The following is a 115,343-nucleotide window of genomic DNA, read 5'->3' as shown; positions in this document are numbered from 1 at the left end:
CCATTTCGGTCGAAGTTACCCCATTGACCAATTTGGCGAGATCGCACATCTCCAGCATTTGAATATGCGAACCGAAAGCGGCCGTAAAAGCGGTAGGGTCAGAGTTCATGTCATACATGCCCTCGTACGTGTGGCCCAGATACCCGATCCGGGCATATTTGAAGGCTCTGCGGGCATTCGCAACCTGGCACCACGCCGCAAGTTCCCGCGCTGCTCTTTCATCATTGTCGAGCGTGCCGACAATCATGCCGGCAGCCGGCTTACCGGCCCGCACAAGAACGCCGCTGATTTCGGGAAGGGAGCATATATTGTCGTTGGCCAGCTGCATATAAGTCGTTGTATGGCGATAGTCCAGCTTTTTTAACGGCTGCAAAGCTACCAATACGGTAGGCACCGAAAGGTTAAGAATCGCAGTTACGGCCGACGATGAGGTCACATAAGTGCTTAAATTGCAAAACAAAAAGTCCACGTCAGCAGCTTTTAAGCGAGCCGCCGCTGCAAAGGATTGATCCACATTATCCACAAAACCTGCCGATACCACCTCAACATCCAGATTCCGAAGCATATTCTCAAATTTTTTTCCGTTCCCTTGCAGCTCTTCCTTAAGTCCGGAGAATTGCCCCCAGTAAGGCTCATGCCCCACCGTTATTACACCCACTCGGGCCTTGGCACGATGGATGAATCCACTCATATCGAACACCACCTGATTCATTTGATTTAGACTTGCCGATTTAAAACTTCAAGTCAGGCAAAACATGTATAAAACAACCCGTTGGAAAAAATACGCGTTTCGCATATAATGACCCTTAATCACTTATCCCAGGAAAAGGAGCTGGTCCCATGATTGAACCCGTTGCCATTTATTTCGAGCACTGCGAGCCGGGGTGGCATGTTCCGCCCGCTCCGGCAGACCATTATATTTTGCTGCTCCTGACTTCCGGTGAAATCGTTTACAACGTAAGTGGAGCCAAGTTATCGTTGGAAAAAGGCGATATGCTGTTTATTCCCGAAGGCGCACACCGGTCGGCCGTCAACGAAAGCGGACACCCACATGACATGTATGCCGCCCATTTCCGTTATAAAGGAAACGGCGAAGGCCTGCCCCTGCTGTCGGAACCGCAGAGCATCAAGGCCAAGTTGGTCAATGCGGACTATATGAGGCACCGCTTTTCCCTGCTTACCCAGCATTGGCTCCGCAAGTCACCCTATACACGGACCCTCTGCCACGGCATGATGCTGGAGATGCTGGCTATCCTTAACGAGGACGTCGGCAACCGCTCCATCCCGGCCAAGTCCTACGGCATTGTCATGCAGTTGCAGCAGTACATTCTGGAGCACTACCGGGAGACCATATCCGTTCAGGATCTTGCCGCCCATGTCGAATTGACACCCAATTACATAAGCGGCCTGTTCCGGCAAGCAACGGGGGTTACATTAACCGAATACATCCAGCAGATCCGCATCTCAGCCGCCTGCGACCTGCTGACAGGCTCCCAGATGAACGTCAGCGAGATTTCGGACTATCTCGGCTTTTGTGAGCCCTCCTATTTCAATAAAGTGTTCAAAAAAATCACCGGCATTCTGCCGTCCGTCTATGTCAAGGAGAAGCCGCGTATTTGGGTGAAAACAAAGTAAAACGGCATCTATGTCCCTTGGCCGCCATATCATTTCAGCCTTTAAAATTATCAACGCTAAATTTATGGAATAAATTCCAGGTCGTAACACCCAGCCAAAAACGGCAATCCGTCCGCACGGATCAACAATTCGTCCGTTATCGCTTATTCGAAGCTTCTGCACCCCTCCCGTACAACCCATAACAACTCTCCTGTTGAAATGTCTGTGTGCTGAACCGGTTCATGCTTTAAGTTTAATGCGCATCTATCCTCCGAGCCATGAACGCAGCTATGATTTCTGGAAGGATTCTACGATCCGAAGCCCGGCGTTCAAAGTCGTTAATATCAGGCAACAAAGTCAAAAACGTCCCGTATCCCCTCCTTGCCTCCCTATCCTAAAATAAAGACTAAGCTATGTTCTCTTCTATCCACCTTATAAGGTCTCGAATTTTACGGGCAGTTGGACCGTATGGTCTTGCCCATCCATACTTGAACAAGGAGGATCTGCCAATGACTAAATTAAAGGTAGAGGATGGGGCACTTGCCTATACGGGCAATTGGACCGTCCAGCATAAGGCCAACGCCAGTCTGCACAGCAGGCATGATTCGGATGGAACGCCTGCTGCCAACGCGTCGGCCTCCTGGAGCGGATACATCAGAGGGATAGACATATATGCCACGAAGGGGAACAGCTTCGGCCTAGCCGATGTATATGTCGACGACGTGTTCCACGGGAAAATCGACTTCTACAGCGCCACTGCACAGCACGGCGTGCTCGTCTATTCCATAACCGGTCTAACGGAGGGCTACCACACCATATCCATTCGGAAAAAGGGGATCAAAAACGCCGCATCCACAGCCTGTTATGTTGATATCGATTATCTTCTGCCCGATTTCGTTCATCCGAAAACGGAGCGTATAAGAAACATCGTCTGCATCGGAGACTCCATCACCTTCGGCGCCAATGTCGCCTCCCGGCCCGACTCGCTCTATGGACGAAGACTTCAGCAGATGCTCTCCATTCCGGTAAGCATTCACGGTCTGTCCGGGGCACCGATCCATACTATCACCCAAATCCTAGATGCGGTCGTCGCTCCGAGTAGGCCGGATCTGATCCTATGGCTTGCGGGGATGAATAATACAAATCCCCGCGCCGATTTGGAACGAGGATTTGATAAAATACGTGAACTGTTGCCGGATGCCAATATCATAGGTTCGACTATCCAATACAACACTTACTATACGAATGAACAAAATATGGTAAAGGTAAACGAGGTAAAAACAGCTTGCCTGAACAAAGGGATTTCATGCGCTGACCTATATGCGGCTACAACCGGCAATACGTACATCAATACACCTGAAGGAACGGTGCATCCGAATGGAGATGGACAAGGCCTGATCGCCAATCTGTTTTACAATGAAATCGTAAAGCTTCTTAGGAACGGCTAATTCATCCCTAGATGATCCCAGCGTCATCACGCCATAACCTTGCGACATCCTTCTGGAGAATCTATGTTCCTTCCCACTGCTCCAAAGGAAGTGAATGTACGCTCTTAAACGGACTGTGTTCTATGGAGTCACTGACGTAACCTTACATTCTTATCCTCGAAGCATTAATTTCTCGGCAGCTCTCTATCTGGAGATCGGGCTTTTCACCGTACCCTTCCCGAACCATCTCCCCCTCCGGCACAAAGCGCAGCGCCGCCGAGTTTATCTGGTAATGCAAGCCGCCAGGCGGAGGTCCGTCATGGTATAGGTGACCGAGGTAAGAGCCGGACAATCTGCCATAGAGCGCGGTGCGTACCTTGCCGCCGCGAAGATCTCCTTTTTTTCTGATATATCCCTCATGCAGGGGTTTCATAAAAGCCGGCAATCCCGTTCGGGCATCATATTGGTCGGTTGAGCTGAATAAAGGGTCTCCGTTCACCACATCCACGTAAATCCCCCGGCTTGTGTTATTCCAATACGGATTATCATAAGCGGGCTCATCCAAGCCTTCTTGCGTCACTGCATACTGGAGCGCGGTAAGACGCCTCTGCAGCTCTTCCTTGTCCTGTTTCCGATCCCAATGCCGCTCGACAAAAGAAGCTCTGCCGGAGCCCTCATAATACCGGTTATAGTCATAACGGTGGGTATTATAGTAATTCTGGTGAAGATCCTCCGCAGGATAAAAGGGCCCCGCAGGCAGAATCGGTGTCACAATCCTCCCCTTGAACCGGCCGCTAAGCTGCAGGCTGCGCTTGGAGGCTTCCGCCTGCTCGCGCTGCGCCCCGTCATGCACGAAAATCGCTGACCGGTACGACGCCCCACGGTCCATGAACTGGCCTTCCGCATCCGTTGGATCAATCAAGCGCCAGTAAATGTCCAGGAGCCTTGTATACGGGAACACATCGGGTTCAAACCGGATTTGCACAGCTTCGTAATGACCTGTCGTTTCCGTTCCCACTTCTTCATAGGTTGGATTCTCCGTATGGCCGCCCGTGTAACCCGAAACCAGGGATAGAATACCAGGAAGCTCGTCAAACGGCTTCACCATGCACCAGAAACAACCGCCAGCAAATGTCGCCAATTGCGTCTTTCCAATTGCATGATACAAGGCAGTCCCTCCTTTGATGTTTGTCTGTTTCATTATGATACTAGTGTAGTCTTGAGGACTCAATCGCAGCAAGTATCCTTACTCTTCACTAGTATTTTGTGCAATCGATCCGTTATTGAGGTCTAGAAAGGGGTATGATAAGATAAGAATAGCAATAAGGAGCAGCCGGCCTATGGCTACTCCTTTGTACAAACATCTTGAGCAGGATTTCTCCTCCAAGATCAAGTCAGGAATGAGAAAGTAACCCACTTAGGCGCCAACCTTAGGAGTGGGTTACTTTCGTCGTTTATCGATGTAAGTCAGCAATGCCAGCAGGAAAATCCCGAAGGTTATCACTTCACCGAACGAAACGTTCATCGCACCACCTCCTTTAAGAGGAGTGCGCCCACTCAAGGTGTGTATGTACAATCCAAATTATAACATTCTATCTGTTCCCTCACAGATAGATTTCTCTATTCTTTTAAATTAAATTTATTCTTCAACCGCTTTATATGTCTCCCTCACAGACTTTCCCCAGCTACAGCTTGCACCCTGCTGCATCGAGAACGAGTAGCAATACGCTCCTCCGGATATCGTGGTACTTGTCAGCGTAATTTCCTCAAGCTGTATCTCCTCCATCAGGACCAGCGGTATATGTTGACGAAGGTCCAACCCAGCAGCGCGGAGGATGAGTAGCTGACCAGCTTCTTCCCTCCATCAAGCTCAATGGTATACGACCCTGACTTGGCATTATGCAAAGCCTCGGATAACCCGATTTGCTGAACTCCATCCCCTATTGAAGATTGGCTGCGGAATACGACATTTCCGGATGCGGACACAACGTACATGTCGTCGCTCGCGTTTAATTTGCTGATAATATCCTCATAAATCATGGCCGCATCGAGGTTGACGATAATGGCATTATTGGCTTTTTTGGATTTATAGATCACGGAAAGGAGATCCTTCTCCCCCTTGGGATATTGCTTCGCGGTCCGAGTGTCCAGGAAGACAGGATTCACCTGCATGGTCTGCACGGCGTCATACCAGTCTTTATCATAAAAGTCCTCCCTCCGAAACTGACGGTTGGAGCGGTCATTATCGGAAGTGATCACTAGGTTCTTGCTGCTGTCATAAAAGTATACGGAATCCACGAATTGATCGGAGAGTTTGAATGAGTTCATCGTGAGGAAGGTATTCTTCTTGGCTTCCAGATAAGCATACAGCGCCGGCAGGTCATCCTCCGGTATCGCTCCTTGAAGCCCTTCATAATAAGCCCCGTTCGGAAAATTCTCGAAGCTGATGAAAGAGCGGTTGAGGGCAAGCAAATTCGAATTTTCCTTAATCCGGTTAAGTAAAATCTCAAGCGTGTTGATCGTCTGGTTTAAATATTGCAGCTTGTTGTTCCCGGTCTCTTCTTCTACAATGCCAGATACCCTGTAATATGCGAAAATATTGGAGACCAAACTCGGCAGCACAGTAATCAGCACCGTCGTGACAATTAACTTCAGAAAAAACTTACGCTTTTTCATCCTTCCAACGGAATCGATCCAGTTTCTCATCTGAAGCATCCTTAACCCCCTTGGCCTGAATTAGAAAGATACTGTCACACGGAACAATTCAGAGAAGCGTATTGAGCATGATGCAGTCCCAATCAATATAAAGCGCTTACAATAATTATAATTGATTATACCTTATGGGCTTGCTGTTAGGTAGATTTTGCAGGTGCATATCTATCAATATTATATTGTTGGGCATGCAAAAAAAGCCTATCCCTACTCATACTTTAAGTTGCTTGGAGTGCTGTAAAATCAACATCAATTTTGATTGGAATATCCGGTCTTCCCTTTGCAACTATTTTATTGACAGGTGTGGCAGCCAATGTTATCATTCAACGTGTCATTTATGAGGAGGCTCGTTATCTATGTTACATTCCATGCGTATAAGATAAGCTGGCAATAAAAAAGCGGATTTTCCAACCACAAATGTGGGCTTTTTTTGAGCTGCTTATTTCCTGCGTATGTAGACATAGATCGCGATCCGGATAGCTTTTTTTTGCTATGCCTTTATATCGCCATCTTCTCTCATTATCCATGCAGATTTAAGCCCCGTTGTGGACTCGGATCTGTATTTTTTATTGCCAAAAACAGCCGGACAATAAAAAATACAGGGAGTATAGACATGATACAACAAAATTGGAAGCGAAATTTCTTTACGATATGGACAGGTCAGGCGGTTTCACTAATTACGAGTGCCGTCCTTCAAATGGCCATCATTTGGCACCTAACCGAGACTACAGGATCAGCTATGGTGCTCTCCATGGCGACCATGGTTGGTTTTTTACCTCAGGCCGTGTTGGGAACCATGATCGGTGTTTTGGTTGACCGTTGGAATCGAAAAATGGTTATGATCGGTGCAGACCTCATGGTTGCAGCCGCTGGTGCTGCCTTGGCCATGGTCGCACTCTTCATCGAGCTGCCGGTATGGGTCGTGATGATCGTATTGTTTGTCCGTAGTATCGGAACGGCTTTTCACACGCCTGCTTTGAGTGCCGTAACGCCTTTACTGGTACCGGAAGATCAATTAACGAAATGCGCTGGTTACAGCCAATCGGTACAATCTGTAAGTTATATTCTGAGCCCAGCTATTGGAGCTTTCCTATATGCAACATGGGAATTAAACGCCATTATTGCCATGGACGTATTGGGTGCATTGATTGCCAGCATCACTGTGGCGATGATTGCTATTCCGAAGCAAGTTAGGCTGGTCGAAGATGTGAAAGGGAAGGTTTTTCGAGGAAGCAAAAGAAGGATTTCGTATTTTCCGGGAATCTAAGGGGTTATTTTCATTGCTATGGATTGGTGCGCTATATATGTTTGTCTTCATGCCAATCAATGCATTGTTTCCCTTAATGAGCATGAGTTATTTTGGCGGGACGGCAACCCACGCTTCGATCGTAGAAATCGTCTTTGCCGCTGGAATGTTGATTGGCAGCTTGTTGCTTAGTGTGTGGGGCGGCTTCAAGAACCGAGCGATGAGCATCATTTTTTCCATATCGTTGATGGGAATTGCTTTGTTCATATCCGGCCTGCTGCCGATCCACGGCTTCCTGATCTTCGTTCTGTGCAGTGCGTTGATGGGCTTTTCAAGTCCATTTTACAATGGTGTACAGATGGCTCTGATCCAAGAGAAAATTCAACCTGAGTATTTAGGGCGTGTATTCGGCTTATTGGGCAGCATGATGTCCTTCGCCATGCCGATCGGATTAATCGTGTCGGGTATTTTTGCAGATCGAATTGGAATTCATACGTGGTTTATGTTATCTGGGGTGTGCATCATAGGAATTGCAGTTCTATGCGTGCTGCTTCCGTCTATCCGAAATTTAGACAAGTAAATATGAAAAGGGGCAATTCTTATGAGATCCATCCATTGGTACTTCTTTATTTAAACCTCTCTTCTTCAATCGCAGGCGATCCTGCGAACAGAAAACTGCGATTTTTGAAGGAGGCAATAATGATGGAATTATTGATAAAAGCAAAAGATATTTTGGTGGAATATTCGGGGCGCGATGTTCTGGACATTGACGAACTGGAGCTTTACGACTATGACCGAATCGGTCTGGTTGGCGCGAACGGAGCAGGAAAAAGCACACTGCTAAAAGTGCTGCTGGGGGAAATTCCTTTGTCCCACGGTAAACTTATTCGGGAAGGCAACTTCAGTTATATTCCCCAGTTGGATGATGTCATGGTGCAAGAGATCAAGGACTACGCTTTAATCGGCAAGCTGGGAATTGAAAGCTTCGAAGCGGAGAATATGAGCGGCGGTGAAGAAACACGGCTAAAAATAGCACAGGCCCTGTCCGGTGAGGTGCACGGAATCTTTGCCGATGAACCGACGTGTCATCTGGATCGAGTTGGCATAGACTTTTTGATCCACCAGCTTAAATATTATTCGGGCGCATTACTCATCATCAGCCACGACCGTTATTTCCTTGACCAGGTCGTTGATAAGATCTGGGAGTTGAATGAGGGGAAAATCACGGAGTACTGGGGCGGATATTCCGATTACTTGCGCCAGAAGGAAGAGGAACGGCATAGCCAGGCTGCAAAATATAAGCAGTTTACTGCTGAACGGGAGCGGCTAGAGAAAGCCATTACTGAAAAGCACAATCAAGCTCGGAAGGTGGATCAAAAGGCCAAGGGCGCATCGCGAAAAAACAGCTCCGATAGCGGCGGCCGCCTGGCTCATCAAAAATCAACGGGCAGCAAACAAAAAAAGCTCCATAATGCCGCTAAACATATGGAGCACCGAATCGAAGCGCTCGGTGATGTGAAACCTCCTGAAGCCATGCGATCCATCCGTTTTCGGCAAAGCAAAGCTTTAGAGCTTCATCATCCGTTTCCGATCACCGGGAAAGAGATTTGCAAACAGTTTGAGGGCAAGGCGATATTCGAGAAGGCTTCCTTCCAGTTTCCATTAGGTGCCAAGATCGTGATCACCGGCGCGAACGGATCAGGTAAAACGACGCTCTTCAAGATGATTCTCCACCGTGAGCATGGTATTTCCGTATCCCCTAAAGCGGAAATCGGCTATTTTGCCCAAACGGGTTACAAGTTTGACCGTGATCAGGGTGTTATGGAGTTCATGTTAGAAAACTGTGATTATGAGGTATCGGAAATTCGCGCTGTCTTGGCATCCATGGGATTTTCTCAGCAAGATGTTCGCAAGGATTTATCCGTTTTAAGCGGCGGAGAACTCATGAAATTGCAGCTTGCCAAACTGTTGTTAGGGAGATATAACATCCTGTTGATGGATGAACCCAGCAATTTTCTGGATCTCCCTGCAGTGGAAGCGCTGGAACAATTGATGAAGAACTATGCTGGAACGATCATTTTCATATCGCACGATATCCGTTTGATAGAGAATGTAGCCGATACCGTATATGAAATCGAGGATAAAAAAATCATTCAGAGGGCTTAACGACATTGGTGTACCCAAAGAACAGAGCGTTGATAGAATCAACGCTCTGTTCTTTCTTTTCAACATTATTTTTTGAAAGTCACCTTTTTAGATAATCCATCTTCCAGGTTCATTTCACCTTTATGGCGAACGAATACATTTTGGTTTCCTTCAAATTTCGGAGGGTTCTTAGGATCATAGTCAACCCAGCGACCATTCCCATTCCCATTCACAGAGTATTCCATGTATTGGGTAGCACCAATGAGTTCATTTTTTTCATCATCGGCTTTAACATGAGGTGGTAATTGAGCAACCGTACCATGATGCACACCCAGCTCTTTAATGACTTTATCTGTTTTATAATCATACGCTTTGATCTTTACATCATTTCCGTTCACTTCAACCTGAAGTCCCTGTTTAAAATCATTGCCCGTCGACACTTCACCACCATTAGGCCCTGCCGATGCCCAGCCCGCCTGAATCCCAGCTGTGTTCACAACAGTAAAACCACGTTGATCTCCACCTTCTACTACCTTTTTACCTGCCCAATCCGGAAGATTCAGATCCCAGTGGCTGTGGCTTGTAAAAAGAATGACTTGCGGGTAATCCTTTAAGATCGCTTCTAATTTAGCCTGGTCTAAGTAATCACCTGTATACGGCGATTGATTAGAGCCTGAAATACTGTCCTTGAGGATATGATGACTAAAGAGGAAGATCGGTTTATTTGGATCGTTCTTGGAATATTCCTCAAGATTCTGCTTTAACCAATCAAGCTGCTCATCGCTAAGATAAACCTCATCCCACAAAGACGCATCATGGTAGTGCATATATTTTTCGGTTCCTAAGAAAAGGAACGGATATCCGTCTAACTCTTTTTTATGGTAGACTTTCTCCTCGCCAGTAAAGTTATAAAAATTTTGGAGCATTTCGGATTCCGGCGTATTATTCGGCCACGTGTTTTGCGCTAATTTGTTCGGTGCTGCCCATTTCGGTTTATAAAACTCATGATTTCCTATGCTGTACCAAACATGTTCTGGATGAGGATTATGATCTAACACCTGTTGTACGGCTTGATATTCAAAATCCCAACCTCGGTCCGTAATATCACCGTTCACGATTAATGCTTTCGAAGCAGGGTTTACCTGTTTCATATCGTTAAGTACATGCTTAAAGTCATTGTAATCCCCTTGAATGTCACTGATGACATCAAAAGTAAGACCTGGATCTTTGGAGAATAGATGTTCATCCAGTTTTGCTTGAGCTGATCCTGAAAAAGCACCTGCATTGAAAACAATAGATGCTGCCATAATACTTGGTAGTAGCTTCTTCACTATGATTCCTCCTAGTTATCGTCATTTTCAGAATATGGTCCGCAAAACAATATAAGTTCCTATTTTATAGTAAACCGGAAATATTAGGGTAATATTCTCCTAGAGTAAATATTGCACAAAAAAATGTAAATTAACTAGAGTTGCAACCATATTTACAGAAAATAAAAACACATTCGAATGTGAATGTGTTTGCGCATCGTACACCCCTTTACCCAATCCCTTAGCTGCTTTGTCTTCATAGAAAATACTATTATCCAAGTCGATCTCATCTAATTCACCAATTGGCTTTCCAGTATGATCAACAATTTCAACTTCTTTATTTTAGACTATATCTGCTTCGTATAACACCAATCAGGATACTTTCAACATCACTTTCCCTCAAAACATACATAAAGCGTGTCATCTGTAAGCTATTCCTTAATTGTGTTAATCCTCGTAAGCATCCTCTATTTTAGGTATAAATGGGGATAGAAAAGGATCATTATGCTCCATGATTTCTCCGCGAATTAAAGTGTAGACCTTGAATTCATTGAAAAGTTCTGCATCGTCACTATCTCTTATATACAGAACACCATATGATCCTGGAGCCAGCTCCCCAATCTTCCTTAAAACCTCAATTGGATTATGCTTTGTCACAGGTTTGTGATTATTAAGGCCTGCTATCCAAACTTGATAATCACCATTTACTGCTCTTAAATCCAATACTCCGGAGGGCCACTCTATCTCATCGAAATACTTTCGAATATCTTGAACAATGAACGAGTACTTTTCCTCATCATCTTCAAATGAGGAACTTTCTCTAATGGTTGCCCATCCGTGATACTCATACATTTCATTTCATCCTCTCATGGTTTTAAAGTCTTCGCTTCCAGCTGATCAGAGGCCCTGTCGAATTGATCCGACACTGCCTGCAGCACCTCAATCAGTAGGTACAAGTATCTTAGACATAGGTCAACCTCTTCGTCATTTGTTAGATAGTCATTCCACTTCAATTTAAATAACTTAGAAAAGGTTCCAGGTACTCTTTATGTGGAGTAACGACTCAGTCGAAAATTCCCTAGCGATGCATAGATCTGCAAAAGTATGCAAAAAAGAGTGTCGGTTCAGCCGACACTCGCTAGTCTTGCGCACTGTACGTCTAACTGTAGGCGTCGTTTGACTCCCCCCATTCAAACAGTTCACGAGCTTAATCTTTTTATTGTTTTTCTTCCTTCTTATTTCCTAAGGAGATTAAAAATCGCCTCCAGCCGTACGCTGTGATTGCATGACTCGCAGGAATATTTCCCTTTCTGGTTTTCCTTGAAATTTTTATATCCCACGCTTCCTTCGTACAGCCGAAATGTCTTCTTGCAGCAAAAGCATTCCACCTCATAATAAATCAATATGCTTTCACCTCCTTGGGAGCGTTCTTATTTGCGCGTGGCGTGATCAAAGATCGTAATCAGCTCCTCCACATATGCCTTTATGTGAAGATCGGGGTTTCTAATCAATTCCAGGCTGAATCCATCGATGGCATGCCGGATAGCGAGCGCCATGACTCGGGAGGATAACGGGGTGAATTCTCGAAAGGTTCCTTCTTTCGCCCCTGCATGCAGAATCGCCTCGATTGGTTGAAACACACCTTCATCCATATCCGCCGAAAAACGAGGTTTCCCCTCCTTTGTCCACATGCCCGTCACGATTTCCACAACGGCAAAAACCATCTTCCGATGCTCCGCGATAAACTCCAAATTCGCTTCAATATACTTCTTGAGCCTGTTTCTGGGAGAAGCTTCGCTACGCAGAATCGGCTGCATAAAGGACTCATAGGCGATATAATACTCCGTCACCACCTGCTCCAGGAGCTCATCCTTGCCCGCAAAATGATAGGAAATCACCCCTTTGCTAACGTTGGCACGCTTGGCGATTTGACCTATCGAAGCTTGGGCATAACCGACCTCGGCAATGGTTTCGATCGCGCATGCCACGATCTGCGCACGGCGAGCCTTCTCAATAAACGACATTCCCTTTTGGTCATCCGTTTTATTTTTAGTATTCATGATTATATTTTAGTACGATCGTACAGAAAAAATCAATAAGAAGCCTGCCCATCTCTTAGGAATGGGCAGGCTTCTCCTGAACTCATATAGGGTGCTGGATTCTGATACATTCGCGATGTAAAGTAGTAATCCGTGCTTACGTTATTCACGCAGGCTCAGATTTGCTCACGCGGTCCGTAATCACGGCGATAGCTCCATCTCCGGTTACATTACAAGCCGTTCCGAAGCTGTCTTGCGCAATATAGAGGGCGATCATGAGCGACGTTAGCGTCGTATCGAAGCCCAGCATGGACTCCAACAAGCCGAGTGCCGCCATAACGGCGCCTCCGGGAACTCCGGGAGCAGCAACCATCGTAATGCCCAGCATCAGAATGAAAGGGAACATCATGCCAAGGGATGTCGGCATCCCTGTCAGCAGCATGACGGCCATCGAGCAGCTTACCAGCGTAATCGTGCTGCCGGATAGATGAATAGTTGCGCATAGCGGGATGACAAAATCAGCGACCTTCCCACTGACTCCGTTCAGCTTGGTTTGGCGCAGCGTAACCGGGATGGCAGCGGCAGAAGACTGCGTACCTATCGCCGTAAAATAAGCTGGCAGCATATTCTTCAGCATGGCAAACGGATTCTTATGCGCGACTTGACCAGCAACCAAGTATTGTATGATCAGGAACAGCACATGCAGGACAATGATCATAATAAATACTTTGGCGAATACCGACAGGATCATGGTCACTTGCCCGCCATAGGTTAAGTTAGCAAACACGCAGAGAATATGATATGGCAGCAGCGGAATGATGATCGAGGCAATCAGCTTCTCAACAATCTCGCGGAAATCAACCATGACCTTCTGCAAGGCTTGCCCCTTGATTACAGCCGCTCCCAGCCCCAGTGTAAAGGCAAGGAGCAGGGCAGTCATCACCCCGAATACAGGCGGCATGTCAACTTTAAAAAAGGGTTCCAGCAGCGCCTCTTCCGGATTGGTGTAGGAATTAACCAGACCGCCAACCTCCAACATATACGGATACAATAGCGTCGCTGCCAAGAATGCCAGCAGTCCCGCGATTATGGTGGAGAGATAAGCAAGGCCCGTGGTTACGCCCAGCAGGCGACCGGCTCCTCTTCCCAGCTCCCCGATCCCGGGAGCAATGAATCCGATGATAATTAAAGGTATGGCAAACCCAAGAAAGTTTCCAAATAACCCGCTAAAGGTAGCTAATCCGGCAACCAGCCATTCCGGTGAGAACGATCCGAGCGCAATGCCGAGCAAAATGGCTATAAGGATTTTCGGAAGTAAGCCAAGTTTTTTCATGTTCATGCTGTTATCACCCACAGATGTTATTTTCGTTTATTGTCCACTCTAAACGGACAAAATCCATTGGACACGGAACGAACAAACTTTATCATATTCTGGATATCATTGTCATTATGCAAAATATGACAGCATAACATACCCATAATAGATCAGATGACAGATATACAGATATGAGTGCCAAATACATGGAAAGGAGAAATGCCTACTCCGGTTCAAGCATGCGCAAAATTGAAGCCAGCCCCGCTCATTTCTGTGCGGGGCTGGCTTCATTGGAATCGCTTCATAAATCCCTAATATGATGAGATAACGGCAGGATTATCTCCAATAGATCAGCCACTATCCTTCTGCGATAAGCCAAGCTCCTTGGCTACTTTTGCCCACCAACCAATGGCTAGGTGGAGTCACTTTAGCATCTTGAATTAATGCACCTGATCGAGCAATTGATAGGCCTCTTCCTTCGTTGTCACCGCCAAGAGCGCTTCTCTGAAATCATCGTCCATCAGCTTGCGGGACAACATTTGCAGCACTTTTAAATGCGCATTCTGCTTGCTATTACGCGGCACGGCAATCATAAAGATCAGTTTGGCTTCGCTGCCGTCAAGACTCTTCCAGTCTACACCATCCTGCTGGATACCAAAGACCACGCTTGGTTTCAAGACAGCATCCGATTTACCGTGAGGAATCGCAATATTCATGCCGATGCCTGTGGAGCTTTCTTGTTCCCGGGCTAATATGGCCTGTTTAAAATCTCCGTCAGCTCTTACCGCCCCGTTCCGCTCCAATACACCGATCATTTCGTCGATCACCGCATCCTGTGTCGTTCCGACCAGATTCAGGTTAATGAGATCCGGTGTAACAATATCCGTCAATTTCTCAACGCGGATAGCAGAAACTTCCGTTGCTGTACCGTTATTCATTACGGTTGGAACCGCTTCGGCTGAGTCCGCAGCCAAAGGTGCATCCACATTTACTACGGACGCTCCACCTGCTTCGGCAGGATCCTCTATCGCTCCTTCTCCAACAACTGCCGGAGTCACAGCTGAAACGTCTTTCTTGAGCAGGCTCACCATGATAACCGATACGGCTGCGCCGACAATGACAGCGAGGAAGAACATCAACACATGATCAACGGCACCGAGCACGGCTACAATCGGGCCGCCATGGGCTACGCTGTCACCGACACTGCCAAACATGGCAACCACCGAACCCGTCATCGATCCGACCATGATGCTCGGAATGACGCGTAGAGGATCTTGCGCCGCGAATGGAATCGCTCCTTCGGTAATACCGAACAGTCCCATCGTAAATGTTGCTTTGCCTGCTTCACGTTCCGCAGGTGTAAACTTCTTTTTGTTAATCATTGCTGCCAGTCCCATGGCAATCGGAGGAACACAGATGGCAACGGCAATTTGGCCCATAATCACATAATTTCCTTCACCGATCATGGCCGAACCGAACAGGAACGCAACCTTATTCACGGGACCCCCCATGTCAAATGAAATCATCGCGCCCAGAATAAGCGCGAGCAGAATCGAACTTGTACCTTGCATTCCTGCTAGCCAGACGGTTAACGCTTCAAACAGATCCGCAACGGGAGCACCAATCACAAAGACGAAGATTAACCCTACAACTAGTGAAGCCAGTACAGGGATAACGATAATGGGCATAATCGGCTGCAGCGAGCGAGGAACCTTGATCCTTTTAATAGCAAGTGCAACATAACCCGCCAGGAAACCGGCAATAATCCCCCCGATGAATCCAGCTCCCGCTTCACTTCCATAAAAGCTGCCGTTGGCAGCAATGAACCCGCCGACCATACCTGGTGCAAGACCCGGCCTGTCCGCAATACTCATGGCGATAAAACCTGCAAGGATCGGAACCATGAAGGTAAACGCAGCCGCGCCGATACTCTCAATCGTTTTCCAGATCGAACCTTCCGGTATAACCAGCCCACCCGGCGTCTTTACGCCGCCCATCGTCAGTGCGATTGCAATGAGCAGTCCACCGATTACGATAAACGGTACCATATAGGATACGCCGTTCATCAAGTGACGGTAGACCGGATTTTGTTTAGGTTTGTTCTCTCCTGTCATATCTTCAGCAGCAGACTTGGACTGTGCTTGATAGACAGGCACATCCCCTTTCATCATCCGTTGGATCAGCTCTTCTGGACGACGGATACCATCCTGCACACCAACGACAAGCAGTTTTTTACCCACAAACCGGTCCTTTATCACCGTCTTATCCGCCGCGATAATAATGCCATCGGCTTCGCGGATATCCTGCTCCGTGAATTGGTTCTCCACGCCAATGGAACCTTGGGTCTCAACCTTCAACTCAACGCCAAGCTTAGCGCCTGCCTTCTGCAGATTCTCAGCGGCCATATACGTATGTGCAATTCCGTTAGGACATGAAGTAATCGCTAATATTTTCATGCTCGTCATTCTCCTTTGCTGTCATGTTCCCGCTTACATTTATAGTGTACACGCTGAAAACGCTGTTATCGGATGAACTTTTTACCGGAACTTCCGGAAAAACAGGTTTATTTCGCAATAAAATATCCCCACATAGCGGAGCCATGCTGCGATGTATCCAAATACTTTGTAAGTACCCCGAAAAATGTAAAAAACAGGACGTATACCGCCCTGCTTCATCTTCACGGTTTCTAATACTAATCACGCTTTCTAATACGAATGTTACCCTTTCAACGTACTCAGCAATCGCATCACATCCGTCTCCTTAGTCAACGCACTGACCAAAGCCGGCTGCTCACTGATCAGCGACAATTCTCTGAATAGCTGCCGCATCTCTTTCAGCTCATCATGTTTAATCGCAAGCAAGAACACAAGCTCTACCTTCTCGGTTCCCCAGGGAATCGGCTGCTTCAAAGTCACAACAACGATGCAGGACTGTTTAACCCGCTCCGCGCTGCCATGAGGGATGGCAATGCCACCCCCAATCGTCGTAGCAGACATATGCTCACGATCCAGCACACTTTCCGTATACCCTGCCTCGACATACCCTTTGTCCTCCAGCATTTGCGCAAACTTGGCGATTAACTGTTCTGGACGCTTTACCTCCTGCCGAGGAAAGACCAGAAAAGGAGTTGTATATTTCAAAAAGACCGATTCCTCAGCCGTCCTGCTGTCCGGCTCATCGATCCGCCGGATCGCTTGCTCCAGCTTCCGCTCGTCACTGGCCTCGAGCAAAGGTGAAACAAGGATATGTGGTGATTTTAGCTCGGGCAGATCAACGGTCGTAATGACAAGATCCACCTCATGAGCAGCCAGATAATCCTGCACTTCCGCTCTCGACATCGTTGCCTCCACATGCACGGACGGGAATCTCCGTTCCACCTTCGCGAGAAGCAATTGGGACATCCCAACGCCCATATGACACACAATAATGACCTTCTGAGGGTGGCTTTCATTCTGGTGAAGCCGTTCCACAGACGCCTGAAAGTGCAGCGTCAAATATGCGGCTTCCTCTTCGGGAAAGTGCAGATGGAGCGCTCCCCCTACCTCTTCCAGTGCCATGATGACCCGATCGAACATATAGGGATACATCTTTTTGATCTCAGCCAGCATTGGATTGGACACAGCCAGACCGTAATGGAGACGGTTCATGGTCGTGTACAAATGCACTTTCAACCCGTTCAATAATACCTGGTCCTTGGAAAAAGGGATCATATTCAGCTCCGACATCCGCCGAATCAGTTGTTCAACCAATTGGGGCAGCAGAGGGTGGCTGTCTGCCAGATCGCTCCGCCCAGCGCCTCCGTCCTCCTGCGTGTATCGGAACTTCCCTCCAAGCAGGTGCAGGGTTAGATATGCAGTTTCTTCCTTGGAAAAAGGTACAGCGAACAGCTTTTGCAGCTGCCTCAAAAAGTCTATCGCCCATTCAAATTCCGCTTTGTTCTCCAAAAAGGCCATGTCCTGCTCGGAGAGCGAAATCGGCTGTCCCAGCTTGGTCCGTTTGACCATGAGCAGAATATGCAGCATCAGGCTTTCAAAGGTTTCATCGGTAAAGCGGAGCTGATGCTGCTTTTGCAACGCCTTCAACTCATTGTATACGGTTGCAATCTCATGCGGTTCATACTGATTACGCATCATCTGTCCCGTCAACTCCGGACGGTTGATCAGTTGGTTCAACCGCGCCAGCGCCATCCGTTTGTTCTTCTCCGTGCCCTCAATCATGAAACCTACACGCTGTTTCGTCATTAAGCTCAGATCAAAGCTGCGCAGCCAGTCCCCAATCTTTTCCATATCCCGACGGATAATTGCCTTGTTCACGTAAAACGGCGAAGCCAGGTTCTGCAGGGTTACGGGCTTCGCGTTCATCAAGAGCCGATAGGCCAGGTGCAGCACCCTTTCCTCGTCGGATTCATCCTCGGTGGTACGCTCGTTGGAATACAAGCGGTGGAATAAATCAGCCTGATCCGTTTCTCCGATCTCCAGATAAACGCCAAGTCCCGGCCTTTTCACCAGATGCCCACTGGAGTGCTGAACTATATATTCTTCAATCACCTTCAGATCGTTTCGGATCGTCTTCTCCGAGCACTCGGTCTGATCCGCCAGATCCTGAACGAGCCACAGCCGGTTCGGTTCCATTAATAAATTACGAAAAATCTCTTTTTGCCTATTATTCATTCCGATCTCCTATTCAACTTATTTGGAGAGCTCACTATTCGTGGAGCAGGTACATTGTCCTACGTATATCATATCCGGGTCGCTATGGCAATCTGATCTGGTATGGAACGCGAGAATGGACCCAAAGAATGGCATGTTGAGGGATAAGCTGAACATATACAGTAATTTAAAATCTGACGTAAACAAAAAAGAGTGCCGAAGAAATTCGACACTCTTGTTCATGATCCTCTTACATTTTAAAAAATTCGTTCGGTTGCACAGCGTATCTTTCCTATAAAATCCTCCACAGCCTCTCGCGCCGACTCCGCTCCCGTCACGGCGGATATCACGGCGACGCCATCCGCACCCGCCCCCATCACTTCCTCCACGCGCTCCACGGTAATCCCGCCAATCCCAACAATCGGCAGATGGATGCCAGCTTCGCGCATTTCTCGAAGGATCGCTGGGCCCTGCACAGCCTTGGCATCATCCTTCGAGCGGGTCGGATAGATCGGGCCGATACCAAGATAATCGGCGCCGTGGAGAATGGCGCGCCTGGCTTCCTCAACGGAATGGGCCGAGACGCCTAATATCCGATTGCCGATCCGCTCACGTACCGAAGCCGCAGATTCATCGTCCTGGCCGATGTGCACGCCGTCGGCGTTCAGCTTCAGTGCCAGCTCCACATCATCATTGACGATGAAGGGTACGCCCGCTTGGCGGCACTGATCCTGGATCCGGCGAGCCAGCCGGATCATCGGCTCGCCAACAAGTGCACCCTGCCCCTTCTCGCGGAACTGGACCATGGTCGTGCCGCCGGCCAATGCATCCTGCACGACCCGGCTTGGCTCGACGATGCAATTCACGCTGCCAAGTACGAGGTACATCCGTAGATGCTGCCTCATCATCTCGGGTGTCACTCTGCCCGTCATCGCAGCACCTCCTGATGGCGGCGACGATACGCCCAATGATTCGTTGGGCCGTGTCCCTGTCCCAGGTTTAAGCCGTCCTCAATGGCCGCCTGGATGAATGTGCGCCCGTTCTGAATGGCATCGAATGCACTCAAGCCTTGGGCCAGGCCTGCGGTAATCGCGGCAGAGAAAGTACAGCCGGTACCGTGCGTATGGACGGTATGAATTCGTTGTCCATATAATTCTGTAAAGGCGATACCATCGTATACGAGGTCCATGACTGGAGGACTGTCGGGATTACCGAATCTGTCATCATTCTTGATCATGGGGGAGCGTCCCTCATAAAACTCCCCGTTATGGCTGGCGGTTCTTGTTTGGCGATACGTACTTTCGGACTGAGACAACTCTTCCTGCTGCGTACCCGCCGCCATAGCTGATCCCCTGTCTCTTTCGTGATCCGCAACTTCACCGCCGCCGGTCATTCCCTCGTCATGGCCGCCTTTGATCACAACGATCTTGGGCCCCAGATCCTGGATACGTCTCGCCGCTTCCTTCCGATCTTCCTTCGTGCGGATACGCATCCCCGCCAATACTTCGGCCTCCGGTATATTGGGGGTGACAATTAACGCCAGCGGCAGCAAATCCTCTCTTAAAGCCTGCACTGCTTCGCTTTGCAGCAGCTCTGCTCCGCCCTTGGCGATCATCACGGGATCCACAACGACCTTCTCCCAGCCGAATGCCCGGATCCGGTCAGCAGCCAGGCGAATGATCTCGGCATTGAACAGCATGCCTGTCTTCAATGCATCGACTCCGAGGTCCGAGCCAACCGCTTCAATCTGCTCCGCGGCTGCTTCGGGAGGCAGCGGATATACGCCGTGAACCCCCAATGTGTTCTGCACCGTGATCGCCGTAATCGCTGACATGCCGTATACGCCGAGCTCCTGGAAGGTTTTCAGATCAGCCTGAATGCCGGCACCGCCGCCGCTGTCAGACCCCGCAATCGTCAGTGCCCGAGGAACGTGAGACTTGCTGCTCATCGTGCGCCACCTGCAGCGGACGCTTCCGCTTCCCGGACAGCGGCATAGCCCTCCAGCGAGCCCGGATGAAGCTTTGCCAGCTCATCCAGGAAAGCAATCTGGAAGCTTCCAGGTCCCTGGTCCGCGGTTCGCTCTGCAGCTCTCGCCGCCGCGGCCCCGTAGAAGGCCAGGCCCGCCGTACCGGCAAGCAGCAGGTTTGCTTCCACTGCGGCAAAGGCACCCAGCACCGAGGTCAGCAGGCACCCTGCACCGGTTACCTTCGTGAGGAGAGCATCCCCGCCGGTAATGATACGTACCTCGTTTCCATCGGTAATCACGTCCTCTTCACCGGTAATGGCCACGATCGTGCCTACTTCGCGCGCAGCCCGCACGGCCAGCTCGGCATGATCACTGCCCGTGCTGTTGCCAGCGTCTACGCCTTTGATCTCGCGGGCCTCCCCGACAAGGTGAGCGACTTCAGCCGCATTCCCGCGCACGAGCGACACCTTCACCTCGCTTAGAATCCGCAGCGCCGACTCCGTCCGAAAACGGGTTGCTCCCGCACCGACCGGGTCCAGCAGGACCGGCACGCCTTGTGCGTTCGCCGATTGTCCAGCTATGATCATCGCATCCACAAGCTCGCGGTTCAGCGTGCCGATGTTCAATACGAGCGCGCCTGCGATGGCGGCCATATCTGCCACTTCCTCCGGCGCGTAAGCCATGACCGGCGACGCGCCCAGCGCGTACAAGCCGTTAGCCGTAAAATTCGTAACCACCACGTTCGTCATGTTGTGAACGAGGGGGCTCGTCTGCCGTACCTTTGTTAAAAGCGCCGAAACTTCATTTTCCCATGTATGCATATGAATCAGCCTCTCTTCGCTATATTGGAATTTATGAGCTAGTTAGGTCTCCTTACAGCACCGCAGCCTGCAGCGGCACCGGCCATTCCTCCTGCTTATAAGCCATATCCCAAAACATATACTCCAGCTGGCAGCTCAGCATAAAATGCTCCTTCATCCGTTCTCGCTCGGCTGCCGTCGCACGCTCCGCCCATTCATCGACACGGCTGCAGAACTTGGCTGTCGCGTCTTCCCCCCGGTTGCCGTAGAAATAAATCCAGTCGTAGAACGGATGGGATTCATCCGGCTTCACTTCATCCAGCAGCTTGCGGCCAATCTCCAGGTAGGTCCACGGGCAAGGCAGCAGTACGGCCATAATCTCGCCCAGACTGCCCTCATGCGCCACCGTCAGCATATGACGGATATAGTGATGCGCGGACGGAGCCAGCGGATAGCCTTGAAGCTCTTCGTAAGTCACCCCGGCGGCTGCGCAAAAATTCTGATGCGGATGCACCTCGCTATGCAGGATGAATGAGATTTGTTCGTTAAAGGTTGCGATCTCTTCGCGGCTGGTCGATTTGGATATGGCGATGCCGTAAATTCGCATGTAGACGTTCAAATACTCAAAATCCTGCTTCACATAGTGGATCAGTTGTTCCCGCGCCAGTTTCCCCTCGGCAATGCCTTTTACAAAGGGATGATCGAAGATTGCTTGAAAAATGCCTCCCGCCTGCTGACGGAGCTCTTGCGTAAAACTCATTTTTGTCCCCACCTCCAACATATTGAAGAGCAGGAAGTCCATAAGACACGACTTTCCAGGCAACGCTAAAAAGCCGCCCCGAAAACTGGAGCGGCTTCGTCAACAAGCCCGAGTGCGCCAAAAACGCACCAAGACCTTATATACGAAGGCTCCACTTTCCTACGCTAGTACGAACTAGATCAGGTTCAAAGGGTCCAAGATACGCTCTTGTCTCAGCCGCTAACGGCTCCCCTAGTGGACTTCCTATTCTTTTGTCTAATACTGTACATAGGTTTGTAGATGCTGTCAAACGTTAACGGTTCGCGGACAGAACCCCACGTGCGAAATCTTCCGTGATCGGTGGATCATGATGTTGTACGGTGGCAGATGTCTTTCGCGAATAAAAAACGTCGGCTACCCAACACTTGTTTCAGAAACACTGACGCTGGGTTGTCATGTATTCCCCTACATAATGAGTACATAAACGTTATTCAAAAAAATGAAGTTTAAAGGAGCGAGCTTATTTATGACGAACCCATCAAAAGCGGTTAACCCCATTCCGGATGGCTACACCTCCGTGACACCGTGGATCATCTCAAGAAACTCCGCAGCGCTGATTGAATTCCTGGAGCAGGCTTTTCAAGCCGAAGAGTTAGCCCGCGTCTATGTTGACGATGGTGTCATCGGCCATGCCGAGGTGCGAATCGGAGATGCCGTCGTCATGATGTTTGACGCGAAGCCGGAATGGCCGGATAGCCCGACGTATCTCCGCTTATATGTTGAGGATTGCGATGCTGCTTACCAGCAAGCGCTCGCCGCAGGAGCCGTCTCGGTGACGGAGCCAACAAGTTTGTTCTTCGGCGACCGGGTGGGACGGGTACGGGACCCGTTCGGCAACTTATGGTGGATTCAGACGCGAATGGAGGACCTGACGCCCGAGGAGATGGAACGACGCGCCCAAGACCCGGATTACATGAAAGCAATGACCTATGTTGCCGGAGCGGAAATCGTGGTGAAGATTTCGTAACAAGGTGAAGTGAAACAAAAGTGTTATTTCAGGCAGAACATGGGTGGATTCGGTTCCCGGGGGTATGCGTGGATGGCTGCCGATTATGATCGATGTAGGGACCGGGTAACTCAGAGTAGCTATGGTTTAGAGGTAGAAACTGGGTGAACACAGAGTATGTAGCTGCTGCTGGGATTGGTGCTACTGCTGGGATTGGTGCGACTGCTGGGATTGGTGCGACTGCTGGGATTGGTGCGACTGGGATTGATGCTACTGGGATTGGTGCTACTGCTGGGATTGATGCTACTGCTGTATTGGTGCTACTGCTGGGCTTGGTGCTGCTTGCTATTATTGGAGCTACTGCTGGTATTGTTGCTACTGCTGTATTGGAGCTACTGCTGGGCTTGGTGCGACTGCTCGAGGGCAAGCGGACTGAGGATACGTTATTTAGCTGAAAAGGCGTAATTTTCGAGAGCTAACGGACACCAGATACGCTATTTCTAGAATATGATGGTAAATAGGCACCTTTTTGCGGTAATAAGAGATCCTGTGTCCGTTAGATTTAAGAATTGGGACCGAATCAGGCAAATAAGGGAACTGGTGTCCGTTAAGGCTACTTCTAGGCTACTCCTGATCTTGGTGCTACTTCTGGTATTGATGCTACTGTCGGGCTTGGCGCGACTGCTAATCTTGGTGCTACTGCTGGTATTGGTGCTACTGCTGGTATTGGTGCTACTGCTGGTATTGGTGCTACTGCTGATCTTGGTGCTACTAACTGGTTTTGGTACGACTGCTGGGCTTGATGCTACTACTGGTCTTGGTGCGACTAACTGGTCTTAGTGCAATTGCTGGAATTGGTGCTACTGTTGGGATTGATGCTACTACTGGGCTTGGTGCTACTACTGGGCTTGGTGCTACTACTGATCCTGGTACTACTGCTGGTATTGGTTCGACTACTGATCTTGGAGCTACTGCTGGGATTGGTGTTACTGGCCTTGATGTGACTACTAGTCTAGTGCGACTGCTCGGAGGGCAAGCGGACTGGGGATACGTTATTTAACTGAAAAGGCGTAATTTTCGAGAGCTAACGGACACCAGATACGTTATTCATAGAATATGATGGTAAATAGGCACCTTTTTGCGGTAATAAGGGATCCTGTGTCCGTTAAGTTTAGGAATCGGAGGCGAATCAGGCAAATAAGGGAACTGGTGTCCGTTAACAGGTGGCCTTGGTGCTAACTACTGGGATTGATGCTACTTCTAGGCTACTGCTGGTCTTAGTGCTACTGCTGGTATTGATGCTACTGCTGTATTGGTGCTACTGCTGTATTGGTGCTACTGCTGTATTGGTGCTACTGCTGGGCTTGGTGCTGCCTGCTATTATTGGAGCTACTGCTGGTATTGTTGCTACTGCTGTATTGGAACTACTGCTGGGCTTGGTGGTACTGCTGGGCTTGGTGGTACTGGTCTTGATGCGACTACTAGTTTTAGTGCGACTTGCTCGAGGCAAACGGACTGAGGATACGTTATTTAGCTGAAAAGGCGTAATTTTCGAGTGCTAACGGACCCCAGATACGTTATTTCTAGAATATGATGGCAAATAGGCACCTTATTGCGGTAATAAGGGATCCTGTGTCCGTTAGATTTAAGAATTGGGCCCGAATCAGGCAAATAAGGGAACTGGTGTCCGTTAACAGGTCAGGGGGAAGCGGTACGAAGAACGGAGCTCACAAAGCTGTGCCGGTGAGTGGTGTGCACGTAGCTACATAAGCGGTGAGGCGGTGGTGCTGCACACGCAGCGATACTGGCCACGCAGCATAGCGGCGATGCTGCCGACGCTGTTATGCGGTCGGCGATGTTGGCTATGCTGACCACGCTGCAATGCGACGATGTTGGCTAGGCTGTGATTGCCAACGTAGTGGTACTACCTACGCGCGTCGCTGCCGACGCTACAATGTTGCCGACGCAGCGATACTATCCACGCTGCGATACTATCCACGCTGCGATACAAAAAAGGAGGCATTCCAAAAGATCTTAGATCTTGAGGGATGCCTCCTTTTTTTGCTTTTTCCTAGCATCATCCGCTATACGACAATACTAGCCTGCTGCATTCGTCTTCATTCATTACTGAATGCCGTAAAATTCCTGAAGCTGGTCAATCATCAGATTCGCTGCCAGGATGCCGCCTGCTGTATTCCAGATGGCATCATCCACTTTGTGGGCCTGGCCGTTCTTGACGACGTTCAGGTTTTTCCACAGCGGATCGTTGATCCATTCCTGCTCGGTTTGGTTGGCGCCGCCATCCCCGGTTTCATAAGTGAAGTAGAATAGTCTGTCGGCTTCCACCTCAGGTAAACGCTCCTTCGTGATCTCGTCAACGAAATCGTCCTTGGCGTTCTTGGTCATGTCGTTGCGGGCGATGCCGATTTTATCGAAAATAACGCCCGAGAACGTATTGGTGTGGTATACCCGTGTCTTGCCAGCCATGAAACGGACCACGGAGACGGTCTCGTCCAGCTTGCTTCCGGCCTTCTCTTTGAAATCCTGAATCCGCTTGTCGTATGCAGCCAATAGCTCTTCGCCTTCGGATACCTTGTTCAGCGCTTTGGCATACAGCTCAAAATTGTTCTGCCACTCGCCGCGAAGATCCTCAGCAAAAACAGTCGGCGCGATCGCCTTCAATTGCTCGTATACTTTCTCCTGACGCATCTTGTTGCCGATAATCAGGTCCGGCTGCAGGCCGGCGATCAGCTCGATGTTCGGCTGGCTCTCTTCCCCGACAACGGTAACGCCTTCCATCTGGTCTTTAATATGCGGATACCATGGGTCGCCTGTCCAGGATCTAACGGCACCTACAGGCTTCACGCCCAATGCGAGAAGCGCCTCGGTTCCTTCGTTCGTAAGGACGACAACCTTTTGAGGCGTTCCCTTGATCGTCTCCGTCCCCATGGCATGCGTAACTTCATACGATTCGCCGCCGGCTGCAGCGCCGCTGTTGCCCTCTGCGGTTTTCGTTGTGTCGCTGCCCCCATTGTTTGCATTTTCTTTTGCGGGGCTTGCTCCGCACCCGGCAAGAATCACGATCATGATCATGATCAGAGCCAGCAAGCTAAACTTGAGGCCTCTCGTTGGTTTATGTGCCACTTTTTTTCCCATTCCTATCTAAATCCCCCTTGTGTCATATCCCTCTACTTGAAAATCATTATCAATCACTGATTCAAAACTATAAAGGGTTTCATGAAAAATATCAAGATATTTATGAGAATGATTATCAAGCTCATTGACAGATGGGGTCCCTTCACCTAAAATTCATATGAACTTAATTATTCATGGACTTAAGAAAGTGAGTATATATGCGCGTATTCGGACTATTCATATCGCTATTGTCGCTGGCTGCTGCCGTCATGGGCAGCATCGCATTTGGAGTAACGAACATACCTCTTCATCAGGTATGGGAATCGTTCACTCACTTCAACGGGAGCAACGAGCATCTGATCATTCTCACAGCAAGACTGCCCCGGGCGCTCATTGCGCTTGCCGTAGGAGCATCCCTCGCTGTTGCGGGTGCGCTCATGCAAGTCATCACGCGCAATCCGATTGCATCGCCCAGCACGCTGGGCGTAAACTCCGGTGCGGCCTTCTTCATTATTATGTCGGCGGGTTGGCTGGGCATCAGCGGACTCCAATCCCTAACCTGGGTCGCGCTGATCGGAGCCGCGGTAAGCGGCGGTATTGTGTTTTTCCTGGGCAGCATCGGCAGGGACGGCATGACGCCGGTAAAAATCACCCTCGCGGGTGCCTCCATAGCCGCCTTCTTCCATTCCCTGACGCAGGGATTGATGCTCTCCGATGGCAAAATGTTCGACCAGGTGCTGGTATGGCTGGTCGGTTCGGTAGCCGGACGCGATTTGAACCAACTCGCAGCCGTGTGGCCGTACATGACCGTTGGCATGCTGGCTGCACTCCTGCTGGGCCGTCATCTGAACGCCCTCTCCATGGGTGACGACATCGCCCAGAGCCTTGGGCAAAAAACAGCCCTCATTAAGCTGTTAGCGGCAGCGGCCGTTATATTGCTGGCTGGAGGTTCCGTTGCCGCTGCTGGACCTATCGCATTCGTCGGAATCATCATCCCGCATATCGTTCGGTATTTAATAGGAAATGATTATCGCTGGATTCTGCCTTACAGCGCGGTGCTGGGCGCACTTTTGCTGGTGACGGCCGATCTCGGTTCCCGATATATTGCCATGCCGAAGGAAGTCCCGGTTGGCGTGATGACCGCAATCATCGGCGTGCCGTTCTTCGTGTATATAGCCAGGAAAGGAAGACGAGCACAATGAGTAAACACCGCATATTCCGCTCCAGGAACGCGAAAGTATCGTTTATGCTGGAGAGAAGAACACTATGGGTATGCCTGATCCTATTCGTGCTTTGCATCGCCGCCATGATTATTAGCACAGGAACGGGAAGCCAGTTTGTTTCGCCGCTTCATGTCATAAAGGCATTGTTCGGCGATGCTCCGCCCATGGAGCAGGTCATCGTCATGCAGCTAAGGCTGCCCCGAATTATTATCGCCGTGCTGATCGGCGCCGCTCTCGCGGTGGCGGGGGCTATTCTGCAGGGCGTCATCCGCAATCCCCTGGCCTCCCCCGATGTCATCGGCATAACGGAGGGAGCATCGCTTGGGGCAGTTCTCTTCATCTTCATATTTACGGGCACCGTATCGATCCATTGGATGCCGCTATTCGCCATCCTCGGTGCCTTTTTCATTACCGGTCTATTGTACGTGCTAGCCTGGAAAAATGGCGTATCGCCGCTGCGGCTTGTCTTGATCGGTATCGGAGTATCGGCTGCCATCAAATCGATCTCCTACATGCTGATCATATCCGGACCGCTGCAGCTGGCCGACCGCTCCCTTACTTTTATGGCAGGCAGCATTTACGGTATGTCCTGGGATAAGGACGTTATGACCCTGCTGCCTTGGGTAGCCGTACTTCTACCGCTTACTTGGCTGCAGGCCCGCAATGTGAACATTCAAGCCTTAGGAGACGACGTTGCCAGCAGCACAGGCGCGCAGGTTCAGAAGCAGCGTCTGATCCTAATCGGACTCAGTGTAGCTCTGGCCGGAGCTGCCATCTCGATCGGCGGCGCCATCGCCTTCATCGGACTGATGGCACCCCATATGGCCCGCAGGCTGGTAGGCCCCAACTTCGGAAGCGTACTGCCGGTCAGCGCCCTGATCGGTGCGATTCTACTGCTTGTCGCCGACCTGGTAGCACGGACGGCATTTCTGCCGCGAGACGTGCCGGCAGGTGTATTCACCGCTGCGATCGGCGCGCCGTTCTTCCTCTACTTGCTGTATCGTAACCGCAATCGATTCTAGAACCGAAAGGAGCTGGCGTCATGAATACGCTGGAAGCAAAGGGATTGGGTCTGTCCTATGGGGGAGACTTTATATTCGAAAATCTGGATTTAACCGTGCCAATAGGTAAAATCACCGTGTTTATCGGCAGCAACGGCTGCGGCAAATCCACTTTGCTGCGCTCCATGGCCAGGCTGCTGAAACCGCAGCGTGGCTCGGTTGTACTGAATGGAGCCGATATCGCAAGCTTGTCCACGAAGGACGTGGCGCGTAAGCTCGCAATTTTGCCTCAGGGACCTACCGCCCCGGAAGGATTGACAGTCATGCAGCTGGTAAAGCAAGGACGCTATCCATACCAGAGCTGGCTTCGTCAATGGTCACGCGAGGATGAGGAAGCCGTCGCGGCGGCGCTGGCATCCACAGGTTTGACTGAACTGTCTGACCGTACGGTTGACTCGTTATCCGGCGGCCAACGCCAGCGGGCTTGGATCGCGATGACGCTGGCACAAGAGACGCCGCTCATTTTGCTTGATGAACCGACCACCTATCTGGATTTAACCCACCAGATCGAAGTGCTCGATCTGCTGTATGAATTAAACGTTCAAGAGCAACGGACCATTGTCATGGTGCTGCATGATATCAATCTGGCCTGCCGCTATGCCGATCATATCGTCGCCATTCGCGACGGAAGCATCAAGGCCAAGGGCGCACCGGGAGAAATCATTAATTCCGAGCTGATGCAAACCGTGTTCCAACTGCCGTGCGAGATTATTCCGGACCCGTTGTACGGGACCCCGATGTGCGTCCCGCGCGGAAAAGGCATGCGCAGGCCTTCAGCCGTCAAGCAGGAACCAGCGGAACCAAAACAAACAACTACGCCACCCACCCCTGAATTGGCACCAGTGTAGCATACATGTAATTAAGCCGGCTCCCTTCCGCATTCAAGCGGGAGGAGCCGTTTTTTTATTTGGGCTATTCTCGCAGTATGGTGCTATTATCTAAAACAGGTTTTCGCAAACCAAGACATGAGGGCAGCCGGAACGGCGGAGAGATTGAATAATCGTATCGGCTTTAACTCATCGATCATTTTTGAAAACAACAACCGACAACGTGCTTTCTGGGAACATACCAAAAAAAGAAAGACCGCCCTAGACATCAGGGCAGTCACTGTATTTGGAATAAGTCTAAAACATGGATTTGTCTGCCATTGCTCACAACTGCTCCGTTATCGATACATCATGACCATTTACCTACACGCAGGTCTTTTTTCCTTTGGCGATGCGGGAGTACTTTGAACAGCTTGGACTTTTCACGTTTTCGCTGTTCCAGCAGGTTCTTTACCCCTCGCATCAATATCCGGTACCTCATCTCATCCTCGTGGCCGAACTTGCGCATCTCGTCAAAATACTCGTCTGTCATCCTATCACTCCAGCTGTATAAGTCTATAGAACTAGAATATAGGACCGAACTATACAATTTCTAAACAAGACTGGGTTGCACGTTAAGCCGATGGCTCTTGCATAGCTGAGCTGCCGGCAGCCTTCAAGGTTTGCTTTCTTCGCCGGAGGAGAAGAGCCAAGGGGATGGCCAGTGCAACCAGCCCGCTTGCCACCAGGAACACATCATCAATGCTCCTCGTGTAAATGATCCGATGCAGCCACTCCTTGGTTTCGCCTAAAGTAGCGTTAGACAATCTGCCTTCATGCACGTTCAATCGCGCATAGAACAGTGACGTAAACATGCCCAGCGTAATCGAGCTGAACAACTGCCGCAACCAGTTCAGCAGCGCCGACGCATGGCCCGATTCCTGCTCCGTGACCGCTGCCATCGCTGCGCTTGTTGCCGGGGAAATAGCCAGGCCGGAGCCTACGTTGCGGATACACATCCAGATCATGACGGTGATCAGCGTCGTTTCCATATGAAGCCTGCTGAATCGGAAGGTCGTGACGAACAGGATCAGGCTGCCCAGCGTAATTAGCAGAGCTGGTCCCCAAGAGGCATACCACCTCCCTGACAGGAAGGTAGCGATGGTGAGGCACGCCGCAGCCGGAAGGAACAGCAACCCGACCTGGAAAGGAGACAGACCCTGGATTTCCTCCAGAAACAGCGGGATGAAGTAAACACCGGAATAGAGCGCGAAGGTTAATATGAGCGAAACAGCCAAGCTGATCGCAAAGGCAGTATTGCGGAACAATCTTAGATTCAGAAGCGGCTCACGTGTTCGCAGCTCAACCCGGACAAACATCATCACACATAGAGTGCCTATGATCAAGCATCCCCATGACAGAGGGGATTGCAGCCCCCATGCATGTATATTGCCAAAAAGCAGCAGCAGGACCAGACTTCCTACCGTGGCTAGAACAAGACCGGCCACATCCAGCCTTTTCCGAACAGCGGTAAACCCGGATGGGAGCAGAAGCAGGCCGGCTATCCATGCAGCCGCTCCAATCGGCACCGTAACCAGAAAGATCCAACGCCAATCATGCTGCTGAAACCAGCCGCTGAGCGAGGGGCCGATGGCGGTGCCGAGCACCGTCGAGAACGACCATACGCTGACCGCAAGCGGTTGTCTTTCCCGCGGGAGCGTCTGGTAAATCATCGTCAGGGAGATGGGCTGAATCAGCCCGCAGAACAAGCCTTGAACCATGCGAAATCCGATGAGCGCATAGATGTTCCATGACAACGCGCACAGAATGGAACCTGCCGTAATTCCCGCAAGGGACAACAAGAACATGGATCTGCCCCCGAAACGGTCCACGAGGTATCCGCTCACCGGCGTTATCATCCCGCAGGCCAGCGAGAACCCGGTAATCATCCACTGTACCGTGCTCAGCTCGGCATCGAATATGCCGATAAAACCTGGGAGAGACACATTGAGTGATACGACGTGGTACATGCCGGCAAACGATCCGAGAAACAACGTGATCAAAAGCGGCCAGAATGGAAGCTCGGCCTGCCCGCTGCCAGTCTTCGCCCGGAAATGGCCCATATTTATGGACATATCTTATTAACCCCCTACGGGTGGACTGCCGCCATAATCCTCACAGCGGATGATGACAGGCTGCATAATGGCCGCTCTCCAGAACCAGCAATTGCGGTTCTTCTTCGCGGCAGCGTGCGGTTGCAAGCGGGCAGCGGGTATGGAACCGACAGCCGGAAGGCGGATTCGCCGGAGAGGGAATCTCACCCTCTATGCCGCCTGTCGGCTGGCTTCCACCCGGAGCTCCCTGAGGTATCGAATCGATCAGCGCCCGCGTATACGGATGGGCCGGCCTGAGAAACAGGGATTCGCTCGGGGCAATCTCGACCAGCTTCCCAAGGTACATCACGCCGATCCTATCGGATAGATGGCGAACGACTTGCAGGCCGTGGGCGATGAACAGATAGGTCAGCCCTAGCCTCTGCTGCAAGTCCTGCAGCAAATTCATAATCTGCGCCTGAACCGACACGTCCAGAGCGGACACCGCTTCATCAGCCAGTATAAACCGCGGGTTCAGCGCGATGGCCCTGGCGATGCCAATGCGCTGCCGCTGCCCTCCGGAGAATTCATGGGGATACCGATCCGCCCACGAAGGGTCAAGCCCGACCAGACCAAGCAGCTCATGGACACGCTCCTGCACGGCCGATGCGGGCAGATGAAGGTGTACCAAGAGTGGTTCGGCAATACTGTCCCCGATCCTCCAGCGAGGATCAAGCGACCCGTAGGGATCCTGAAAGATCGTCTGCATATGGCGCCGTGCCCTGCGCAATGCCGTGCCTCCCAGCTTCGTCAGGTCCTCCCCCTCGAACAGGACCTTGCCCTCCGTTGCCCGCTCCAGCTGCAGCAGCACTCGGCCCAGCGTGGATTTCCCGCTCCCGGATTCACCAACCAGCCCGAAGGTTTCCCTCCTGCGAATCGTGAAGCTTACGTCATCCACGGCCCGGATCAGCTTCTTCCTGCCGAAGCCATCCCCATGCACGGGATAATACTTTCGGAGATTCTCGACGGCAAACAACACGTCCGGGGATTCTACGAACGGATCATGCTTGTGCTTCTGAATATCCAAGCTATTCTTAATCGTCATCTCATCGATGCCAAAGCTTATATCAGCACATCGTGGTTGCGACGCTTCCCCTGGAACAGTTTTGGAAATCGCCTTGAAAGCAGCCTCGGAAACTGCACCAGAAGCTGCACCAGAAACCGCCTCGGCGGCTTCTTCCAGCCAGTCCTTTCTCAGCACGAGCTCCTCCGAATGCCAGCAGGCCGTTCTCCCGCCCTCATCCCCCGCTAAGGAAGGCGTCTCCTGCGTGCAGCGCTCACTTGCGAAAGGGCACCGCGGATGAAAGCGGCAGCCATCCGGCAGCGCAGCCAGATTCGGAATGGACCCTTCAATCGCATGAAGCTTGGATCCCTGAACCGTATCCAGCGTGGCTACGGAGCGAAGCAGCCCCCGAGTATAGGGGTGGCGGGGAAGGGCAAACAGTTCGGCCGCCGGTGCCTCTTCGACGATCTCCCCCGCATACATCACCACGATCCGGTCCGCCATATCGGCCGCGATCCCCAGATCATGCGTAATCAGCAGGATGGACATGCCGAATTCCTGCTGCAGATCCTTCAGCAGGCGCAGAATCTGCGCTTGTATCGTGACATCCAGAGCGGTTGTCGGTTCGTCCGCGATCAGAAGATCCGGCCCGCAGGACAAGGACATGGCGATCATCGCCCTTTGCAGCATCCCGCCGGACAGTTCCCCCGGATACTGCTTCAGCCGCAGCTCCGGTTCGGGAATGCCTACCCGTCCAAGCAGCCTGGCCGCACGATCCCTCGCCTCCCGCTTCGATACCCGCTCGTGCTGCAGAATGGTTTCCTCAATCTGCTGCCCAATGGTAAAGACGGGATCAAAGGCAGCCATGGGCTCTTGAAAAACCATCGCCATTTTTTTCCCGCGATAACGCCTCAGCTCGGCCTCCGTCAGGCTGGCAAGATCCGTCCCGCCAAGCCTCAGGGAACCGCCCGTGATCCGGCCATGCTCATGATCGATCAGGCGCATGATGGCTTTGGACGTCACCGTCTTGCCACTCCCGGATTCGCCCACCAGACATACCGTCTCCCCTGCCCCTATCGAAAGCGTCACGTCGCGGATCGCATGAATCGTCCCCCGCCGGGTTCTAAAATCAACCGACAGCTGTTGAATATCCAGTAAATTAATCATCCATGTCCTCCTATCGCTGCGTGATTTTTTTTGGATCGAGATGATCTCTCAGCCGGTCGCCTATAATATTGACGGACAGAACAAATGCCGTAATGGCAAGACCGGGAAAGGTGCACATCCACCACGCAACGGTCAGGTATCCTCTGCCTTGAGAGAGCAGCGTCCCCCAATCCGGCACTTCCCGGAGCACGCCAAGACCGAGAAAGCTCAGCCCCGACCCTGTCAGTATGGAGGTTCCGATTCCGATGGTTGCCATAACCAGCAGGGGGGACAGGCTGTTCGGCAGCACATGGTGCCAAAAAATACGCAGCGGCGAAGCGCCGATGGACCCCGCCGCCTTCACGAACGTCCGGTTCTTGATGCTCATAATCTGGGCCCTCATCACCCGGGCATAACCCGGTATGGCGGAGACTGCCACCGCCAGCACGACATTGAACAGGCTCGGTCCGAGAGCCCCGGCAATCGCCAATGCGAGCAGGATGCCCGGAATGGTCATCAGAATGTCGTTCAACCGCATCAGAACGGTATCCACCCAGCCACCTGCATACCCGGACAATGCTCCGATCGTGCCGCCAATCAACCCTCCCACGAGGACGGAGGCAAAACCGATAAAGAGCGAATCCCGGCTGCCATGAACGACCACGCTGAATATATCCCTGCCAAAATAGTCGGTACCAAATAGATGGGCCGCGCTCGGCGCCTGCATAATACGGTCCGTCAGCATATCCGTCGGGGCATAAGGCGCGATCCACTGCGGCACGATGGCGCATGCCACGATAAACAGCACAACCAAACCTGCGGCGTACAAAAACCCATCATTCGCCGAGAATCGGCCGAGCCGGCGCGTAGAAGGGGACGTCAGCCTTCGTTCACGCCAAACCGTTTTGGCGGAGACCGCCTCTCTCATATGAACTCCCTCCTCTTCTTTAAGCCGAACGTCTGACGCGCGGATCGATCCATGCATAGGAAATATCCACGATCAGGTTCACGATGACATAGATGATGGCGGAAAAAAGAATCACCCCTTGAACGACTGGCAGATCCTTGGCCATGATGGCATCGGCAATAATTCTGCCGATTCCCTGCCGGGAAAAAACCGTCTCGATGACCACCGTGCCCGCCAGCATCTCGCCGACAAGCATCCCGATCATGGTCACGGCTGGAATCAGCGCATTGCGCAGTGCATGACGGTACATCACCGCCCGCTCCGCAAGGCCTTTGGAACGCAAGGTCACGATGAACTGCTCGTTGATCACATCGAGCATGCTGTTACGGACCATGCGCACGATGAAGCCTGCTCCCACCGTTCCCAGCGCCAGTGCCGGCAGCACCAGCGTCTTCCAGCCATCCGAGCCCATGGCCGGGAACCAGCCCAGCGTGATGGAGAAAATCAGGATCAGCAGAATGCCCGACCAGAAGGTGGGCATCGATATGCCGAATAAACCGACGATCCGGGCGATGATGTCAATCGCCTTGTTCCGGTGAATCGCCGACAATACCCCAAGCAGAATGCCAACGATGACCGAGACCAGCGAGCTTGCCGCCGTCAGCGCGAGCGTTGCCGGGAAACTCTCCACGATCTTCGGCAGCACCGGATCGGAATTGATCAGCGACATGCCGAAATCGCCTTGAAGAATGCCGCCGAAATAACGAAGGAACTGAATATGAAAGGGTTGGTCGACCCCAAGCTCGTGCCGCAGATTCGCGATCACTTCCGGCGTTGCCATGGAGGGATCCACCATGTTATCCGTCGGGTCCCCCGGAAGGACATATAGAATGGAGAATACCAGGACAAGCGAACCGACGATGACAATCAAAGAGGTCAACACTCGCCAGGTCAACGTTCTAGCCATACTTCTTCAGGCCCCCTTTCTTCTATTTTTGCAGAGACACATCATTGAATAACGGGTAGCCCAGCGAATCGAACAGCACGCCTTGAACCGAGTTCGATGCTGCCACCGTGTATGGAAACACATAAATCGGGAGGATGATCGCATGGTCGATGATATATTGCTGGACCTGCTGGTACAGCTCCGCACGTTTCGCGTCGTCCTTCTCCACCCGCCCCTGTTCAAGCCATTGATCCACATCCGGATCGTTCAGCCTGGACAGGCTCGCCTGGCCTTTCGGATCATAGGAGTGATAGAACGAATAGAGTGCGTTCGGATCCGAGTTCACCTGGCTGTTGCCGTACAAATCATAATCGCCGTTGGTATACACCACCGTGCGGATATCCTTTGTGATCTCGACCTCGACGGCGATGCCGATCTGCTTCAGCTGCTGCTGAATCATCACCGCAATATCGTTGCGCTTCTCCCGGTTCGGCGTGCCGTCCACATAGCGAAGCGTAAGTTTCTTGCCGTCCTTAACCCGGATTCCGTCTTCGCCCCTCACCCATCCGAGCTCATCCAGCAGCCGATTAGCCTTTGGGATGTCCGGCTTAATCGACTGCTCAAGCGATGCGTCATACCCGAACGTTCCCGGCGTTAACGGGGACCAGGCACGCTCATAAGTGCCTAAATACAATGTCTTAACGATCGTATCCACATCCACCGCAAGCTGTACGGCCTGCCGCGCTTTTAATTCATTCCATGGTTCGCGGTCTTTATTGAAAAAAAGCGTGTAGGGCAACCCGACGGTGTTCGTCTGCAGCAGCTGGAAGTTCGGGTCCTTCTCCAGCGTCAAAATATGCTGGGGCGGCACCGTCTCGGCGGCAAGCACCTGCTTGCTCTGAACGCTTCCGATTCGCGTGGCCTCCTCCGGAACGATTCGGAAATCGATGCCGTCCAAATAAGGGGCTCCCTGATTGGTCACCAGCTCCGGCGCCCACTTGTAATCCGGATTACGTTCTACGTGAATCCCTGCGTTCTCCTCCCATTTCACAAACTTGAACGGCCCGGTGCCGACCGGATGCTGCCCGAGCTGATCGCCGTATTTTTGTGCCGCGGCCGGAGAGACAATCCCCAGTAATGCTTGACTCAAATTGCCGAGAAAAGCTCGGGATGGCGTGGCCAGATTCAGCTTGACCGTATATTCGTCCAGAACTTCCGAAGACTGGTACGGCTGCAGCAATGCTGCCGCATTGGACGCTTTCGTGGCCGGATCCAGGATCCGGTCGAAATTATATTTCACCGCTTCCGCATTAAACGGGGTACCGTCGTGGAACTTCACGTCCTTCCGAAGCTTGAACGTATAGCTGAGGCCATCCTCCGAGACTTCCCACTCCGTCGCCAGCCAAGGCTTGATCGTATGATCAGGCAGCTGAACCACCAGACTGTCGTGAATCGTACGGATGACTCGAACGGATACCGCCAGCCCGCTGCGGTGCGGATCCAGCGTGTCAGGCGATGTCGCAAGGGCAAAGCTGAGTTCTCCTCCCTGTGGGGGTACGCCTTGTGCGGCAAGTGCTCCTGCTGCCGTCGTGCTCCCTGAAGAGGCCTGCTGCCCTCCGCATGCGGACAGCAGCAGCATCAATACCAAAGCAGCAGCGGCAACCGGTTTCCCTCGTTTTTGAGCATGGTTTCTCATATCCAGACTGACTCCCTTCGAATCCGATTTATTAATGGAACGCCATTTACAGTGCTGGGATGCTTTTGGCTCGCTCTTTCACTGGCATTACATACACTTATTTTCCCAATGAGTATAGTCGGAATTAAGTTGTTGATTACTCTATCACCCAGCATTCTGTTCTACAAGACCATATAGAGAAGTTCTATCCTCGCTTCTTGATTCTCTATTTGAGCCCTTAACCCTCGGTTAATTGTAGCAGCGCAAAACCACGATCCACGGATTCGGATCGCGGCTGCTGCATCTCAAGATCGCACGCAGTTTGTCTTGGAAACTTAGGTGTCAGACCGCCTGCCCCTGCCGCTCCGCCGGCACAACCGAATATCGGGCCAGTTCTGATTGCAGCTCGTTTAGCGCGTCATCCAGGCGTTCTCTCAGCTGCTCCGTGAGGTCGTAACCGCCCAGTTCGAGGCGGGTGATCCACTGATCTACGGCAAACACCCCGCTGAGAATATGGGTTCCTCCGAGTGCGGATATTACTGGCTTCAGCGCATAATCCACCGCGAGCAAATGCGCGATGGTGCCGCCGATGAACAGTGGGAGCACGACTTTGCCTTGCAAACCTTTTTGTGGAAGAATATCCAAAATCGTTTTCAACGCCCCTGATTAAGAAGCTTTATACACCGGGCTGGCAATGATCACGGCAGCAGCTCCTTCAACCGCCGTTATGGCCTGCTTGATGGCCGGACTGTTGAAATCGGCCCGCAGCAAATCCTCAGCCGGTAGATCCGCTGCCGAGATGAATTCGATCTCGTAGCCGGCAATGACCAGGCGATCCTCTACATATTGCGTCAATCCGAATAAGCGCGACCCTTGAGTCGGGCTTCCTGCTATAAAGGCGATTTTCGTCATGATTTCCTCCTTATTCGTAAACGTCATGTAGGGCTAGGCGCACCCATATTCGCGTCCCATGCACCAGGACAGCTTCATCCACATCGAATCGGGGCTGGTGAATCGCATGGACGATCCCCCGATCCCGGTTCCCGCAGCCGATGAATCCAAAAGCGCCCGGGACCTGATCCAGGTACCAACCAAAATCCTCGCCTGCCAGGCTGGGTGGGTGGAGTGCATGTACATGCTCCTCGCCCAGCACTTGCCCTGCGGCTTGCGTCATACGACGCAGCGCGGTTCCGTCGTTGACCACGGCCATCCCTTCACGAAGCTCCAGCTTATAGCTGCCGCCTGCTTGGTCCGCAATGGAGGCGGCCAGACGCCTTAAGCCCTCCGTAATCGCCGCCACGGTGTCCTTCCGAAATGCCCGAAAGGTTCCCGCAAGCTCACTGTGCGCAGCGATGACGTTGATGGCGGTGCCTGCCTGAAGCGTCCCGAATGCCAGCACGGCTGGTTCAGAGGGATCCACCCGGTTGGCCATCAAGCTGTTGACCTCCGTTACGTACCGGGCTGCCATTTGGAGGGCATCCGTAGCCAGGTGAGGGGAGCTGTGATGCCCCGGGGTTCCATGGAAATGCACTCTAAAATGGCTTGATGCCGCCATGGCATAGCGGGTATGGACGCCAAACGAACCGACAGGCAGCTCAGGCATCACATGGAGGGCATAACATTGATCCACATGCTCCAGTACGCCGTCTTCAATCATATCGCGCCCGCCCGACAGCAGCCGTCCGTCTAGCGGACTTGGTAGAGCCCCTTCCTCGGCAGGCTGAAAGACAAAGCGGATCGTGCCGCGGACGCGATGGCGATAGTGTGCCAAGGTCCGCGCCGCGCCCAGCAGCATTGCGGTATGGGCATCATGCCCGCAAGCATGCATCACCCCTTCATGTTTCGATCGGTAAGACACGTCGTTCTCCTCCCGGATCGGCAGGGCATCCATGTCGGCTCGCAGCAGAAGGGTCGGTCCGCTGCCGGCCGTTCCATGAAGCGTACCGACGATCCCCATCCCGAAATGTCTGCCCACATTCCGCCTAACCTCAATCCCCCACGACTCCAAGAGATCAGCCACAAGCTTCGAAGTGCGGAAGACATCGTACAGGAGCTCGGGATGCTGATGAAGGTCCCTCCGGATCCTGGAGAGCTCTTCATGAAGCTCCCCCGCAAAATCCATCATTTCATCCAGTTCTACAGCTGCCGTCATGCCCACTGCTCCCTATTATGAACGTGCAGCAACTGCCTTACCTTTGCTGTACCGGTTCTCGGGCACGGGCAATCCCAAATTGCCGCGCAGCGTGTCGCTCTCGTACTCGGTTCTGTAGAGGCCTCTCTCCTGCAGAATCGGCACGACTTGGTCCACAAAATCCTCCAGCCCGTTCGGCACCGCCGCGGTGATCATAAAGCCGTCGGCCGCGCCTGCTTCGAACCAAGCCTGGATCTTGTCTGCCACCTGCTCCGGCGTGCCGATAAACCCGCCGCGCGGCGTGGCCGACTGCAGCGCCACTTGCCGGAGCGTGAGCCCCTTCTCCTTGGCATCCCTTTTGATTTTGTCAGTGCCGCTCTGGAAACTGTTCTTGCCCAAGTCACCCAGCTCAGGGAACGGTTCATCCAGCGGGTACTGGGAGAAATCGTGATGCTCGAAGAAGCGGCCGAGGTAATCCAGGGCATTCTCGATGGTCACCAGACTGGCTACCTCCTCATATTTGCGCTCGGCCTCTTCGGCCGTGCTGCCGATAATCGGACTGATGCCGGGGAAGATCAGCACTTCGTCCGGATTCCGGCCGAATCCCGCCGCCCGCGCCTTCACGTCCTGATAAAAGGCTGCCGCATCCTCCACGGACTCATGACCGGTGAATACGGCATCAGCTTCCTTGGAGGCGTAGTTCTTGCCGACCTCGGACGATCCCGCTTGAAATATAACCGGCTGTCCCTGCTTGGAACGGGCGATGTTCAGCGGCCCCTTCACGGAGAAGAACTCGCCTTCGTGATTCAGCGTGTGCATTTTCTCGGGATCGAAAAAAACGCCCGTCTCCTTATTCCGCACGAAAGCATCGTCCTCCCAGGAATCCCATAGGCCCCGGGCCACCTCCAAATACTCCGTTGCGATCCGATATCGCTTATCGTGCTCCGGATGCTCCTTCCTGCCGTAATTCAGGGCGGAGCCCTCCAGTGGAGAAGTGACGATGTTCCAGCCTGCCCGTCCGTCGCTAATCTTGTCGAGCGAAGCGAACTGACGGGCAACGGTGAACGGCTCGCTGTACGAGGTGGATAACGTACCGACTAGACCGATGTTTTTACTGACGGCGGCTAGTGCGCTCAGAATGGTGATCGGCTCAAAGCGATTCAGAAAATGCGGGATTGATTTTTCGTTGATATACAAGCCGTCCGCAATGAAGATCAGATCGAACTTGCCCTCTTCGGCTTTCTGAACCCACTGCTTATACAGCCCAAAATTAACGCTTGCGTCAGGCTGCGCGTCCGGATGCCGCCACATGGAGGTTCCTCCCCCCACGCCGTGCAGGAGCGCCCCCAGTTTCAATTGTCTTTGCTTTGCCATATTCCATTCCTCCTTACAGATATTGGCGCCCTCGTCTCACACCGGAGCGGCAGCCAGTTTAATGCGTTCGATCTGCCCGAGATGATTCTGTACGTGGCGGGTAAAACCATTGACGATATCTGAGACGCTGACGGTCTCCCCTTTGATATTGATGCCGGTTTTGGTCGTATCGGCCCCGCTCAAGCGGCGAAGCAGCAAGCTGTTATAGTGCAGCAGCGCCCGGAATGCTTCCAATATATCCTCGGCTCTGCCTTCGTTCGAATATTGGCCGTTGACCCAGGCATCCTGATTGAACCCGGGCAGCTGGGTCGTCGTCCCGGCCAGAATATCCCGAATCCGGAACGAAACCACGATGCTGTGATCTACCAGATGAGAGAGCACCTCCTGCACGCTCCATATGTGCGGGGCTTGCTTCCATTGGAGCTGATCCTCGCTAAGGCCGGCGACGGCGGCCAGCAGTTGATCATGGGTATTAACAAAAGCTTCGATAAGGAATTCGCTCATTCGATCTCCTCCAATACAAACTCGATTATGACCTGCCGACAGAAATAATAACAAAAAGCTCCTTCACATCCCGCGCAAGGTTCATGTTCCGGGCTTCATAACGGTAAAGCTTGATAGATAAACCGGTGCTTCCTTTCAGATGACAGCAACAGAAGGTATTCCTTATGGCGATGGTGCTGCCGAGGGCGAGGGTGATACCGATGGCGATAGCGAAGTCTCCACGCCGGAGCGGTAATGCCCAAGCGCACGCTTCGCCAGCCTCGTGAAGAAATCGATGCTGACCGGAATCGCCCGCTCATCCAGATCAAAAGTCGGATGGTGCCACTCCTGCGTGCCCGCCGTCCCCATGAAAACAAACAACCCGGGAACCTCGCGCTGGTACACCGCAAAATCCTCTCCGGCCGGCGAAGGAACCGGTATCACCGCCTCATATCCCGCTTCGGCAGCGGCGACATAACCGAGCTCCGCCAGCCTGCGGTCATTATGGACCGACGGCGGTCCCTCGATCCAGCGCACGGCAGCCGTCGTTCCGAAAGCTGCGGCCACGCCTTGAACCACCTGGTTGAATCGTTCAAGCACCTGCTGCCTGACGTCGTCATCGAAGGTGCGTATGGTCCCTTCCAGCAGCGCTTTATCCGGAATCACATTCCACGCGGTCCCGCTATGCAGCTTCGTAACGCTGATGACGGCGCTCTTCGAGGGGCTCACATTCCGGCTTACAATTGACTGGAGGGCCGTAATGATATGCGACGCGGTCACGATCGGGTCAAGGCCCGCTTCGGGTACGGCCGCATGGGACCCCTTGCCCGCCACTTCAACCACGAAGCCGTCGGCGGCCGCCATCAGCGGACCTTCCTTAATACCAATGGTGCCGACAGGCAGGTCCGGCTTGTTATGCATGCCGAAGATCGCCTGCACGCCTTCGAGCGCCCCGCTGTCGATGACTTGCCTCGCGCCCTTGGCTTTCTCCTCGGCCGGCTGAAAGATCAGCCTTACGGTTCCTCTCAGCTCCTGTTCCCGCTGCTTCAGGGCATACGCCGTCCCGATCAGGGCAGCCGTATGAAAATCGTGCCCGCAGGCATGCATCTTGCCGGGAATCGTCGAGGCGTACGGAAGCCCCGTCTCTTCCTGGATCGGCAGGGCGTCGATGTCCGCTCGCAGCGCAATGATCGGCCCCTCTTGAAGTCCGCCGACTTCGGCGATTATGCCTGTGGCGAGCGGATACTCCGCCAGCCGTATCCCGGCTTCCTCAAGCCAGCCCCTGATCAGCTGCGTCGTTTCGAACTCCTCGTTCGACAGCTCCGGGTATCGGTGCAGATGACGCCGGATCTCAATAATTCGCTGAATGTCTATGTCCGTGGATAAAACATGGTTTGACATGCGTAAAACCTCCTAAATAGTCACGTACCCATCGATGATTCCCTTATGCTTCGGCAGGAACCTCAGCCAACGCCTCACTCAGCAGCTCGAATGAGCGGATTCGCTTGGCAAAGGGCTGGATGTTGCTGGTGACGATGATTTCGTCAACACCCGAAGCCTGCTGAAGCCGGAGCAGCTGTTCACGCACGGTCTCCTTCGTCCCTTTAGTGATGAACGGTTCCTGTTCCTCAATCGTATACGGTTCGCCTGCCTGGCGTCCGAATTCTTCCGCCTGTTCCCTCGTCCCCAGCGTCAGCGTCCGGCCGCTGGCCAAATGAATCTTCACCAGCTTCATTGCCCCTGCCAGCTCCGCCGCTTCCGCCTCCGTATCGGCCACAATTACGGATAGAGCGACAAGAATTTCCGGTTCCCTGCCATGGGTATAGTCAAATGTGCTTCGGTAAACGCGAATGGCCTCCAACGCCGCGGATTCCTCCCCGTTGATGAAGAGGGAGAATACATAGGGCAGACCGAGTCCGGCCGCTATTTCCGCGCTGCCCGCGCTTGCCCCCAGCACGTACAGCTCGGGGGCGGTCTCCGGCAGCGGAGCGGCGCGCAGCCCGGCTAACGGATGGTCTTCCTCCAGCGTATTGTGCACAAACTTTCGAAGCTCGACGATCTTATCCGTTAATGACGCGTCCTCCTGCACGCCCCGCTGCAGTGCCTGCGTGCTGCGCGGCAACCCGCCAGGCGCGCGCCCGATGCCCAGATCCACGCGTCCCGGCGCGAGCGCGGCCAGCACGTTAAAATTCTCCGCTACCTTGTAGGGACTGTAATGCTGCAGCATGACGCCGCCGGATCCCACGCGGATGGTTCGGGTTTTGGCTAACAGGTAGGAGATGAGCACCTCCGGCGAAGACCCTGCCACATGGTCCGAATCGTGATGCTCGGATACCCAGAAGCGACGGAAGCCAAGCTCCTCTGACTTTTGGGCAAGCAGCACGGTGTGCGCGAATGCCTCCGCTGCCGTTTCCCCGGGATACATTGGACTTTGGTCAAGCACGCTTATCGTAATCCCCATATTCGTCAGCCTCCTAAATGCTATAGTTAAACTCAGGCGTGATCCGCTTCAGAAACTGCTTGGTTCGTTCTTCCCGCGGATGATGGAACAACTCGGACGGGGGCCCCTGCTCCACGATCAGGCCATCGTCCATGAACACAACGTGGTTCGCCACATCCCTCGCGAAGCCCATCTCATGGGTCACCACGATCATGGTGATCCCTTCCTTCGCGATTTTGCGAATGACGGCAAGCACCTCGCCCACAAGCTCCGGGTCGAGCGCTGACGTCGGCTCATCGAACAGGATCACCTCCGGCTCTAGGGCCAGTGCCCTGGCAATGCCCACCCGCTGCTGCTGTCCGCCCGAGAGCTGGCTCGGATAGGCATCCAGCTTATCGGCAAGACCGACTTTTTCGAGCAGGGCGACACTCTTCTGCCTTGCCTCGGCCTTCGGCATTTTTTTGACGACGATCAAGCCTTCCATCACGTTCTCGATCGCCGTCTTATGTTTGAACAGGTTGTACTGCTGAAACACCATCGCCGATCGCTGGCGGAGTTCGTGAATCTCCTTCTTCGTGGCCCGCTTGCAATCGAGCCGGTAATCGCCGATGACAATCTCGCCGCCATTCGGCTTCTCGAGAAAATTTACGCAGCGCAGCAGCGTGGTTTTGCCCGAACCGCTCGGCCCCAGAATCACCACCACTTCCCCTTTGTTTACCGTCAGATCAATCGATTTCAGCACCGCGTTCTTGCCGTATGACTTTGAAATTCCGGTCAGATGAATCATGCGACACCCCCCCGATTGTACAGATTGATTCGTTTCTCAATGATTGCGGTCAGTCTCTCGATGAGGAGCGTAAGTCCCCAGAAAATAGCTGCCGCCGCCAGATACGATTCGAAGAACTTCCAATTGGTCGATGCCACGATCTGCGCCTGCGCATTAATATCCACAACCGACACGGTAAAAGCCAAGGTTGAACCGTGAAGCATACCAATCACCGAATTGGACAGATTCGGCAGGCTGACCGCCAAGGCTTGGGGGAATACGATTCTGCGCAGCGCCTGCCAGGTCGTCATGCCGATCGAATAACCTGCCTCCAGCTGCCCCCGGTTGACCGCGAGAAGTCCGGAGCGGATCACTTCCGACATATACGCCCCTGCCGTAATGGAGAACGATATGAACGCAAACCAGATCATCGGGATGGAGGATGACTTAAAGCCCCAGCTCATCTGGGCGGACAGCGCATCCACCAGCACCGGCAGGCCGAAATAGATCAGCAGCAGATGCGTCAGCATGGGAGTGCCCCGGATAAAGGTCACGTAGACGGTGGCGATCTGGCTGAGCACCGGCACCTTATAGATCCGCACAAACGCCGCGACTAACCCGATCATGAATCCAACCGATACCGATACGGCGGTGATTAACAGCGTTGTCGGGATCGCGGACAGCAGGTTTACGAATGCGGTCCATATGAAGGATGGGTCGATTTTCACAGCTCCGCACCTCCTTTTTCAGCTCTCATTCCGGCAATGATGCGGCGGTAGGACCATTTCTTTTGCATACGGAATCTTTTACGGGCCGCCGACTCCGGAACCTCATGACGCATCAGGCTCCGCTCCGCTCGCAGCAGCAGTTTCTCCAGCGTAAAGCTGATGACAAGATAGATGATTGCCAGCGCCAGATAGGCCTCGATAAAATGCTGGGTGATATTGCCCAGGGTTTGCGCTTTTCCTGTCATCTCCATCAGCCCAAGGGTGAACGCCAGCGAGGTATCCTTCAGCAGGGCAATCACCATATTCGAAAATACAGGAACGGCGATCGCGAGCGCCTGGGGGAGAACGATCCGAAGGAAGGCTTGATGTCCCTTCATCCCCATGGCATATGCCGCCTCTACCTGGCCTCTGTCCACCGCCGTTACCGAGGCCCGGATCATCTCCGACATGAAAGCTCCGGTATGAAGCCCGTAAGTCAGGATCACGAATACTATGACGGGCGCCCGGGACATGTCGATATGAACCAGCTTCAGCATCTCCGGCAGACCGTAATAGAACAAGAAGAGCTGGATCAGGATCGGCGTTCCCCTGAAGAACGATATGTACACCTTGGAGAACGCGTCCAGCACCGGGATCCGGTACAGGCGAGGCAGGGCCACCAGAAAACCGACGACGATCCCCACCAGCAGAGAGCCTGCCACGATCAGCAGCGTGACGCCTAAGGTCGACAAGAGTTTAGGCAAAAAGCTAAGCACATACGTGAAATCGAACGGTGCCCCCATGAATCCTTCTCCCTTCCTGCATGGTTATCGCGTCATGGATTCGACGACGTGAAGTCGTCGCCCAGCCATTCCTTGCTCAGCTTGGTCAGCGTCCCATCCGATTTAAGCTCTCTGATCGCATCATCAACCGCATCCGACAGCTTCTGGCTGTCCGGGTCATCCTTACGGAATACGAACAGGATATCGGCCTCCGACAGGTGATCACCCGTTGTTTTCAGCTTTCCTTGCGGATCGATCAGCGGCAGCGTAAAGTCCGCCCCAACGGTTGCATCCACACGGCCCGTCGTAATCTGGCTTACGGTATCATTCGCCGCACCGTTCTGATAGACAATATTGATCGCATCGTTATGGTCCTTGTTGTAGTTTTCCAGAATCTGAGCAGCCGCACTGGTTGCACCGGTCAATACCTTCTTCCCTTTCAAATCATCCAGTGATTGAATGGAGTCGTTCTCCTTGGCAACAATGATTTTATTTCGCCAATAGGCGTAAGGCTCTTTATTGAACAGGTACTTTTCGGTTCGTTCCGGATTCTTCTCCATCTGGTGAGCCACAAAATCGATCTTCTTCGTTTCCAGGCTCAGCAGCAGATTGGAGAATTCCTGCGTCTGCAGCTCGAACTCATACTCCGGCAAACGCTGATCGATCTCCCGCACCAGCTCAACGTCAAAGCCGGTCAGCTTTCCATTCTCGTCAATAAAGCAAATCCTCGGAAAGGCCGTGCCCGTGCCAACCACAATCTTTGTTACTTTTCCTTCCGCCGCGTTCACCGTGCTATCTTTTTGCGCCTCTCCGCTCTTCGCGTCTGCTCCGCACCCGGCGATCACCCCTGCCAACGCCATGACAACGGCTGCCACGATTGATTTCTTCACGACCTCATCCCCTTTCGATCTTGTCCCCATCCTAATTTAATAATTCCTATAGATTTAGTAAGAATTATGTTGTCACTAACTTTGCCGCGATTTGGAAAACGCGTCTAATAGAGTTTTTCTATTCATCCATGCAAATCATCAATAGGACAATTCCCGACCGAGCTCCAGCAAGGAATCCAGAAACTCATTATTCTGCCCGTTCAAGGAGATGAGATGGGTCTGCAGGGAAATGCCTGCCGTTTCGGCAATATCCACGGGAATCAAACTTCCCTCGGCTGCCTCCTGCTGAGCGCATAGCCCCGGTAGAAAGCAGATCCCCGCCCGCCCCAGCACGAGCTTCTTCGCCGTCTCGGAATTATCCACCTGAAACACGATGTTCGGCGGCTGTTCCAGACTTTCGAATGCCCGGTGAATCCGCAGCCAGTCCAGCGAACCGCATTCGAAGAAGACCAGCGTCTCGCGCCGAATATCCCGAATGGAGGCTCTCCCGGCCGCAGCGAGGGGATGATCCTTATAGACATACAGGCGGATGGGGTCTTCGAAGAACGGATAGGATTGAAACGCCGGATTCATCAGCTTGCGAACGAAAGCCAGATCGATGTCCTTAGATGATAGTTTGCCGGCCAACTCTTCTGTAGGACCTGTTGTCAGCTTGAAGTTCATCTCGGGAAACCGGCGGTTGAGCATCATAAGCAGATTAGGCATTAAGTAATTGGATACCGAAACCGTGCTTCCGATTCTGAGCTCGTTGGGCATGGATGCTTTCGATTGAAGGTGGTGCTTCCCTTTTTGGAAGGTTTGGAGGATTTGCTGAGCATAGGGAAGAAATTGTTTGCCTTTGTCGGTCAGATGAATCTGTTTACCTAAACGGTCGAACAGCCTGCAGTCAAGCTCTCTCTCCAGCGACTGAATGCGTGCGGTCACCGTCGGCTGGGACAGAAACAGGACGTCTGCCGCCTTATTGAAGCTGCCGTAGTGATGGATGTAGACAAAAGCCTCGATATTTTCGATGTTCAAGGTAACACCTCCGGAAACATCATGATATTATTATTATAACTATACTTACTATTCCAATGAATATAGGTGGTTTTATGACCGCAATTTCCTTATAAATTATCCTTATCTTAGGCAGTTGGCAAATTATTGTCAATCCAAATATGCTTATAGATTTTTTTAATGAGGGGATTAATGTTTTTGTATTCCGATGCGATTAATGAGATAAACTGCTATACTAATCTCACCTTATCAGGATATGACCGTATCCTATGAAGCTATAAATACCGTAAAAAGGAGTGGTAGCGATGAATTCAATGCAAGAAGTGATCGTACGGGATGCACATGATTGGGAAAGCGAGGCTGTTGCGGCTGTGATGCTGGAATCTTATCAGCAGTATGCCTTCGATCTGTCAACGGAACGATGGGAGGAGTATCGGGATTCCATCAGGAATTCCGCGTACAGCCATGCGCCGCATGCCCGGATCGTCGCCGAGCTTGCCGGGGAAATCGTCGGCAGCGTCCAGCTCTTCCTCTCCTCGGAGGACGCTTACGGAAAACCGGAAATGGGAATTCACTCCCCCATTATCCGTCTTCTTGCCGTATCTCCAGGTTTCCGGGGACGAGGCATTGCCACACTTCTGATTCAAGAGGCTGCCCGCAGATCGATCCAGCTCGGCTCAACCACACTGAATCTTCATACCTCCGACATGATGGCCTCTGCGGTGAAGCTTTACGAGCGGCTCGGCTTTGAGCGGGCATACGACACGGATACGTTCAACGGCGAACATCTTGTCAAAGGATACCGGATCGAACTGCCCGGCTCCCTGCTGCTGCAAAGCGCCGTGTGAAACAACAGAGCACGTGAATAACCGGATATCTTCCTCCGTTGTTGGAGGAGGAAGATATCCGGTTATTTTATATGTACATATATCCGCCTGCCCTCGTACTCGCTCAATTCGTTCCATGTTGTACTGCGAATATTCGTTTCACATCGGATCGACAGGTATTATACAATGAACAAAAAAAAGGGGGCGTCGTTCATGTGGAGTATATTCAGGTTGAACGGACCGGTCTGGGCAGGCATCACGGCGGGCATTCTTCTTGGGCTGTTCCTCAAGATCATCGAGCATATCACCACGCTGAAGGTCTATACGCTGCTCCTGAACGTCGATTACGTGCCCGTTCTGAAGGAGCTGAAGCTTCCTGAACTGATCGAGTTTGCGCTGCACCTCGTCATCTCCGTCCTGCTGAGCATTCTTCTAGCCATCTTTCTGAAATCAAAGAACTGGCCTCGGGGGCGAAGTTTGTCTTGGGTTTCCTTGGTCTGTCTGGCCGTAGGACTTCTCCTGTATCCGACTACCGTTTTGTCGAACCGTACGCCGGAATTAACTGACCTCGCTGCCCTCCTATTCTGGCTGGCCGGTCATCTGTTATACGGCATTTCATTGGGCTGGCTGCTGACGGGTTCACGCAAAGCTTCAGCCTAACTCCGGATAGCAGCCTTACGGAAACGCCGGTTTATGGATTAACGCAAAATGACCGCTCCGTTTGAATGGGAGCGGCTTGAGCGTATGGTATTTGTTTAGTACAATTTTTTTTGATTTAATTTTCCAACGCTTTCAGTTGATTAACGATAGGTAAAACCCAATTCGGCAAATTAATTTCCCTATGCTTAATTATTCCGAATTCTGCTTCCAGAACAATTTCTCCACTTAGTGCGCTATTATCTATCACTAGTAGATGATCAACCAGGCCCAAGTATTGGAGAAGATTTTGCATAGAAGAATGATGCCGATGCATGATATCTTTGGCAGGGATGTGGTGACCCCCATTACGAACTCTGCCGGCTACTCGTTCAACATTAAGATTTGGATCACCAAGGCCTACATAAAACATGGTGACCTGGAAACCATTTGCTTTTGCTTCCTTCATAAGCCTGATGGCGTACCCACCCGAGAGCGTCGTTTCTATGGAGAAATCCCGTTGAAATTGTAGGCATTCTCGAGCTAATTTTATTGCCTCTTTTCCTGCTGAAACGCGGGCTGATTCAGGTTGCTCCGGGCTCAGACGCCTAGCCAGTGCATCGGGATCAATATTTACACTCACCCCAATTCGGTCGATGATGAGATTACGAATCGTACTCTTCCCACTCCCGTTGTTTCCGGCAAAAACAAACATCGTTGTTGGTTCAACTGTCTTTTCCCGAGACATATTCCTTCTCCCCATTAGAATACTCCCTTACCAGTTTGCCAAAATCATCTTTATATACAACATAAGATTCGTTTACTTTGGCCTCAAGTCTTGCTCTTTCGCCAGTCAGCCTAATAAGTTTGGTTAATTGTTTATCCTTTGTCATAGCCACAACCTCCAACTTATTGTCGTTGAATACCGTTTCTCTTTTAAATCATATCACAAACTGATTAATCCACCACATAGGATTAACTTGTATAAACATCTTTGAATTCGACTGGGTGATTAACGCAAAATGACCGCTCCGTTTGGGAGCGGTCACAGCTATGAAACCGAATGCGCAAATGCCGCACTCATACTATGGAGCCTCACTTTGGCAGTGCTAGCGTCCCAAGGACAAGTCCTTGTCCACTTCGCTATCGGATTCCTCATCCTCGACGTTCACGTCGTCGCCGGATGCAGCTACGCCATCCATGAAATCTTGAATCTGTCCGCTGTTGCGGGTCAGTGTAGCTACGGAAACCTCATGCTTCTTCGCGATATCAGACTTCGTTGTTGAAATGTTAAGCGATGAAGTTACTATATATTCTAACGCACTTGCATATCCGCCCTGTTTGCGGTACTTCGGATTGGCTTCTCGGGAGAAGCTGTTCCAGACCATCAGAAGGCTGAACACTTGAAACAGCTGCTGATCATCCTGCAATTCGTAATCCCGGCAGATTTGAGGAAACACAGACTCTGCAAGCTCACGATGCTCATCAGCGTTCCAGTCCATCCATCCCAGCTTGTCGTTAATCATCTGCCGCAATTGATCGACCTGTAGCTTAGGCTCTGCTGCTCTCGCACCAGGGAACTGGATGACTTTACCGTATACCGTGCGTTCATCTCTTTCAAGACAACATCTTTTGTACTTTTTCCCGCTTCCGCAGTGACATAGATCGTTTCTTCCTAGCTTTTTCATTTCCTAGCTCCTATTTGAATGATTTCTTCTATTATACATGGAAAATATGAAAATGCGCATCCCAAGCCTGTAGACCCTTAAGGCATGCCGGCCTTCCGCGTCATAACACTCTCTTACAGGGGGGGCTTCCGATAAGAAGGTGTCCAGGCAAGTTAGATAGCAAAAAAGCGCGGGTCCCCTCTATGAAAGCCGCGCCCCTTCATATTATTCTATAATATCGTCATAACGCAAGTAGGATGTAACAAATTTGTTAGAACCTATAATAGACTTATGCCATTTTTGGTAAAGATTCCATAGATTCGCGCCTTAAGGCTCATTGGCCTGGCCCAAACGTCACAGATAGCGACCGAGCATCTCCACCACCGAGTCGGCGCACATCCGGTATCCTTCCTGATTCAAGTGAAGGCGGTCATCCGACAAATAACCGCTCAGATCCTCTTTGACCCTGGCATTCAGATCATGAATCGTAATGCCCATCGGCACAAGCGCCTTCACCGCTGCCTGATTGTAGGCGTCAATCTCTTCATTGCTTCTGCCCTCGGATTCCGGATGCACCGGCGTCGTCGTGGCAAATACAATATGCGCATCTGTCCGCTCCAGTTCGTGGGCAATCCGCTTCAAATTGGTGACATAATCGATGATCGGCGTCAGTAATTCATTCCTCGGAGCCTCGCGGTGCACATCCCACAGCCCATTGTTCCAGTGGACGATATCAGGCGTCCCCAGCTCTTTCATCCAGAGACTGACGCCCCACAGCGTATAAAACGAGAAGCGCCCGTTCTCCCCCGGTGCCACGACTTCTGCAAGGCCTACCAGCCTTTCTCTAACATAAGGCTCATATCCCTCCCGGATGGAATCGCCCAGCAACAATATCCTCTTCATATATCCGCCTCCTCTTCGATCCATCTATACTCGTAACGAAACGGCCTTATCCTGATCACCTCAGGATAAGGCCGCTCGAGCAGCACTACGGCTGAACCTGTTGGTTCCTCCAGATTAATAGCCCAGTGCGGTTTTGGCTTCCTTCCACTTCGCATTCAGCTTGTCGAACGCAGCCTGCAGATCGTCTGCCACAATATATTCCTGAACATAATCGCCGGTACCGATACCAATTTGTGCTTTATTGGCGATTTCGTTAAACTTCGGATCGGTCGCTTCACTCTCGATCAACGTCGGTTTGAACGATTGGAATTCGGCAAGCTGCGAGATGGAGGACTCTGCCGACTTGATGATCGGCATGAAGCCGGAATCTTCCACATAGCCGGATTCCTTCACGAAGAAATCGACCCAAGCCGTGGCAAGCTCTTTGTTCTTGCTGTCTTTGCTGACGGCGATGAAATAATCCGAACCGAGCGGTGCGTTGTACTTGCCGCTATTATCATACGGGAGCGGGAAGAAGCCGATATCCTCCGAAGCTGCTCCTGCGCCGATCACCTGCGGGATTACCCAGTTGCCCAGGAAGTACATCGCCGCTTTGCCGGAAGCCACTTCGCCCTTCGAAATCTCCCAGTTGTTCGTGTACAGGTCTTTCTCTACCCATTCATTCTGCACGAAGGTGCGTCCAATATTCGCAAGGATTCCCCAAGCATTATCCACCTGGAACGGCGCTTCTTCGGCTACCTGCTTCGAGGCGAACTGCGGATCCCCGTTCACGTACCATGCGGAGTTATCCGCCCAGTTGCCCATCGTCCATTGAGCCCCGAAGTTCATGTACAGCGGAATGATGTCCGCCGCTTTCAGCTTCTCCGCAGCCCCGTAGAGCTCATCCAGCGTGGTTGGCACTTTGTCAACGCCCGCTGCCTCGAATGCTTTCTTGTTATACACAATCCCTTGCGTATTCACGCCCGTGGAGATCCCATAGCGTTTCCCTTCGAAGAGGGTATTGTCCGCAAAATAGACATCCTCAAACATCGCATCCGGCAGCGGTTCAAAATACTTGCTGTACTCCGAGGTGGCAAGGCCTGTCGGAATCATCAGCACGTCGCCGGCTTCTCCCGTGGTCAGACGGACCTGAATATCCGTCGCATAGTTCGTCAATCCTTCGAATTCAATTTCGGCCTTCGGATATTTTGCTTTGAATGCTTCCACGTATTTGTCCAGCGTGCCGTCATTCACCAGGTCGGTTCGGTGCGTCAGCACCTTCAGCTTGCCGCCAAGCTCCGTTTTGTCTGATGCCTCGGTCGGCTCGCTGCCTGCGTTATTGCTCGGCGGCGTCTCAGTGCCTGCATTATTCGTTTTATTTCCTCCGCAGGCGGCCAAAATGGATGATACGGTTAAGAGCAGAAGCAGTGCCATCGTGAATCTTTTTTTCATTTCGTCTTCCCCCAGTACTATGAATGTATTACGCTTCCTGTTTTCTCATGAAGCGCTTACTGATATCGCTTACATCCCAAATAATAATCGCTAACACGCCCAAAACAAATGAAGTGTTTTTGTTTTTATTGTCATAAATTATGCTAACATATCATTTTCTTGTTAGGTTCCAGAATATCTCCTTAACTATAGCAAAATCGCACCGCGCGTCTAAAGAAGCAAGCGGTGCGATACCAACCCTATATTCTTAAGCTCAGCTACCTGGCGAACCCGGTAAGTCCAGCCGATAACAATCTAAACCCGAATTCCCGCAGCATAAAATGTCTTTACCGTCTCCTCGGCCAACTTGCCGTACATGCAATAATCATCGTTCAGGGCCGCTTCCTCCAGACCGTACAGCCGTGCCGGCCAGTCCCACAGCATGTACCCCTGCATCCAATCCCGCTTGGCGCAGGCCGCGAACATTGCTTCATAATACCGCCGCTGCTCCTCCTCCGACGGGCCGCCGGGCAGCGACCAATCGTTCGGGCGGGCCGGGGATCCCTCGCGGCTCGGGCAGCCGGCTTCCATGAAGAAGAACGGCTTGTTCCATCGGCGGACCGTGCCTTCGATCCGGTCCAGCTGCTCCTCCCACTGGTCGATCGGATAATAGCCGCTGGAGGAGATGATATCTACCGCATCCCACCAACCCACGCGCTCCTCCTGATATTTGTCGCAGTTATACGTCACCAGCCCACCGTAGACGCTTCTTACGTCCCCGATCAGGGCCCGCCACTCCGCATCCCGCTTGTCGGCCTGCACCATCTCGCAGCCCACGCACAGCATCTCGCAGTGCTCTTCCTCCGCGATTTCGGCATAATGGCGAATGAATTCCCCATAGGAGCGGAACCATTCGGCCCAGCTCGGTTCACCGGGAACCTCCTCGTCGAAGAAGTTAATGTGGGCTCGCCATGTTCCGTTCGCCACGTTCACGACCGGCTTCAAGCACACCTTGAGCCCCAGGCTCTTCGCCTTGCGGATGGCCCATCGCACCTCATCATCCGTCACCGTCGGTTCCTCCCGGAACGGGATTTCCGTCGACTGCGGCGTTGCCTGCACGGCAGACAGCGCAATGGCCACCCAATTCACGTTCATGTCCGCCATGCGTTCCATGGAGAATTCCGCCTCGGGTCCCGTCCAGGAGCCCCGTACGCCGGTCCACCCCCAGGTCATGCCGCATACTTTTTCCTTCCACGTGTTTGTCGAGTTCATATATCAATTCTCCTCTTCTACATCGTCAAGTGTTCGTTATTTGACCGCTCCGTTCGTAACCCCCGCAAAAATGTACCGCTGCATGAACAAGAACAACACGACCGTCGGAATGAAAATAATGAGAATGCCTGCCGAGATCACGTTCAGCTGCGCCGCGTTCGGACCGATGAAGGAATAGATCGCGGTAGACACCACCTTCAGGTCTTGGCTTGGCATATACAGGTACGGCGTGTAAAAATCGTTGTAAATCGAGATGCTCTTCAGAATGACCAAGGTGGCCGTAGCTGGCGCTAGCAGCGGGAAGATGATGGAACGGTAGATTTTGAACAAGGACGCCCCCTCCAGCATGGCGCTCTCATCCAAATCCCGCGGGATGCTGTTCACGAATTGCAGATAGATGACGATCTGGAGCACGTCGGCTCCTAAGTACAGCAGAATCGGCGCAAACATCGTGTTGTAGGCCCCCAGGCTCTGGATGACGCTGAAGGTAGCCACTTGTGTCGTGACCATCGGGATGACCTGAGCGACCAGATACATGCCCATGATGGCTTTTTTCATCTTGAACTCAAACCGTCCGACGGCATAAGCAACCATGGTGCCAAACAGGATATTGCCGACAACCGAAATGACCAGCACGATCAGGATATTGCGAAAGCCAAGTCCCAAATCCCCGATATCGATTACCCGCTTAAAGTTCTCGAAGTTAAAAAAATTATCCGGTAGACTAAGGCCTGATTGATAATACTCCACCTGGGTCTTGAACGCCCCTACAAAAAAGGAGTAAATCGGGAAAAACACCACGAACAAAGCGACAACCAGCGTGAAATAGTTGAACATCGTAAAGCCGATCGAGCGTTCCCTTCTCATGATTGCTTCTCCTCTCTGAACAGCAGCTTCCGCTGGATGACAATGAACAGCAGTACGATAATTAGCAGCACAACCGCCATCGCCGAAGCCAGTCCAAAGTTCTGATACTTGAACGCCGTATCCACCGTCTTAATGACGAAGGTCGACGTATCGTTCGCCCCGAGCAGCATCACAAACGGAATATCGAACGCTTCGAGCGCGCCCGTCAAGGTAAGGATGAGCATCAGCTCCAGCACGCCCCGGATGCTAGGCAGTGTGATGTAACGGAACTTCTGCCAACCCGATGCCCCGTCAATCGAGGCTGCCTCATACAGGTCGCCCGGAATCGATTGGAGCGCCCCAATAAAAATAACCATGTTCAGTCCCATGTACTTCCACATCGAGATGAACGCCAGGGCAAAATTCACGATCCCCTTATCGCCCAGCCAGCTCTGCTGCAAGGATTCGAGTCCAAGCGCGCCGAGCAGCGTATTCAAAGAGCCGTACTCCATGTGATATACGTTCTTGAACATGATAACCGTGGCCACGCTGTGCAGCACGTACGGCAGGAACAAAGCAACCCGGAAGCCGTTTCTCCCCTTCAGCTTGCTTGTCAGAATGACGGCAAAATAGAGGGCAAACACGACCTGGATGAGGCCCCCGACCAGATAATACAGATTGTTCTTGAGTGAACTGAACACTTCAGGCTTCGTAAAAATTTCGACGTAGTTGTCAAAGCCGATAAAGTTCATATCCCAGCCGAGACCCGACCAGTCCGTCAAGCTGTAATACAACAGCGATAGTGCCGGATAATAAGAGAAGGTCAGTGACAAGAGCACCGGAATGGCAAGGAAACCGAACAGAATAAGATAGCGCTGCGTTTTATAACTGAAATTGAACAATTCCCTTCCTCGCTTTCTGGATGAAATGGTACCGTTTTCAATCATTATAAAAGACAGCGCCCCGAAAAATAATAGACTTTGTTTGCTTTTATTGTCCTCAGTTTAGATAACAGTCACCTAACAAAATCACGGTACTCCTTTGGAGTTTTCCCGGTCATTTTTTTGAATACTTTATTAAAATAAGCCGGGTCCGGGTAGCCCACGCGTTCGCCGACCATATACGTCTTGAGCCCGTGATCCTCCTTCAGCAGCCGCTTGGCATGCTCGATTCGCACGGCGATACAATAGTCGGTAATCGTCTCCCCCGTCTCGGTCTTGAACAGCTTGCTCAAGTAACTCGGGGTCAAATAGACCAGATCGGCGAGGTGCTGCAGCTCTATTTCCTCGGTATAATGCTGCTGAATATAGGCTTTGATCGTCTCCACAGCCCGGTGCTCGCTCTTCCCTTGATCCAGAAGCCCGGCAGCCTGGTCAACAGCGATCTTCAGCTGGCCCGCGAAGGAGCGCCAATTCTCGCTGTTCCCCGGCTCCAGGCTCCAATCCACATCCCCTGCTGGAATGCCCCTCTGCTTCATCTCTTCCGCCACATGTGACTCCAGGGCAAAACAAACCTCTCTCAGCTCGGCCCAGCCCGGCTGCAGGGAAGCCGTCTCATCCAGCCATGTCCGCAGCGCCGCCGGCAAGCGCGCATACTCACCGGAACGCAGTGCCGGAAGCAGCAGCTTATCCAGCGAACGGACAAGACGGTAGCGCTCTTCCTTCTGAACCGGCGGTCTGCCTTCACCCCCACAGCAGCGCCTTTCGTCGCTGTACCAAGCCTGCTCCAGCACGCTCGCGGCTTCCCTATAGGCCTGCGGCAGCCATCGGCTTCCACTGAACACGCCGCTGATGCCTGCCTTCGCCGATGTGCCCGCGGGAAGCTGCTGCAGGAGCATCGCAGCCCATTCCCTTACGATATTCGCATGGCTGGACTCTGCAATGGACACCAGGATCGCCTGCCGTTCCCCTTCGCAGTCGATAATTTTCCGCTCAGCCCCCCAAGCCGATGTCCATTCAAGCAGCCTCTCTTCCACGATTTCCGGGAATGTGCGAAGCAGGATGACCGCATAATATCCGTGGAACAGCGCCTGCTGATCCAGTCGGTCGCAGACTTCCTCGAACAAATGCCCCGGCATTTTTCGCTGATCCGCGCCTAACAGGAAGCTCGCCAGATCGTCCGACTCCAGCTTGCGCTCGTTCTGCTCGCCCTTGACCAGCTCGTCGACGTTCTCCAGCATGCGAAGCAGCTCTTTCATATTGACCGGCTTGAGCAAATACTCCAGGGCTCCCTGCCGCATCGCGGTCCGGGCATATTCGAAATCGTTATAACCGCTCAGCACGGCGAATTTGGTATGGCAGCCCATCTGCTTGATATTCGCCATTAGCTGGAGCCCGTTCATTTGCGGCATTTTGATATCGGTAATGACCAGATCGGGCTGCAGCTCATGCCATTGATCCAGCAGCTCCTGACCGCTTGCAAACGTCCCCACGACGCGGTACTGCTCGCCTGCATCCTGTATGAGCTTGCCCAGCCCTAACCTGATCCGTTCCTCATCATCCACCACTGCAATGTTAAGCATTCGCAAGTCCTCCTGTTCTCGGTTCTTCTGTATGGTCCGCGGGAAATGTAATCCGAACGGAAGTGCCCTGCCCTTCCTCGCTGTCTACGGCAAGGCCGTAAGGTCTGCCGTATCGGAGCTGAAGTCTCTCATGCACATTGCGCAGCCCGACCCCCCGGCCGTCCGTACCTTGAGGCTGCGCCTGATCCAGCACGTGGCGCAGCCTGTCAAGCGCTTCTGCCGACATGCCTAACCCGTCATCCGTCACGGTAAAAACATGGTCCGTGCCATCCATAGCATAGGTAATGGTCAGATGGAGCACGGGTTTGTTCTCGTCAAAGCCATGATTGACGGCATTCTCGATAATCGGTTGAAACAGCAGCTTCATCACCTTAATGGAATTAGCTGCCGGATCTTCCGGCAATGTCAGCATGAACCGCTCGCCGTAACGGTAATTCAGCAGCTCGATGTAGGCTTTGACATGCTCCCACTCGTGCTTCACCTCCACGACCTCGCTGCCGGCATGAATGCTGTAACGGAGCTGCTGGCCTAACAGCTGAACCATATCCCCCACCTCATGATCATCATGAAGGACGGCCGTCATCCGGATCGTCTCCAGCGTGTTGTAGATAAAATGCGGATTGATCTGGTGCTGTAGGCGCTCCAGTTCCGCCTCCTTCTTCCGCTTCTCGATCGTGTAAATATCATCAATAAGCTGTTTGATGCGTGCCATCATCCGGTTGAACGAAACCCCGATCAGCGCTGCCTCGTCACGCCTTCGGACCGGGAACACCACATCCAGCTTGCCGGTCTGCACCTGCTTCATCAGATGGACGATGGACCGCAGCGGTCTTGTCAGCGCATAAATCAGAATCAGGGAAATGATGAGGGCAAAGCTGGTAACGCCGACAGCCGCAGCGATCGTAATTTTGCGGGTCTTAAGCGCATCCTGCATCAGCTGACGCTCCGGCACCGTAATCAGGATCAGCCAGCCCGTCTGCTCGGATTTCCGGTAGACGACCAGCTGCTCCTCCCCGCCAACGTCAAGGCGAAAGCTCCCTTCGGTTCCGGTGGCCTGGGCAAGCGCCTTATTGTCGGTCATGCTGCGGGACAAATATTTCTTCTCGCTGTCATAGATCACGGTCCCGTTGTCATCCAGGATGAAGGTGGTGCCGTGCGTCGTCTCCTCCAGGTCGGTGACAATGTTCTCGATCACGCCGATGTTGGCATCCACCACAATTGTTCCGATGGAATGATACGATTTATCGATAATGTCGCGGACGACCGTGAACATATACTGCTTGCTGCCGGCGGACACGGCGATCTCCTGCGTGCTGACCAGCACGGGCCGGCCGCCGGCCGCCGTGGCGAGCTTGCGCCAGTTGTCATAGTACTGCTGCAGATTCGAACGGTTCCCGCCGCTTTTGACCACGTAGTACGGGTTGCCGAAAAGGTCGAACAGATACACGTTACTCGTGCCTTCCTTTATGTTGTTCATGAAGTAGATGCTCCGCTCGACCTTGCGCGTGATCTGGAGCTTCAGCTCGCTCTCGTTCAGGCTCGCCGATTCCTTCGGCTGCCCCTCCGCCTGGTAATGCCGATTCGACAGCTCAAGCCCTGACTGAATTTCATTGAGGTACGAGGGAATGATCGAAATTTTCATCATATCGGTCACGTAATCGTCCAGCTTGCCCATCATTTTGCTCGACAGCTGGGACACGTAGGCGACCGTATTATTCTCGATGGTGGCCGTATAGCGTTCTGCCGCAAAATACGTGATGAGTCCGATCGGCAGGATGATCAGAAACAAAAAGACCACAAACAGCTTCCGGTCCAGACGCCCGGCCGGCCGCTCCTTCCATAGACGGGCAATGCAGCCGCGCATATTCATCTCAATCGACCTTCTTGGCATAAGCCGTGGATTCGCGGAGGATGAAGTCGCCGGCAAGCAGTATTTTTTCCAGCGGACTATCCGGCTGCTCCACCCGTCTCATCAACATCTCCACCGCCCTGCGTCCGAACGCCTCCTTGTTGACATGGATGGTGCTCAGCGACGGGGTCGCAAAAGCCGCATCCTCAATGTTGTCAAAGCCGGTAACGGAGCAATCAGCAGGCACTTTGGTACCCAGCTTGCCAAGGACCGTCATAACGCAGATGGCAATGGAGTCGTTCGCGCACACAAAAGCGGTCGGCAGCTCATCCATCCGACTAATAATCATCTCCAGCGCCTCCGTCATTTCGGAGCGGTTGTCCCCTTCGAAGCTAAGCAGCTCCTCGTTCTGATTCAGCGGAATCCCCTGCTCGCCGAGAACGGAGCGGTACCCTTGATAACGATCGGTGAAGCTGCGCGAAAACCGGACGTTGCCTACAAACTGAAGCTTTCGATGCCCGCACCCCGTCAAGTAATTGGTTACCCGTCTCGTGCACTCCACATTGTTCATGAACAGGGAGTCTGACGGAATCAGCGGATCTTCATGATCGATCAATACGAAGGGGATATCCAGGCTCCGGATTTCGAGGAGCAGCTGCGACGAGATGAATCCGACGCCGATGATGCCTCTCACCCCGCTCGGATTAATCAGGTTCGCAAAGCTGTCCTTGAATTGGTCGGTCACGATGACCATCCCCGTCTCCCTCAGCTCAAGCTCATTTGTGATTCCATCGATAATTCGTCCCCAATACAGGGAATCGCGTGTCTGATAACGGACATTCGGAACGAGCACGATTACGGTCTCCCTTGCGGCAAGGGTGCCGCTGGCTTTAGTTTCGTTCTTCTTGCCTCCGGCCTTCTGCGGCTTGTTGGCAAAATAGCCGAGTTGGGTCGCGACGTTCACGATTTTCTCCCTTGTCTCCAGACTGACGCCGGATTTACCTGAAAGCGCTTTAGAAACTGCGAACTTTGAAAGTCCGAGATGATCGGCAATTTGCTGCATCGTGACTTTTCCTGCCATAAGCTGCACACATCCTTTAGCATAATCGGTTAGTTATTATTTATTAGTTATTTGTTATCATAACATCCCATTTATTAGGCAAACAATCAAAAGTTTTTGAATTAGGCGAGGGCACAGACAAAAGCCCGTTCCAACCAGGAACGGACTTTGTAACTTAATGATTCACCTTATTTAGGTTTCATTGCGATAATGAATCTCCATACATACACCTACATACACCGATACGCTAACCTATGGACGGTTAGCTGCCCTATCGCCCTGCTGCAGCGGCTCTATCGCCAATCACTTGCCTTAGCACAGGCTCAAGCCCATCCGCCATCAGCTTGAAGCCAAGGTCGGTCGGATGAACCCCATCAACGGTCGTCTCCCCGGGATCGTCACCTAACCAATCCGATCCATCCACAAATGTTAGGTTATGGTCTCCGTCCTCGGTCAGCTGCCGGATCAGATCCATCTGGAACTTTTTCCGCACCAGCCGTCCTTCGCGAAACTCCGGCATAAACGACTCGGCTCCATGAGGGATGCGGGATACCAGGATGATGGGAACCTGGGGATGGAACTTCCGGTAAGTCTCGATATACTGCGGCAAGGTCTGCCGATAAGCTTCGGTCCCCCCGCAATTCGCCTCATAATCAATCACGAGGCAGGCCGGCTCCGAGATTTGGGCGGCCAGCTCGGCAAGCTCCGGCTCTCCCTTGCCGTTCCCCGAGAAGCCCAGGTTGACAAACTCCAGATGCAGCCTGCGGCTTAAGATATTCGTGTACGACATGCCGGGCCGTGAGGCGCATCCGCCTTGCGTGATGGATGTTCCGTATACAATCACTTTTTTGGAAGAATCATAGGATTCCGGCGCCCAGACCTCCGCTTCTGGTTCAAGTCCAATCCATATCTCCTCGACGCCCTGGTATAAAGGCATGTTGAGCAGGAACGAGCGTACTTTGCGGTCCTCGACAGTGAAAAGGCTGCTCTCATACTCTACCTGACCTGGCTGGAAACGGGCCGTTCCTGCATGTTTCCACTCGCCCGGGCCGCCGATATAAGCATCCACGCCGCACTCCCCCGTTGGCGGCATGTGATACATGCCGGATCCTGCGGTCAGCCGCACGCGGACCGAGACGCTTCGCGAATTCGTGCGGAAGCGGATCTGACCACCTGATGTGCAGTTCGCTAATGCATCCACCTCCGGCCCTATGGGAACATCAGGAACGGTAGGCAGCCTGCGATATTTATGTTCAACGTCGAGCCAGGCAAAGCCCGATACTCGGAACGGCTCCTCCAATGGGGAATACCATAACCGTTCGTCCGCTCCGGCGTTATCAATCTTCATGTTCTGATCCAACTGAAATGGAGACACCTTATCAAATTCAGGGCTATTGTTCTGCACAATGTATCGCCTCCCTATGTAAGCTCGGATCGACTTTTCGTTTCATAGGCATGGAGTGCATTGCCTTAGAACGGCTTACCGGTCCCAGGCCGTGGCAACCTCTGCCTTCAGCTCCTTCAGCAGCTCTTCCTTGTCATCCCGGTAGAACATGTTGTAGGTATCGAACGGGATCATCCGTCCGTCGGGATGCATGATGTGGACGCAGGATTTCTTGACGGAGCGGACATCGAAGTTATGGGCATCCAGGAACTGCATGATAATGACCCGGAAGACGTTGTCATAGGTAATCTGCTCCGGTACGGCGGCCAGCGGCAGACAGCAGAGCAGGCTCTTCAGGGAGAGCGCCGAAGATTGCGGCGAATGGCCCGTTGACAGCAGCTCGAACATTTTGCTTCGGATGACCGGATCCTGCTCAAACACAATCGTGTTGCTGTCGCCCTCGAGCAGGATTTCCGGGTCGATCATCCGCGTCAACGGCAGCACTTCCCCGCCCAGCTTCAATGCGTAGCCCATCGCCAGGCAATCCGGATGGCAAGGCACCGGCAGAATGTCCGCATCCGTAAACACCTCGGACTGATCGATGATCATCCGCCGGACTTCGCTCACGGTCAGCCGATCGGTTGCCGGATCATACCCCTCCAGCCGGCCTGCGGCCTGAATCGGCTGAATAGTCACGCCGCGCACTGCTTTTTGCTGAAGTCCGTACTGAATAATGTCTCCGATCTCGCCGTCATTGAGGCCTTTCTTCAGCGTGACGACCAGCGTCGTGGATATGTTGAATTCATTCAGATGGTCAATGGCCTGCTGGCGGATGCGCCGCAGGTCGGCCCCTCTCAGCTCCTTCAGCACATGCGCCTCAAAACTGTCGAACTGCAGGTAGATTTCGAAGCCGGGCATATATTCGGCGAGCCTCCGCGCAAAATCGCGGTCCTGGGCAATGCGGATACCGTTCGTGTTCACCATAATATGCTTGATGGGACGGCTCTTGCACATGTCCAGGATGTCAAAAAAATCCGGATGCGTCGTCGGCTCGCCGCCGCTGATCTGCACGATGTCGGGCTCTCCCTCGTTCTCGACGATCCGGTCGAGCATGAATTCGATCTGTGCAAGCGACCTGTAGGAAGTGCGATGCGGCGACGATTCCGCGAAGCAGATCGGACACTGCAGGTTGCAGTGATCCGTGATCTCCAGCAGCGTGAGGCAGCTGTGCTGCTCATGGTCCGGACAGAGTCCGCAGTCGTAAGGACAGCCGTAACGGATCGGCGTATTCCAGACGAGCGGCATTTCGGACGGCTTGATGAACTTTCGCGTCTGATGGTAATAATCGGCCTCGGTTGCGATCAGCACTTTTTCCGGACCGTGAACGAGGCATCTTTTGAGCATGTAGATCATGCCGTTCTCCTCGATGATCTTGGCTTCCACTTTGCGGTAACAGGTCGTGCATATGCTGTTGGTCAGTTCATGATACAGATAAGGCCGGTTTTTTGGCATAATCAAGACTCCTTTGGTCAGCTTGGAAGTTGGGAACCCGGCATCGATCGGCGAAGCCGGTTTCTGCCGCCGATCAGCCACGCATAATAGATGAGGCCCGCGATGCAGGCTAATTGGATATTGTTCAGTCCCAGGTAAGGATGCGGCGTCGGCTTGATCCAGTCGATCACCAGGCGGAACAGCAGATACCCGGCCATGAACCATTGAAACATCCGCCCGGACACGTAGCCCTCGCGAGCGGATCTGCCGCGGCTTTGGCGGTACAGCGGAAGCAGCAGCAAGGCCAGCACGATCAGGAACAGGATCTCATACAGCTGAGTCGGGTGGCGATAAACCCCGTCGCCAAAATCCACACCCGTGAACCAGGTCGTCGGCGTACCATAGGTATGGTCATCCAGACCGGTCAGAAAACAGCCGATCCGTCCGAGTCCCAGGCCCAGCATCAGCGGATAAACAAAATCATCGCCCGTGGAATGCTTCCATCCCACCAAGCGCTTCGTCAGCTCAACGCCGATCAACCCGCCCAGAAGACCGCCTACAATCGTCTTGCCTCCCCACAGCAGATGGAATTGGCGCAGCTGTTCCCAGGTGGCGGCCGGATCCTCCAGCCAGAATAGCAGCTTGGAGCCAATGGCCGCGCCGGCAATGATTCCAGCCAGAATCTGCAGGCTCATCAGCTTCGTCATGCCGCTCGGCCTGCGGGTCCATAAATACACGCGGAAGCCGATAAAGTAGGCCAGCGATTCAAACAGCACGTGCGGATGAATCCGCCAGGAACCCAGGTACACATAAACAGGAAACTCCATCTGTCCACTCCTTGATATCAAAACTTGAATTGGAAAAGCAATCTAACCGGAAATAGGCACGCGTTATTTTAATAAGAAAATAAGATTGCGCCGCAAATCGTCAGCAGCAGCAGCGCAAGGCCGCCCAAAATGGCCAGTATGGAGATGATCACGGTCACCCATACGTTCCTTTGCCGTCCCGGCATACCGGGAGCGGGGTTCATCTCACCGCACCGGTAGCGGCAGCGGCCTGTCTCCGGATTATGGCATTCCTGACACACTGGCTTCCCGCAGCGAGTGCACTGAGCGACGGCCTCCCTCTCGGGATGGTTCATGCAGCGGTAGAATTCCATCCAATCACCTCACTTGGCATTTAATCCCTATATCCCCTATTGTAAACGTTGCCGGAGAATTAGACTACCACCTACATTTACGACGCTTGTCCCGTGATTATGAGTAACATTAGAGGCGCCAGACCCAGCAGCAAGGATGGCCCCGGCGCTTTAACAACAAAAAAAAGGCAAGCCATCTGCCTTATGAAAGCCAGCGCTTGCCTATCCATTCCATTCTTCTATCCGTCAGCCCGTGGGTGCATCCTGCCAAACATTAAACTTGTTGCCGTCCACATCCTTGAATTTGAACTGCAATCCGCAGGAACCGTGATCAACCAGCGGCTCGACCTCTGCTCCGTTCTCCCGCAGCCGTTTGTGCAACTCGGTAATGTTCTCGACCTCGAAGGTTAACGAAAACATCTCATAGTTCTCCCCATCCCATTGGTTGGTTACAAAGTTGGCTGTTCGGTTATCGAGTGTTTCCAGCAGGAATAGCCACTGTCCGTCCCCTAGGATCAGGATAGCGCCCGTGTCGTCGCATTTTCTCACAGTAAGGCCAAATAGCTCAGAGTACCATTTTACCGCCAGCGGAAGATTCCTTACCGGGAGATAATTGCAATGAACCTTCTTTAGCAAAGGCTTGTTCACGGATTGGAGCTTGGGCACTTCGTTTAATTGGTTGTCTGTCGTCATCCTATTCACCTCTTGTTTAATGTGGTTTCAATATATAGACGATGGAGCCGGATCAATTCCGTCACGAGGTCTATATTTTTTATCCATGTTTTTCAATCGCAAGATACTTATTGCCATCGGGATCGTAAAATGCCAGCCATTTGCCGAATACATTATCCTCCCGGATCGGCTCGCTTCTAACCCCCTGTTGATGCAGCCGGTGCCCTAACTGCCCAACGCTCGCTACTTCGAACGTGAGTACTGGCATGCTGGCCGGTGAGTGATGCTGACATTCGAGCAAATACAATTCCTGTCCGGATTCCAGTACCGGATTTCCGTGCCTGCTGGTTTCCAGATGAAAATGCAGGATAAACCATGCGGTCGCCTGCCTCTTATCCGTGACTGGAATATAGAAATGACCGGCTCGCTTAAGGACTTGCTCCGAGACCTGCTGCTCGAAATCCCTTCCCAGACGATGGGTATGGAAATAATGCTCGAAATCACGGGCAAGATGCTGTTTCAAAACTTCTCTGGCACGTCGTATACGGCTTTCAACCGCAGATACCGACATATTAAGGAACTGTCCGATCTCTTTCATGGACCACTCGCTTAAGTAATGCAGGACGACAACGGTTTTACTCTTCTCCTCCAATTCCTGCAAGGCTCCCCAGACGGAGTCATGGATCACATATTGTTCCAGCCATGGCGTGATATTGTCCGATGATAAAGCCGTTTCATGCAGCGGGAGCGTTCGCCTGCTTCTTTTGGCAAAATCGAGACTGGTCCGGTGCGCAATCGCATATAACCAGCTGCCAAGCTTGGCAGGATCATTCAGCGTATGCAGGTTACGGTAACTCTTCAAAAACGCCTCCTGCACGGCATCCTGCGCCTCGTGGAAGTCCCCCAGTACACTGTACGCAACGGATAACAGGGCATTGGAATACTGATGGACAATCATCCGATAAGCTTCAAAATCCCCCGCTTTAGCATCCTCTATCCGTTGTTCCGATAGCGGCGAATCCTCTTTCATGAGGATAGATCCTCCCACCGTGCCCACATCTCTTGCGGATTGAGCTCATATACCCCATTATCCCTGAACATGAAATGATGCATGATGAACTCCCGGCGAAGAGTCGCAAAGTCCTCATGGTAACCCTGAATAAACTCGTTGATTTCCTTCTCGGTGTACTTACGTCCCTTCTCAAGTCGGGATACCATATGCGTAAGCACGATGAGTTTCTTCTTCAGCTGGGCAGGGATGCTCTTCAGCTTTCCCTCGGAAGTGAAAAAATTCTTCACGACAGCGTCCCTCGTCCGCTGATCGTCTTCCTCCAAACGCTCCGGAACGCCTGCGGGCCTTACTCTCTGATAGATCAAATTCTCCGTCGCTCTCGCGCTATTTGCGATAAAATAATCATTTAGCGAAAAATAGATCGTGTTCTTATCCCTGCGCTCTTTAATCAGGCTCGCTTCCCGCAGCTTTGCTGCATGGTGCGTAATCGTTGCGGGGGTGACGCCGATCTTCTCGGCCAGCACCTGTCCGTTCAATTCGCCTTCGGCTAACAGGATCAGCATTTTGATTCGCGTCGGGTCTGCAAGCGCCTTATGATAACTAACCACCTTATCCAATTGCATGGATATGTTCACTCCCTACACAATTTGACGAACATCTAATTTATGTTTCATTAAATCAGATATTATCCCATCCGAAATTCAAAGTAAACCTTCAGTAACGCCTGAACTTCACAGAACGTGAAGCAGCCCGCTCCATTGTTATAAAGGAGCGGGCTGCTGCATGACTATCGTTTCTCAAGTTTCGTATTCACATGCAGTTAACCGACGAACCGCGTCTTACACGACAGCAGCGTCGACTCTGGACTGATCGGCATTCTGGCATCTCTTGCATACCTTCAGCGCCGTGCCGTCCGACTTGTTGGCGACGTAAAGGAGCTTGATGCGAGAAGTGCTGCATACCGGGCATGTGCCGCGGCCACGTGATGGCATACTCCAGAGTGCGCGGCCCCGTTTTGTTTTGGCCATGTTTCGTATCCCCTTTATTTCATAATCTCTCTAATGTTGTTGCGAACCCATGCACACAGCTGTTCTACATTGCGTTTATCCTTTGTTATGAGAATTGTAATCTCCTCGAGGCGAGCAAGCTGGATATCTGTGCAACTCCATTATAGGGGACGACCTGTCGTCAAATATAGGGAATAAACGCTTATGAATTCTTTTTTACATAAGCGTTTCAAGCCTTCATGAGGTCCATATTCGTTGTATGCCGGGTGCATCTTGCAGAAAGCTAAGATGGTATACATCAGGATTGGACAAGCCCTCCCACTCCCTGAATCCAATTCGGTTGTCGTAATGCTTCAGCAGAAGCGAGATCAGATTGCCATGCGACACGATGACAGCATTCTGGCTGGAGTTCTGCCGGATCTCCTCCACTACACGAACGGCGCGGTGCATGGCTGTACGACTTGATTCCCCGCCTTCATAACACAACTCCAAATCATCATAAGTTCGGCGAAGCATCTCCCGCCAAGCAGGCTCATTGCGACCCGATAGAATTCTCTCCGTTAATCTCTCATCCATCACGACTTCCACGCCAATGAGATCCGCCAACGGTTTTATTGTATCGCTGGCTCTACGGTAAGGGCTCGAAACAATATGATCAATCCCTTTATCCGAGAGAAACTCCGCAAGTTCAAGCGCTTGCTGAATGCCCTGCCCGGTTAACGGAGCGTCGGCAGCTTGTCCCTCCGCTTTGCAATGCCGCACAATAAATACGTTTTTCATGGAACCAGTGCCTCCTCTACAATCCAATATTAACCTTGAGTCCTTGATAGCTTCCGGACTCGGGAAATCCGTGCTGAACGATCGTCATAAACTTCTCGGTGAACCCGTAGCTTGGTAGATCTGCGATTGGGACCAAGACCACATCACCTATGGGATTGGAGTCGAACTCGTTCGATGGGAGTCGGATCTCACCCTCTAAGCGACCAGCCACGTTCTGCCGAAACGCTCTGTTTGACCAGTAAAATATGTTCGTCTTCAATCAGGATTCCGGTCACTCTAACCTGCAACAGGTTGCTCATTAACACACCTCCAACTCGTTGGATTCTTCTTATTTTATTACTTTACACGATACGGACCGTTGTTGATAAGGGGGTACGATGTTTCCGCTGATGAACCAACTTCCATTCACACAGATATTCCAACATTGTTCTCTGAATGTAACTAAGCAACTTTAGTTGTTTTTAACCTGTTGACTCTCACCTTACAGGAGACCGCAAAATAGGTTCCAGCATTAATTCTGTAAGGAGGAATATCCACCATGCCAAGCTCCATCCGTTTACTACGCAACGGATTCGTCCGAGCGACGTGGTGATATAACCGAGGTATAAATGCATCCCCGCCGATAAATAAAAACCGAGAGAAAACGGGGTTATTCCCGTTGCACTCGGTTATCTGCTTTTCGGCAATATAGCTCTACCCAGATCCTAAAGCTTGCTCAATATCTGCTCTATGACCTGCTTATCCAACATCACATTATGACCCGATATACACGTGTCAAAATCCATTTCTTTATATTTCAAAAGCGTTTGTATATAAAGATCTTGTTCAACATAAATGCTTGGAATAATTTCATCCATGGAGTCACCTACATTATCGCCTACATGGATCACCTGCTCTAACTCATCCAACACACTTATGGAATCCACGGTATGGCCAGGAGTATAAATGAGCCGTATGTTGTCTTCCGGAAAATATAATTCGTTATCAAATGTCAGATTGGGAAGAACCAATTCTGCCTCGCCCTCAACAAACCTCATGTTTTTCTGGATCATGCCTTCCCAGCCCGACTCCATCATTTCCCTGCATAGCTTGTGAGATATGATGATACAGTCTCGGAACGAGCCATTTCCCCAGATATGGTCCCAATGATGGTGCGTATTGATTACAATGGTTGGCTTGCTGTCATGCTTTATGTATTCTTTGACAGGCTCGATGTTCCGTGAGCCCAGACCCGTATCGATAATGTAATTATTCCGGTCTCCCATAATCAGTTGAACATTTAAATCCCATCCAGTAGGGATATGGTTGGTAAACAAGAAACTTCTATTCTTTATCTTTTGAATTTGCAATTCTACACCCGCCAACTGTAATTTTTTTGATTATGAATCGTACCCAATTATACATCGCTTCGAGTACGGGAACCAGCGTGTCGCAGATTCGCTATAAAGCGTATTCCACTTTGGGAGGAATAGCCCGGTTCATATCGGCACGATATTTTATATCTTAAATCATAGCCTAGGTATTATTCCGGGAGGAACGTTCCGTTATAATGAACCATAAGGAAATCATCCCCTATTATCCAAAATAACGGATTGAGGTGAGTCATGTGACAGGAAAAACCCTTGTTCATCCTGATGGTCGAACCGTAACCTTACTCGACAGCGGCACCGACGACCAAGGGGACTATCTCTTGGTACAACATACGATTGTTAAGCAAGGTCCGATGAACGGCCCGCATTGGCATCCGGTTCTGCAAGAAACATTTACTGTACAAGAGGGGCTTATGCGATTTGTGATTAACGGAGAAGAGACGATCGTAGAGCAAGGGGGGCAGGCCCGCATCCTTCCGACACAGATTCACCAATTCTGGAATGTTAGCACAGACCGACTGGTTGCCCTGCATGAGATTCGCCCTCCGGGACAACATTGGAACATGTTTGAGCTTATTCACAAATTGGAATGTGAAGGCAAACTTAACAACAAGGGGATTCCGTCGAACCCTTTATGGCTCGGTGCCGCTTGGAGAGTTATGGATGGGTACCTCGCGGGACCGCCCCGGATTTTGCAGACGGCTGTGTTAGGTGGATTAGCACGGCTGGCTGATCTTCTGAAATATCGAGTGTAAGGATCATTCCAAGCAGGAGGTGCCTATGAGCTATAACGGATCCGATTTTTATGACAACGATACGAACTTCGAGAACTACATGCAGCGACGGCAAGGGCAGGAGAATGCCAACGATACATTGGAGAAGCCCATCATCTGGCAGCTGCTGGGAGATGTCTCAGACCAGCTTGTATTAGACCTGGGTTGCGGCGATGCTGGCTTTGGCGTGGAATTGTTGGAAAAAGGATGTGCATCATATGTAGGAATCGAGGGTTCCCGTAATATGGTGGAAGCCGCTTCGAACAATCTCGCCGGCTGCAACGGAACCGTTGTACACACGAGGCTCGAGGACTTTACATATCCCCGCGATTCCTATGATCTGGTGCTCTCCAGGCTCGCCATTCATTATCTGCAGGATATCGAGCGCGTCTTTCAATGCATTTATCAGAGCTTGAAGCCGAACGGCAGGTTTGTCTTCTCTGTCGAGCATCCCGTTATTACCTCCACGCTTCAGCCGTCCGGTACCAGAACGAATTGGGTGGTGGACAACTACTTCATCGAAGGCTACCGGGAGCAGCAATGGCTCGGCGGTACCGTTCACAAGTACCATCGAACCGTCGAGGATTATTTCAGGGCGATGCAGGAAGCCGGCTTTATCGTGGAGCAGCTTAGGGAATCCAGTCCCGTGCGAGAACATTTCATACACGAGGAAACCTATGAGCGCAGGCGCAGAATTCCACTGTTCCTGTTTCTGGCGGGGAGAAAGAGCGCGTAACTCCCATTCCATTCCGAAAAAAAAGCACCCTTCCATCACAAGTGGAACAGGGTGCTTCTTAAGTTTAGGATGATTGTCAGGGAGGCCGGGGAACGCCTACGCGTCTTTTCCTCTTACTGGGGTCTGCCGGTCTTGCTTCCCTTGTTGAATCCACCGGACTTGCGTTTACGGGCTTGACCGTCCTTAGGGTTATGAACCGCTTCCGCTTTGAACTTACGTGCCATCTCTGAATACGGATTAAGAACAACTTCCGCCTTCGGGTTACGTGCCGAATTCGTGCTCGAATGGCGAGCCGCGTCTGACTTCGGTTTACGAGCCGTGTCGGTCTTTGGCTTACGGGTGGCATCGGCCTTCGGTTTAGCAGGTCTAACTGCTGCTGATTTGGCTTTTCCGGGTTTGGCCGAGCCCGATTTCGGCGATCGGTCTACCTTGGCTGCTCTTAATGATCCTGACATCGGGAAGGCATGGTCCTTCACTTCGGGAATGGACTTGCCGATTAACTTCTCGATATCCCGGAGAAAAGGCACCTCGTCCACTTCGCAGAACGATATCGCCGTTCCGCTCAGTCCCGCACGCCCCGTCCGGCCAATCCGGTGAACGTACGTTTCCGGAATGTTCGGAAGGTTAAAGTTAATGACATGCGACAGCTCGTCGATATCAATGCCTCGCGCCGCAATATCCGTAGCCACCAGAACCCGGGTTTCCCCGCTTTTGAAATTTTTGAGTGCCGTCTGACGGCTGACCTGCGATTTATTCCCGTGAATGGCTTGTGCAGAGATGTTCACCTTCGTCAGATCGCGAACAACCCGGTCAGCCCCGCGCTTTGTACGTGTGAAGACCAGGGCCGACACGATGGATGGGTCCTTCATCAGCTCATTCAACTGTTTCTGCTTATTTCCTGTTTCCAGCAGGTACACCGATTGCTTGATCCGTTCGGCCGTTGATGAAACCGGCGTAATCTCTACTTTTACAGGGTTTTGCAATAAGGTTTTGACAAGCTGGGTAATCTCCGCAGGCATAGTAGCCGAGAAGAACAGCGTTTGTCTTTTGCTCGGCATTTTGGCAATAATTCGTTTTACGTCATGAATAAAGCCCATATCAAGCATCCGGTCAGCCTCGTCCAGCACCAGAATCTCCACATGCTGCAGATCGACACGCTTCTGATTCATGAGATCCAGAAGTCTGCCTGGCGTAGCAATGAGGATGTCCGCTCCTTGCTGAAGCGCCCGCTCCTGTGTTTTTTGCGAAACGCCGCCAACAATGGCCGTCGACCGCAGCTTTGTGAACTGACTGTAGGCTTTCACGTTATCCGAAATTTGCAGGGCAAGCTCCCGGGTCGGCGACAACACCAACGCGCGAATACGGCGCGCCATCCCTGGTTTAGGGGGTTGTTCGTTCAACAGCTGAATCATCGGTACCGAAAAAGCGGCGGTCTTCCCTGTTCCGGTCTGCGCGCAGCCCAGCAAATCTCTGCCGGCCAACACAGCCGGGATCGCCTGAGCCTGAATAGGCGTTGGCGTCTTGTAATTCTCCTTCGCTAAAGCCTTGAGAATCACGGGGGATATATTTAAATCTTGAAATGTCATGGGGTCTCCTTTAAGGTGAATACCTATATTGTCTCATCACGTAACATGGGGCATCTCATATAGAGTCTCCACAAGCCGTTCCTTTACGTCATAACATATAACGATACCATACTTTAGTATAAAAAAAGAAGCGGAATTTTTCTCCGCCTCTTGTTTCGGCTATTATCTACCGCAAAATTTCATTCAACCCCCCTTTCTTTGGATCATTGATTTTACTTATTCAAGAAGAAAATTAGGAATATGATAAATATTGCTATTAGCGTAGTTAAGCATCCTGTTTGATGACCAATCATTGTTTTTCCAATGGATTGTGAAAAATTCAAAATTGCATTTTTTTCATACTCTTTCCTTAGTTTGTTCTCAAGTTCTTCTCGTTCATGATCACAGTTGTTATTCATTTATACTGCCTCCCCGAATTCCTGTTTTTAAGTAATTCAAAGAGTAACTCCAGCTTGAAAAATCATGTTTATCCAATTATAAGTCTGAATATGCGAAAAACCCATAATAAACTAAATCATTACACAAAAAACGATCCAATTATATTATGGATCGTTTTTTATGACGGCACTGTTCCTATTTTCTAAACGTACACTACGTCTTTATATCCAGTTCCAGTTATGCCCCAAACCGCTGCCGATACCCGCATTTTCTGCATAACTCCTCAACAGCTTCCCGGCGCGAAAATCCATCCACAAGATTGTTCGCCCGCTCCCCGTCAACGATCTCCGAGAAGGACTTCTGATGGATATTGCCCAAGTTGATGACCCCTTCCCCATCCAGACAGCACGGCACGACCGTCCCGTCTACCAGAATGGCCGCCTGGCTGCGAAGCGCATGGCAGAAGCCTTTGCCTTCATCCTCCGGGGCTGTCAGACTTGGCCACTGAAACTCATAATCCTGATTCAGATAGACATGGTCGGCGACCTTCACGCCGCCGCCGGGTTCAACCTTTTCCTCGATTCGGTAGTCCAGGTTGAATTCCTGCTCCAAAATTTCGAGTGTCTGGCGATTGCGGCTCTTCTCCAGGTTCGTTTGGTTGTCCTGGGTCAGATTCCACAAACGGAACGAGAAGATGACTTTATGCTCCTCGGCAGCACGAACAAAGGATAGAATCTCCCGCAAATATCCCTCACGGTCCGTGGACCCGACATGACCATCAAAGCTGTGAAGCGAGAAGTTCATCTGTCTTAAGGCCGGCTTGCCCAGCAGCTTATGCCGGTTCTTCGCGATCAACGTGCCGTTGGTCGTAATGTTGACCTTGAACCCTTTTTCATGGCTGATATCCAGCAGCTCATCGATCTTCGGATGGAGCAGCGGCTCCCCCTTCACATGCAGATAAATGTAACTCGTATGCGGCTTGATCTCATCCAATCTTCTCGCAAAGTCTTCCACTTTAATGAAGTTGGCCTTGCGCTCCGTCGGCGGGCAGAACGTGCAGGCCAGATTACAAATACTCGTAATTTCTATGTAAACTTTCTTAAACGTCTTCAAGATGTTATCCCCAATCCCATGTCTATGATCGCATGATTCGCTAGCTGAGTCGCTTGCCAATCCTTCATATCGTACCATAGGCGGGCTTATACAGCTACAACTACAGATGCTATCTGAGCCATTCTGTATGAAGCCAAATTAGATTAATCGCCTGCTACTTTAGTTTTATCAACATTGATAAGTAGTGATACAAGCCACAAAAAAGCACTGCCCTAATGACAGCGCTCTTTTTAAAATGAGGTTTCTTATTTATCAAAATCATACTCGGCAAGTTCTTCAGGCGTTATAAATCTTACCGTGATGGAACTACCTGGGGGAGCTCGTGTGGATCGTCTACAGGACGAACTGTTGGAGGAGCTACATCTTGGTCTCCTTCACTCTCAACGACCGCCTCCGAAGGGGCAGCTTCTTGAAGAGGAGCTACAACATTGCTTCCTTCATGCTCTACAACAGGTACAAGACGAACTTCTTGTGGAGGAGCTACAACATTGCTTCCTTCATGCTCTACAACAGGTACAAGACGAACTTCTTGTGGAGGAGCTACAACTTTGCTTCCTTCATGCTCTACAACAGGTACAGGACGAGCTTCTTGTGAAAGAGCTGCAACATTGCTTCCTTCATGCTCTACAACAGGTGCAGGACGAGCTTCCTCCAGCTGAGTTTCAACATCGTTTCCTTCACTCTCAACGACGGTTTCAGGAGGTACCGGCCTAGGGGCAGCTTCTTGTCGTTGAGCTTCAGCATGACTTTCCTCATTTCCAATGACTCTGGGCGTATGGTTAGAAGCCCATGCCGCTGCGGATGTGCTAATTGCAGCAACCAAAAACACTGCTGTTATCGTGAGATACATCGTTTTCTTTTTTTGTTTCTTTACATTCAGCATCATCATTAATCTCCTCTTTAATTGTTTGCCGTCACCGGATAAGGAGGCACAGAATTGCACGGGTAAATTCCTTGATCCTGCCATGACGCTTAAGATCGTCTCCCCATAGCGTTTTCGCTCGGCATAGGACATCTCTTTTACGACCTCTTCATCACAAGACAGCTCGCTCCATATATGAATGTCCTTGCGAAGAATGTGCACCAAAGGGTTAAACCAATGCACGGCGCTTGCTCCGAGCGTAAACGCTTTGACCCATAAATCTTTCCGTTTCAGATGGATCAACTCATGTCGGATCACCATGTCCACGTTAACGGTATTCTCTATAGGGAGATAAATGGTTGGTTTCCATAGGCCGACAAGAACAGGACTCCGAATGATGGAGCTGTAGGCAAGCCTGACACTGCTTTTCACACCAAGGGCTTCCTTAATGAAGGAGAGCTGTTTGGCTGCTTCGCTGCTTGTCGGAACGTTGGTACGTGTATGTTCTAGTTTCTTTAAAAATCTGCGATAACAATACATCTGCCATGCAGCAAAAGCTATAGCGCCGACTGCCCATAGGACAATCAGGGGAAGTGCTATGTTTGCTGATATGGTCTGATCTCGGATGAGCGGCTCCGGATGAATCCCTGAATATGGACCGGGCAGCGCATGCTGCACAGTTGAAGGCAGCTCGTTCACGATGGGAACGGTTGCTGTTGCATTGAATGTAAAAAGCGGCAAGATCCACTGAATACCAAGGACTACGGGTAAAAGATAAAAGCCTATTGCCATTTTGTTCATTCCATAACGCCACTTTGTAGGAAAGGCATGGACGGATACGATCCGCAGGACAAGCATGCTGGCTACGACGGCACTTCCAGCAGCGGTAAGGGTAAACAGCGTTTCAAGAATCGTATTCATAAGCCCCCCTACTTTTGCGAAAACCATTGCTTCAGCTCTGCAATATCTTCATCTGAAAGCTTTTCGCCGTCATACAAAGCTGAAATTAGATTTTTAACCGAGCCTTGATATAATCCGTCCAGAACATGCTGCGTTTCCATAAGCTTATAATCTTCAGGCGAAATGCGAGGCGTATATTTATTGGTCCGCCCATCCCTTGTAGCCGTGAGCGCCCCTTTGTCCACCAAACGCGATAAGAAGGTGGAGATGGTCTGTGCCTTCCATTCCCTACCTCTCTCGGCAAACAGAGCGAGCAATTCGGTGGATGTGACAGGCGGCGTACACTCCCAAATCACCTCCATTAGCTCCATTTCGGTATCCGATAATTTTTGAACTTGGTTCACGGTGAACACCTCTTTACGTCGTTATGCGTCCATAACGAACTTAATCACTACACGATGTAGTGATTATAACCTACTACATCACGTAGTGATATGTCAAGCGAAGGAAGTTGAAATTTACTACTACATTGAACTTATACGTAAAATTAAAGAACCGCGCGAGAGCGCGGTTCTTATCTACATAACAGCTCAAATTATTGAGGGCACCTATATTCCTTGGGTCCTCTTATTTGTACTCGTACAGATGGAAGTGTTAACGCCGTTTATTTTGAATCGTTGTCGTCATTGTCTACAGCGTCGCCAGCTTTGTTTCCCAATGCTGCGCCTGCGATACCGCCGGCAATCGTGCCGATTGGACCCAGAACGGAACCTACAGCAGCACCCACCGCGCCGCCGCCAGCTGTTCCTAAAGCTTCTCCAGCTTCAATATCCATGTTGGTCGTGTCGCGGTCAGAATCAACCTTTTGATTACGATCGTTTTTATTAGCCATCCATCTCACTCCCTCGACATTGTGATAGGAACAGCTCCATCTTGCCAGACGTTGTTCCAAACCATATCTTGCCCTAACGAGTCTGAAAGAATTCTTTAAAAGTATATCGGCCCAGATCTCTTCTACTCCAAATTAGGTTGCGTATTTTAGACGATGTTTGCGGATTATGGGATTATGTAAACGGTACCAAGCTTGCTACAATGAACATGCAATTACGAAATGAACTTTGTTCAAGGGGGATTATACATGAAAAAGCTGTCGATTTTACTGTTAACCTGCGTGTTGATTATGGGGGCGCTAAGCGGTTGCGGAAGCAGCGAGCCCGACTCGGCTTCGTCTAATAAACTCGTCATCTACAGTCCGAATAGCGAGGAGATCATCAAGACCATCATCCCGATGTTCGAGAAGCAGACCGGGATTACGGTTGAGCTTGTAACGGCTGGTACCGGCGAAATTATTAAGCGCTTACAGTCCGAGAAGCAAAACCCTTACGCTGACGTGATGTTCGGCGGTTCTATGGCCGGTTTCCGTGAAAATGAAGCTTTATACGAGCCTTCCGTATCACCTGAAGACAAGAACTTAATGGAAGGTCACCGCAATACGTCGGGCTTCGCTACTCCTTATATCTCGGATGGCAGCGTGCTGCTCGTGAACAAAAATCTAATCGGCGACATCAAAATCGAAGGTTATGCGGATTTGTTGAACCCGCAGCTCAAAGGGAAGATTGCCTCCGCTGATCCGGCAAGCTCAAGCTCCGCTTTCGCCCAGTTAACCAATATGTTGAAAGCGATGGGCGGCGATTATGAGAATGAACAAGGCTGGAACTACGTCGGTCAGCTGATCGAGAACCTGGACGGCAAAATCGCGAGCGGTTCCGGTGCTGTTCACAAAAGCGTGGCAGACGGTGAATATGTGGTCGGCCTTACCTATGAAGACCCTTCCAGCACCTATGTAAAGAACGGAGCTCCGGTAGAAATCGTATATCCAAAAGAAGGCGCGGTATTCCTGGATGCGGGATCTGCCATTATCAAAGATGCACCGCATATGGACAACGCCAAGAAATTCATCGACTTCATTCTGTCTCAAGAAGCTCAGGATGCATTCGGGACGCAATTAACGAATCGTCCGCTCCGCCAGGATACGAAGCTTGGCGACCACATGAAGCCTTATGAAGAAATTCACATGATTGATGAAGACACAGACTATGTCAGCGAGCATAAATCCGAGATCGTAGAGCGTTATGTCGATTTGTTCACTAGCGTTAAATAAACTATAGAATCAGGTGACAACCATGAGCGTAACCATAACCATTCAAGACCTAATCAAAAAATACGGCGACACAACCGTCATTCCCGAGCTGTCCCTGGAGATTAAAAAGGGTGAATTCTTCACCCTTCTCGGGCCTTCCGGGTGCGGCAAGACGACACTGCTGCGCATGATCGCCGGCTTCAACAGCATTGAAGGCGGAACCATTCATTTTAACGAGCGCGTCATTAACCAGGTGGAACCGGGCAAGCGGAATATCGGGATGGTCTTTCAGAGCTATGCGATCTTCCCTCACTTAACCGTCAAAGGAAACATCGCGTTCGGACTGGAGAATCGAAAATTATCCAAAGCGGAGATTAACGCCAAGGTGGATGAGATCTTAAAGGTCGTTCAGATTGAGCCCTATAAAGATCGTATGCCGAAGAATCTGTCCGGCGGCCAGCAGCAGCGCGTTGCGCTAGCCAGAGCGATCGTCATCCGCCCGGATGTCCTGCTGATGGATGAGCCTCTATCCAACCTGGATGCCAAGCTTCGGGTCGACATGCGTAATGCCATTAAAGACATTCAGCGAGAAGTCGGGATTACAACCGTCTACGTTACGCACGATCAGGAGGAAGCCATGGCGGTATCCGACCGCATCGCGGTCATGAAATCCGGCGTGATTCAGCATCTCGGAACACCACAGGAGATTTACCAGCGTCCTGCAAACGTATTCGTTGCAACCTTTATCGGCCGTACCAACATTCTTGGCGGTACTTTAACCAAATTGGCAGACAGCCATGTCCTGCACTTCGGCTCCGGCTATATGGAAGAGCTGTCTAACATCGAGGTTCCGAAATCCGATGCCAAGGCTGATACACTTAACGTTCAAATCTCGGTTCGGCCGGAAGAGTTCATTCTAACCGAGGACCAAACCGGCATGAAAGCAACGATTGTGCACAGCGTATTTCTGGGGCAGAACACCCATTATTTTGTGGACTTGTCGTCCGGTCAACGCATGGAGATCACGCAGGAATCGAAAACGTCACAGATCCTCGAACCTGGCCAAGTCATCTATCTCAAAGTGAAAAAAGAGAAGATCAATGTCTATGATGCGGCAGGCGAACTGAACTATACTAGGGGCGCTCGGCTATGAGAGAGACGCGCAAACGATTTGACGTCTGGACCAACATTTCGTTACTGATCTTTGTATTCTACATTCTTTTTCTCGCTCTGCCTTTGTTTACGATGCTGTTCAAGAGTGTGTACAACGGTACGACAGGCGATTTTTCCCTCGCCTATTTCACGAAGTTTTTCAGTAAGCCCTATTATTTAAACGCGCTGTTCAACAGCGTGAAAGTTACCGTCAGCGTTACCTTGCTTGCCGCCATTATCGCAACGCCGCTGGCCTACATCATGGCAACGGTGAAGATTAAAGGCAGTTCGGCCATTCGGGTCATGATTCTGATCTCCTCGATGTCGGCTCCTTTCATTGGCGCTTACTCCTGGATCCTGCTGCTGGGCAGAAGCGGCGTCATTACGAAATTCGTTAGCAGCACATTCGGCATTACGATGCCGGATATCTACGGATTTACGGGGATCTTGGTGGTCTTAACCTTGCAGATGGTTCCTCTGATCTTCATGTATGTGTCCGGCGCACTGAAGAATATGGATCAATCGTTGATGGAAGCAGCCGAGAGCATGGGTTATACAGGCTTAGGCAAAATGCGCAAAGTGCTCCTTCCGCTCATTACGCCAACCCTGCTGGCAGGCGGCCTGCTCGTCTTCATGCGTGCGCTTGCCGATTTTGGTACGCCGATGCTGATCGGTGAGGGATACAAGACCGTGCCTGTACTGATCTTTAACGAGTTCATCAGTGAGGTCGGGGGCGACGACGGCTTTGCGGCAGCGATCAGTGTCATCGTCGTTCTGTTCGCCACCACGATATTTCTACTGCAAAAATTCGTAGCCAATCGCAAATCCTTTACGATGAGTGCACTGCATCCGATCGAAGCCAAGAAGAAGAAGGGGATCGGCAACATTGCGGCTCATGCCGTTATCTATCTGTATACGTTAATCGCACTGCTGCCGCAGCTCTATGTCATCTATACTTCGTTCCTGAAATCTAACGGCAGAATCTTTGTAAAAGGATTTTCGCTCCAAAGCTATCAAGAGGCTTTCAGTAATATTGGCGGCGTCATTCTGAACACGTTCTTTCTGGCCATCGTCTCGCTGGTCGCCATCATTCTGTTAGCGATACTGATTGCTTACGTAACCGTTCGCAGGAAGAATGCACTGACGAACACATTGGACATTTTCACAATGTTCCCGTATATCGTTCCCGGTTCCATACTCGGGATTGCTCTATTGATCACGTTCAACAATAAGCCGCTGGCGCTAAGCGGAACAGCCGTCATCATGATCATTTCGTTTGTCATCCGGCGGCTGCCTTATACGATTCGATCCAGTGCGGCCATTCTGCATCAGATTAACGATGGGATCGAGGAAGCGGCGATCAGTCTGGGCGCTTCCCAGATGAAGACGTTCTTCAAGATCACGCTTCCGATGATGCTGGCAGGCGTCGTCTCCGGCGCGATCTTAAGCTGGATTACCATCATCACCGAACTAAGCACCTCAATCATTCTTTATACAGGCAAGACCAAGACCGTAACGGTTGCCATCTACACCGAGGTCATCCGCGGAAACTACGGCGTGGCGGCAGCGCTGTCAACCATTCTTACCGTCATTACGGTCGTGTCGCTGCTCGTCTTCCTGAAGCTCTCCGGACAAAAGGAAGTTTCCATGTAATGTGAAGAGAAGAATTCATAACGAAAGACTACATCCAAGTCGGCACCTGCAGCATGAAGGTCCGGCTTGGATGTATTTGGATTATCTGCGGTTACCGCGAGTCAGTATAATAGGATCGAGGGCCTTATCGCAGATGGAGGGCAGCATGAAACCAACACATTATCGTAATTTCAAGGAATCAACCCGTCATTTATTTCGCATCTATACGATGATCCCGTTCTCCATCTTAATCGTATTGTTTTTGGCGTTCACGATTATTAATGGCAGAATGAACCTAACCCAAAAAACGACCGAAGCCGCCCAGTCCATCAGTCAGTCCATTTCCGGCGTGTATCAGCAGTACGACGAGGAGATTCACCGGATGGCCGTTTCTCCTACCGTGATCAATTATGTAAGCTCGCATCTGGGCAGCGAACAGGTGTACTCTGCCTTCTATGATTTCAACAACCGGCAGAAGGTAAAGAGTATTTTTCATATCGTCAATACGGACGGGGTCTTTCTGGCAAGCTCCGCCCCGGCGGATGCACTGTATTCCAATTTTGCCTTCGGCAATCTCATTCATCGGATCGATCAGCGGCCCGGCGACACGCTTACCGAAATGAACAGTTTTCGTTATTCGCATGACCGCGATACGAGCTACACGTTTGGCAAAGCCATCGTGAAGGACAAGCGGACGATAGGCTATATCATCTATCAGCTGTATGAATCCGACATTCAGAAGATGATTTTCGAACAAAATAATGAGATTGCCATGATCACGGATGAACATAACACCATTATTGCCACGACCAGCAATGTGACCAAAGGGGTTCTCAACAAATTCAGCCCCAAGCTCGATAACAGGGGACATGTTCTGCTGAACGAAGGCAAGTATTATATGTATGCCAAACGAATCCCTGACACACCGATTCAAGTCATTACGCTGAACTCCTATAAATCGGAGCAATACACCTATTATACGGTGTCTTTCTTTGTCCTTGCGGCCAGCCTGCTGCTGTGGGTGTTGATCCAGTTCCTGGCGAACAAAATGTCGACGCGCAATTCCGAATCCATCGATAAATTAATTCATGCCTTGGCACAGCTGCGCGAAGGTAACTTCAATGGCTATGTCGATATTCAGACAAATGACGAGTTTCAAATTCTGGGCGATGAGTACAATGTGATGCTGGATCGGCTGAAAGAATTGATCGAGAAAAATAAAGAGCTGTCGGAGCTTCGCACCATTATTGAGGTGAAGCAGCTGCAATCGCAGTTCCATCCGCATTTTATTTTTAATGTTCTGGAAACCCTGCGCTATGCCATTAAGATCGATGCCAATCAGGCCCAGGACATCGTGCTGATTCTATCCCGCTTGTTAAGGTACAGCATCGGACATGATCGCAATGTTCAACTGAAAAATGACATGAATTATGTACGGGATTATCTAAAGCTGCAGCAAATTCGGTTCAATGATCGGCTGGAATACCGGATTGCCGTAGCGGAGGAAACGCTGGATGTATACGTCCCCAAGCTTCTGCTGCAGCCGATTATCGAAAACGCTATCAAATATGGCTATGAGAATCAAAGTGATGTGCTGATTGAGATTAACATCTACACCTCCAACGGCAAGCTCATTCTGGAGGTTCGCGACAACGGGCAAGGCATGAGTAAAGAGAAACTGCAGGAAGTGAATCAGATTTTGCAAAGCCAGACGAACACGACGCAGCATATCGGGCTGTATAACGTTCACCGTCGTTTAGTTCTTCTATATGGTGAAGAATCCGGCATCCACATTGACAGCGCGCAAGGAAAAGGCACCTGCGTGGCACTAACAATTCCTTACGAATGGAGTGGATATCATGTTTAAAGTACTGCTGGTCGAAGATGAGGATATGATTCGCAGGGGCATCCGATTCAGCATCGATTGGGTTCAATACGATTGCATCGTCATTGAGGAAGGGTTGAATGGTCAGGATGGTTACGAGAAGATCTGCGAGCTCAAGCCGGATATCGTCATAACCGACATCACCATGCCGATCATGGATGGCATCTCGATGATTCGGGAAGGCCTCAAGCAGCATACCTTCAGCAGCATTATTATCTCCGGTTATAATGAATTCCACCTTGCGCAGCAGGCGCTCCAGTTAGGCGTGAGCGAGTTTCTGGTAAAGCCCTTAGAGGACGAGCAGCTGGTCGCGGCACTCGAATCGGCCAAAGCTAAAGTGGATTTAATCCGCAAATATGAAGTGATCTCGAACCATCCGCAGGAAAAAGAAGAGATTCTAAACAGCAAGTTTCTGGAGAAGGAAACCAAAACCTCGAAATACGTGGCCAAAATGATCGCCTATGTACAGGAGAATTATGCCAAGAAGATCAGCATTCATGATCTCGTGGAGGAGATCGGCTTAAGCGCCTATTACCTGAACCAGAAATTCAAGGCAGAGACCAGCTATACCTTCAATGAATTTCTCAATCGTTATCGCATCCAGAAATCGATCGAATTACTGAAGTCAGGCGATAACAAAGTTTATACCATCGCGCAGGATATCGGATTTAGCGATTACAAGTATTTTATAAGCATCTTCAAGAAGTACGCCCACGTCACGCCGAGCCAGTATCAGGAATATTTCGAGGAGAAGAATGGATAGAACGGGTAATCTAGATACGAGAGGTGCTCGATCGTACTTATATTTGCACACACCCCTGCAAGACATGAGCAGGGGTGTGGAATCTTTATCTATGATTGCTATCATTCATACAAACGGTACATGGATAGTTCATCACTCATCGCTACAGCTTGGGCAAAGGCTTCCTTCACGTCCCGTCCCTGCTGAACAATCTCATAGAACAGCCGCAGAACAAACATCAGCGCATCGTTGCCGTCCGGATAGTCATCCGGCCCGATATACATCTTGCAGCCCCGCTCCAGGAAAGCTTCGGCCAGTGCTGGATCCCCCAGCGAGCAGCCGTTCGCGATTACCGTCTTCCCGTCCAGCTTCGCATAGCGCCGAACCTCATCTGCCCCGAAGTCGCCCTTCGGCTCCTCCTCCTCGTATACCTCTTCGCCGAGCTCCGGCATAATCAAGCTGCCTTCATCCCCGTGAAAATTCAACAGGATCATATCGGTGCCTTCATATAGATCAACGCCTGACAAGACGGAGATCAGATCATTCGGCGTCCCGATCCAGTATGTAAAGACGCGCACCCCAAAATACTCCAGAGCCGCCCTTACCGCTTGGCTCTCCATGTCGCAATCCGGTCCGACGACCAGAGCGACCTGCATAACAGGCTTACTCACTTCTGTATCAACTCCTGACAATGATAATTATATGGATTTGGAATTGGAGCCCATTCTATTATTGCCGACCGCATTTCCTTTTTCAACCAGTCATCACACTTTTCTCAGTATCATCCACCATTGCTTATCATACGATTCGACTTCAACCTCTTCCAATCCTAGATTCGCTTCGCTAATCCAGCTTCTAGCCAGTTGGATATAGTTGCTGTGGAATTCAGAGGAATACCCCATTTCATCATATCCAGAATAAGTAATGTTATCGAATATCATGTATCCCCCTCTTTTTAACTGCTTACGGCTTGTGTCAATGATTTGGATAAACGCATGATATGCTGCATCCTTCAATATGCCTTTTCGGTGATAATCCATAACAGCTTGTAACATTTGAGGTTCGATTGTCCACCAATCTTGATTTACTGTATCAATGCCCTCACGATCCGCGATAATGGTCTGGATGATATCGTTAATAGCGTGGTGATAAGCGACAACGTCAAAAGAGGACTCCGGATAATATAAACCGACATTGGCTGCATCGTCCTCAACAACCCGTATACTGACGTCCATCCCTTTCGTTTTCTCCTGAAAGTTTCGTGTCAGATCCCTGTTGAGATTGGCAGTCACATAGGTGCCCATGTTGTTGGAATAAGCATCTAAAGCCTTTGGAATGTAAACAACATCACCGGCACCAACCTCCAAAAGACTTAACGCACGGGGTATATTCAGCTCCATGAAAAGATTCTGCCAAGAGGCCGAATAATACAATTGAAGATATTCGAATACCCTCTGCTTGGATATACCTATCGGTACGGCTAATATGTATTTCAGTTTGTTTTCCATTTGGACCGCGTTCATCTGTTCTAATTCAGAAATCATGTCCTGTGAAAAGTCACGTTTCAGAATATCGTTAAACACGCCTGCACTCATTCTCTCTGCTAGCGTCTGCATATCCATTAGCGTATCCCTCTCTTCGTATAGTTTCTAGAGTATATTCGAATTCATGGTGTTTTTTCCTCTTTATATTATTGAAGAAACTTTCCATTGCATGATGATGGCTGGCGGCTATTTGATAACGCAAAATGCGCCCAGCTGGTATTATCGAGCTGGGCGCAAGTCCTACGCATAAGAAGGCGTTTTATAACGTTGTGAAGCCGTTAATTACCGGAGAACCGCACTTTCGTTTATGTTGAGCCTCGGATTAAGGCACGTGCAAAATCCTCTACCTATGAATAACTAACAACATGATTCCCTATTTCATTAAATGGGTGTATATGGATTCATTTTATTTGATTATTTCTATTTCTTTAACTGCTCTAATTGGCGGCTGAGATTCTAATTGATCTGTATCAGCGGTAATTCTTACTCTCTGACCAGTATAATTTGCATGGTCTACCTTAAACTCGATCCCCTCCACTACACAGGAGGTCGTAATAGTAAGCGGAGGGTTTAGCTTTAGCTGGTGCTGGCGGAGGTGTTGGGACTTTTTTTATAATGTGCTGCTTAAATCGGCAATATTATTGGATCTCTAGCTTCTCGTATTTTTTAGCTGCCATCTTGCCAGGATAAGAGTCTTCCCTAGTCTCATAGTAAACAATGATTTCTTCACCAACTGTAAATTTTGAGGGATCAATCTTACTCACCCATACGACTTCCCTATATTCGCCAGATTTGATCACTTCTTGCGTATCTTTCTTTAAATCCCCCTCTGTTAAATTGGCTATGAGTAGTATTCTGTTATTTGGGGAATCGACTTCTTTTACGACTCCTTGCATCTGTTGGTAATCGGAATCGACAATATTACAAGCGCTCAATATAAAGAGGAGACAGCATATTACTAGCATCCATTTTATTTTCTTCATTAGTTTGCCCCTTACATATTCACTGTTTACTTCTCTCTAAGAACTTTATATATTCTCCACCTAGGAGACTCTTTAAAAAGATATCCCATAAATCATCTTTATTAGGGGATAATATCCACTGGAGATATTTTAGTTAAATCCTTATTTGACCCTAAATTGTTACTAAAATTTATTTAAAGAAATACATAGTATCAACTTTTCGAATTCATATATCCAATATAATGAAATTTGTAAACTAAAACACCACGAAAAAAGGTGGGTACTACGTGAGAAGAATAGGAATAGCGTTGTTAACAGTATTTTGTCTCCTCGCCGGTTGCAATCAGGCGTCTGATGTCCTCGTATCTAATTCAACAATTGATGAATCTGACATCGGCGAACATCGTATGCCATATTCCCTAAGTTTCACAGAAGTGAACCTAGAAAAACCACTTAAAAAAAATGTTGAAACAGACTTGACTAAAGTCATACTCAAACAAGAGATAGATAATTACACTACCTATTATTATCAAAAAAATCAAGATGATGAAAATATTTTTGCAGCTATAAAGATTGGAACGAATATTTTTGAAATTGGTCAAGTTGGTTACTCTGCTGAAAATACCGATCAATACACAATTAGTCGAGTTAATGCACTTGATAAGAATTATATAAAAGTAACAGGAGCATGTGGAGCTAATTGCCCAATTAGTTACTATATTCAAACGGATACAAATTCTCCAAAAGTATTGCAAATTGAAGCGCATACGGTGGAAGCAGATGTTGACCAGGACGGAACCAATGAAATTATTGCTACCGTTGGTACTGCTGCCCAAACATCAATTTACAAAATCAAGAATGCTCATATCGTTGCAACGAGTCTAAACGAGGCGCTTGATGCGCAGGAAGTGACATATGATAAAGAATCCAATACTTTTGTAGTCGGTGCGGATATCTGGAGGGTCAAGGGTGAGGAATTAGTGAGTCCAAAATAATTAGAGCCAACTTGGCTCTATGAGAAATGACTCCACCATCCTTACTAGTATTATATTTGATTGTAAAGCAATAAAAAAACAATTCATATCAGAATAGATTAGCTAGAGGAAATGCACTATCAAGGTTGATAGTGCATTTTTTCGATGAAATAATTCACACAAATTCGAACAACATACCGATCATAAGTCCGGTAAATTTCCCGATTTTGTCCCGACCCGAAATGGCGTCGAAATACCTTCATAATTGAACATCATGCTCATTCCCATAGATGCGTGCATCAGATTGTGGCAATGCATCATCCATAGTCCCGGGTTATCCGCCTTTACGTACACCTCGTAAGTATCACCTTCTTGCGTTAATAATGTATCAAGATATACGGGACTTCCGCTCAAAGCCTGGCCGTTATGGCTTAGCACCTGAAATATGTGCCCATGCAAATGAAAAGGGTGGTCCCCTCCGCCAGCATTCGTAATCGTCATTTTTACACGCTGGCCTTCCTTGACCACCAGAGGTGGTATTTCATGAAAACTTTTTCCGTTAATGGAGTTGATGAACAGATTCTGATCGAGCTTTAAGGTATAGGACTGATCGTAGGTTAATTTGTCTACAGGAGCATTCGGATCTGGTTCTCCATAGTCGGTCCATCTGAATAAGCTGTGATCCGAACGGATCTCCGGTTCGCTACCGGTCCCGAGTGTCACCTTCAAACCTGATTCACTCGTGACGACAACTTTACCTTGCCGCGGCATCTCAAAGAGAAGATCATAACGCTGGCCCGCTCCCATTAGAAATTTATAATGCTCCAGCATCCCCGGTTCGTGGAGGTCATGGCCATCCATCGCAATTATTCGGTAAGAGGCCCCGTCGACGTGAATCGTTTCCGTTTCGTTCGCAGCATTGATCATCCTCAGTCTGACTTTCTTTCCGGGAGCCGCCTCGATATGCGTTCCCTTTGTTGAACCGTTCATGAGATAAGTTCCATTTAACTGTTGGATAAGTATCGTTTCCTCCTGATCGTATTCGAACCGATCCTGCTGAGGATCGACAATGAAATTCCCCAGCAAGCCTTTTTCAACCTGGATGGAGCTAGCCTGATGAGAGTGATACCAATACGTTCCGGGAGAGTCTGCTATAAATTCGTACGTATACTGCTCTCCGGGCTTTACGGCATCCTGCGTCACACCCGCTACTCCATCCTGCGAACAAGGAAGAACAATCCCGTGCCAATGGATGGTAACCCCTTCTTGAATGTCCTTGTTGTCTAGCACGACACGGACTCTTTCACCTTCGGCAACTCGAATTTCTGGTCCTGGCGTGAGGCCGTTGAATGTCCAAACCTTCTCGATATCACCATTATCTGATTTTTTCTCGCTCTGTGAGGCCGTGAGCCGAAACTCGCGTACGGGCGCGTCGCTCTCCCCCTCTGTAATTGCTTCGCATGACCGTGTCGCCAGTGAAGCCTGGTGGGTTGCTGCAGAGGCGGTTCCATGCTGATGGCCCGCCATCCCTTCCATGTGATGCATTTCGCCCATATTTACTTCATATGGTTTTTGCATGCGAATTTGCCAAAAGTACGTGCCAACCAACGCACCCAGCAGAATCGCCACTCCCAACCCCGCTATACCGACCTTCCCTTTCCAAGTTAGCCTCCGCATAAGCTTTCACTCCTTTTTATGATTGATCAATCAATTACTTATTTATAAAAATGTTCATCGTTTTTTCTGCAGTTCGCGAATCGTTGCGGCAATTCCATCCGCCGGCTTCGTAGCCGGAATTGGGCCGATAAAACGCTTATATTTATCCCCGCTTAGGCGCAGCGGCTCCTTCGTTAAGTAAAGCATTTCGACAATCTCCTTCATGACGGGGACGAATAGACCGAGCAGCGACAATCCAGCCTTGCCAAGAGCAATAACAGGCTTCTTCATACCGGAGGCTTGCTGGGCGATGCGGACAATCTCATGACCGGAAATAATATCCGCCCCGGGAATATTCCAATTTTGACCATATGCCTGATCCTGTCTCGCAAGCTCTACAATCATAACTGCCGCATCAGGCAAGTACACATATTCGCGAGGAACCTTCATGTTTCCGATGAAAAATGCCATTTTGCCTGCGGCGATCGCTTCGAGTGTCCCTCCAAGATAGGATGCTTGATTTGCAGTCGGTCCGTAATAGTCCGGCAAACGAACAATCATGGCAGACACATTCTTCCATCTGCTGCTAAAGATCATCTGCTCAAAAGCAAGGCGCACTTTACCCTTTTTTGTATGAGGTTTTTTGGGATGCTCCTCGGTTACCCGATCCATCTGTCTTCTTCCATAAGGGTAAATTCCGTCTATTGCGACAACCTTCAAGCTTAATCGATTGGCAGCCTCCATGATGGCTTCGCCGAGCGGAATCAATTTACTCTCCATTTCGTGGTATGGGACGTTCGCACAATGGAACAATACCTCCGCTTCTTTTGCCGCAGTTACAATGTCATCCGGCCGGTATGCATCCCCGATTGCTAATGTAAGATGTGAAGGATTGCCGAGTTCTCTTGCAAGCTCCTCCAGCTTTTGCCGCGACCGTCCAAATGCAATCACAGGCAACCCCCTTTTTACCAACTCAGCCGTAATAACAGCACCAGTACCACCCGTTGCACCCACTACAATTGCTTTTTTCATGTTCATCAACACTCCTCTTATTTGTGATTGATCAATCACTAACTTATGATCACACTATAGCAAGTTGTGATTGATTAGTCAATAACCAAATTTCAAATTTATGGCATCGTATTTCTCAAAGCTAATTATTCGGGCATATCCAACACCGAGGAAATATTGTACAGCATCCCTCTGCCAAGAAACATCGGCAAATGGCCGAACAATTGGCCTGGACGACCGTTAAATAGTCTTGCAAATTCAAGCTAGCGGTTCCATTTATTCGGAAGGTCCTCTTGCCCCGCTTGAAATGGGATACAGTTATTTGAATAAGGTTTTACAGTTCTATGGGATATCGACTGAGGCGATTTTGGTTGAAGGAACGGCATCATCGGAGCAAGCTCCGGCTATTAAAGAAAAAGCAATCGAACATGCTAAGGAAGTCGCCCAACGATTCTAATTTAGGAAAGTAAAGTCAGCCTTCAAAAGCTGGTTCTGATTTTCTTTAAGGGGGCCTCATCTGCAGGAAATCAATTCGCATCGATCCCTAAATAATAAGATAAACGTCGATCGACGTACTTTCACAGAAGACAGACTTTTTGAATGTCGTTTTTCTAGCGATTACAGAATTCAGCTTCGCTGAAATTTATATATTTTATAATTTAAAAAAAGCCTGTTGAAGTTTTTCAACAGGCTGACCGCTTCCTACCAGAAGCGGTCATTTTTTTTGCGGAACGGTAGGTCTATTTTGCCAAGAAGGCGTCGACCTGATTCTGCAGCTCATTCTGGATTTTCTTCAGCACCGCTTCGCCTTCCGTTTTGAATCTGGCAAAGTATTCGTCCGGATCAAGCGCGCCGTTAAATAATCCGCTATAATATTTGGCCTGAATGGTCGCGAACTGGGCCACTTCGTTCTTCACCGGCGTCGGATCGAAAGTGAAGCCGGTCATAATATCCTTCGTGAAGTTGTCGGCTTGCGTAATGAATTGACTATACTCTCGGGTCTCTTCGTCGATACCGGCCCACTCCCGCTCTAACGCAGGATTCAACATGAGCTGGAACGAGACAATGCCGCCATCGTTGTTCAGTGTATCGTATTGATGCTCGCCGACCGCTTTCCAGTTCACGCCTTCGATGCCGTGCTCCAACAAATCATAATTCTCCTGCCGGTTGGCCCAATCGAGGAACATCATCGCCCGGTCTTTATGTTTGCTCGTCTTCACAATACAGATGAAATTATCCATTTTGTAATTGGATAGGTTCTTTCCAGGGGTCAGATCGAATAGACGGACGGCTTCCAGCTCTCCATCGGGCACGACCTGCTTCAACTGATCGTTGTACGTCTTGGGAATGCCAAAGGCCATTTGGGGCGTGGCCGCGACTTTGTTCTGGAGCTGCATGTCCCCCGGACCGCTTTTATTCGTCAAGACATCCTGCGACATGACTTTGTCAACGAACAGCTTGCGGACATCCTGGATGCCCGACCAGATCTTTGGTTCCTGGGTTTCAAAGAAGTTGTAGACCTTGCCATCGTTGCCCTTGTAATACAGCATCAAGCTGGCGCCAGCAAAATTCGTTGGACGAATGTTGACGCTGGTATCGTCCCGGATCAGCCAGTTGACCCAGCTGTAGGTGACGTCGTCTGCGCCCGCGAGGAGCGGCGTGATGCCGGAGTTACTGTCACGAACGGCGTAGAGATAAGCTTTTAGATCTTCATACGTCTTTACGGGCGGCAAGTTTAACTGCTCCCTCAGGTCCTTTCGGATGAAGATCGACCTCTGTTGGGTATAGGCGCTTCCTAAGGGAACGCCGTAGATATTACCGTTAATTTTGTTCGCGTCCCACATTTGTTGCGGCCTCGTCTTTTTCACATTAGGGCCGTATTCGTCCAGCAGTTCGCTTAATTCTTCGTAATAGCCCTGGGAAGCCATCGTGTCCAAATGCAGCCACGGGGCATCAAACATCAAATCCACGCTCTCTCCCGAAGCCAGCATGACGTTGGTCTTCTGATTTAGATCGGCAAAGTCGACAAATGTAAATTTAACCTGCGTATTGATTTCGGCTTTTAATCGCTTGTTGACTTCGGCCAGCACCTCGTCATAATTAGCTCCTTTTGCCCCCGGAATGACAACCTCCAAAGTGACCGGTTCAAAGGACGGATCTCCGGTTTCCCCGGCATCGCCCGGCGCGGAGGCGCCCCCGCCGGATCCGGAGCACCCGGACAAAGCGATGGCTAGTCCGAGCAGCGCTGTCACCAAGAATTTGCGTTTTGATTTGGCCATGTAAATGACTCCCTTCAAATTATCAACTTATGTATAAGCGGCTGGCCAGTCTATAACGCGCTCAGCCATTTGCGTAGAGCCCCAATCTTAACCTTTCACCGAGCCGAGGGTCAGACCTTTAACGAAATATTTCTGGACCATTGGATAGACGAGTATAATCGGGCCGATCGTCAGGCATACCGTTGCCAACTTGACCCCTTCCGCCGGCGGCAGCGTCAGCACATTGCCGTGATTAAGCGACGTGAGCTGCATCTGCGACATGAGCTGCCGAAGAAGCAGCTGAAGCGGGTACATATCACTGTTGTCGATAAACAGAAGCGACAGCCACCAATCGTTCCAATATTGCAGCGCATAGAACAAGCTGATCGTCGCAATAACCGGCGTTGAGATCGGCCGGATAATTTTGAAGAAGATCGTCCACTCTCCGGCGCCGTCCATATTAGCCGATTCGTTCAGCTCATAAGGCAACGAGCGATAGAACGAGACCAGGATAAACGCAAAGAATGGATTCATGACATAGGGGAGCACAAGCGCCCATAGCGTATCTTTCAGATGCAGCCACTGAACAACGAGAAGATAGAAGCCGACGAGCCCCGAGCCGAAGACCATCGGCACATAGGTCATGAACGAGAGGAAGCCGCCGTATCGGTTCTTCGGATGGGCCAGCACGTATGCAAACAACGCGGTGACAACGAGGCCGAATACGGTTCCGATGGCTGTTACCGCAATGGTGATGCCATAGCTGGTAAACATTTGCTTGCCCTGAAGGAGAAAGCGATACGACTCCAGCGTAAATTCATCCGGCCATACGGAGTATCCGTTCACCGCCAAGCTTCGGGTGCTGGAGAACGAATTGATGACCATCAGCCAAAAAGGAAACAAACAAACCAGTGCAAATAGAATCAAAAACAGTCCGAATAAGAACACCGCCATTTTATCGGAGAACCCGTTTGTCCGTCGAACTCGTGGGGGCGTGATCAGAGCAACCGGACGATTCATATGGAATTCACCTCCCATTGGATTTCTCAAAACTAAAATAATCTGGAGTCGTTATCGATTTTCCGAACCAGCGCATTAAACGAAACGACGGCGATAAGCCCCATAATAGACTGATAGAACACGATAGCCGATGACATGCTAAAATTGCCCAGCTGCCTTAACGCCCGATAGGAGTATGTATCGATGACATCGGTCGTCGGAAATAGAATCCCGTTGTCCCCGATAATTCCGTAGATCATACCGAAATCACCATAGAAGATACGTCCGACTCCCAAGAGGACGAGAATGATGATTTGCGGCTTCAGCAAAGGCAGCGTAATGTATTTCATCTGCTGCAGCCTCGTGGCTCCGTCCAGGCGAGCGCTCTCATAATAGTCGGAGGAGAACCCGGTAATGGCAGCGATCAGAATAATCGAGTAGTAACCGGCACTCTTCCAGATTCGCGTTAAGGTTAGAATAATCGGCCATACCCACGGGGTCTGGTACCAATCGACGGCTTGAAGTCCGCTCATGCTCAGCACGCGGTTAATCAGACCGTCCGTGTTGTTGAATAGAATGAATGTCATATACCCTACGACAACCCAGGAAATGAAGTAAGGAAGGAAGACGACGGATTGTATCGTACGTTTAAACCATTTCAAGCGAATCTCATTCAAGAAGAGAGCAATGAGAAGCGCAAAAACCATCTCGAAAATAATGAACAGCGCATTTAAATAAACCGTATTGACCGTAACTTGAATCCAATCCCGATTGGAGAAAAAAAAGCGGAAGTTATCCAGCCCCACCCAATCACTGCCCCATATACCTTTGCTGATCTGAAAGTCCTTGAACGCTAGCAGATGTCCGGACAGAGGAATATAGGAGAAGACAACGAGAAAGATGACTCCCGGTATCGCCATCGAATACAAGCTCCGATTCTTTACAAGATCCCTAAACATTCTCAATTTATAGTATCCCTCCATTCGATCTGGTCTGTCCGATGTGGCCAAATCCTGACAGTGTTTATTATGTATGGAAGGAGGATTTCGGAATAGTCCTCATTGTGTCACAAAGGGTACTCAACTTAAGGATTGTGCGGTAATCGGACTTTCGGTATCATCTTAATTTCTACTTTGTCAAAATGAGGACTTCACACAAGGGTCAGGATATGATTGAGTAAGGAGGTCCCGGTTCGTTTCTTCTATCGAACAGTTACGTTATACCCTTAAACCGTCAATCCATCAGCAAGGGGTGCTGGCATTATATGAGGATCAAACCTATTTTACAGAAGACCTATTTTCGAACCTTTCTTTTACTGACCACCGTTCTGATCTGTTCCATTATTCCTTTCGTCTATCTACTGTCTGCGGAATTCGCAAAATACACCATGCTGGAGGTTCGCAGCAGTTCGCAGAACGAAGTCAACAACCTGGCTTCGAAGGCCGAAATGATTCTCGGCAATTTGAAAGCTAACGGGCTCAGCATGTACGCCGATCAGAATATTCAGAACTGGTTCTTCAATACAAGCAACGATCCGCTCATCAACCATGCTGCACTCGTCGCCCAATCCAATTTCATGTCCACCGAACCGCTCATCCAGCGATCCTATCTAATTAATTTGAAGCTCGATCTTGTCGTCGATTCCAAAGTCGGAATTGTCCGCAATGAATCCTTCGCCGACCAGAGCATGCTGAAGCGTGTGGAGTCATTCCACCCCCAATATTTGCGCTTCTTTAATCATTCGCTGGATGGCTCGGACTCCCTGGCCCTTATTCTGCCTGCAACCCCCAAGAAGCCGTCCGACTTCTATCTCGTGCTGCTCGTTGACAAACCGCTGCTGTCGAAGCTTTTGTTCGGCCAAACGGTCTCCTCGGAACAAGACATTCGGATTCTGGACGAGCACGGGCAACTTCTATTGGGCGTGTCTAATCCCGCGCTGAGCGGACAGCTATATCAAGCGAGCCGGGAGCAGCAGGACAGCGATTTTCAAGTTCGGCTCCCGCATCAGAGATGGTTCGTTAATACAGCCAAGCTGACTACTGAAAATTGGTCGGTATACTACTCGAACGAGTATCATATTTTGACACGCCATATCTCCTTATTCCAGCAAAAATTGATAACGTATACATTGCTTCTATTGGCACTCCTCTCCTTGTTGTTCTTCTGGAGTTCTCGCCGTTCCTTGCGCTCCATCACCTTCTTGTCGGAAAAGCTGAAGGGAAAGGTTGCATTCGCAAATGCCACGTCAGATGCCAGGCCGGATATCCAATGGATCAATGACGGCATCGATATGCTTCTGAACAATGTGGAACAGCTTCATGCATCCATGAGAAACCAATCCGAGCTCGTTCGAACGGAGCTTCTCGCCCAGTGGATGCTCCACGGTACGCCGGGTACCAAGTGCTACGAATATATTCAGACCAAGACCAAACTGGCCTCCTGTGAAGCTCTGTTTTTGGCCGTCCTTCGGATCGAAGCCTATACGGTCTTTTGCGAACGTTACGATTTCCCTTCCCGGAAATTGATCAAGTACGCCATACGCAATATTAGCGAAGAAGTGATTGGTGCAGGTTCTTATGCGGCCGAAGGCTTGGATATGGGCGGCGACCATATCATTCTGGTCGTTGGGGGCCATGCATCCGGCGGGCTTCAACTACAACGTCTTCTGGAGGAGACGCAGAATCAGGTTGCACGTATCCTGAACGTTGATACAACCACCGCAGTCAGCAATGCCTATGACTTCGGCGCCAATATCCGAAACATCTATGATCATATCTACGAATTGACGAAGCTGCGATTTCTTAACGGAGAGAAGCAATTTTTTCTGGAGAGCGATTATGAAGAGTTTATGGCAGGGTATCCTTCTGCGTCTGAGGCGCTGGAGACAGCCGAGATCATCAAGTCGATCCGCCGCGGCCGCCCGGAGAGCGCGCTCGCTCTGCTGCGTCAGCAGATGAAGCACGTCCATGAACTTCCTTATCGCGACTGCAAGCTTAACCTGACCTACTTTACCTACGATCTGCTCAAGAACTTCAACAAATCCAGCGTCCTGCACGAAATCAGCAGCATTCATCAATTACTCGAGCGGTACAGCACGCTGTCCGAGTATCAAGCATGGCTGGAGAGCATCGTGACAATGCTCGCGTCCGAGACCGAGGTTCCGAAATCTTCAAGCCGCAAGGAAGAAATCGTCCTGGAGATCAAAGAGTACGTGGACAACCACTTGCAGGATGCGCAATTGTCGATCGAGCAGGTAGCCGACAATTTTTCCTTCTCCGTGAGCTATATCCGGCAGCTTTTCAAAGAGATCATGAACGTGTCATTGTCCGAGTACATACTTCAGGAACGAATCGAGAGAGTGAAGGAGAAACTGATATCCAGCCAGCTCTCGGTACTGGAGATCGCAGATCAATGCGGCTTCATATCCAAAGGGCATTTTTTCGCCACATTCAAGAAGTTCACGAATCTTACTCCGAAGCAGTATCGGGAAATCCACGGGGACTCCGCCGTTAAAGATATCGTTCCTCCCAGCTTATCATGGAGAAGCGGCAGCTAGGTATGCCTGTTCTGCAGGAACAAGCTCAAGTCGAAAAGGACCTCTCCGGTAAAGCCCCACAGCGCTTACGGAAAGGTCCTTATTCGTTCATCAATAACGGTCTGGCGCTCTAACGCTATATACCGGTCGTTACTTGAACCGGCTCTAGCCCTAACTCCGGATTCGCCAGATCGAGTTTATACATGACTTGATTGTAGTTATACCGCGGTGTCGGGATATGATCCGTGAACGTATTCGTGTAGGTGCCTTCGAAATAGATAATTCGGCCGCTTTCCTTGTTGAAGTTTTTGTGCTGGGCCACGTTGTAAAAAGTATAATTGTCATGCGTTACGATCTTTTTGGCAGTAGTCCAAGGGCCTTGAGGGGCCGGAGCCTCCGCGTACCAGATTTCCCCGAGCACCGACGTCTTGCCCTGCAGCTGCTGCCCGATCATCACGTAACGCTGCCGGTAATCGTTCCATTCGACGGAGCTTGAGGCGATTTCCACCGCTTCGCCGGTATCGGCATCTTTCAACTGATAATAATGCGGGTCATCCGCTTGGATCAGCCCTAGTTGGATCAATTCCTTCTCTTGACTTTGGGTAAGCGGCGGCGTGTTCTTTTTCCAGCCCCATACGAGCTTGCCGTCCTCGTCTCGTTCCAGCGACGTTTGAGCCCCGTTGTATGCCGTTCCCGGCGTCAAGCACGTAAACGATTCGTATTGAGTATAGTCGATGATGGCGTCATAGCTGGCGGCAACTCGCAAATTCGGCATCCGGTGTTCGGTAAAGAGCCAGTAACCCGACCCGTTCTCTTCATAATAGGTTGCTTGGCCTCCCGGATGGCGCCAATCGTCTTTGGAAGGGAACTGGACGACCTGCTCAAACTCCTTCGTATTGTCGTTAAAGACAAGAATCCCGAAGGCGGTGAGATCGGGATTATGCGTGCTGTAGCCGGCGAGCAGACGCTCCTGTCCTGTGCTGTCCTCGGCGGTCATCAAACCGAACACCCAGGCTATACCGGCGCCGTCGGGCAGCGGCGGCACCAAGCTTTTGACGAAGCCGTCGTCTTTCGTAAAATAGTTCAGATTTACGCCGACGTCAGGATCCAACCCGCCGTTTTGCGGCATACTCGAAGTCGCTCCCGTTACGCGGAAATTCCCCAGCGGATAAGCCGGTCTGTCGGTATCGCCCCAGAACCAGTACAGCTTATTGTTGTACTCGATCGTCTGCACGGAATCCTGTCCCATGACCAGACCGTTGATCAGCGGCTCCTGAATCGGCGCATTCAAACCAAGCAGTACGCTGTCGCGGTATATACCCTGTCCCGTAACCCGATACAGCCGTTCCGCGATGTTGACCCGGTTCATCTCGATCGTAATCATGCCCCCGGGCGTGATCTGTACGGCCTGCCCGCGATTGCCGAACATGTCGGCAGGGAAGTCGTAACCGTCGCTCGACAAATGAAAGAAGACCGACTGATCCATTAGGCCGGGCTCGTTGAAGGCCACGATACCGGCACTGTCCGTGTAATACAGAATGTTGTTCGTCGTCTTCAGCTCAACAAGAGGAATGCCCCGGCCCGTCTCGGCATCCACGATCTTGATCATGAACGGCTCCTGAACCTTTTTCTTTGCATTGCTCAGATGTGGCTCCGCGCTGCTTTCCGCAGCCTGCGCCGTCACCGCGGCGCCTGGAGCCGTCATGACCGTCAGTATGGTGCATGTCCAAATTCCCGCACGTTTCCACTGCTTCATCTTCATAACTCTTACCTCCCGACTTCTAGTAATTTTGATAGAATGATATCGTTGCTGACCGGATACCGTCTGTTCGAACCCTATTTCTACAGCCATGGGTACGAAACGCCTCCATAACCACCTCCTTTCTCAACTTGGAGAGGAACACATACGCGGATCGAGCAATAAAAAAAGGACCTAGCGACGTACATTTTCAATCAGAACATACGGATCGACAAGCATAAGCGGATGTAAGCTTCGGCGCGAATTTCGAAGAAACTTCGCACCGAGCTCTGCAAGCATTTTGCGGATTACCTGCTCCATGCTGATGAAGGAAGCACTGGCTCTACTAGCCCCCACAATATAAAGTAGGAACGCTACAACTAAGTGCAGTTGACGTCAGGATCCGACTCGCATGCGCGACCAATCGAAGCCGATCGCCTCCAGCAGTGCGCGCGCAAGCAGCAGATGCCCCGTCAAGCTCGGATGCACCCGGTCGGACGCCAGCGCAGTCGGATGCACGTATTCGAAATGGCTGGCGAAAGCAGCCTGCGTATCCACAAACAATGCACCTACCCGCTCCGCAACCCGCTTGGCAGCCCGTCCGAACTCGTCCATCCGGCTGCGCATGCGATCTTGGTCATTCGGCTCCAGATAGAACGGTGTCATAATCACGAGTCCCTCCAAGCCGGGAAGTGCCGATCGCACCAGCTCTTCCAGGGTCTGTTCATATTCTTCAAGGCTCACATGCGACTCCGGGATAGCAGGTTGGTCGAACCGCCGCCATACATCGTTGATGCCGATCATAACCGTTAACCAATCCGGATTCAGATCCAGTACGTCCGTCTGCCATCTGGCCTGCAAATCCCGAACCGTATTGCCGCCGATGCCCATATTCGTCACGCGAATGGAGAGCTCGGGATATGCCGCCTGCAGCATCCCGTCCACAAGTGCGGCATACCCTTTGCCGACGCCCTGGAACAACCCTTCCCCGTACGGATATTTACGTTCGCAGTCCGTGATCGAGTCGCCGATCATGACTAGGCGTTGCCCTTCTTTCAGCTTCATCCTTTATTCCTCCCACTCCGTTGGAGCCGAATCGTCTTCACCTCGAACGGACCGAATTGTAGCAATACATTTCCGCCCTCGTGCGGCAATTCCGCCATTCTCTCCTCCAGCATATTTGCCTCATAAACCATCGCAACGGACAGGCCGAAGTGAAGCCCGCACGCTACGGAGGCTCCCTTGCTCTCGTACAGACGCACGATCCAATCGCCCGATTCGTCTTCGGCAAGCTTGACCGTCTCCGCGATCACATTGGCTTGATCGACAAAGAGCAACGATTGCTCCTCCCGGCCTCCTCCAGACACGAGGCTGATAGGATAGTTCATCTCATAGGCTTCCCGTACGACAGGACTGCCCAGGAACGCTCCGTTCCAGAAAGTAAATCCATATGTAAAATGATGCGTCCCCTGATCGGACGTCTCATCCGGCCACGTCGGAGCCCGAAGCAGCGTTAGGCTCAGAGTATTGTCGTTGACGGAGATCCCGTATTTGCAGTCGTTCAGCAGCGCAAAGCCGCGATTCGCTTCTGCAAGCGCCGACCACTTATGCTGAACAACTTCGTATCGATCCGCATCATGCGGACGCGAAGCATGATTCGGCCGCTTGACGTAACCGAACTGAATTTCCTGCAGCGACTCGTTCGCATGAACGCGAACAGGGAAATCGACTTTTAGCAGCTTGTTCTTCTCGCGCCAGTGAATCGTCGTATGAAATTCCACCCGGCGGCTGCCGGCACGAAGCCGGATATCCTGGACCAGGGTCGATTGGTTCAGTTCGCGCTCAACCCGAATATTCGCGAAGAGCGGGCCGTTTGCGGTAACGGATACCTTGGCGCTCGTATTCAGCTCGACGGGTGCCAAGCGGTAGCGCCGATCGATCTCCCACGCATCGAAATCCGAATTTTGATCCCGATACATTCGCATGACGTTGCAGCGATCCGCCGCCCATTCCGTGCCGGTCTCCTTGTCAAAAATACGAGTAAGCTCGCCCTGTTCGTTCAATTCGAGTGCAATCCATTCGTTCTCCAGACTCGATTCCGTTGCAAGGACCGCCGATGCTGCTGGAGCATCCGACGCTTCCGCTTCAGCCTTGTACGTCGACCAGCCCATGGAAGGCGCCTCTACCTCGGCATAACGAACGCCTTCGTACAATTGCACCGGCATAACCGCTCCGTTCCCGTCCGCAATCCCATGAACGCCGGCTGGCAACGCGACCAATTCCTTTCTCGACCAGGATAGCGAGTTAAAGACGGTAACCCGGGAGGCATCATCGTCCGTGAGCGCATTCCTTGTATCCGATGCCATGTCGTACACGTTCTCATTCAATGCCATCAGCTCAAGCTGCGCCTCTTCATGGACACGATGGATGGAGGAGCCCGGCAGAATATCGTGAAATTGGTGCAACAGCAGGGTCTTCCATAGCCGGTCCAGGTCCTCGTGAGGGTAGTTCCGATTAACCAGCAGCTCCGCGGCAGCTCCCCAAAGCTCCGCCTCGCGGAAACCGATTTCCGCCTTCCGGTTCAGCTTTTTGATGATCGCTTGCGTCGTGTACGTCCCGCGGTGGGCGGGATAATAGAGCTCTCCTACGTATTTGACATCAGGGATGCCTTTTTCGATCTGATCCTCAAAAAATTCGATCGGCGAGCCATGCTTCGTCTTGGGAACGCCCTCCAAATTACCGAGCCTGCGCATAAATTCGAGATCATCCCGATTGGAGCCGCCGCCTCCGTCGCCGTGTCCGAACTGCGTGAGTCGCGTAGAAATCCCCTCAAGCTGGACGCGATCGCTCCACTGATGGATCAAGAACGACGGATTGATCCGAATCGGGTAGTACTCGCCGTAGTTCATCAGATGCGTCAAAATTTGCGAACCGTCGATCCCTTCCCACAGGAACGTATTATGCGGGAACGGGTCCGCTACATTATCATAAGTACCGAACAATTTTGTAGACGCGAAATAATGGATCCCGCAGCCCTTCATGATTTGCGGCAGGTTGCCGGAATAACCGAATACGTCAGGCAGCCACAGCATCTCGTTGTCCACGCCGAATTCGTCCTTGAAGAACCGCTTGCCGTGCAGCGCCTGGCGGATCAGACTCTCGCCGCTGGGTAAATTCGTATCGGGCTCCACCCACATGGATCCTTCGGGTATGATTCTCCCTTCCTTTACCGCCTGTTTAATGCGCCCATACAACTCCGGATACAGCGTCTTGACCACCTGGAACAAATACGGCTGGCTTTGGGTGTAAGTGTATTCCGGATATTCGTCCATGAGCGCCAACTGATTGGACATGGTCCGCGCAATTTTCCGCTTCGTTTCCGCGATCGGCCACAGCCAGGCGACATCCAGGTGGGACTGTCCCATAAGGTACAGGGTCGGCGCCGTTGAACCGTTCATGCAGGCCAAGAACGGCTCCATCATCTGCCGACACTGCTTTACGTTCTCTTCCAACAATTCCTGACGCAGGGTCAGGTCGATCGTGGCAAACACCTGAGTCAAACAACGATCAATCTCCGCAACGCGAAGGGATTTGGCATCGAGATGATTGCGAAGATCGTACAAACATTCCATATCGATGAAAAATTGGTAGACTTCCTCTTCAAAAATGCAGAGCTGCGACTCTCCGAACATCGGCTGAGAATCCGTTTGGCCGGCGTACGCTTCCGCGACAATTTCGAATCGCTCGCCGGCTTGCGCCGAACGGGTTAACGTTACGTAATGATGGTTAAGGTCCTTTGCGCCGCTCACAATGCCGTTAATATATACGGTCGCTTCGGATCCAAAATCAAGCAAGGCCACAAGACGTTTGCCTTCAGCCTCCTGAGGAACGACGATCATCGAGCGGAACCAGCCGTATCCCCACTTTTCCCCCCACCGTTGACCCGGGGCGATGCGCTCAAACGGCCGCCCATCCATTTCATGGATGAATAGTTGTTCCATTGTTGTAAAACCGGAAAAATCTATAGAGGAAAGCTTCGTCATCATAAATCGATGTCTTTTGTTTAGCAGCTTTTCGGCATGAAATAAAATCTCTTTTTTTTCACTCAAGCTTTCTCACATCCTATGGTTTCGTTATCATTAATCCTATCGCTCTGCGACTTACTGCCGCCGGCGGCGGTCGGGAACGGAGGGACAATCTCTGTTAGTTGGCTAGAGCTCTTTGTGCAGCGTCATTATAAATTTTCAGCGCTTCATCAATGTTCCCCATTTTTTGGACCTTATCGATAAATGCCTGCCAATGATCGAAGCTGTTCTTGCCTGCTACGAATTTGGCCTGTTCTTCCGTAACGAACGTCTTAATCGGGTTCATGATCTCCGAGATCCGCTGGCTTTCATCTCCCGTGAGTTGAATCGACGGCTCGCTCAACCAAGAAGGAACATAGTCGTTCTCGGGCATGGGCAGACTCGTCAGGAATTGCGCTTTCTCAATCGGCACCTCTTCGTATTTGCCGTTAAATACCGTATAGTCTGTCGCGGCAAAATCGACGAACGCTCTTGCATCGCTCACCATCTGCAATCCAGGGTTATGGTTCCGACTTGCGCGCATGCCGTATTTATCGCCCTCCAACCATGGATCCTTGGCCGTTTTCAGCGAGTCGACAAAGGTCGGAACACCCTCTTCTCCGATCGTATAGGTCGTGCCCTCAATTCCCCAAGTGATGAGCTGGATCATCTCATCCGAATACTGATAATCGATGAATTTGATCAATTCTTCAGGGTTTTTCACTTTTGAGCTTATGCCGTAGGCTCCCCAGCCCAAGTCAGGCGTATTGCCGTTTACAACCTCCTGCCAGGCCTTTCCGTACTTCGGATTGTCGGGATACAGCGAAACTGCGAATATCTTGCCGTCGCCCGCTGTTCTCGTATACTCGGCTGGCGTCGTAAACCACTGCGTCAGCCACATGAGATTGTCGCCGTTCAACGCTTTTCTTTTCAACGTATCGTCTGTATCAATCGTGTACTCCGGATCTAACAGCTTCTCCGCGTAGAGCTTATTCGCAAACTGCAGCGCATCTTTATACCCTTCTTCCAGAACCCCGTATACGTATTTCTCGCCGTCCCAGAAAATTTCATCCCGGATATGGTTCGCGGAGAACAACGATCTCAAGCTGTTCCACTTTGTCGCAACGGGATATTTGTCGGGGTATAGCTCTTTAAGTTTTTTGGCAGCCCCATAAAATTCATCGAGTGTTTCCGGAATTTTGATGTTATTGGCCTCGAACACGTCATAGCGGTAGGCAGACGTATTCTGGATGAGCATGCCGCGATCCTCGGGGAATCTAGGCGTGGAGGTTTCTTTAAAGGTGAACATGTTGCCGTCGGCATCCGTAACCCGCTTCATCCCGTTTTTTACCTTGCCAATGTAGTTCATATAGTTCGGCATCAAATCTTTATACTGGCCTAACTCGAGAAGCTGGCCTTGTTCGGCCATTTCGGTCGTATCATAGAATAAAGGCGTCACGAAGAAATCTGTCAGATCGTCGCTTGCGATCATAAGTTTGACCTTCTCGTCATATTCGGAAGACGGAATATAGTTATATTCAATTTCCACCTTCTTGCCCATATAAGCTTCCATGCGTTTATGCCATTCCTTGCCTACCAGACTGTTCGGATTATCCACACCGTTCGCAGGCAGCGTGACCGAAAAGCGCATGACTTCTTGATTCTCTTCATGGGTATCCGTATTTTTGGAATTATTCGAACATCCGGAAAAAACCATCAGTAGGGACAATCCGAGGACAAGCTTCTTTGCCAATTTGTTCATTCCATTTCCCCCTAATTTGCACAATTAACCGCTTCTTCTTCAAATCTGCTATTCATTAACTGTCATCAATGACTGCACACTCAGCTTGCTTGCACCGCCGCTCCGCTGCTTTAGCCTTTGATGGAGCCGACGAATATCCCTTTGGTGAAATGCTTCTGGAAGATCGGGTAAATACACATGATCGGAAACATGGTAATAATAATGACGCTCATTCGTACCGCCTTCGGATCAAGCATTTCCCCCGGGGCATTGATGGCAACGGATCCGCCGCCTACTCGTCCTTGAATCGCAGTCGTATCCAAGGTAAACAGGTAGTTTCGGAGCACCATCTGTAACGGATACTTATCCTGATCTCGCAGATAAATCAAAGCCTCGAACCAACTGTTCCAGCTTCCAACCAGACCGAATAGAGCAAAGGTTGCAAAAAGCGCTTTCGACAACGGCAGTATGATCTTGAAAAGAACCACCAAATCACTCGCTCCATCGATATAGGCGGAGTCTTTCAGTTCAGAAGGAATATTCAGAAAGAAGGTCCGAAATAGAAACACATTATAAGCACTGATCGCGCCGGGGAGAATCATGACCCAGACCGTATCCAACAGGTTCAGACCGCGCATAAGCAGATAGGTCGGGATTAAACCGCCGCCGAAAAACATCGTAATCATGAGGAAAAGGGTAAGAAATTTCTTGCCCGCAAATCCCGGGATCGTGAGTGGATAAGCCATCAATGCCGTAAACAGCAGCATGATGCCCGTAGAGCCGGTCGCATAAATGATCGAGTTTAGATACCCTTTAAAAATGTACGGATCCTGAAATACCGTCGTGTACGCTTCCAGATTAAATCCCTTGGGCCAAATGGTTACGCTCCCGGAAGAGATGTAACGCGTGCCGCTTAGCGATGTCGCGATAATGTTCAGAATCGGATACAGCACGACAATCAGGATGAATAGCATGATAACAACATTGAATACATCGAAAGCTCTGGAACCCAAGCTAGCCTTTTTCAACACTCCACCACCTAGAACAAACTCGTATCTGATACTTTCCGGCTTAACCAATTGGTCAAGTAAAGGATCGTAAAGGAAATAACCGACATGAATAATCCGATGGCCGTCGTGTACTCGTATTGCGCGCCCAGTATACCTTGCCGATAAACATAGGATCCGATGACATCCGCTACTTCGTAAGTCTCAGGCGAATAAAGCAGAATAATCTTCTGGAAATCGCTTCCGAGGATTCCCCCCACGGCGAAAATCAGCAAAATTATGGTGGTCGGTTTGAGTGACGGCCATGTAATGTGCAAAACCTTCTTCCATCGGCCTGCGCCGTCTACCTCGGCTACGTCATACAGCGTAGGATCTATTCCGCTTAATGCAGCAAGGTAGATGATCGTGCCGAACCCGACGCCCTGCCATATGCCGGAAGAGATGAAGATGGTCCGGAAATAGTCAGGCTCGAGAAGAAACATGATCGGGTCTCCGCCGAAGAAGCCGACAATATGGTTAAACAAACCGTCTCTCGCCGTAAATTCCTTAAGCATCCCCGCAACAATGACGACCGATATAAAATGCGGGAAATAAGAAACCGTCTGCACAAGCTTCTTAAAGCCCTTGTTTTTCAATTCATTAAACAACAGTGCTAATATAATCGGTGCCGGAAATGACCAAAATAAAGTATACAAACCGAGAAGCAAAGTATTCTTTAATACCCTGAACGCCATCGGATCGTTAAAAAAAGAAGTGAAGTACTTTACCCCTACCCACTCACTTCCCCAAATCCCCTTGGATGCGTTGAAATCTTTGAAAGCGATTAATATTCCGTACATCGGAAAATAGTGAAAGATTAACAGCGTCAGAAAGCCGGGAAGCACCATAAGGTAGAGATAGCGGTGCTTGACGATTCTGGCCACCAGCCTGTTATTGGTTGTTTTCAAATGAACACCTCCTGACTGTTAACATGTTGTGATCGGATTCTGTTGGTGCTATGGCTCGAGGAAGCATGAGCCTAGCTACATATGTAAGCGCATTCATTTTCACCCCCAGACTATATCCTAACGTTCGTCGAAAACACATTTGCTTTCTCTACCGTCCCCTATAGATATGATCATCATGATGTCTCACAAGTTATTATGCTAAGTAGAAAATAACACATACTATTTTTATCGTCAATACATAAAAAAGTTTATAATCTCACCGAAAATTAGCATACTATCTCTGAATAGCTCCGAATTGGCGATACCGATACGGCGTTAAATTATGCCTCCGCTTGAATAAGTCGTAGAAGTAGCTGACGTTGTCAAGTCCGATCTCAAGACTGATGTCCACGATTTCCATATCCGTGTTCAGCAGCAAATTCTCGGCATAGGACATTCTCAATTCATTAATGTATTGGGTCGGGGACATCCCGAGATGCTTCCTAAACATTCTGCATACGTAGGCATGCGATTTGCCCGACAGCTCAACAAGCGCAGCCGTTCCCCGTGTGAAGTGCTCTTTCTCTTTCGCATCTCTGCACAGAGCCTTAAACCATTCCGGCTGTCCGGTAAGATCTATTGGATCCGCTTCGGCCTTGATGTACCTGGAGAACAGGTCGGTCAAGATGGCTCTTACCTCCGCTTTGACGGCCAGCTTCTTCTCCTGCGGGATCAGACTGAGCTGGTCCAGCCGGTACCGCACGTATTCCTTCTCCATTTTGGACAGCACGGTCGACGGCGGCATAGCCGGATCAAGCAGTCTTTCGCTTGGGAACCCTTCTCCCAAGAAAGCAATCAGGTCGTCCAGGACCTCTCGATTGAACGACAGATTGATGAATTGGCAATCGCTATCCGTCGTCTGCTCATAGTAATGAACGTCCCGGTCCCGTATGAACACGAGTGTATTTTCCTGCAGCAGCTGCCTTTTGCCATTAATGACATGCACAACGCTTCCCTTCAGGATAAGAAACAATTCAAAGAAGTCGTGCGTATGCATGCCTATCGTATCGCCCACCGAAGCGATCAGTCGACAGTGAGCCTGAATTTCAGAATCAATGCCGTCTGCCGCTAGAAGCTTCAACATATGCGATATCCCTCCTTATTTGTATATTGACTAGTTCCTCCGATCCTCCGATGTCAAAACACCATAAAGCATTCAAAAATAGAGCAAGATTGAAAGCAGCACTTTCGATTAGGATAGAGTTGTTATTAAAGCCTGAAAGGAGATTTGCCACGAATGAACTTATTGGAACAGCGTCAGCAATTCGAAGCAAACAAACGCATTTATGAAAGCGCCAAGCTTGTCTTTCGCGGAGTCGAAGGCTTCGATGTTTACAATCCTTCGATTCCGTTCGAATGGAACGGCAGGCGCTACATATACGGACGCGTGGAGAAACGCCATGAGTGGGCGAGATCTTGGGTTCGCCTGTTCGAGGAGAGCGGACCGGACGAGTGGACAGCCGTCCCGAATACGATGATTTATCAGCTTGAAGATCCTTATATTAGCGTGATCAACAAACAGCTCGTACTAGGCGGCACGCACGTTCGTAACAAACAGGGGCGGCTTGATACTTTCTACGGCTATTTCTACAAAGGCCGCGATCTTCATGATCTTTACTACTTCACGACCGGTCCGGATTATATGAAGGATATTCGGCTCGTAGAGCTCCGAGACGGTAGGATCGGCGTCTTCTCAAGACCACGCAGCGAAGAAGTACGCAAGCAATTCGGAAGCGAATCCTTAGTGGGATTCACTGTCATCGACAGCCTAGACGCACTGTCACCGGAAGTCATCAAGAACGCCCCATATATCAGTGGACTGTTCCGCAAGGATGAGTGGGGCGGCTGCAACCAGGCCTACTTACTCGAAAGCGGGAAGATCGGCGTCATCGGCCATATCTGCTATGCTCAGGGAGATACATCGACTTACATGAACATGGCTTTCGTACTGGACCCGCAGACGAATCAATTTTCGGATTTGAACATCATCGGCACCCGTCCTTGTTATCCGGATGGCCCCGCCAAGAAGGCACATTTGACCGACTGCGCGTTCACCGCCGGCATTGAAATGCGTCCCGACGGCAAGGTCAATCTGTACAGCGGCATCGGCGATACCGGAGCAGCGCGTATCGTCATCGACTACCCGTTCGAAAAGGAAGGCGCTATTGTAACCTTATGATGCGTGTTCAAAAAGTCGGTTTACAGAACCGAGAAGGTTGGATGAAGCTAGGGAATGAGTAGCGGAGCTACACGTTTTCGCAGAAAACGCCTTCGAAAGCATCTGCTGTAGTGGGTACGTGAGCAACGGTAGGCCCGGCTGATTGAAGATTCGATGTCGAGTCCGCTTCCTGATCTGCTTCGTCCTGGAAGACGGCTTTTTGAACAACCTGTACTAGATGAAATTCCAAGCATCGAGCTGCTGGATTCCCCAGCGGCTCTTTTCTATGTCTGTTTACGGTGTAATATAGTGCCATTCATTTTGCAAAGTGTTCCATCTCGAAGTTATTATGATAAGCGAATGAAAACACATACTTTATTTGACCCCATAGTAATACAGACCTTCACGAAATTCAAATCTTTTATATGGTTTTCCTCCCTTTTCTGCTTTATTCCCGAAAACCACCCACCTATTCGACATAATCTTTTTCTGAAATGCAGCCCAAGTACGTATACTTTTTAAACCGATGTGCGCTATAATTGGAGGAAATGTTAATACGAGGTGAACCTACTTGAGCAAGAAGGACGTGGCTCTGCCAAAGTACCAGATGGTGAAAGACTATGTCTTATCCCAGATCGAGAATCAGGAATTTACAAAGGACGACCGGATTCCTAGCGAGTCGGAATTTTCCAAGCTGCTGGATGTCAGCTCTATCACTGTCCGTAAAGCGCTGTCGGAGCTAGTGAACGAGGGCGTGATCTACCGCGTCAGAGGTAAGGGAAGCTTTGTAGCCAACCAATCAGCCGTCTCGGAAAAGACCTCAAATCTGGTGGCCTTCGTCATTTCCGGCGTCGACCTTTACGATAGTTCGTATATGCAGATCATGAGGGGCATACAGTCCTTTCTGGGCAAGCATGGTTGCAAGCTGATCATCGAATTCGTGGAGAACGACTTCGAACAGGAACGAGAGCTTGTTCTGGAACTGATTCAAACGGAACTAAGAGGAATACTCATCTATTCCTCTAATCCCGAAGCTGCGAAGGGCTATCTCGGGGAAATTCGCAAAAAAGCGATTCCGTTCGTGATGCTCGATCGTTCCCCTTCCGGCTATCCGGTCAACGTCGTCACCTGTAACAACCACGACGGAGCTTATGAAGCAGTAGAATACTTGATAAAACAAGGTCATCGCCGAATCGGATTTGCTGCTTACGACTACCACCTGAGCCCGGAGGTTGACAGATATAACGGCTATTGCAACGCCATGTCGAATGCGTCCCTTCCGATACCCGAATCGCTCTTGTTCCTGGACAAGGAATTGGACTACGCCGCGCTTGCGCGCCTTATCCAAATTGGAGAGCTGACCGCGCTGTTCTGCGCGAACGACAAGCGGGCCCTAGAGGTAATCGAACAGCTCACCGCACTTGACATTCGTATCCCCGAACAAGTATCCCTAATGGGCTTTGACGATTTTGAAAGCTCCAAATTCGCCAAGATCGCTTTGAGCACAGTGAAGCAATATTTCGACGTCCTCGGCTATGAAAGCGCCAAGCTGCTGTTCGAAATTACCGAAGGCTCGTCTTACGGGAATAAGAAAGTCATGCTGCCTACAAGCTTGGTCATACGTGACACGATCAAGCCAGTCCAAGGTTAATGCAGTGTAAATAAAATTCCTTGCTTTCCTGAAGTGTTGAACCTGTCTATTCTTTGTATAACTTCCGTTAGCGACTCGTTTCACTTATTCCATACATTGAACATGGAAAAGGCTTATTCCAAACTCATTATCGAGTTGGAATAAGCCTCAAATATTTGTTACTGTCGGGTTAATGATCATAATAGATTTACTTGCAAAGAAGCAAATATATAAGTTGCTTCGGAATGGAGACACTCTTCAGGCAGACGTTCAAGATTGTCAGCTAAAATATCGAAATTTATCCCCTCAATGTTTTTATAAGTTGCTGCGGATAGTACTGTATTAAATATTTCTTCCTTCATATCTAAATTCTCTTCTTTAATACCGAAATGGAGTAATACTGTAACAATATCAATGAAATTATCAATCGAATGGTTATAGGATTCGAAAATATCACAAAGGTGGCTTAATATCTCCGTTTTTTCCTCGGTATTCGATCCAGAGAGTGTTGCCTTTAGTTCTTCTATATCCATTTTTTTCACCTCATTCAATATTATGGTGTAAAAGGAATATGCGTATCATTAGCAATTGACTCATCATAATGAGGACTGTTTTCTCTTAGGACATTCTCTTTATGAAAGTTCCCTTTCGAGTCCATTGTCCACTTCCTTGTACTGAGGTGATTAGCTAGAAAAACACTCATTATAAGCTTAGCTCACGCACTTTATTTTCTAATAGTTGAATATTCTCGCTATTTAATAGTTGAGGATTCAATACAGCTATAAAATTTAGCAGCTTGCTGGAACTTATTATTACTTCCTCCACAAAAGAAACTGTGCTGATTATACTTCCCTTCCATTGTGAATACGTAAATTCCTTGTATGGTTTATAAATAAATAGATCTATTATTGATTTTCGATCAACATCCTCTACTAGGCTTACACTTAGCTCTTTTCCCTGCAAAATAAATTCAAGCCATAGGTTTGCACTATCTGGAATTCGATACGCAACATAATTATGCTCCTTTATTTTTTTTGCAATCGTTAATAAGTCAACAAACCATCGAATAAGCCTTTCCTCGCCAAAAGGACAATCATCAAAGAACAATCCGTATTTATTGCCGTTAAAATTCAGTTCAATGATCCCTTCTATATCTTGTTTTGTCTGGTCAAATTGTTGAGCAGACATTTGTTTAATATCATCAAAATTATCATATGCTTTAAAGGAAATAGTAAACATGTCCGGTCACCCCTAATCTAATAAATCGCTTAGTTTATACATATTTGTTCCATAAACAAAATCCACATTTCCATTTCTAATAAATACTTTAATTGGCTCACCAAAAACAGTAACAGTATGCAATCCATCGGTAACTCCCTGCTGTTTTAATTGGTTAATAGCCAACGTAGAAGCTTCAGCAATTTTATTATCCGACCATTCTTTATTAAAGAAAGATTTTTTACTTAACATTTCGTTAATTTGATCATCCGACATTTTCTTTTGTAAAAATGGGAGCTGATTCTTTGTGCTATTCACAGAATGTCTATTAAGAATATGATCAACTAAATTTTGACTTAAATCACCACTTGATGTTGCAAATCTCGGCGGCCCCTCAACCTTCCCACCATCCCCACCCGAATCATTCTTCAGGTTCGGGTGAGTCTTCACGCCTAACCGGCGCGTGGTCAAGCCTGCGATGGCCATGGCTGCTTGCTGTCCGGCAAAATTGAACGCACCGCCCGACGCCTCGACGTCTGCGGCGAATTTACCTGGGTATCGGCATCAAAGATCATTTTGCCTCCCCAGACCACCGTTTCGGCAGCCTCCTCGATCGTCCCAATGGTCATGTTATAGGCCATATCCTTAGCGGTGTCAAGCGGGTCTTCTACCAAGGATGTCGACGTATCCTTCACCGAATTTGCCACGGACTTCGCACCGGTCTGCAGTCCCTGCCAGAAGTCCCCCGCATGGTCCCAGAACGTTTTGGGCTCATTAGCGCCACTCGCTGCAGCTGCCGCATCATGAGATCTTCATGCATATCGGCTGAAATAAACCGAAAGGCAATGCCTTTCAATTCCTGGCCGATAATCCTGAGATGCTCAATCGTTTTATTCTCCAGAGTCCTTCATATCAATGGCATAGGAGTATGCAATCTGGAAGAATCGTGCCTTTTGATTCAGAAGCCCCACAGCGCTATGCTTCTTGTATCGTGCTAACCTCCGTTTTAGCAGTATCATGTGTATCTCTAGAAATATAGAACTCAAAAAACGCACCTCCTAAAGAGATGCGTATTTCACTTGCAGTCCTATGCTACAACCTGCGTAAAGATGCTATGGGATCCTATAACAATTACGCCTTTACTATGCGTGCTCAGAATCCGGACCTCATCAAATCGCTTAACACAAAAGCCAGATGTTTTTCGGCCAAACGCATATGACGGTAAAAGGTGGCTCTGCTCATATGGAAGGATGCTGCGAGCTGGCTTTTGTTCCGATCCTTGCGCAAATAACTTGCGATGAGAATTTCCTTCTCCAACAGCGTCAAAGGTTCCATCGGACGTCCGTCGGCCAGAATCCCTTGAATGATGTCCCTCACCTGCATCCCGTCCCAACCCAATTGCCGAACGACAGGGAGTTCCTCCAGCTTGTCGGGATCAAACAGCCGTTCCAGCATTTGCTTCATTACGCTTCGATCAATGGCCGGGGGATACTCATCCTCCCGCTGATGTGACGGTTGTCCTGCTGCTGTCTCCGTTTGCCGGATGATCCGCTGAATCCACTGATCGAAGCTCGTTTGCCTAAAATCCAGCTCCCATGTCGTCAAATCAATGCCCGCATATCCCGTCGCTTTCCCGCACGCTTTGAATCCCAGAATCGACAATAAGGAATTCAACTGTGGATCCCCCGCCGCCAAAATCCCCCGCAAACCGCCGGTCATGTGGACCAGCCATTGCTGCATCAGCATGGCCCCCAGCTCCTCGGGACGATACAAGGATTGTTCGGAGTTTACCGCGGATAACAGCACAAATATCGTATCGGCTGCCTCCGGTGGCAGCCGATGCAGCGAAGATACTTCCTCCTCCAGCATCCCCCTGCACCCAGGCGCATATCGTTCCAACAAGGGCAAGCTCAAGGCATGCAGCCATACGCCTGCGCAGAACGCCAGCGGTATCCCTTTTTCGTCCCGCACGATAAAGATTCCTTCAGGAAAATGAGCTGCAATCTCCTCCAGCAAAACCGGGTAATCGGCAGATTCGACCAGTTCGGACTGCCAGTCGGAACCCCGAATAGACGCCTTCAAAAAGCGCTGCAAATACGGGAGATCTTCCTGCTCGAACGGCTTATGCTCGCCGGGTTTCAGGCTTGACGAGAAATTGGCATACGCATGCGCCGAGGGCAGAAACTCACGGTACAGCTCCAAGATGTGGGCGCTCAGGTGCATCTGCATGCGTTGGTCGACCGAATGGAATCGTTCCGCCAGCAGGACGAACACCTGATGGCGAACCGATTCAAATTGTTCGGGGTTTCTGCGCGTAAAGTCATCCCGTAACATTCGAGCAACGACCTGGTGCAGCGTTATCCCATCCACCGTATCCCGTACGAACGAAAGCGCCCTCAGATGGTAATAGTCCGCCCCTTCCAAAGGTGTATCCAACAACCGGTTCAGCATGTTCTCGTCGGCAACAGGCAGAAGCGACAAAACCGTCAGCGCACGGTACACGCCAGGAGACGCCGCTTCCCGCAAAAATTCGGCGCTCAATACAGCCGGAACCTCTCGCCATACATCCCACTGCTCTACAGACTCGGAAAGCAGCATATCCACGGTCAAGGCAAGCGACAACGGATGGCCTTCCGTCTTCTCGGCAATAGCCCTTTGCCATTCCGCAGACAAGCCGCTGTCGCCTAAATAATCGTAGACCTCTTCTCGAGTAAACAACCGCAAAGAGAACCTTTTCATTCGGGACTTCCATTCCGGATTCGTCTGCCATTTGAGCGGCAGTCCATTGCGCGAGGCACATACGATCAGCACGCGGGCGGACTTCAACTCAGGAAGAAATCTGGAGAACAGCCACCCTTCCAGCTTTTCGATCTCCTCACCATTGTCTATGAACAAAACGGTTCGCTGCAGCTGAAGCTCGTTAACGATGTATGGCAGCAGCGCGGATTCCGGAGCCCTGGTTCTGCCGTATTCAGTTGCAAGACTCATCTCCAGACTCGCCAGAAAAGCGCCCGACGTCGTTAAACCTCCTTGCCCGTCCAGCCAAAGAGAACGCACCGAGGACTGCCTTGCCGTGCGGGCCATTTGCAGCAGCAGCGTTGTTTTGCCAATGCCGCCAATTCCTGATATTGAAAAAATGGATGTCTGCGCCCGGGAATCCGTCAGCCAATCCGTGAAACTCATCATTTCCCGATCCAAGCCGATAATGCGATGTTTTGCAATCTTCTCCATTCGTTACATCCTCACTCCATCCGCTTCTCGCCCGTTGAATCTTTCAACTAATAAACCTGCTATTTTTTTATACTATACTATGTTTCGAGTCTACGAATAGGCTCCATTACGGAATAAACGCAAAAAAACGCGCACATTCTCGGTTGGAATGTGCGCGCCATCTATTCAGTTGCAATCAGTTCATGAAATTCAAGTAGAGCAACATTCGGTTTAAGAGAACCGTGCTTTGTGCGCGCGTGGCAAACGCCTGCGGTGCGAACGCAGCCTTCCCGACGCCTTCGATCATGCCGGCGGCCAACAGGTCGGCAGTCGCTCCCTTGGCCCAATCGGATACCTGGGCATAGTCCGAGAAGCTTTCCAAAGTCGAAGCGTCCTTTGGCGGAAGCTCGCCGGCATATCGTGCTGCTCTGGCCAGCATAACCGCCACCTGCTCTCTCGTGATCCTAGCGTCCGGTCGGAACGAACCGTCGGCGTAGCCTTCAATCAAGCCAGCCGCGGATGCGGCTCCTATCGCACCGGTATACCAAATTCCGTTCGGCCCAACGTCCGAATAGGAAGAAAGCTGCGGTTTCTCGGTGAGTCCGAGCGCACGTACGAGCATCGCAACGAACTCGGCGCGGGTCACCGTACGGTTAGGATCAAACATGCCGTCAGCCGATCCGTTCACGATCAGCTTGTTCGCCATCCGCTCGATGTTACTTTGCGCCCAATGTCCCTGGATATCCTCGAAAGTTCGGTTGGAGCGAACCGCAGTGTACACACCGTTATATGGGCTATAAAAAGTCGCTGTCTCCCCTTCCAAAATGGAAGGGACGAAGCGCGGCTTTCCTGCGTCATCCACCCACACGACGGTGGAACGATCGGATCCTGCCGCATCATTAATCAAGAATGTCCGCTTGAGGTAAGTGTCTTCCCCTTCGATTCTTACATCGCCGTTGCTGTATAGCTCAAAGCTCATCGGCTCCGCCAGCATGTCATAGCCTTGACGAGTCAATACCTCATCCAGCTGGCGTCTTGCGGAATCCGCCATTTTCGCAATAACGACCGTTACGGTCGCTCGGTTCTTGAGGTCACTTAGCACGTACAGCGGAACGCTGTAGCTTGCCCCGTTCACCCCAATCCGAATGGCTGCACTCGGCTTCGCCGAAAGGAGAACCTGCAGCGCTTCAGCCGGGAGATCGACCTTCACCACCGGATCCTCATTGTCAATGTCAATGACGATATCTTCCCCGCCAACGACCCATGACCGAACCAGATCGGAGTCCGCTATCAGTCTCAGAACGGTGCGCCCGTCA

Annotated in this window: 101 protein-coding genes, 3 pseudogenes and 1 riboswitch (2 of these 105 cut by a window edge); of the genes and pseudogenes, 23 read left to right on the top strand and 81 right to left on the bottom strand. The window is 50.6% G+C overall.

Translation table 11 applies throughout. The annotated features are described in order from the left end of the window. Positions 1-691, bottom strand: the 5' portion of a protein-coding gene (locus tag BJP58_RS26005) for an L-fucose/L-arabinose isomerase family protein (protein ID WP_194541187.1). Its footprint begins 764 nt before the window's first position; the window shows 691 of its 1,455 coding nt (coding positions 1-691); the start codon lies at positions 689-691; its stop codon lies beyond the left edge, outside the window. Between the two features lie 149 nt (positions 692-840). On the opposite strand from BJP58_RS26005, the gene BJP58_RS26000 reads away from it, so the two are divergent. Both BJP58_RS26000 and BJP58_RS25995 read left to right on the top strand, forming a co-directional pair. Further along, entirely contained in the window at positions 841-1,635 is a 795-nt protein-coding gene (locus BJP58_RS26000; RefSeq protein ID WP_194541186.1) for an AraC family transcriptional regulator, read from the top strand. Between the two features lie 488 nt (positions 1,636-2,123). Then, a complete protein-coding gene (locus tag BJP58_RS25995) occupies positions 2,124-3,062 on the top strand; it encodes an SGNH/GDSL hydrolase family protein (protein WP_194541185.1) in 939 nt (312 codons plus the stop codon). A gap of 142 nt (positions 3,063-3,204) precedes the next feature. On the opposite strand, the gene msrA is transcribed toward BJP58_RS25995, so the two are convergent. Next, entirely contained in the window at positions 3,205-4,209 is a 1,005-nt protein-coding gene (gene msrA, locus BJP58_RS25990) for a peptide-methionine (S)-S-oxide reductase MsrA (protein WP_194541184.1), read from the bottom strand. A gap of 617 nt (positions 4,210-4,826) precedes the next feature. Then, entirely contained in the window at positions 4,827-5,756 is a 930-nt protein-coding gene (locus BJP58_RS25985) for a cache domain-containing protein (RefSeq protein WP_233354769.1), read from the bottom strand. Positions 5,757-6,366: 610 nt separating this feature from the next. Between BJP58_RS25985 and BJP58_RS25980 the strand changes: the two are divergent. Then, positions 6,367-7,579, top strand: a pseudogene (locus BJP58_RS25980) (MFS transporter). Positions 7,580-7,701: 122 nt separating this feature from the next. Next, on the top strand, positions 7,702-9,165 hold the full coding sequence (locus BJP58_RS25975; RefSeq protein WP_194545064.1) for an Msr family ABC-F type ribosomal protection protein: 1,464 nt from the start codon (positions 7,702-7,704) through the stop codon (positions 9,163-9,165). Positions 9,166-9,230: 65 nt separating this feature from the next. On the opposite strand, the gene BJP58_RS25970 is transcribed toward BJP58_RS25975, so the two are convergent. The 10 genes from BJP58_RS25970 to tenA all read right to left on the bottom strand — a co-directional run bounded on the left by BJP58_RS25970 (position 9,231) and on the right by tenA (position 21,983). Further along, the gene (locus BJP58_RS25970; protein WP_194541183.1) at positions 9,231-10,475 is read right to left on the bottom strand and encodes a DUF4073 domain-containing protein; all 1,245 of its coding nucleotides are present in this window, start codon (positions 10,473-10,475) and stop codon (positions 9,231-9,233) included. A 426-nt stretch (positions 10,476-10,901) separates the two neighbouring features. Next, positions 10,902-11,306, bottom strand: coding sequence for an Imm7 family immunity protein (locus tag BJP58_RS25965; RefSeq protein WP_194541182.1), 405 nt, complete (start codon positions 11,304-11,306; stop codon positions 10,902-10,904). Positions 11,307-11,884: 578 nt separating this feature from the next. After that, the gene (locus BJP58_RS25960) at positions 11,885-12,514 is read right to left on the bottom strand and encodes a TetR/AcrR family transcriptional regulator (RefSeq protein WP_194541181.1); all 630 of its coding nucleotides are present in this window, start codon (positions 12,512-12,514) and stop codon (positions 11,885-11,887) included. Between the two features lie 145 nt (positions 12,515-12,659). Continuing rightward, positions 12,660-13,826: a dicarboxylate/amino acid:cation symporter gene (locus tag BJP58_RS25955; RefSeq protein WP_194545063.1), complete on the bottom strand. Its 1,167-nt coding sequence runs from the start codon at positions 13,824-13,826 to the stop codon at positions 12,660-12,662. Positions 13,827-14,248: 422 nt separating this feature from the next. Beyond that, positions 14,249-16,264: a fructose-specific PTS transporter subunit EIIC gene (locus tag BJP58_RS25950; protein WP_194541180.1), complete on the bottom strand. Its 2,016-nt coding sequence runs from the start codon at positions 16,262-16,264 to the stop codon at positions 14,249-14,251. A 261-nt stretch (positions 16,265-16,525) separates the two neighbouring features. Continuing rightward, positions 16,526-18,478 (bottom strand): BglG family transcription antiterminator, encoded by a 1,953-nt coding sequence (locus BJP58_RS25945; protein ID WP_194541179.1) that lies wholly within the window; start codon positions 18,476-18,478, stop codon positions 16,526-16,528. 236 nt (positions 18,479-18,714) lie between these two features. Continuing rightward, a complete protein-coding gene (gene thiE / locus BJP58_RS25940; protein ID WP_194541178.1) occupies positions 18,715-19,389 on the bottom strand; it encodes a thiamine phosphate synthase in 675 nt (224 codons plus the stop codon). Then, complete coding sequence (thiD, locus tag BJP58_RS25935) at positions 19,386-20,405, bottom strand: bifunctional hydroxymethylpyrimidine kinase/phosphomethylpyrimidine kinase (protein ID WP_194541177.1); 1,020 nt, start codon at positions 20,403-20,405, stop codon at positions 19,386-19,388. Before thiD ends, thiE begins: the two co-directional genes overlap by 4 nt. Further along, positions 20,402-21,244 (bottom strand): hydroxyethylthiazole kinase, encoded by an 843-nt coding sequence (gene thiM, locus BJP58_RS25930; protein WP_194541176.1) that lies wholly within the window; start codon positions 21,242-21,244, stop codon positions 20,402-20,404. The genes thiD and thiM overlap by 4 nt, the downstream gene beginning before the upstream one ends. A gap of 52 nt (positions 21,245-21,296) precedes the next feature. Next, the gene (tenA, locus tag BJP58_RS25925; RefSeq protein ID WP_194541175.1) at positions 21,297-21,983 is read right to left on the bottom strand and encodes a thiaminase II; all 687 of its coding nucleotides are present in this window, start codon (positions 21,981-21,983) and stop codon (positions 21,297-21,299) included. A 139-nt stretch (positions 21,984-22,122) separates the two neighbouring features. Then, positions 22,123-22,226: riboswitch (TPP riboswitch) on the bottom strand. 262 nt (positions 22,227-22,488) lie between these two features. On the opposite strand from tenA, the gene BJP58_RS25920 reads away from it, so the two are divergent. The 3 genes from BJP58_RS25920 to BJP58_RS25910 all read left to right on the top strand — a co-directional run bounded on the left by BJP58_RS25920 (position 22,489) and on the right by BJP58_RS25910 (position 24,506). Continuing rightward, positions 22,489-22,989 carry a VOC family protein gene (locus tag BJP58_RS25920; protein ID WP_233354768.1) on the top strand — a complete coding sequence of 167 codons (501 nt, stop codon included), beginning with the start codon at positions 22,489-22,491 and terminating at the stop codon, positions 22,987-22,989. 143 nt (positions 22,990-23,132) lie between these two features. Further along, positions 23,133-23,423: a hypothetical protein gene (locus tag BJP58_RS25915; RefSeq protein ID WP_194541173.1), complete on the top strand. Its 291-nt coding sequence runs from the start codon at positions 23,133-23,135 to the stop codon at positions 23,421-23,423. Positions 23,424-24,191: 768 nt separating this feature from the next. Then, complete coding sequence (locus tag BJP58_RS25910) at positions 24,192-24,506, top strand: hypothetical protein (RefSeq protein ID WP_194541172.1); 315 nt, start codon at positions 24,192-24,194, stop codon at positions 24,504-24,506. Positions 24,507-25,092: 586 nt separating this feature from the next. On the opposite strand, the gene BJP58_RS25905 is transcribed toward BJP58_RS25910, so the two are convergent. Further along, positions 25,093-26,124, bottom strand: a complete 1,032-nt coding sequence (locus BJP58_RS25905) for an ABC transporter substrate-binding protein (RefSeq protein WP_194541171.1) — start codon at positions 26,122-26,124, stop codon at positions 25,093-25,095. A gap of 197 nt (positions 26,125-26,321) precedes the next feature. Here BJP58_RS25905 and BJP58_RS25900 point away from each other — a divergent pair, with 197 nt between their 5' ends. The 3 genes from BJP58_RS25900 to BJP58_RS25890 are packed head-to-tail and all read left to right on the top strand — an operon-like array spanning position 26,322 to position 29,235. Further along, positions 26,322-27,305, top strand: a complete 984-nt coding sequence (locus tag BJP58_RS25900; protein ID WP_194541170.1) for a FecCD family ABC transporter permease — start codon at positions 26,322-26,324, stop codon at positions 27,303-27,305. Then, entirely contained in the window at positions 27,302-28,348 is a 1,047-nt protein-coding gene (locus BJP58_RS25895) for a FecCD family ABC transporter permease (RefSeq protein ID WP_194541169.1), read from the top strand. Before BJP58_RS25900 ends, BJP58_RS25895 begins: the two co-directional genes overlap by 4 nt. Before the next feature lie 20 nt (positions 28,349-28,368). Then, complete coding sequence (locus BJP58_RS25890; protein WP_194541168.1) at positions 28,369-29,235, top strand: ABC transporter ATP-binding protein; 867 nt, start codon at positions 28,369-28,371, stop codon at positions 29,233-29,235. A 328-nt stretch (positions 29,236-29,563) separates the two neighbouring features. Here the strand turns inward: BJP58_RS25890 and BJP58_RS25885 are convergent, their stop codons facing one another. The 17 genes and pseudogenes from BJP58_RS25885 to BJP58_RS25805 form a co-directional block, all read right to left on the bottom strand. Beyond that, positions 29,564-29,746, bottom strand: a complete 183-nt coding sequence (locus BJP58_RS25885; protein ID WP_113060721.1) for a hypothetical protein — start codon at positions 29,744-29,746, stop codon at positions 29,564-29,566. An 82-nt stretch (positions 29,747-29,828) separates the two neighbouring features. Further along, positions 29,829-31,328 carry a DHA2 family efflux MFS transporter permease subunit gene (locus tag BJP58_RS25880; protein ID WP_233354767.1) on the bottom strand — a complete coding sequence of 500 codons (1,500 nt, stop codon included), beginning with the start codon at positions 31,326-31,328 and terminating at the stop codon, positions 29,829-29,831. Positions 31,329-31,368: 40 nt separating this feature from the next. Next, positions 31,369-33,516, bottom strand: a complete 2,148-nt coding sequence (locus tag BJP58_RS25875) for an ABC transporter ATP-binding protein (protein WP_194541167.1) — start codon at positions 33,514-33,516, stop codon at positions 31,369-31,371. 10 nt (positions 33,517-33,526) lie between these two features. Further along, positions 33,527-34,423: an ABC transporter permease gene (locus BJP58_RS25870; protein ID WP_194541166.1), complete on the bottom strand. Its 897-nt coding sequence runs from the start codon at positions 34,421-34,423 to the stop codon at positions 33,527-33,529. Positions 34,424-34,442: 19 nt separating this feature from the next. Further along, positions 34,443-35,369, bottom strand: coding sequence for an ABC transporter permease (locus BJP58_RS25865; protein WP_194541165.1), 927 nt, complete (start codon positions 35,367-35,369; stop codon positions 34,443-34,445). Positions 35,370-35,391: 22 nt separating this feature from the next. Beyond that, positions 35,392-37,044, bottom strand: a complete 1,653-nt coding sequence (locus tag BJP58_RS25860; RefSeq protein WP_194541164.1) for an ABC transporter substrate-binding protein — start codon at positions 37,042-37,044, stop codon at positions 35,392-35,394. 321 nt (positions 37,045-37,365) lie between these two features. Then, a pseudogene (ssuE, locus tag BJP58_RS25855) lies at positions 37,366-37,935 on the bottom strand (NADPH-dependent FMN reductase). Between the two features lie 10 nt (positions 37,936-37,945). Beyond that, positions 37,946-39,175, bottom strand: coding sequence for a M20 metallopeptidase family protein (locus tag BJP58_RS25850; protein WP_194541163.1), 1,230 nt, complete (start codon positions 39,173-39,175; stop codon positions 37,946-37,948). Positions 39,176-39,190: 15 nt separating this feature from the next. Further along, a complete protein-coding gene (locus BJP58_RS25845) occupies positions 39,191-40,528 on the bottom strand; it encodes an LLM class flavin-dependent oxidoreductase (RefSeq protein WP_194541162.1) in 1,338 nt (445 codons plus the stop codon). Between the two features lie 36 nt (positions 40,529-40,564). Further along, positions 40,565-41,032, bottom strand: a complete 468-nt coding sequence (locus tag BJP58_RS25840; protein ID WP_194541161.1) for a DinB family protein — start codon at positions 41,030-41,032, stop codon at positions 40,565-40,567. A gap of 162 nt (positions 41,033-41,194) precedes the next feature. Further along, the gene (locus BJP58_RS25835; protein ID WP_194541160.1) at positions 41,195-42,412 is read right to left on the bottom strand and encodes a M20 peptidase aminoacylase family protein; all 1,218 of its coding nucleotides are present in this window, start codon (positions 42,410-42,412) and stop codon (positions 41,195-41,197) included. Between the two features lie 43 nt (positions 42,413-42,455). After that, positions 42,456-43,472 carry an LLM class flavin-dependent oxidoreductase gene (locus BJP58_RS25830; protein WP_194541159.1) on the bottom strand — a complete coding sequence of 339 codons (1,017 nt, stop codon included), beginning with the start codon at positions 43,470-43,472 and terminating at the stop codon, positions 42,456-42,458. Between the two features lie 13 nt (positions 43,473-43,485). Beyond that, positions 43,486-44,238: an amino acid ABC transporter ATP-binding protein gene (locus BJP58_RS25825; protein ID WP_194541158.1), complete on the bottom strand. Its 753-nt coding sequence runs from the start codon at positions 44,236-44,238 to the stop codon at positions 43,486-43,488. Then, entirely contained in the window at positions 44,235-44,945 is a 711-nt protein-coding gene (locus tag BJP58_RS25820; protein WP_194541157.1) for an amino acid ABC transporter permease, read from the bottom strand. Before BJP58_RS25820 ends, BJP58_RS25825 begins: the two co-directional genes overlap by 4 nt. Continuing rightward, entirely contained in the window at positions 44,942-45,727 is a 786-nt protein-coding gene (locus tag BJP58_RS25815; protein WP_194541156.1) for an amino acid ABC transporter permease, read from the bottom strand. The genes BJP58_RS25820 and BJP58_RS25815 overlap by 4 nt, the downstream gene beginning before the upstream one ends. Positions 45,728-45,759: 32 nt before the next feature. Then, positions 45,760-46,596, bottom strand: coding sequence for a transporter substrate-binding domain-containing protein (locus BJP58_RS25810; protein WP_194541155.1), 837 nt, complete (start codon positions 46,594-46,596; stop codon positions 45,760-45,762). A gap of 138 nt (positions 46,597-46,734) precedes the next feature. Beyond that, entirely contained in the window at positions 46,735-47,613 is an 879-nt protein-coding gene (locus tag BJP58_RS25805; protein WP_194541154.1) for a LysR family transcriptional regulator, read from the bottom strand. Between the two features lie 284 nt (positions 47,614-47,897). On the opposite strand from BJP58_RS25805, the gene BJP58_RS25800 reads away from it, so the two are divergent. Then, entirely contained in the window at positions 47,898-48,440 is a 543-nt protein-coding gene (locus BJP58_RS25800; RefSeq protein ID WP_194541153.1) for a GNAT family N-acetyltransferase, read from the top strand. A 192-nt stretch (positions 48,441-48,632) separates the two neighbouring features. Beyond that, on the top strand, positions 48,633-49,079 hold the full coding sequence (locus BJP58_RS25795; protein WP_194541152.1) for a hypothetical protein: 447 nt from the start codon (positions 48,633-48,635) through the stop codon (positions 49,077-49,079). 115 nt (positions 49,080-49,194) lie between these two features. Here the strand turns inward: BJP58_RS25795 and BJP58_RS25790 are convergent, their stop codons facing one another. From BJP58_RS25790 to BJP58_RS25685, 22 genes and pseudogenes are all read right to left on the bottom strand, one after another. Further along, positions 49,195-49,803 (bottom strand): ATPase, encoded by a 609-nt coding sequence (locus tag BJP58_RS25790; protein WP_071221326.1) that lies wholly within the window; start codon positions 49,801-49,803, stop codon positions 49,195-49,197. Beyond that, positions 49,781-49,948, bottom strand: coding sequence for a hypothetical protein (locus tag BJP58_RS25785; RefSeq protein ID WP_194541151.1), 168 nt, complete (start codon positions 49,946-49,948; stop codon positions 49,781-49,783). Before BJP58_RS25785 ends, BJP58_RS25790 begins: the two co-directional genes overlap by 23 nt. A gap of 216 nt (positions 49,949-50,164) precedes the next feature. Next, a complete protein-coding gene (locus BJP58_RS25780) occupies positions 50,165-50,743 on the bottom strand; it encodes a YecA family protein (protein WP_194541150.1) in 579 nt (192 codons plus the stop codon). A gap of 333 nt (positions 50,744-51,076) precedes the next feature. Beyond that, positions 51,077-51,625, bottom strand: a complete 549-nt coding sequence (locus BJP58_RS25775) for an SGNH/GDSL hydrolase family protein (RefSeq protein WP_194541149.1) — start codon at positions 51,623-51,625, stop codon at positions 51,077-51,079. Between the two features lie 114 nt (positions 51,626-51,739). Continuing rightward, positions 51,740-53,056 carry an ABC transporter substrate-binding protein gene (locus BJP58_RS25770; RefSeq protein WP_194541148.1) on the bottom strand — a complete coding sequence of 439 codons (1,317 nt, stop codon included), beginning with the start codon at positions 53,054-53,056 and terminating at the stop codon, positions 51,740-51,742. A gap of 294 nt (positions 53,057-53,350) precedes the next feature. Next, positions 53,351-54,307 carry a glycoside hydrolase family 113 gene (locus BJP58_RS25765; RefSeq protein WP_194541147.1) on the bottom strand — a complete coding sequence of 319 codons (957 nt, stop codon included), beginning with the start codon at positions 54,305-54,307 and terminating at the stop codon, positions 53,351-53,353. 36 nt (positions 54,308-54,343) lie between these two features. Beyond that, a complete protein-coding gene (locus tag BJP58_RS25760) occupies positions 54,344-55,174 on the bottom strand; it encodes a carbohydrate ABC transporter permease (RefSeq protein WP_194541146.1) in 831 nt (276 codons plus the stop codon). Continuing rightward, complete coding sequence (locus BJP58_RS25755; protein WP_071221331.1) at positions 55,171-56,055, bottom strand: carbohydrate ABC transporter permease; 885 nt, start codon at positions 56,053-56,055, stop codon at positions 55,171-55,173. Before BJP58_RS25755 ends, BJP58_RS25760 begins: the two co-directional genes overlap by 4 nt. Positions 56,056-56,168: 113 nt before the next feature. Further along, on the bottom strand, positions 56,169-57,674 hold the full coding sequence (locus BJP58_RS25750) for a response regulator (RefSeq protein ID WP_194541145.1): 1,506 nt from the start codon (positions 57,672-57,674) through the stop codon (positions 56,169-56,171). Beyond that, positions 57,667-59,565 (bottom strand): sensor histidine kinase, encoded by a 1,899-nt coding sequence (locus BJP58_RS25745; RefSeq protein WP_233354766.1) that lies wholly within the window; start codon positions 59,563-59,565, stop codon positions 57,667-57,669. The genes BJP58_RS25750 and BJP58_RS25745 overlap by 8 nt, the downstream gene beginning before the upstream one ends. Beyond that, on the bottom strand, positions 59,546-60,604 hold the full coding sequence (locus tag BJP58_RS25740; RefSeq protein ID WP_194541144.1) for a LacI family DNA-binding transcriptional regulator: 1,059 nt from the start codon (positions 60,602-60,604) through the stop codon (positions 59,546-59,548). Before BJP58_RS25740 ends, BJP58_RS25745 begins: the two co-directional genes overlap by 20 nt. 250 nt (positions 60,605-60,854) lie before the next feature. Next, positions 60,855-61,988: an SGNH/GDSL hydrolase family protein gene (locus BJP58_RS25735; RefSeq protein WP_233354765.1), complete on the bottom strand. Its 1,134-nt coding sequence runs from the start codon at positions 61,986-61,988 to the stop codon at positions 60,855-60,857. 75 nt (positions 61,989-62,063) lie between these two features. After that, complete coding sequence (locus BJP58_RS25730; protein ID WP_194541143.1) at positions 62,064-63,479, bottom strand: radical SAM protein; 1,416 nt, start codon at positions 63,477-63,479, stop codon at positions 62,064-62,066. 17 nt (positions 63,480-63,496) lie between these two features. Further along, on the bottom strand, positions 63,497-64,285 hold the full coding sequence (locus tag BJP58_RS25725; protein WP_194541142.1) for a prolipoprotein diacylglyceryl transferase family protein: 789 nt from the start codon (positions 64,283-64,285) through the stop codon (positions 63,497-63,499). 68 nt (positions 64,286-64,353) lie between these two features. Then, complete coding sequence (locus tag BJP58_RS25720; protein WP_194541141.1) at positions 64,354-64,617, bottom strand: B-box zinc finger protein; 264 nt, start codon at positions 64,615-64,617, stop codon at positions 64,354-64,356. Between the two features lie 225 nt (positions 64,618-64,842). Continuing rightward, a complete protein-coding gene (locus tag BJP58_RS25715; protein WP_194541140.1) occupies positions 64,843-65,289 on the bottom strand; it encodes a VOC family protein in 447 nt (148 codons plus the stop codon). Between the two features lie 79 nt (positions 65,290-65,368). Next, the gene (locus BJP58_RS25710) at positions 65,369-66,298 is read right to left on the bottom strand and encodes a sigma-70 family RNA polymerase sigma factor (protein WP_194541139.1); all 930 of its coding nucleotides are present in this window, start codon (positions 66,296-66,298) and stop codon (positions 65,369-65,371) included. Beyond that, positions 66,295-66,903: a DUF2087 domain-containing protein gene (locus BJP58_RS25705; RefSeq protein WP_194541138.1), complete on the bottom strand. Its 609-nt coding sequence runs from the start codon at positions 66,901-66,903 to the stop codon at positions 66,295-66,297. Before BJP58_RS25705 ends, BJP58_RS25710 begins: the two co-directional genes overlap by 4 nt. A gap of 216 nt (positions 66,904-67,119) precedes the next feature. After that, entirely contained in the window at positions 67,120-67,308 is a 189-nt protein-coding gene (locus BJP58_RS25700; RefSeq protein WP_074961888.1) for a hypothetical protein, read from the bottom strand. A 216-nt stretch (positions 67,309-67,524) separates the two neighbouring features. Further along, complete coding sequence (locus BJP58_RS25695) at positions 67,525-68,067, bottom strand: histidine phosphatase family protein (protein ID WP_194541137.1); 543 nt, start codon at positions 68,065-68,067, stop codon at positions 67,525-67,527. Positions 68,068-68,083: 16 nt separating this feature from the next. Next, a pseudogene (locus tag BJP58_RS25690) lies at positions 68,084-68,366 on the bottom strand (hypothetical protein). A 405-nt stretch (positions 68,367-68,771) separates the two neighbouring features. Continuing rightward, positions 68,772-69,431 carry an MBL fold metallo-hydrolase gene (locus BJP58_RS25685; RefSeq protein WP_233354764.1) on the bottom strand — a complete coding sequence of 220 codons (660 nt, stop codon included), beginning with the start codon at positions 69,429-69,431 and terminating at the stop codon, positions 68,772-68,774. 233 nt (positions 69,432-69,664) lie between these two features. On the opposite strand from BJP58_RS25685, the gene BJP58_RS25680 reads away from it, so the two are divergent. Beyond that, entirely contained in the window at positions 69,665-70,192 is a 528-nt protein-coding gene (locus tag BJP58_RS25680) for a cupin domain-containing protein (RefSeq protein ID WP_233354763.1), read from the top strand. A gap of 25 nt (positions 70,193-70,217) precedes the next feature. After that, positions 70,218-70,946 carry a class I SAM-dependent methyltransferase gene (locus BJP58_RS25675; RefSeq protein ID WP_194541136.1) on the top strand — a complete coding sequence of 243 codons (729 nt, stop codon included), beginning with the start codon at positions 70,218-70,220 and terminating at the stop codon, positions 70,944-70,946. A 113-nt stretch (positions 70,947-71,059) separates the two neighbouring features. On the opposite strand, the gene BJP58_RS25670 is transcribed toward BJP58_RS25675, so the two are convergent. The 5 genes from BJP58_RS25670 to BJP58_RS25650 all read right to left on the bottom strand — a co-directional run bounded on the left by BJP58_RS25670 (position 71,060) and on the right by BJP58_RS25650 (position 76,677). Next, entirely contained in the window at positions 71,060-72,532 is a 1,473-nt protein-coding gene (locus BJP58_RS25670; protein WP_194541135.1) for a DEAD/DEAH box helicase, read from the bottom strand. A gap of 615 nt (positions 72,533-73,147) precedes the next feature. Beyond that, positions 73,148-74,023 carry a radical SAM/SPASM domain-containing protein gene (locus tag BJP58_RS25665; protein ID WP_194541134.1) on the bottom strand — a complete coding sequence of 292 codons (876 nt, stop codon included), beginning with the start codon at positions 74,021-74,023 and terminating at the stop codon, positions 73,148-73,150. 292 nt (positions 74,024-74,315) lie between these two features. Beyond that, on the bottom strand, positions 74,316-75,806 hold the full coding sequence (locus tag BJP58_RS25660) for a M56 family metallopeptidase (protein WP_194541133.1): 1,491 nt from the start codon (positions 75,804-75,806) through the stop codon (positions 74,316-74,318). 8 nt (positions 75,807-75,814) lie between these two features. After that, the gene (locus BJP58_RS25655; RefSeq protein WP_194541132.1) at positions 75,815-76,189 is read right to left on the bottom strand and encodes a BlaI/MecI/CopY family transcriptional regulator; all 375 of its coding nucleotides are present in this window, start codon (positions 76,187-76,189) and stop codon (positions 75,815-75,817) included. A gap of 260 nt (positions 76,190-76,449) precedes the next feature. Continuing rightward, positions 76,450-76,677 carry a glycine zipper domain-containing protein gene (locus tag BJP58_RS25650; RefSeq protein WP_194541131.1) on the bottom strand — a complete coding sequence of 76 codons (228 nt, stop codon included), beginning with the start codon at positions 76,675-76,677 and terminating at the stop codon, positions 76,450-76,452. 246 nt (positions 76,678-76,923) lie between these two features. Here BJP58_RS25650 and BJP58_RS25645 point away from each other — a divergent pair, with 246 nt between their 5' ends. The 5 genes from BJP58_RS25645 (at position 76,924) to BJP58_RS25625 (ending at position 83,357) form a co-directional block, all read left to right on the top strand. Further along, a complete protein-coding gene (locus tag BJP58_RS25645; RefSeq protein WP_194541130.1) occupies positions 76,924-77,946 on the top strand; it encodes an ABC transporter substrate-binding protein in 1,023 nt (340 codons plus the stop codon). 22 nt (positions 77,947-77,968) lie between these two features. Then, positions 77,969-79,078, top strand: a complete 1,110-nt coding sequence (locus BJP58_RS25640; RefSeq protein ID WP_194541129.1) for an ABC transporter ATP-binding protein — start codon at positions 77,969-77,971, stop codon at positions 79,076-79,078. Further along, positions 79,075-80,730 carry an ABC transporter permease gene (locus BJP58_RS25635; protein WP_194541128.1) on the top strand — a complete coding sequence of 552 codons (1,656 nt, stop codon included), beginning with the start codon at positions 79,075-79,077 and terminating at the stop codon, positions 80,728-80,730. Before BJP58_RS25640 ends, BJP58_RS25635 begins: the two co-directional genes overlap by 4 nt. A gap of 145 nt (positions 80,731-80,875) precedes the next feature. Further along, on the top strand, positions 80,876-82,576 hold the full coding sequence (locus BJP58_RS25630; protein ID WP_194541127.1) for a sensor histidine kinase: 1,701 nt from the start codon (positions 80,876-80,878) through the stop codon (positions 82,574-82,576). After that, positions 82,569-83,357 (top strand): response regulator transcription factor, encoded by a 789-nt coding sequence (locus BJP58_RS25625; protein WP_071221356.1) that lies wholly within the window; start codon positions 82,569-82,571, stop codon positions 83,355-83,357. Before BJP58_RS25630 ends, BJP58_RS25625 begins: the two co-directional genes overlap by 8 nt. Positions 83,358-83,458: 101 nt before the next feature. Here the strand turns inward: BJP58_RS25625 and BJP58_RS25620 are convergent, their stop codons facing one another. The 3 genes from BJP58_RS25620 to BJP58_RS25610 form a co-directional block, all read right to left on the bottom strand. Continuing rightward, positions 83,459-84,007 carry a delta-aminolevulinic acid dehydratase gene (locus BJP58_RS25620; protein ID WP_194541126.1) on the bottom strand — a complete coding sequence of 183 codons (549 nt, stop codon included), beginning with the start codon at positions 84,005-84,007 and terminating at the stop codon, positions 83,459-83,461. 93 nt (positions 84,008-84,100) lie between these two features. After that, positions 84,101-84,958: a hypothetical protein gene (locus BJP58_RS25615; RefSeq protein WP_194541125.1), complete on the bottom strand. Its 858-nt coding sequence runs from the start codon at positions 84,956-84,958 to the stop codon at positions 84,101-84,103. A 560-nt stretch (positions 84,959-85,518) separates the two neighbouring features. Beyond that, positions 85,519-85,863 carry a DUF3221 domain-containing protein gene (locus tag BJP58_RS25610; RefSeq protein ID WP_194541124.1) on the bottom strand — a complete coding sequence of 115 codons (345 nt, stop codon included), beginning with the start codon at positions 85,861-85,863 and terminating at the stop codon, positions 85,519-85,521. Positions 85,864-86,129: 266 nt separating this feature from the next. On the opposite strand from BJP58_RS25610, the gene BJP58_RS25605 reads away from it, so the two are divergent. Then, positions 86,130-86,837 (top strand): hypothetical protein, encoded by a 708-nt coding sequence (locus BJP58_RS25605; protein ID WP_194541123.1) that lies wholly within the window; start codon positions 86,130-86,132, stop codon positions 86,835-86,837. 180 nt (positions 86,838-87,017) lie between these two features. Here the strand turns inward: BJP58_RS25605 and BJP58_RS25600 are convergent, their stop codons facing one another. From BJP58_RS25600 to BJP58_RS25580, 5 genes are all read right to left on the bottom strand, one after another. Further along, on the bottom strand, positions 87,018-88,493 hold the full coding sequence (locus BJP58_RS25600; protein ID WP_194541122.1) for a multicopper oxidase family protein: 1,476 nt from the start codon (positions 88,491-88,493) through the stop codon (positions 87,018-87,020). A 54-nt stretch (positions 88,494-88,547) separates the two neighbouring features. After that, complete coding sequence (locus BJP58_RS25595; RefSeq protein WP_194541121.1) at positions 88,548-89,504, bottom strand: SDR family NAD(P)-dependent oxidoreductase; 957 nt, start codon at positions 89,502-89,504, stop codon at positions 88,548-88,550. A 719-nt stretch (positions 89,505-90,223) separates the two neighbouring features. Continuing rightward, a complete protein-coding gene (locus tag BJP58_RS25590; protein WP_194541120.1) occupies positions 90,224-91,762 on the bottom strand; it encodes an extracellular solute-binding protein in 1,539 nt (512 codons plus the stop codon). 87 nt (positions 91,763-91,849) lie between these two features. After that, positions 91,850-92,761: a carbohydrate ABC transporter permease gene (locus BJP58_RS25585; RefSeq protein WP_194541119.1), complete on the bottom strand. Its 912-nt coding sequence runs from the start codon at positions 92,759-92,761 to the stop codon at positions 91,850-91,852. A 32-nt stretch (positions 92,762-92,793) separates the two neighbouring features. Next, positions 92,794-93,660 (bottom strand): ABC transporter permease, encoded by an 867-nt coding sequence (locus BJP58_RS25580; RefSeq protein ID WP_233354762.1) that lies wholly within the window; start codon positions 93,658-93,660, stop codon positions 92,794-92,796. A 344-nt stretch (positions 93,661-94,004) separates the two neighbouring features. Between BJP58_RS25580 and BJP58_RS25575 the strand changes: the two genes are divergently transcribed. Next, complete coding sequence (locus BJP58_RS25575) at positions 94,005-96,296, top strand: AraC family transcriptional regulator (RefSeq protein ID WP_194541117.1); 2,292 nt, start codon at positions 94,005-94,007, stop codon at positions 96,294-96,296. A 115-nt stretch (positions 96,297-96,411) separates the two neighbouring features. Here the strand turns inward: BJP58_RS25575 and BJP58_RS25570 are convergent, their stop codons facing one another. From BJP58_RS25570 to BJP58_RS25540, 8 genes are all read right to left on the bottom strand, one after another. Further along, a complete protein-coding gene (locus tag BJP58_RS25570; protein ID WP_194541116.1) occupies positions 96,412-98,037 on the bottom strand; it encodes a hypothetical protein in 1,626 nt (541 codons plus the stop codon). Positions 98,038-98,208: 171 nt separating this feature from the next. After that, complete coding sequence (locus BJP58_RS33975; RefSeq protein ID WP_267907839.1) at positions 98,209-98,334, bottom strand: hypothetical protein; 126 nt, start codon at positions 98,332-98,334, stop codon at positions 98,209-98,211. Positions 98,335-98,409: 75 nt separating this feature from the next. After that, positions 98,410-99,078: an SGNH/GDSL hydrolase family protein gene (locus BJP58_RS25565; RefSeq protein ID WP_194541115.1), complete on the bottom strand. Its 669-nt coding sequence runs from the start codon at positions 99,076-99,078 to the stop codon at positions 98,410-98,412. Beyond that, positions 99,075-102,014, bottom strand: a complete 2,940-nt coding sequence (locus BJP58_RS25560; protein WP_233354761.1) for an alpha-mannosidase — start codon at positions 102,012-102,014, stop codon at positions 99,075-99,077. Before BJP58_RS25560 ends, BJP58_RS25565 begins: the two co-directional genes overlap by 4 nt. Positions 102,015-102,216: 202 nt before the next feature. Further along, positions 102,217-103,839 (bottom strand): ABC transporter substrate-binding protein, encoded by a 1,623-nt coding sequence (locus BJP58_RS25555; protein WP_194541113.1) that lies wholly within the window; start codon positions 103,837-103,839, stop codon positions 102,217-102,219. A 110-nt stretch (positions 103,840-103,949) separates the two neighbouring features. Further along, complete coding sequence (locus tag BJP58_RS25550) at positions 103,950-104,846, bottom strand: carbohydrate ABC transporter permease (protein ID WP_194541112.1); 897 nt, start codon at positions 104,844-104,846, stop codon at positions 103,950-103,952. Between the two features lie 11 nt (positions 104,847-104,857). Then, on the bottom strand, positions 104,858-105,772 hold the full coding sequence (locus tag BJP58_RS25545; RefSeq protein WP_194541111.1) for an ABC transporter permease: 915 nt from the start codon (positions 105,770-105,772) through the stop codon (positions 104,858-104,860). A gap of 274 nt (positions 105,773-106,046) precedes the next feature. Then, entirely contained in the window at positions 106,047-106,895 is an 849-nt protein-coding gene (locus tag BJP58_RS25540) for a helix-turn-helix domain-containing protein (protein ID WP_194541110.1), read from the bottom strand. A 153-nt stretch (positions 106,896-107,048) separates the two neighbouring features. Between BJP58_RS25540 and BJP58_RS25535 the strand changes: the two genes are divergently transcribed. Continuing rightward, the gene (locus BJP58_RS25535; RefSeq protein ID WP_194541109.1) at positions 107,049-107,990 is read left to right on the top strand and encodes an MTP-1 family protein; all 942 of its coding nucleotides are present in this window, start codon (positions 107,049-107,051) and stop codon (positions 107,988-107,990) included. 550 nt (positions 107,991-108,540) lie between these two features. Continuing rightward, complete coding sequence (locus BJP58_RS25530) at positions 108,541-109,620, top strand: substrate-binding domain-containing protein (RefSeq protein ID WP_194541108.1); 1,080 nt, start codon at positions 108,541-108,543, stop codon at positions 109,618-109,620. 176 nt (positions 109,621-109,796) lie between these two features. Here BJP58_RS25530 and BJP58_RS25525 read toward each other — a convergent pair whose 3' ends face one another. The 7 genes from BJP58_RS25525 to BJP58_RS25505 all read right to left on the bottom strand — a co-directional run. Next, positions 109,797-110,132, bottom strand: coding sequence for a hypothetical protein (locus BJP58_RS25525; protein ID WP_194541107.1), 336 nt, complete (start codon positions 110,130-110,132; stop codon positions 109,797-109,799). A 20-nt stretch (positions 110,133-110,152) separates the two neighbouring features. Further along, complete coding sequence (locus tag BJP58_RS34290; RefSeq protein ID WP_442953940.1) at positions 110,153-110,257, bottom strand: polymorphic toxin type 30 domain-containing protein; 105 nt, start codon at positions 110,255-110,257, stop codon at positions 110,153-110,155. Between the two features lie 44 nt (positions 110,258-110,301). Then, positions 110,302-110,838 (bottom strand): hypothetical protein, encoded by a 537-nt coding sequence (locus tag BJP58_RS25520; RefSeq protein WP_194541106.1) that lies wholly within the window; start codon positions 110,836-110,838, stop codon positions 110,302-110,304. Between the two features lie 12 nt (positions 110,839-110,850). After that, positions 110,851-111,303 carry a hypothetical protein gene (locus BJP58_RS33765; RefSeq protein ID WP_233354760.1) on the bottom strand — a complete coding sequence of 151 codons (453 nt, stop codon included), beginning with the start codon at positions 111,301-111,303 and terminating at the stop codon, positions 110,851-110,853. Next, positions 111,285-111,524 carry a hypothetical protein gene (locus BJP58_RS33760; RefSeq protein ID WP_233354759.1) on the bottom strand — a complete coding sequence of 80 codons (240 nt, stop codon included), beginning with the start codon at positions 111,522-111,524 and terminating at the stop codon, positions 111,285-111,287. Before BJP58_RS33760 ends, BJP58_RS33765 begins: the two co-directional genes overlap by 19 nt. A 445-nt stretch (positions 111,525-111,969) precedes the next feature. Then, positions 111,970-114,048, bottom strand: coding sequence for an ATP-binding protein (locus BJP58_RS25510; protein WP_194541105.1), 2,079 nt, complete (start codon positions 114,046-114,048; stop codon positions 111,970-111,972). Positions 114,049-114,223: 175 nt separating this feature from the next. Then, on the bottom strand, positions 114,224-115,343 hold the 3' end of the coding sequence (locus BJP58_RS25505) for an S-layer homology domain-containing protein (RefSeq protein WP_194541104.1). 2,216 nt of this gene lie beyond the right edge of the window; the window shows 1,120 of its 3,336 coding nt (coding positions 2,217-3,336); its start codon lies off the right edge, out of view; it ends in the stop codon at positions 114,224-114,226.

This window comes from Paenibacillus sp. JZ16 (assembly GCF_015326965.1).
GTDB lineage: Bacteria > Bacillota > Bacilli > Paenibacillales > Paenibacillaceae > Paenibacillus_AQ.
This window is presented reverse-complemented; position numbering and strand designations above follow the sequence as displayed.

Coding starts and splice junctions, on each gene's coding strand:
- BJP58_RS26000 (WP_194541186.1), top strand. CDS start 841: ATGATTGAACCCGTTGCCATTTATTTCGAGCACTGCGAGCCGGGGTGG.
- BJP58_RS25995 (WP_194541185.1), top strand. CDS start 2,124: ATGACTAAATTAAAGGTAGAGGATGGGGCACTTGCCTATACGGGCAAT.
- BJP58_RS25985 (WP_233354769.1), bottom strand. CDS start 5,756: ATGCTTCAGATGAGAAACTGGATCGATTCCGTTGGAAGGATGAAAAAG.
- BJP58_RS25975 (WP_194545064.1), top strand. CDS start 7,702: ATGGAATTATTGATAAAAGCAAAAGATATTTTGGTGGAATATTCGGGG.
- BJP58_RS25965 (WP_194541182.1), bottom strand. CDS start 11,306: ATGTATGAGTATCACGGATGGGCAACCATTAGAGAAAGTTCCTCATTT.
- BJP58_RS25960 (WP_194541181.1), bottom strand. CDS start 12,514: ATGAATACTAAAAATAAAACGGATGACCAAAAGGGAATGTCGTTTATT.
- BJP58_RS25955 (WP_194545063.1), bottom strand. CDS start 13,826: ATGAAAAAACTTGGCTTACTTCCGAAAATCCTTATAGCCATTTTGCTC.
- BJP58_RS25950 (WP_194541180.1), bottom strand. CDS start 16,264: ATGAAAATATTAGCGATTACTTCATGTCCTAACGGAATTGCACATACG.
- BJP58_RS25945 (WP_194541179.1), bottom strand. CDS start 18,478: ATGAATAATAGGCAAAAAGAGATTTTTCGTAATTTATTAATGGAACCG.
- thiE (WP_194541178.1), bottom strand. CDS start 19,389: ATGACGGGCAGAGTGACACCCGAGATGATGAGGCAGCATCTACGGATG.
- thiD (WP_194541177.1), bottom strand. CDS start 20,405: ATGAGCAGCAAGTCTCACGTTCCTCGGGCACTGACGATTGCGGGGTCT.
- thiM (WP_194541176.1), bottom strand. CDS start 21,244: ATGCATACATGGGAAAATGAAGTTTCGGCGCTTTTAACAAAGGTACGG.
- tenA (WP_194541175.1), bottom strand. CDS start 21,983: ATGAGTTTTACGCAAGAGCTCCGTCAGCAGGCGGGAGGCATTTTTCAA.
- BJP58_RS25920 (WP_233354768.1), top strand. CDS start 22,489: ATGACGAACCCATCAAAAGCGGTTAACCCCATTCCGGATGGCTACACC.
- BJP58_RS25905 (WP_194541171.1), bottom strand. CDS start 26,124: ATGGGAAAAAAAGTGGCACATAAACCAACGAGAGGCCTCAAGTTTAGC.
- BJP58_RS25900 (WP_194541170.1), top strand. CDS start 26,322: ATGCGCGTATTCGGACTATTCATATCGCTATTGTCGCTGGCTGCTGCC.
- BJP58_RS25895 (WP_194541169.1), top strand. CDS start 27,302: ATGAGTAAACACCGCATATTCCGCTCCAGGAACGCGAAAGTATCGTTT.
- BJP58_RS25890 (WP_194541168.1), top strand. CDS start 28,369: ATGAATACGCTGGAAGCAAAGGGATTGGGTCTGTCCTATGGGGGAGAC.
- BJP58_RS25885 (WP_113060721.1), bottom strand. CDS start 29,746: ATGACAGACGAGTATTTTGACGAGATGCGCAAGTTCGGCCACGAGGAT.
- BJP58_RS25880 (WP_233354767.1), bottom strand. CDS start 31,328: ATGTCCATAAATATGGGCCATTTCCGGGCGAAGACTGGCAGCGGGCAG.
- BJP58_RS25875 (WP_194541167.1), bottom strand. CDS start 33,516: ATGATTAATTTACTGGATATTCAACAGCTGTCGGTTGATTTTAGAACC.
- BJP58_RS25870 (WP_194541166.1), bottom strand. CDS start 34,423: ATGAGAGAGGCGGTCTCCGCCAAAACGGTTTGGCGTGAACGAAGGCTG.
- BJP58_RS25865 (WP_194541165.1), bottom strand. CDS start 35,369: ATGGCTAGAACGTTGACCTGGCGAGTGTTGACCTCTTTGATTGTCATC.
- BJP58_RS25860 (WP_194541164.1), bottom strand. CDS start 37,044: ATGAGAAACCATGCTCAAAAACGAGGGAAACCGGTTGCCGCTGCTGCT.
- BJP58_RS25850 (WP_194541163.1), bottom strand. CDS start 39,175: ATGACGGCAGCTGTAGAACTGGATGAAATGATGGATTTTGCGGGGGAG.
- BJP58_RS25845 (WP_194541162.1), bottom strand. CDS start 40,528: ATGGCAAAGCAAAGACAATTGAAACTGGGGGCGCTCCTGCACGGCGTG.
- BJP58_RS25840 (WP_194541161.1), bottom strand. CDS start 41,032: ATGAGCGAATTCCTTATCGAAGCTTTTGTTAATACCCATGATCAACTG.
- BJP58_RS25835 (WP_194541160.1), bottom strand. CDS start 42,412: ATGTCAAACCATGTTTTATCCACGGACATAGACATTCAGCGAATTATT.
- BJP58_RS25830 (WP_194541159.1), bottom strand. CDS start 43,472: ATGGGGATTACGATAAGCGTGCTTGACCAAAGTCCAATGTATCCCGGG.
- BJP58_RS25825 (WP_194541158.1), bottom strand. CDS start 44,238: ATGATTCATCTGACCGGAATTTCAAAGTCATACGGCAAGAACGCGGTG.
- BJP58_RS25815 (WP_194541156.1), bottom strand. CDS start 45,727: ATGGGGGCACCGTTCGATTTCACGTATGTGCTTAGCTTTTTGCCTAAA.
- BJP58_RS25800 (WP_194541153.1), top strand. CDS start 47,898: ATGAATTCAATGCAAGAAGTGATCGTACGGGATGCACATGATTGGGAA.
- BJP58_RS25795 (WP_194541152.1), top strand. CDS start 48,633: ATGTGGAGTATATTCAGGTTGAACGGACCGGTCTGGGCAGGCATCACG.
- BJP58_RS25790 (WP_071221326.1), bottom strand. CDS start 49,803: ATGTCTCGGGAAAAGACAGTTGAACCAACAACGATGTTTGTTTTTGCC.
- BJP58_RS25785 (WP_194541151.1), bottom strand. CDS start 49,948: ATGACAAAGGATAAACAATTAACCAAACTTATTAGGCTGACTGGCGAA.
- BJP58_RS25780 (WP_194541150.1), bottom strand. CDS start 50,743: ATGAAAAAGCTAGGAAGAAACGATCTATGTCACTGCGGAAGCGGGAAA.
- BJP58_RS25775 (WP_194541149.1), bottom strand. CDS start 51,625: ATGAAGAGGATATTGTTGCTGGGCGATTCCATCCGGGAGGGATATGAG.
- BJP58_RS25770 (WP_194541148.1), bottom strand. CDS start 53,056: ATGAAAAAAAGATTCACGATGGCACTGCTTCTGCTCTTAACCGTATCA.
- BJP58_RS25765 (WP_194541147.1), bottom strand. CDS start 54,307: ATGAACTCGACAAACACGTGGAAGGAAAAAGTATGCGGCATGACCTGG.
- BJP58_RS25760 (WP_194541146.1), bottom strand. CDS start 55,174: ATGAGAAGGGAACGCTCGATCGGCTTTACGATGTTCAACTATTTCACG.
- BJP58_RS25750 (WP_194541145.1), bottom strand. CDS start 57,674: ATGCTTAACATTGCAGTGGTGGATGATGAGGAACGGATCAGGTTAGGG.
- BJP58_RS25745 (WP_233354766.1), bottom strand. CDS start 59,565: ATGCCAAGAAGGTCGATTGAGATGAATATGCGCGGCTGCATTGCCCGT.
- BJP58_RS25740 (WP_194541144.1), bottom strand. CDS start 60,604: ATGGCAGGAAAAGTCACGATGCAGCAAATTGCCGATCATCTCGGACTT.
- BJP58_RS25730 (WP_194541143.1), bottom strand. CDS start 63,479: ATGCCAAAAAACCGGCCTTATCTGTATCATGAACTGACCAACAGCATA.
- BJP58_RS25725 (WP_194541142.1), bottom strand. CDS start 64,285: ATGGAGTTTCCTGTTTATGTGTACCTGGGTTCCTGGCGGATTCATCCG.
- BJP58_RS25720 (WP_194541141.1), bottom strand. CDS start 64,617: ATGGAATTCTACCGCTGCATGAACCATCCCGAGAGGGAGGCCGTCGCT.
- BJP58_RS25715 (WP_194541140.1), bottom strand. CDS start 65,289: ATGACGACAGACAACCAATTAAACGAAGTGCCCAAGCTCCAATCCGTG.
- BJP58_RS25710 (WP_194541139.1), bottom strand. CDS start 66,298: ATGAAAGAGGATTCGCCGCTATCGGAACAACGGATAGAGGATGCTAAA.
- BJP58_RS25705 (WP_194541138.1), bottom strand. CDS start 66,903: ATGCAATTGGATAAGGTGGTTAGTTATCATAAGGCGCTTGCAGACCCG.
- BJP58_RS25700 (WP_074961888.1), bottom strand. CDS start 67,308: ATGGCCAAAACAAAACGGGGCCGCGCACTCTGGAGTATGCCATCACGT.
- BJP58_RS25695 (WP_194541137.1), bottom strand. CDS start 68,067: ATGAAAAACGTATTTATTGTGCGGCATTGCAAAGCGGAGGGACAAGCT.
- BJP58_RS25675 (WP_194541136.1), top strand. CDS start 70,218: ATGAGCTATAACGGATCCGATTTTTATGACAACGATACGAACTTCGAG.
- BJP58_RS25670 (WP_194541135.1), bottom strand. CDS start 72,532: ATGACATTTCAAGATTTAAATATATCCCCCGTGATTCTCAAGGCTTTA.
- BJP58_RS25660 (WP_194541133.1), bottom strand. CDS start 75,806: ATGAATACGATTCTTGAAACGCTGTTTACCCTTACCGCTGCTGGAAGT.
- BJP58_RS25650 (WP_194541131.1), bottom strand. CDS start 76,677: ATGGCTAATAAAAACGATCGTAATCAAAAGGTTGATTCTGACCGCGAC.
- BJP58_RS25645 (WP_194541130.1), top strand. CDS start 76,924: ATGAAAAAGCTGTCGATTTTACTGTTAACCTGCGTGTTGATTATGGGG.
- BJP58_RS25640 (WP_194541129.1), top strand. CDS start 77,969: ATGAGCGTAACCATAACCATTCAAGACCTAATCAAAAAATACGGCGAC.
- BJP58_RS25635 (WP_194541128.1), top strand. CDS start 79,075: ATGAGAGAGACGCGCAAACGATTTGACGTCTGGACCAACATTTCGTTA.
- BJP58_RS25630 (WP_194541127.1), top strand. CDS start 80,876: ATGAAACCAACACATTATCGTAATTTCAAGGAATCAACCCGTCATTTA.
- BJP58_RS25625 (WP_071221356.1), top strand. CDS start 82,569: ATGTTTAAAGTACTGCTGGTCGAAGATGAGGATATGATTCGCAGGGGC.
- BJP58_RS25615 (WP_194541125.1), bottom strand. CDS start 84,958: ATGGATATGCAGACGCTAGCAGAGAGAATGAGTGCAGGCGTGTTTAAC.
- BJP58_RS25610 (WP_194541124.1), bottom strand. CDS start 85,863: ATGAAGAAAATAAAATGGATGCTAGTAATATGCTGTCTCCTCTTTATA.
- BJP58_RS25600 (WP_194541122.1), bottom strand. CDS start 88,493: ATGCGGAGGCTAACTTGGAAAGGGAAGGTCGGTATAGCGGGGTTGGGA.
- BJP58_RS25595 (WP_194541121.1), bottom strand. CDS start 89,504: ATGAAAAAAGCAATTGTAGTGGGTGCAACGGGTGGTACTGGTGCTGTT.
- BJP58_RS25590 (WP_194541120.1), bottom strand. CDS start 91,762: ATGGCCAAATCAAAACGCAAATTCTTGGTGACAGCGCTGCTCGGACTA.
- BJP58_RS25585 (WP_194541119.1), bottom strand. CDS start 92,761: ATGAATCGTCCGGTTGCTCTGATCACGCCCCCACGAGTTCGACGGACA.
- BJP58_RS25580 (WP_233354762.1), bottom strand. CDS start 93,660: ATGGCGATACCGGGAGTCATCTTTCTCGTTGTCTTCTCCTATATTCCT.
- BJP58_RS25575 (WP_194541117.1), top strand. CDS start 94,005: ATGAGGATCAAACCTATTTTACAGAAGACCTATTTTCGAACCTTTCTT.
- BJP58_RS25570 (WP_194541116.1), bottom strand. CDS start 98,037: ATGAAGATGAAGCAGTGGAAACGTGCGGGAATTTGGACATGCACCATA.
- BJP58_RS33975 (WP_267907839.1), bottom strand. CDS start 98,334: ATGGAGCAGGTAATCCGCAAAATGCTTGCAGAGCTCGGTGCGAAGTTT.
- BJP58_RS25565 (WP_194541115.1), bottom strand. CDS start 99,078: ATGAAGCTGAAAGAAGGGCAACGCCTAGTCATGATCGGCGACTCGATC.
- BJP58_RS25560 (WP_233354761.1), bottom strand. CDS start 102,014: ATGGAACAACTATTCATCCATGAAATGGATGGGCGGCCGTTTGAGCGC.
- BJP58_RS25555 (WP_194541113.1), bottom strand. CDS start 103,839: ATGAACAAATTGGCAAAGAAGCTTGTCCTCGGATTGTCCCTACTGATG.
- BJP58_RS25540 (WP_194541110.1), bottom strand. CDS start 106,895: ATGTTGAAGCTTCTAGCGGCAGACGGCATTGATTCTGAAATTCAGGCT.
- BJP58_RS25535 (WP_194541109.1), top strand. CDS start 107,049: ATGAACTTATTGGAACAGCGTCAGCAATTCGAAGCAAACAAACGCATT.
- BJP58_RS25525 (WP_194541107.1), bottom strand. CDS start 110,132: ATGGATATAGAAGAACTAAAGGCAACACTCTCTGGATCGAATACCGAG.
- BJP58_RS34290 (WP_442953940.1), bottom strand. CDS start 110,257: ATGGACTCGAAAGGGAACTTTCATAAAGAGAATGTCCTAAGAGAAAAC.
- BJP58_RS25520 (WP_194541106.1), bottom strand. CDS start 110,838: ATGTTTACTATTTCCTTTAAAGCATATGATAATTTTGATGATATTAAA.
- BJP58_RS33765 (WP_233354760.1), bottom strand. CDS start 111,303: ATGGCCATCGCAGGCTTGACCACGCGCCGGTTAGGCGTGAAGACTCAC.
- BJP58_RS25510 (WP_194541105.1), bottom strand. CDS start 114,048: ATGGAGAAGATTGCAAAACATCGCATTATCGGCTTGGATCGGGAAATG.